This window comes from Ochrobactrum quorumnocens (assembly GCF_002278035.1).
Taxonomy (GTDB): Bacteria; Pseudomonadota; Alphaproteobacteria; order Rhizobiales; family Rhizobiaceae; genus Brucella; species Brucella quorumnocens.
This window is the reverse complement of sequence record NZ_CP022603.1, coordinates 461,374-576,716: the sequence shown is the minus strand read 5'-3', so window position 1 is coordinate 576,716 and position 115,343 is coordinate 461,374. Positions and strand designations below refer to the sequence as shown.

Here is a 115,343-nt window from a genome sequence, read left to right as displayed (position 1 = left end):
GGCATCGGTTTTGTGGGCGTCATTATCGCGCTCAATCCGTCCAGCGCCATGTTTACTGCTCCAGCCATCATCTCGATCCTTGGCACGATTGCCTTTGCATTCATGATGATTTCGGGTCGCAGTCTGCGCGCCACACCAGACAAGTCGCTCGTTTTCTTCCAATTAATAGGGGCGCTGATCGCAGGCATTATTTTTGCGCCGTTTGATTGGCGTCCGCTGGGGACGTCTACCGATATCACACTCATGCTGCTTTTGGGTATTGTGGCGATGGCTGCTCATATGCTCGTCAACCGTGCGCTAAAGATCTCTGATGCAGCAACCGTCGCACCGCTCCAATATACGCTGTTGCTGTGGGCTGTCTTATTCGGCTGGATGTTCTTCGGGGATATTCCGAAGACGAGCATGGTGGTTGGCGCAGCGCTGATCGTCGGATCAGGATTGTTTATTTTCTTCCGCGAACAACGAGTGAAACGGGGAGCGTAAACGGACGGGCAATTGTGCCCCATAAAATCCTCTCTTAAAAAAGCCCGCGGTGAGAGATCGCCGCAGGCTTTCTTGTGCGTCTGAACCGAGACTTACTTGCGCAGGTCGGCCAGGATACTCTGAGCGCGTTCCACGATATCAGTGCCGATATCAGCTTTATGCTTCTCGTAAATCACCTGAGACTTTTCGAGAATACGCGCCTGTTCTTCTGGGGTAATCGTGTTGAACTTCACGCCAGCCGCTTCGATCTTTTCGAGCGACTTCTTGTTCAGTTCGCCGATTACCTTGCGCTCTACATCACGACCGACGTCAGCACATTCCCTCAGAGCAGCTTGCTCTTCAGGAGAGTAGGTGTCGAAGATCGGCTTTGAGAACAAGAAAAGGAATGGTGTGTAGGCGTGTTTTGTTTCCGAAACATAGGCTTGCACTTCATAGAATTTTGAAGTGTCGATCGTCACGTATGGGTTTTCCTGAGCGTCGATGGCCTTGGTTTCCAGCGCTGAGAAAATTTCACCAAATGCCATCGGGGTGGCATTAGCACCAAAATTCTTGAACGTATCGAGGAAGATATTGTTCTGCATCACGCGAACCTTCATCCCTTCAAGATCTTCCCATTTGTTGATGGGATGCTTGGAGTTGGACAGGTTGCGGAAACCGTTTTCCCAATAAGCCAGATTAACCAGACCGGCTGCCTCGAGCTTTTCATTCAACAGATCGCCAAACTCACCATCCATGACGGTATAGGCTTCGTCGGAATTGGCAAACAGGAATGGGAGATCAAAGACGCCAAGTGCCGGAACAATACCAACCAGAGGCGATGAGGAAGTGACAACAGCTTCCTGAACGCCCGAGCGCAGAGCTTGAGTTGCCTGAAGATCACCGCCCAATGCACCGCCCCAGAACGCTGTGAGCTTCAGATTGCCATTCGACTTTTCATCGAGACATGCCTGCATCGCTTTGATGCCATCGCCGACCGGATGATCGGCATTGATGCCATTGGAGACGCGGATGTTGCGGCTCTTGAATTCGGCCTGCGCTGGCCCGACGGCAAAAGTGGCAACGGCAGAAACGAGTGCGGTTGTTGCGATTAGGAATTTTCTCATGAGTATCCTCCCAGAGTTAGAGAAAATGAAAGAGTACCAGTGGCTCAATAGAGCCAGCTGGCGGGAACGAGAACGAGATCGGGGAACAGAACCAGAAGGAACAATACGCAAATCTCGGCAAGCAGAAACGGGAACACGCCCTTTATAACGCGACCCAATGGAACGCGGCCAACGCCTGAAACGACATTCAGCACGACACCGACTGGTGGTGTGAGAAGACCGATAGATGTGTTCATGATGAAGAGGACGCCGAAGTAAACGGGGTCGATCCCTGCTTTCTGAATAATCGGCATCAGAACTGGTGTTAAGATCAGGATCGTTGGTGTCAGATCAAGCGCTGTGCCGACCACCAGAACCAGAAGCATGATGACGAAGAGCAACAAAGTCGGACGGTCGATCAGCGGTTCGATGTAGTTGCTGATTTCGGCCGGAATGTTGGCTGCCGTAATGAGCCATGCAGACACAAGTGCGGCACAGACGAGGAACATAACGACAGAAGTCGTTTTCGCTGCGCGAAGGAACACGTGACCAAGGTCAGTGATCTTCAGTTCGCGGTAAATGAACATACCCACGAAGAGTGCATACATGGCAGCAACCACAGCGGCTTCCGTTGGCGTTACTATACCAGCCTTGATGCCGCCCAGAATGATGACAGGCATACCGAGTGCCCATGCAGCGCGACCACTGGCTTTCAGGCGCTCTTTGCCTGAAACGCGTGGAAGGGTTTCGACTTTGTCCTTACGAACAACAAACAGCCAGGTGACGATGAGGGATGCCCCCATCAGAATGCCGGGGAATACACCGGCCATGAACAGCTTGGTAATGGAGACATTTGCGGCCACTCCGAAGACAATGAAGGCCATCGAAGGTGGAATGACAGGGGCAATAATACCGCCTGCAGCGATAAGACCGGCAGAGCGTGGAACATTGTAGCCTGCTTTGGCCATCATCGGTATGAGGATAGCAGCCAGGGCCGCAGTGTCCGCAGCTGCAGAGCCGGAAATCGATGCCATGATGATCGCGGCAAAAATAGCGACGATCCCAAGCCCACCACGAATATGGCCAACACAGGCAATTGCGAAGTCGATAATACGTCGGGACAAGCCACCCGAATTCATCAACTCACCAGCCAGAATGAAGAACGGGATAGCCAGCAGCGTGAATGTATCTGCGCCTGCAATCATGTTCTGCGCAATGATTTGCGAATTGAACATGTCCATGTGCCACATAAGAGCGACACCACAGAGCATAAGCGCGAAAGCGACCGGAACGCCGATGGCCATAGCGCCGACGAGCGATCCAATGAATACGAGAAGAGTCATCAGGCACGCTCCGAAAGTTGTTCAATGCTCATATGTTCGCCGGCGAATGCCGAAATCTCTTCTTCGGTGATGCGACCTGTCAAAATTCGAAACAATCTTTCAAGCGAGATTAGGAAAATGCCGGCACCAGTGAACAATCCGATGCCGTAAACCCAGCCCATGGAAAGGCCACTTACAGGTGCAACCATTGAGGCGTTGATGGGCAACTGCTGCCAGGTTCCCAGAAAAAGGATTGCGGAAACGCCCAGAATAACCAGATTGGAAATGCCCATAAGGACAACTCGACCCTTTCGCCCGAAGCGAGAAACCACTGTTTCCACACCCATATGCAGGTTTTCACGGTGAGCAACGACCGCGCCAATAAAGGTCAGCCAGACAAAAAAGTATCGGGACATTTCATCGGAAATGGCAATGCCTGAATTCATGCCATAACGAAGGACGACATTGACGAAAACCATCAGTGCCATGCCTGCCAGAGCTAAAATCATAAGCAGCGCCAGAAAGCGAAAGAACAGGTCAATCAGCTTCTGTATCATGGAATTATACCTTTGTGAGAAGGCCGCGAGCGGCAAGGTTCCGGAAGAGCGCTCTTGTACCGAAAGTCCATTCCGGGCACGCATCAGTACGATCGACCCAGTTGATAAGACGGCCTAGCAACGGCGTCGAAATCTCCACGCGGTCACCGATTTCGTGCGTGAAACCTTGGCCGACACCGCGTCGGTCTTTGACGGGGGCGAACATGGTTCCCAGGAACAGGACGGCCCCATCGGGATATTGGTGATTACGATTACGAAGCTGCGATACCAGATTGGCAGGTGAGCGGCTGATGGCTTCCATCGGGCTTTCGCCAGTCATTTCGAAGCCGTCTTCACCCTTTACCAGCAGTGAAACGCGAACCTTAGAAAGAACGTCAAGTGTGAAGGCATCGTGGAACAGGCGGATGAATGGGCCAACTGAACAGGATGCATTGTTGTCCTTGGCTTTTCCAAGCAACAGAGCAGATCTGCCTTCGACGTCGCGCAAATTGACATCGTTACCGAGCGCTGCGCCGAGAATTTCACCATCGGAACGCACCGCCAGAACCACCTCCGGCTCCGGGTTATTCCATTCTGAAATCGGGTGAATGCCTACCTTATCGCCGCATCCTACAGAAGACATCGGCTGTGCCTTGGTGAAAATCTCGGCATCCGGTCCAATGCCGACTTCGAGATATTGCGACCAGAGATTCATGTCTTGAAGAAGGGTTTTAATGCTGGCTGCTTTTTCTGAGCCAGCCGTAACACCGCGCAGACTGTCCCCGAGGACGGGAGCAAGCTTTTCACGGATAGAACGAGCGCGAGAAGGATCACCCTTTGCCTGTTCTTCAATGACGCGCTCCAGCATGCTGTCGGCAAAAGTGACACCAGCAGCCTTGATTGCTTGCAGATCAATCGGAGCCAAAAGGTGGCCAGTCGTACCACTCAGAAAGTCGTCCAAAGAGCCGAGATCCCGCAGGCTTGTTGCGGTGGCAAGCTTCGCTGCAATACCATCGATCTCAAAAAGGCTCGATACGGTTGCGGCAATAGCTGTCAGGTCAAGCACCCGTTCATCGCGCACCAAAACAGGGCAGGGGCCGTCTGCAACTTTAGACCAGACACGTCCTACCAGAACGGTGGTCGTGGCATCGTCCGGCAAAATTTGTTGTGCACTCAACGAATGCTTTGAAGTCAAGCTGTCCTCCTCCCCGCAGTCTCCATCAAAATGGAAAGCTACAATTATATGGCTCCAGTCAGGCGCAGTGGTTTTAGAAGGTTGATAGTTCCCCACGGTTTAACCCGTCGGTGTATCTCATCCTTTTCGCCAGTTGCGGCGCCTCCCACTGTTCAGGCAGCGACCCTCCAAAGCCAACTTGCCTTATTGTCAGGATGTCTGACAACCGTAGGTATCGTTTTAGTTCGAGAATTTATCGCTGTCTAGAACCGAAATCGGTTGTTCAGAAAAATGCAGTTTTTCGCCTTCTTTGAATCACAGGCGGTGACCCAGTTTAATAAGATTCAAGTGCCAGTCCGATCCTGGCCGCGGCTCCCATAAGATGTTTGCGCATGGCATCGCGCGCCAGCACTGGATCGCGGCTGGCAATGGTGTCGCGTAAATTGACATGCTCCTCAATCGTTATATTGACGATCTCTTCCAGAACGGCCTTTGAGCGGGCAACATTGATTGCATGACTGATACGCTCAGTAATAAACCCGACGAATGTAGAAAAATATTCGTTCCCGGTGGCATCAGCCACTGCCTTGTGAAAGGCGAGGTCTGCAACGATACCTTGATCGGTCCATTTCGCCGCCCCGGTCATTTGCTCAAGTGCTTCATCAAGGCGCGCCAAATCTTTGGCTGTGTGATGGGCGGCAGCCAATCCTGCGGCTTCAATCTCGAGAGGGAAGCGCAACTGGAACAGGTCGCGAAAACTATCGCGGCTGAACAATTCATCCTCATCTATGCGGATCAGTCGTGCCTGTCGCTCAGTAACGAACGCACCGACGCCTTGACGGGTATCGACGAGGCCTTCATTGCGTAACTGTGCAATCGCTTCGCGAACAACAGAGCGGCTTACGCCAAAGGATTTTGAAAGGACGTGTTCAGTCGGCAGCTTGTCGCCAGGCTTTAAACGCCCTTCATGGATATCGCTGCCGATCTGCGCAGCGATCCGCGCAGGAAGGTGTTCACTGCGCTTTATATGGCCAAAATCCGTTGACATGTTGCGTCCCTCTAATTGCTCGTCTCTGAACAAGGCAGCAAACTCAATTGGCAACCGGGGTTCATCATAAGGTTAGGGTCTATCGCAGTCTTGATTGCAGATAGCAATTGGCGCTGCACGTCAGGCATACGCTTTTCAAAATCCGGTCTTTTAAGTCGGCCAATTCCATGCTCTGCGCTCATGGAGCCGCGATAGCTATCAAGCACATCGTTGATGATGTTTTTCGCTTTGTAGATACGAGCATCGATCTCCGCGCGGTCGAGCGTGTTCGGCGGTAATACATTAAGATGGACATTCCCATCGCCCACATGACCATAAGATACGCAGACACAGTCCGGCAGACCGGCGTAGACCGCAGCCTCTGCATCACGCACAAAATCCGCAAGGCGCGATAGGGGCACGGAAACGTCGGTACGCAAATGTGGGCCCCGCTTGGCTTGGCCTTCGTTCATACCTTCGCGGAACAGCCACAACTTGCGGGATTGGTCTCGGGATGTCGCGATGACACCATCTGCAACCACCCCGTCTTCCATAACCTTTTCAAGGAAGCGACCCATAAGATCTTCGATGTCGATCAGTCCGGAACCGGAGATTTCCATCAGAACATAGGCTGAATAATTACCGCCCATCGGCATGGCCAAGTCCGGCATTGCTTCTCGCGCCAATGTGAAAGCAAGCGGGGGCATAAACTCGAATGCCGACATCAAGTCGCAACAATCGCGCCGTGCGCGTCGATAAAGCGCGATAGCGTCTTCGAGAGCGTTGAGACTGAGCAGCGCAGTCGCAACCTGCCCCGGTTGCGGCATAAGCTTTACCGCGACCGCTGTAACAATCCCCAAAGTTCCCTCAGCGCCAATGAAAAGCTGCTTCAGATCGATGCCGCGATTGTCTTTACGCAAAGTTGAAAGACCATCGAAAATGGAACCATCGGGCAGGACTACTTCAAGGCCGAGAACGAGCTCACGTGTCATGCCATATCGCAACACATTGATGCCGCCCGCATTGGTCGACACGTTGCCACCGATGCGGCAAGAACCTTGTGCGCCCAATGCCAGCGGAAAGAACATTCCCGCTGCTTCTACCTTGTCCTTGAATTCGGACAGAATACAGCCCGCATCGACCACGGCGGAAAAGTCATCTGCATCGATGCTGCGAATAGCCGTCATGCGTTCGAGGCTGATGATGACCTGGGATTCCGGTGAGTCGGGTGTTGCTCCCAGTACGAGGCCAGTGTTGCCGCCTTGTGGAACAATAGACAGGTCGCGAGCGCGAACAGCTTTCACACAAGCAGATACGTCCGCCGTGGAGCGAGGGCGAAGCACCGCAACTGCATTGCTCTTCACGTCGTCGTGCCAGTCGCTGCAATAGCGCACTACCTCTTCGCCTGAGAGAACAAGGTCCATGCCGAGGCTGTCGACCAGCGCCTGTATATGCTCATGCGTTGTGGTGTCGACGCTCATCATTTTGCCGTTCTGGGACATGATTCCTCCTGCTGCCTGCCTGCGAATGCGAAGTAGGTAGCAACTTCATTATTTTGGTTTTCAAGTGCATGATATAAGGTTATCAGACAACCTTACAAATACTTTTTCGCAATCGTTGTTTTTACGATGTTGAAATCGATTTGGGCACATGGTGGAGGAGAAACAAATGCACATTCTGATCATCGGCGCGGCAGGCATGGTGGGCCGAAAACTCGCGGAGCGTCTGACGAAAGACGGTTCGCTTGATGGTAGGACGATTGAGGCGCTTACACTGGTGGATGTGGTGACGCCGCAGGCACCTGCGGGTTTTACCGGACAGGTAACCCTTGAAACCGTTGACCTTTCCGCACCCGGCACTGCTGAAAAACTGGTCGCAAGTCGCCCAGATGTAATCTTCCATCTGGCAGCTATTGTTTCGGGCGAAGCAGAGCTTGATTTCGACAAAGGCTACCGTATCAACCTTGACGGTACGCGTTACCTGTTCGATGCGGTTCGTATCACCCACAATGAAGATGGATATTTCCCACGCATTGTCTTCACCTCGTCGATTGCGGTCGTGGGTGCGCCACTTCCTTTCCCAATTCCCGACGAATTTCATCTGACACCGCTCACCAGCTATGGCACGCAGAAGGCAATTTGCGAACTTTTGCTGTCCGATTACACCCGTCGCGGGTTCTTCGATGGCATAGGCATCCGACTGCCCACAATCTGCATTCGGCCTGGCAAACCCAATGCGGCTGCGTCCGGCTTTTTCTCAAATATCCTGCGTGAACCGCTGGTCGGCCAGGAAGCCGTATTGCCGGTTTCGGATGATGTTCGCCATTGGCACACTTCGCCGCGTTCAGCTGTTGGCTTCCTGATCCATGGAGCGACAATGGATCTCCAACGCATGGGCTCGCGTCGTAATCTGTCTATGCCCGGCCTCTCCGCTACCGTGGGAGAGCAGATTGCAGCGTTGCGCCGTGTAGCGGGTGATAAGGCTGTTGCTCTCATCCGTCGTGAACCGGATGAAATGATCATGCGCATGTGCGCGGGTTGGGCTCCGGGTTTTGAAGCCAAACGCGCGCAAGAGTTGGGCTTTACCGCCGAAACCTCGTTTGACGAAATTATCCGTGCTCATATTGAGGATGAGCTTGGAGGTTCGCTGTGACGCGTAAAATTGCTTTTCTTGGCACTGGCCTTATGGGTGCACCGATGGTGCGCCGCCTTCTAAATGCTGGCTTTAGCGTTAGCGTTTGGAATCGTGACTTCGCCAAAGCCGAAGCATTGGTCAAAAACGGCGCGGTAGTAGCATCAAGTGCTGCTGAAGCAGTCGCGAACGCCGATATTGTCTTCACTATGCTGTCCGATGGCAAGGCTGTGGGATCAGTGTTGTTTGACGGCGGGGTCGCGACAGCTTTGAAAGCTGGTGCCATCGTTATCGACACGTCTTCAATCGCGCCGCCAATTGCAAGAGAACATGCCGAGAAACTTTCTGCTCTCGGCATTCGTCACATCGATTGTCCTGTGTCAGGCGGCACAGTTGGTGCGGAAGCAGGAACACTGGCATTAATGGCTGGCGGTGATGCAGTCTTGATCGAAGAACTGGCAGATGTATTTGCGGCGCTGGGGCGTGTCACTCATGTCGGTCCCTCCAGTGCAGGACAGATTTGCAAACTGGCTAACCAGCAGATTGTAGCAATTACGATTGGTGCAGTTGCGGAAGCGATGATGCTGGTGGAAGCCGGTGGTGCGGATCGTGGCAAGTTCCGTGATGCCATTCGGGGTGGCTTTGCAGAAAGTCGTATTCTTGAATTGCATGGGAAACGCATGGTGGATCGTACTTTCCAACCGGGCGGTCCTTCAGGGCTGCAATTGAAAGATCTGGAAGCCGTGGCAGCTATGGCTGAGAGCCTTTCGCTGACGTTGCCATTGACCGAAGAAATTCGCGATGAGTTCCGCACTTTTGTAGAAGCCGGACATGCGGAAACGGATCATTCGGGAATTTTGCTGCATATCGAAAAGATCAATAATCGCCAGCGGGAAGACGATAGATGAGTGATGATCAAAACACACCGCGCCGCCTGCGCTCGCAGGACTGGTTCGACAATCCCGACCATCTTGATCTGACAGCGCTTTATCTGGAGCGCTTCATGAATTACGGTACGACGCCCGAAGAACTCAGATCAGGCAAGCCGATTATCGGCATTGCGCAGTCTGGCAGCGATCTTAACCCCTGCAATCGTCACCATCTTGATCTTGCCAAACGCATCCGCGACGGCATTCGCGATGCAGGCGGAATAGTGATCGAGTTTCCGAGCCACCCGCTGTTTGAAAACTGCAAGCGACCAACTGCAGCGCTCGACCGGAATCTGGCCTATATGGCGCTTGTCGAGATCCTTTATGGATATCCGCTTGATGGTGTTGTCCTCACAACCGGTTGCGACAAGACCACGCCTTCCGCACTGATGGCGGCTTCCACGGTGGATATTCCGGCTATCGTGTTTTCCGGTGGGCCCATGCTTGATGGTTGGCATGAAGGCAAGCTCGTCGGTTCCGGCACGGTAATATGGCAGTCGCGTCGAAAATATGCGGCGGGTGAAATCACCAAGGAAGAATTTCTCGAAGCGGCGCTCAGTTCCGCGCCTTCGGTCGGCCATTGCAATACAATGGGCACCGCCTCCACGATGAATGCAATGGCTGAGGCCTTAGGCATGTCGCTCACCGGTTGCGCTGCTATCCCGGCTGCATATCGTGAGCGCGGTCAGATGGCGTATCGGACGGGTCGTCGTGCGGTGGAGTTGGTATTCGAAGACATTCGACCATCCAATATTCTGACACGCGAAGCGTTTGTAAACGCCATCAAGGTCAACTCCGCCATTGGTGGTTCAACCAATGCTCAGCCACATCTTATGGCGATGGCAAAACATGCGGGTGTGGAGCTGAAGCCTGACGATTGGCAGGACGAAGGCTTTGATATTCCGCTGCTTGCCAATATTCAGCCTGCTGGCAAATATCTTGGCGAGAAATTCCATCGCGCCGGTGGTGTGCCTGCGATTATGTGGGAACTGCTGTCCGCAGGCAAAATCGACGGTTCCTGCGCGAGTGTTACTGGAAAGACGATGGCGGAGAATCTTGAAGGTCGGGAATCATCGGACCGCGACGTCATTTTCCCTTACGACAAACCACTCAAGGAGCGCGCTGGCTTCCTTGTTATGAAGGGCAATCTGTTTGATTTTGCCATTATGAAAATGAGTGTGGTCTCACCTGAGTTTCGCGATCGCTATCTGTCAGAGCCGGGACACGAGGGGATTTTCGATGGGCGGGCTATCGTTTTTGATGGCTCGGAAGATTATCATAAGTGTATCAACGATCCTGCGCTCAACATTGACGAACGCTGCATCCTCGTTATTCGGGGCGCTGGTCCACTCGGTTGGCCGGGGTCTGCCGAAGTCGTAAATATGCAGCCGCCGGATCATCTGATCAAGCGTGGAATCACAAGTTTGCCAACCATCGGTGACGGTCGCCAATCGGGCACAGCAGATAGCCCGTCCATTCTCAATGCTTCACCGGAAAGTGCAGCGGGTGGTGGTCTGGCCTGGGTGCGTAACGGCGATACCATTCGTATCGACTTCAACAAGGGGCGGTGTGATATGCTGGTGGACGAGGCAGAAATTGCGCGCCGCAAGGCGGAAGGCATTCCGCAGACACCTGCAGATGCAACGCCTTGGCAGATGATCTATCGACAGACGGTAACGCAGCTGGCCGATGGAGCTACGATCCGCGATGCTGATAAATTCCGCCAACTGGCCAAAACACCGCCGCGCCATAACCACTAATGAACTGTTGAAGCGGTTGAAATAGAAGCAGGTAAGCATAGCTATTCTATAACGCCGATCTGATTGAAGCAGATCGGCGTTATAGGTGTTTGATTTAACACGCACCTTAAGAGGAGGATAGTTATGCCAAAATTCGTGACGATCGGATATGGCGATCAAGAAGGTTATGATCGGACTCCGAAACCCATCCGCGACGCAGCTCATGCCCACGATGCGAAATTGCAGAAGAATGGGGTTTTGATCGGCATCGCGGGCGCGCCCGTGTTGGTTCGCAATCTTGACGCTAATCAGGTTGAAACGACCAACGGACCGTTCATGAGGTCCTCCCTGCCAGTGGCCGGATTTGCTATAATCGAGGCCGCCAATCTGGAGGAAGTCATAAAGTTAGTGTCACAAACTCCCTGTGCTGTTGCTCGTGGTGTTGTTGAGGTGTGGCCACTGGAAAGTTCGTCCTAACGCTGCATGGAAAACATTGTTATGCAAAGCGGACGGTGATTTGCATCTGGCGCATACAAGTTTTTCATGGGCTCGTCCTATGTGCGGCCAAGCAATGTGGTTGATAAAAATTTTGAGGAAGCATACTAACCAAGTTTTCTTTATCTCCGCGGGTTAACTATCGGTTGCATCTTTTTGGAAAGTAACGCATTTTCTACCAGTTAATTGGTCCAGACCGATAATATAAGCGTTGTATTAGGCCTGTTTTCTTGCAAGAAAACATCAGCTGGCGATGGAGAAGAGATGCAATGGCCAACATCCCTTTAACGCGTAGCCAGTTTCTTCTTCCCTTCATGGGGATACTTGATGAGTTGGGAGCGCCTACGAGTGCGCTTTTGGAAAAAGCTCGGCTACCATCCTCTCTCGAGACAAAGAGCGATCTCTATATTCCGGTATTGCCGGCAATCCGGTTTATCGAAACGGCCCAAATCTCTCAGGGCATTACAGATTTTGGTTTCCTGGCCAGCCAGCGGCTGCATTTTTCTCATCTGAGAGAAAAAACCAGAGCACTGATCGCGCATTCTCCAACATTGCTTGTTGCGTTGCGGCATGCCTGCAACGAGGCTTCAAGGGAAGATACTATCCTGAGCATGTGGATCGAACACGATAGTGATCACGTACGGGTTTGCAGTAAGCTCGCAATAACAAAAGAGCTTCAGCACCTGGAGCATGCACAATGGCTTCAGAATATTTTCTCGATCTATATTGTCCGGCAATTCACTGGCCCCAACTGGACACCGCCGGTGATGGCTTTTGAAGCGCACTATTCGCCGAGTGAAGTGACGCAATCCTTCTGGCCAAATGTGCGCTTCCTATCTGGACAAAACGCGGCGTGGATCAGCATCCCAATTTCATGCCTTAGTCTCTCCAACTATTTTCCTGAATCATTTCACCCTGTGCAAGACCACGAGGATGGGCCTTCTGGCTATGATATCGTGGAACTTCTCAAACTAATGTTGCCATCATATCTTGATGGAGGAGTTCCCACGCTTGCTGAGATTGCTGAGATGGCGGGCGTCAGTGCGCGTACCTTCCAGCGCAAACTCGCGAATGTTGATTTTGTATATTCAGATATTCTGGATGCCGTAAGATTTGAACGCTCAAGCAGCTTATTACGTGAATCCGATTCCAAGATCATAGATATCGCATTTGCATCTGGCTATTCTGACCCAGCTCATTTCACTCGAGCATTTCGCCGGATTTCTGGTGTTACCCCACGCCAGTTTCGTGAGCAGTCGCGGTCGCTATAAGTGTTTCACCCGGAACAACGTCGCCTGACCAAAGTTGGCACGAAATGGCAAGACTGATGATCTACCCCTGTTAGAAACAGTTTGAAGAGAGCTTGTTCGCCAATCACTTATTGATCGATTCGATGCCGTTAGCGTTGGTCCAACTCACGCTCTGTGCAATGGCATCATCTTGCTAATGCAAGGCAGGTTCAGTGTATGTTTAAGGGGGAAAGATGCAGGGCATAAATGGTCTGTTCGGTGGGTCCAAGAGACCCGGCGCCGTAATTATATCAATCGCAGGCTTTATGACGTTTAATACTGGTGCGGCGTGGTCCCAATCTTCGGCTGACGATCTTTCGCAACAGCTTGCCAATCCTCTGGCCAGTCTTATCAGTGTTCCTTTTCAAAATAATTTTGACTTCAAGGCAGGCCCGAACAAAAACGGTTTTGCCTATGGTCTCAACATTCAGCCTGTTATTCCATTCAGCTTAAATGAAGATTGGAACGTTATATCGCGCACAATTATACCAATCGCTTATCGGGATTATATGCCTGGTGGCAGCGTTTCCGGGTTAGGCGATATAAATGCCAGCTTTTTTCTGTCTCCCAAAAAAACGGGCCCCGGTGGTTTGATATGGGGCGTTGGTCCGGTGTTTCTTCTTCCTACGGCCACTGACGATTATCTAGGTAGCGGAAAGTTTGGACTTGGTCCGACAGCAGTAGCTCTTATTCAGGAAAAGGCGTGGACCATCGGTGCATTGGGTAATCACATTTGGTCTGTCGCTGGGCCTTCGGGCAGGCAAGACGTGAGTGCCAGCCTGTTGCAGCCGTTTGTTTCCTATAATTTTGGCCACGGAAGATCGATGTCACTCAGCGTGGATTCAACTTATGACTGGGAGGCCGAGCAGTGGACGGTGCCAATTAATTTGGGTGCTACGCAGGTTTTCAAGGTGAAGGATCAGGCTATGAGCCTTCAGGTGGGTGGGCGTTATTACGCTGAAGGTCCCGCCGGTACTCCGGAGTGGGGACTGCGCACGACCTTGACATTTATGTTCCCTGAATAGGGAAATGGCGACGGCGAATGGAAATGTCACAAAATGGCAAGACTGGTATTTCGCGAGTGTTAGAAGCGATCTGGATAGGATTTGTCAGCTGATCAAATAATGATTTGCTGAGGATGTTTGGATTGATCCCTGCCGCATTCTGTGGAGGGGGCACCGTGGTCGTTAGTAAGATTGAATGAAGAGGTATTCCATGTTCCGTTCGGTTGGGCTTAGTCTCGCAGTTGCCTCGATTGCATGGTCCGGTGGAGCATATGCCCAGACTTTGGGCAGCAAAATGCCGGTCACCGTTGACAGTTTCGTCCGCGCTGAGACCGATCATTATCTTGCAGCCAATGTGAAGGACATAGGCCGACTGGGCCAGTTCAAGCATGCTCGCGAGCCTGTGGCGATCGATAAGCAGACCGTCATCCGTATGAACCGCGATACGCTTTATTCATTTGCAGTATTTGATCTTGCTGCCGGGCCAGCAACGATCTCGCTGCCGGATACGGGCAAGCGTTATATGTCAATGATGGTCGTTGATCAGGATCACTATTTGCCAGTGGTTGCCTATGGCACGAAGCCAGTTACGCTAACTCAAAAATCCGTTGGCACCAGATATGCTTTCGTCGCTGTCCGGACGCTGGTGGACCCCAATGATCCGAAGGATCTCGACGAAGTCCATAGGCTCCAGGATGCCATCAAGGTTAGCCAAAAGGAACCGGGCAAACTCGATATCCCAAACTGGGATGACGCAAGCCTGACAGACATCCGCAATGCGTTGCTCGCGCTCGCAAAACATCAGGCGTCGTATAATGGTTCATTTGGAGCGCGCGGCCAGGTTGATCCGATCCGGCATTTGATTGGTACAGCCTCTGGATGGGGCGGCATTCCAGAAAAGGATGCAATGTATCCAAGTTTTACGCCTGAGAAAAACGACGGAAAAACCGTCTATACCCTCAATGTGCCAAAGACCGTGCCGGTTAAGGCTTTCTGGTCGATCAGTGTCTACAATGCCAAAGGCTTCTTCGAGAAAAACGAATACAATGCCTATTCAATCAACAACCTCACTGCCACAAAAAATGCGGACGGATCGGTCACTGCGCAATTTGGTGGTTGTGATGGCAAAATTCCAAACTGCCTGCCCGTTGTTGAGGGCTGGAACTACACGGTAAGGCTTTATCGGCCAGATCAATCTGTTGTTAGTGGCGAATGGAAATTTCCAGAGGCCCAGCCGCGTTCAAACTAATTCACATCGCTAAAACACCAAGTTTACAACGACAAAAGACGCACGGCGAAGCACAAAGTCTCGGTTATCTGTAAAGCAGTGACGGCGTCTGTCTTTGAGCAACTTGAAACTATAAATCTAGGAGCATTGAATGCTGTCGAAGATCGGCCAAACGACCTTGCTCACCGCTGCGGTATTCGCTGGACAAGTTGTGAGTTCCGTTATGGCAGAAAATGCCGTTGGGCCGAAGGTAACGGACCCGCATTTTCACCTCAAACCGGGTTATCTGCAGTCGAGCGAGCTCCCCAACAGCCTTGTTTTGCTGGGTTCGCCTCCAGCGGAGGGAAGTGCTGCACTGGCACGTGATGAGGCAGCAAGAGAGGCTACTATTGCACTACGCGGAAAAGCGCGTTGGGATCAGGCGCGGACAGATGCTGATCTGCAATTCCCCCAGCCTGCGAAGAATTTCTCCTGCGCTATGGGCGTGGATATCAGTGAAGCGAAGACCCCACATCTTTATAATTTGATGCAGCGAGTTCTTACTGATGCGGGGCTTTCGACCTATGGCATCAAGAACAAGTATAACAGAACTCGACCTTTCGTCGTGCACAACGAAGGCACATGCCAGCCAGACGAAGAAGATGTGTTGCGTCAAGACGGTTCCTACCCATCTGGGCACACAGCTGCGGGTTGGGCATGGGCGCTCACATTGGCCGAGGTCAATCCAAAGCGCGCAGATGATCTGTTCAAGCGCGGATTGTCGTTTGGCCAAAGCAGGGTGATTTGTAACGCTCACTGGCAAAGCGATGTCGATGCCGGACGCATTATGGGGGCGGCAACAGTTGCTAAACTACATAGCAATCCCGAATTCCTTACTGATATTCAGGCTGCGCGCAAAGAATTGGAAACAGCAAGCAGCCCGACTGTTGATTGTGCTGTCGAGGATCAAGTGCTCTCACAGCAAACTCAATGACAACCCATTCCCTCAACTGATCGCCGAAGCAGAATTTCGGGGGGGGACAATGCATCACTATAGACTTTTCGTGATTTTACTGACTGCTCTGATTGGCAGTCAGTATATGGCCATCGCTGCCGATATTTCGGTGGGACCTGCAGTGTCTGGGGCTGTAGGGCAAGAAGTCGAGCTGGATGGATGGCGCTTTAGCGCAAGTCCTTATTTCTGGGCGGCAGGTATCAGCGGTACTGCCGGGCAGTTTGGATTGCCACCGGCAAAAATGAAATCCAACTTCGGGAACCTCTTCAAAGAACTCGACTTCTCGTTCATGGGTGTTATTGAAGGGCACTATGATCGCTATAGTCTGTTCAGCGATATCATCTATACAAAAATTTCGACAGGCGGTCAGACCCCTTACGGAGTGTTGAGCAACAGCGTCGATATAAAATCTGAGACGTTTTCCGGCTTTTTTGGTGGAGGCTACAGTCTTCTTGAAGAGGGAAGAAACCGTCTTGATGTCGTGGCAGGAGGACGTGTCTGGTACGCGAGCACGGAGATATCTTTCGATGGTGGATTATTTGATGGGCACAGCGGGCGCGATAGCGCGACGTGGGTTGATGCCGTTGCTGGAATGCGCGGTAAGTACTTCCTGACGAATGATCTTTACTTCAGTGGCTGGGGTGTCGTGGGTGCGGGGCAGGCAAAAATGGATTGGGATGTTGCCGGAACACTCGGATACCAGTTCAAGGAAAATCTATCTGCCGTTGCAGGCTATCGCGCGCTCGGTGTCGATTATAACCACAATGGTTTCGTTTACGATGTGGTTCAAAAAGGACCTATATTAGGGGTGGTACTTCATTTCTAAATCGCATTGAAATACTAGTGGTCTGATTCCGAAATTTGCAACCCTCGATACAGACGTCAAATTCAATCCAATGGGCTCCGGCTATAACGAAATACGACATATGACGTATGTGCTGGTTTAACTCCACCGACTAATGTCATGCTGGATTATGAAAGCAGCGCCAGCATGATCTCCTCATACGTTGGTTCATGGCGCTTTCTGGCCTTAGCCAGTATCGGAGGAAAAGATGAAGACTATTTTGTTGTTTGCAGCCGGTTCGTTGATGACTGCTAGCGCTGCGTTCGCCGCAACTCCAACCAGCGGTCAGGTTGATACATCCACTACCGTGAAGCAGGAGCAGGGCGACACCATGCAGTTGGCAGCTGGCCCAAACCGGATGGGTAGAATATCTGCGCCAAGCGGCGGCGGTAAAGGTCTTTTTGGTTAAAGAGCCGCGAAAGTTTTGCCTCGCAACTTGCGGGGCAGAATCTTTCAAATCATCCTTTAGAAATAATATCCAACTCTCATATTTTTCATCATTCCATTACCTGTTGGTCGCGCCAGCTTGCAGGACTTAACGAAGTGACGCGCCTAAATTCCCGATTGAAATTGGATTTGGTCTGGAACCCTGATTCAAACATAATCGTCGTAACGGGCAGCGCGGTCTCTCGCAGCAGTCGACAAGCTTCAGTGATGCGATAATCATTGATGTATTGGGATACATTTTTGCCGGTAATGCGGTTGATGGAGCTCGAAATCTGGCGTGCTGGTAGCCCCACTTTTCGCGCAAGCCGTATGAGAGTCAAATTTTCGTCCAGATATAATCGGTTCTGAATGAGGACGTGTTCCACACGTGCGAGACTATTTCGTTCTTGCTCATCGCGGGTCTCGTCTTCATTTTCTTCAAGTGGAGCGGATGCAGAAGGCTTTGCACGACTTGCTACCATTGCTGTCAGGCCCACGAAAAATAGCCCGAGCAAATTGGCGTTGCTGACGATGAGCGCAGCATTCTTGCCATTCGTCCATTCAAAATCCATCAAAACTGCCAGATCAAAAAAGGCCGATACACAAAGCGATATTGCGGCAAAGACAAGCGCGCGGTGTGCCGAAATCGCGCTGTCGAAACGCGCATCGTCAAGCCCGTCAGGGCCGGTTCTACCGATGTAGAGAAGTGCAAGTGCGTATCCGACGAACAGAACAATAAGGCCAAAATCCAATAGAACGGGAAAAGCCAGGAGGATGACAGTAACTGCCACCGGGAAAGCAGAAATATGCCATAGGTGTCGGGTTTGAGCTTTGCCGTCTCCACGTATCAGGCTGCGAAAACTCGCATATGCGAGTGGAGGCAAGCAGCTCGCGATAATGGGAAGTAAATAGCGAAACTCTGCCAGCCCATAACCCCAGCGAAGGCCGACGGTCACGGATTGCACCGCACATAGTGCGATCAACAGTTGGAAGGGGTGATTGGAGGCAGCGTTCTCCTGACGATGCCACATCGCTACCAAGAGGATGAGTAATAAAAGCGCGACGACGAAGGGCATAGGAACGAAAATCAAAAGCAGTCTCGCAATCTGATGGGCGATATGTTGGCGATCAATGATCTATATCGCGATTCTGAACGACCTGAATCGTGATTTAGAACGCCAGATAATACGATATCTGGAAAACATGGCTCATCGTATGAACTATGGAGATACACAATGAGCCGCTTTAATCTGTTATTCTCAGCCATCGCCATTGGCACCACCTTCGCCGCTTTCACTACATTCGCTGCTGATGTGGGTGTCCGAACATTTGAGGTGCCTTCTCAAGCGCGAGGAAAAAATCTCACAGTAACACTCTGGTATCCAGCAACGGGAGCCCGGAAGCCGGTTCTGTTCGGTGATGACAGGATATTCAAAGGCAGTGCGGCGTCGAAAGACGCCCCTTTCGACAGCGGACAGTTTCCGCTTGTTATATTTTCCCATGGCTCAGGTGGGCGCACTGAGGCGATGGGCTGGCTTGCCGTCGAGCTTGCAAAAGCAGGGTTTATCGTTGCTGGCCCCAATCATCCCGGCACGACTTCTGGTGACTCCCTACCTGCTGATACGCCAAAGCTTTGGGAGCGCACACAGGACCTGTCCACTGTCATCAATTATCTGACCGGCAATTCAGACTGGGCAGATCATATAGATGCGGATCGTATCGGCGTCGTCGGCTTTTCGCTCGGCGGCTCAACCGCAATGGAAATTGCCGGTGCTCGAGCCAGTCTGGAAAGTTATGCACGCTACTGCGACACTTACACGAAATGGGATTGTGCGTGGTACTCAGGCGGTCGGGGCTATGCCGAAGGTGAGGCTGTGGACGTTGAAAAGCTTGATCTGCGTCGTGTCGATAAGGCGCGTTTTGAACAGTCAAACCTCGATACGCGTATCAAGGCTGCTGTGATGATCGATCCGGGTTTGGCGCAAGCCTATGTGGCGCAAAGTCTCAAAGAAATCAAAATTCCAATGAGCTTTATCAATCTTGGTCGTGAAGGAGACGTTCCAACTGCGGTTCAAGCAGATCATTTGGCGACACTCGTTCCAAACAGTACCTATGTCACAGTCAGTGATTCGGACCATTTCAGCTTTTTGCCCGAGTGTAAGGAAGGAGCGTCTGCGTTCCTCAAGTCAGTTGGTGAAGTTGATCCGATTTGTGAAGAGACCAATAGGGCGCGCAAGGATATTCATGCTGAGCTGTCAAATCTGGTGCTGATGAACCTACAAATAACACTTAAGCGTTGATTAGCTTTTATTCGGCTGCTGGATGTTGAAATAAAGCAGCGGGCGCGGTCTGCCCGCTGGTACCTTGTTTAAGGTGTGCCAACTCATCCGATGCACGCTGCGCGATCGCCCATGTCAAAAACAGCAGGCACATCGCCAATACGGCGGTGACAACAGTATCCGGTTTCATGGATTTATTCGTCCCTTGACGTTAGTCTTGCATATGGCGCCAGGAACTGGGGGCAGCAATATCTATTAACTCATAGCTGTTATGCAATTCGAAGGTCACGCGGAAATACTCGAAAATTTATTCAAATAATATCATCTATCGTCTGAATGCTGGAAGATGATCATATCAACTGTGTCAATCTCGGGCGGCGTTACTTTTTCTCCAGTGGGCTTTGTAAATATCAGCACTGCAATACAGTAGATGATGAAAGACAGTACGCCCAACGCGAAAATTATGACGAAGATAAGTGGCCAATCAATCATGCTAGGCATAATTGACCGCTGGGTTTGATTTTTCAATAGAGATTTGGAAATTCAACGCTTTGCGCGTTCGCGAATAGCTTTGATCCAGCTGTTGTTGAACATTATTGCACCGATGACGAAAGTAACTACACCAAGAACTATCATTCCGAAGGCAACACCCTGATCGCCAAACTGCTGATAGAGCCAGCCTGATTTTTCAACTGCCTGAGCCGGTTGTCCCAACCTTAGAATCCCTTGAACGAGCGCGCCGACGCCGACGATCAACAAACAGACACTACGGATCATGGGAAAGGCCTAAATGAGGTTGGCGGGGATCTTCGGACACAGCAGAGGTTTTGCATATTCGTCAATAAAATTTCCAAATACAAAGACACGCTCTAAAGCGTTAATTCTCTATATTATTCTGGAGAGCCTCGGAAAACTGGAGCGGGCGAAGGGATTCGAACCCTCGACCCCAACCTTGGCAAGGTTGTGCTCTACCCCTGAGCTACACCCGCTCGCGCCAGTCTTCTCTGAGAGAAGTCGTTTCCGTTAGGCAAGCGCTATATGGACTAATGATTTCGGGATTGCAACAGGGAATTTGATGTTTTGACTAAGATATTTGCAAAGATTCACAGGCTGATCCATTCCGCCTTTAGCGCTTGCGCCGCGCAATGCTGATGATGGAGGCGAATGCCGCAAAGCCTGCTGAAACCAGCAAGATATTCGGGATATCGGTGATCCCCCAATGGGCAAGCAGGAAGGCAACAAATGCTGCGCCTAGCGACTGCCCCATCAATCTTGCTGTTCCGAGCATGCCACTTGCCGCGCCACTTCTGGCACGTGGAGCAGAGGTAATAATCATGCGGTTGTTTGGCGCCTGGAAGAAGCCAAAGCCGATGCCGCAAATCGCCATGCGCCAGCAGATATCCTGAATAGTTGGCTGTTCTGGCAGAAGGCCAACCAAGGCCAGGCCCGTTGCAAAGATAACCAATCCAACAAGACCAAGTGTTGCGGGAGAGTATTTGTCTGAGAGCTTACCAGATAGAGGAGCGACGATAGCCAGCGCAATTGGCCAGGGCATTATCAGGAATCCGACTTCGATCGGTTTGAAGCCGTAAACACTCTGAAACAGAAACGGCAGAGAGATGAAGGCCATCATCTGCGCCAGAAATGACATGATCGAAGTGCAAAGCGACAGACTGAAAACAGGAATCCGCAACAGATCGAGCGGTAATAACGGATCGCTGGTGCGAAGTGAGCGGCGGATGAGCCAAATTGCTGCGAACACACAAGCCACGGCCTGCAACAAAAGCCAGCCAGCTTCGAGGCCATTGCCTGCGCTATCGATCACCGTTACCAGCAACCCAAGAGCAAGCGCACTGAGAACGGCACTCAGATAGTCGAAACGGCGTGATGAGCGTTCATTGTCGGGCAAGCTTTTGATGCCCATTGCCACCGCCAACACACCAAGCGGAATGTTGATGACGAAAAGCCACGGCCAGCTGAGCGAATGCAGGATAATTCCAGCGAGGGTAGGGCCTATGGTCGAGGAAACAGCAACAAAGAGCGCGTTGAGACCGATGGCTGTGCCGAACTTTGCCTGAGGAACCGTATAGCGCAGCAATGCGGTGTTGACGCTCATCAGGCCCGCAGCGCCAAAGCCCTGAATGACACGCGCTATCGTCAGCGCTTCCAAAGAGCGGGAAAAAACGCAGGCAATTGAGGCAAGTGTGAACAATGACACGCCTAAAAGATAGACGCGGCGATAACCGTAAATTTCACCCAATGCCGCCAAAGGTAGAAGCGTGATGACGATAGCCAGCTGATATCCATTGACGATCCAGATCGAGGCGGCGGGCCCTGCGGAAAAGTCGGCTGCGATGGTCGGAAGCGCAACATTGGCGATGGTGCCATCAATGACGGCCAGGGTAAGCCCCACCATGAGGGTTGCCCAGGCCCAGTAGATGCGCGGCTTCGGAAGGCCATCCGGTGCTACGAATGAACCTTCTTTGACGACCGTTTCATGCTTCATTTCATGACCAATTATAAAGGTGGCGAGCGACAGATTGTAGCGCTGCGAATAAACGAAAGAATTTTGCCAACCTTATCCGGATTGGGAAGGTCAGCAAGTCATCTACTCCAAAATTTCGCGCAAAACATCATCTTTAGACCCATGAAAGGCGGCAAGTAACGCTATTGTGTGCTATTTTCAGTCGCAATTGCGAAGCTCATCACCCGTGCATAGTGGCGTGGGTTAAAGCTCAGATAGAGCGGGCAGATGCTTGCGACCAAAATGAGATGCATGATCCAGCCGGAAGCAAAGCTGCCGGTCAGATTATGCAGGAAAGCTGTAGCAATCGGGCCAAGGGCAGCAATCAGAAAGCCACCGCCTTGCATAATAGCCGCCAGCGCGCCAGCTTCTTCCGGTTTTGGAAGGTGGTCGAGCGACGTTATCATTGCGAGAGCGAAACTACCGCCGAGACCGGCTCCACAAATTGCAGACCAGAACATGGGGGAAAGCTGTGGGGTGAAGGCGAGACCCGCAAATCCTATGCCCTGCATGGCCAATGTCAGAAAGAGCCAAGGTCGACGATCGACGCTGCGTCGTGCAAGAAGTGGGAGGCCAAAGGCCGAGAGCGCCTGTGCAATTGCCATAACTGCAACCAAATTGCCGGTCGCTGAGGCTTCAACGCCCAGCGACTGATAATAAGGTGCAAGCCAGGCCACCATCGACGAGTAACCTGCATTCACCAACCCGAAGGCAGCCATCAGCATCCATGTTCTTGGGCGTTGAAGCAGTTTGATCGTTATACCCGATTTCGAACCAGATGATGCCGCTTCACTGAGGATAGGTATTGCTGCGAGCAAAGCTACGACTGTAGGAATTGCGAGAACTGCGAGCGCAAGGCGCCAATTGTGCTCGGAACCCGCAAACCATGGTGTTAAACGTGCGCCGAGCGCTCCACCACCCATGATCATTGCGGAATAAAGACCAGTAACAGCTGCAATACTTGCTGGAAACTTTGCTTTGATGAGCCCAGGCATCATTGCTTGAATCATGGCAACGCCTGCACCGCAGAGAACGGCAGTGAGCACCAGTGAGAATCCGTTTGGTACGAAGCCGCGCAGGACCGAGCCTGTTGCAAGCACCATCAGCGCTGCGAACATGCTGCGCCGAGTGCCGATCGATGACTGAATACGTGGCGCGATAAAGGCACCAAGCCCCATCAACAACATCGGTAGAAACGTGAGCAGCGACAGCGCACCAAAGCCCATTCCGGTATCGCTTGCGATATCAGTGAGAATAGGCCCCGGTGCCGTGAGGAAAGGTCGGAGATTAAGGCCGATCAATACGACAAGGATTATAAGGGCGATAGGACTGGCTTGTTTGCCAGCAAGCACGGGTATGGTGGGATGCATTTTATTATCTAGCGTTTGACTGTTGTTTTTCCTGCCATATGCGATAAAGCCGTTCGCCATCGTCAGGGGAGTGATGCTCAACCTTGATGCCTGTTTGCTCGCTTATAGGCTTGGTAAGCTCTTCGGCAATTCTTGCCGTCGAGAGATTATAGGGTGCAGCCTGATCGTTTGAATAGGCGAACACGATTTTGTCCACGCCCGACATGCGCATCGCTGCAAAGCACATGGGGCAGGGCTGTCCACTTGCATAAACACGGCAACCGTCGAGACGCGGAGATTGCAGTACTTTGCCTGCTGCGCGCAGTGCCAATAATTCGGCGTGGGCCGTTGGGTCACAGTCTGCTTGCATACGGTTGACGCCGGTTGCAATGACCTTCTCGTCTTTAACAACAACAGCGCCGAATGGGCGTCCACCGTGCTCGACATTTTCAAACGCAAGTGCGATTGCCTGATCGAGAAATGTGCGGTTCACACTCATTTCGCGCCAGCCTTTTCCAGCATCGCCACCATAGGTGTAAAGCCGCGCTGACGCGCATGCTGCAATGGCGAAACGTCATCATTATCGGCAAGATTTACATCTGCTCCTGTATCAATCAGCAGTTTCACGATGTCGATATGGCGCTGCCCACCATCTCCTAGGATGATGGCTTCGAGAAGAGCGGTCCAACCAAGATTATTGACGTGATCAACCTTCACGCCTGCTTCAATCAGCGTTCGAACCGTTTCCACATGACCACGTTCTGACGCTGGGATCAGCGCTGTACCGCCATAGCGATTGGTGCTTTTGAGGTCAGCACCGTGGGCGAGTGTAAGTTTCAGGATTTCGAGATGACCGCGTGCACCCGCATAAAGATAAGGGCTATCCTTGATCGCATCTTTGGCGTTCACATCAGCGCCTGCTTCAATAAGCACACGAGCGACATCGACATGATTGCCGTGGGTGGCGGCCAGTAAGGCTGTTTCGCCTCGAGTGCCACGCCTGTCCAGGTCAACACCTGCTTTGATAGCCTCAATTATAGCAGGAAGATTGCCCACAGCTGCGGCCTCAATCAGAGAGCTTTGCGCATATGCAACTGCGTGGTGGCCCGGCAGAGTTGGTTCGGTCATGACTATCGTCCCTGCAATCAATGCCAAGGCACTCAAGCTAAGTATCGTTTGACGCATCGGCGGTTCTCCTAATGCGTGTGGCTTTTTATCGTATTCAGGCAACACGCTTTAGTTCATTGTTTTTATGCATGTTTTTATCCCAAAACCGGTTCCCACTTTTGGGAGACATGCTCCAAATTTATTGACTAAATACTAGCAACGAGTCATATTTAGAAATTAAATGTTCAACTGATATCCATTCGGATTATGAATAACGTATTCAGTCTCGATCTCTTGCGTGCCTTTGTGGCTGTCGTTGACAGCCGGAGCTTCACCGCCGCCGCTCAACAACTGCATTCCACGCAATCAACGGTGAGCCAGAAAATCCTGCGCCTTGAAGAAGCGGCGGGGCAATCTCTTCTGGAACGCGCACGCCATGATGTCCGCCCAACGGACGCCGGAGAAAAGCTGCTCGGCTATGCACGGCGCATGCTGCATTTGCATGATGAGGCAGCCGCAGCCATGACCGGTAACGCGCTTACCGCAGTCTTTCGACTTGGATTAGCAGAGGATTTTGCGGCAAGGCTCGTGACGCCGGCGCTCGCAGCTTTTCTCCGCACGCATCCCAACATGAAGTTGGAAGTGACCAGCGGGTTAAGTCGCGAGTTACAAAAAGGCTTTGAAACGGGTGAGTTTGATCTTGTCATGATCAAACAGAAGCGGGGAGAGACTGTTGGAACCATGCACTGGCCCGAACCACTGTCATGGCTGGAGAGCGCGGATTATCCGGTTTCGCAAGTTGATCCATTGCCGCTGGTCGTGTTTCCACCAAACGGACTTTATCGCAGCGACATGATGGAAGCACTCGACCGTATTGGGCGGCCATGGCATGTTGTTTTTACAAGTTCCAGTCTCGCGAGCGTTCAAAGTGCCGTTGCTGAAGGATTGGGCGTCAGTCTTCTCCCCACGCGCGTCGCGCAGCCTGGGCATCGAATTGTGCCTGTCGCGGCAGGTTTACCCGCTGTTGATCCGATGGAAATCGTCATTCGCCATATGGAGAATGGTCCCGACCGGATAGTCCAATTGGTCGAAATGCTTGCCGAAATTGTTGGGGAATGATCGAATATTGCTTTAACAGGCTGATTTAATGTGACTCATTGCGTCAAACAACGTGAGACTGCTTGACTCTACGGCAAACGCGGTGTTTTTGCCTGTTCGTAGCGCTACAGATATGCCGACAGGATAGCTCCCACTTTCACCATCTTAAAGTTCCTTTCGCTCGTTGCGACAGCCAAACGGCATGGTTCTTGCTTATTGCAAGCGGGAGGCGCTTTACGGGATTATGATAATGTCCAACACCACCATCACTCATAACGATGGAAACACTCTGTTTCCGATCGTTCTTTCAATCGTTGCGGCTGCTGCAACAGGCGTTCTTTGGGCCTATGCGAACCCGATCCAGCTCGTACCTGGCGTTATCCAGTGGCGTATCTTCGCTTTTCTTCCGCCGCTCGTGGGCATTCTACTTGGCCGTAAAAGCGGCTTCATCTGCGGCTATCTCGGCACAGTCATCTGGTCGTTGCTTGCTGGAACATTCATTCCTGCGCATTCGCTCATCATTGATGGCATCATGGTTGGCTTAACTGGCTTGATCCCCGGCATGTTGTTCGATCCGAAGACCACAACATTCAATAGGGCAACGCTGATTAAAATTGCGGCAACCTGCCTTGTTGCTGGCCTTTTGATGGTTTCTGCCGTTTCGGCAAGCCTTGCCTATCTTGGCATTTTCCCATTCTGGTGGGCAGTGATGTATCTCGGCCTTTCCGATATCGTACCAATGCTCATTGGCACGCCGCTGCTGGTCGTTCCGGCTCTGAAGATCCTCAAGGGCGCTCACCCGTCCGGCTTCACCCGTTTCTGATCGCGAGCCCAGAAAAGTGCTCCAACTACAGAATGTAAAAGTAGGTTTTGGCGATTCCGTTTTAGGCATCGCCGAAGCCAGCCTGAATATTCGTGATGGCGAACGCCTTCTCATTTGCGGCGCGGGCGGCAGTGGTAAAACCACGCTGCTAAACGCTGCATCCGGCATCGTGCCGCGTCTGATCACGCCTCAGGTTTTCGCTGGCGAAATATCGCTTCATGGCAAGCCAATTTCCTCCATGCTGAAGGACGAACTCTTCAGCATGGTCGGGGTGGTGTCGCAGAATGTCGAAGACCAGCTATGGGATTTGAGCGTTGAAGATCTCGTCGCCTTTCCGTTGGAAAATCGCGGTCTTGCCAGAGATATAATCCGCGCGCGGATCGACGATCTTCTAAACGAGCTTGAGCTCAACGCTTTGCGTGGTCGCCGCGTGCTGACGCTTTCAGGCGGCGAACGCCGGATGGTTGCGATGGCTGCAGCTCTGGCCGCCGCGCCGAAACTGCTCATTCTTGACGAGCCTACGACTGGCCTCGACCCAGCTGCACGTCAGCGACTTGTGCGTGTTTTGAAGAAGCTCGGCGCGGAAATCCCGGCTCTGCTGATAGCAGAACAAGACCCAGCATCTTTGCAAGCTGTGGTGACGAATGTCGGTTTGTTGAAAGAAGGAAAGCTGGCACCTCTCGTGTTGCTTTCTGAAATCATCAATAATGCTGCGGCATGGGAAGATGCGGGCGTTCTTCCGCCTATCGGCGTCCGCAAGCGTCTTTCCGGTGCCAGGGTTAACGGTGATGTGCTTGTCTCTGTTTCGGGGATCAAGACTCAGCTTCAGCGTCGTGATGGTCAGCCGGTTCTGGAAAACGTGAATTTTGAAATTCGGGCTGGTGAAGTTGTTGCATTGATCGGCAAAAACGGTGCGGGCAAAACCACGCTGTTTCAGTCCATCCTCGGGCTTCAGAAAATTGCGGCTGGCACCGTCACCATTGGCGGCGAAAATGCCGACAAATGGACGGCGGCGAGGCGTGCTCGTTCGATTGCCTATCTGCCACAGAACATGCGCCGTATTCTGTTCAATATGACGGTTCTTGAAGAGGTGGTCTTTGCAATCACCGCTGCCACGCGTGCAGCAAAGGATGATGCAGTGATTGCGCGCGCAACGGCGTGCCTGCAAAAATATGGGCTTGGTGGGCACGAGGAAACCAACCCGTTTGCGCTCTCGTCTCGCCAGCAGGCTCTGCTTGGTCTTGCTTGTGCAGAAGCAGCGGGTGCTTCGGTTGCAATTCTCGATGAGCCGCTTCTTGCGCGTGATCTTAACGGTCGCCGTATGCTGGAGTTGTTTCTTGAAACAGCACTCGCTGAAAACCGCGCTGTGATGCTGATCTCTCACGACCTTGAGCTAGTGGATGATGTTTCGTCCCGTGTCATGATTCTGGATCGTGGACATGTCACCTTTGACGGTGATGTGGATGCGTCTTGGGACTCTGAAGCTTATTGTGCGCTAGGCTGGCCGAAGCCGCGTGTTGTCGAGACCGGAGAAGCGGCATGAAAATCTTCTATGACCTTAACTTCTTCGTAAAACTCGCAGCAGCATTTCTGGTCATGCTTGCAACTTGGCTGGTGCCGGGCTGGAAATATGGTTTGCCACTTGCGTTGGTTACAGTTGGCTTTCTGATGATGGTCAAGGTGCCGGGCCTGCGTGGCTATCTCAAGGGGGCTGTGCTTCTGACATTGCTCGTCATGGCAAGCTGGATTCTTAATCTTGTGCTGCAAGGTATGGCATTCGTTGATACTTTGCCCATCGCTGCAGGCATGGCGGCACGTCTGGTAACGACCACTGCAGCCTTCTATTTCGTTATGGAAACCAGTACGCCGGGTTCAATTTTGGCTGCTGCCAGCGCTGCCCGTCTGCCGCCCATGGTGACGCTTGTCTTGTCGCTGACCTTTGGTATCATCCCGATGTTGCGTGAGGATTTCGAACGCATAGCAGATGCGCAACGCGCACGCGGTATGGAAATTGACGACGTTTCGTTCCCAATGCGTCTGCGTTTTGCGCTGGCGCGCGGGGTGCCATTGTTGGTTCAGGCTATCCGCATGGCCCATGCGATTTCGCTGTCGCTCGCCATTTATGGTTTTGATACCAAGCGCAAGCGTACCACATGGCGTAACGTCGGCCTACTGGTCGAATCGAGACTTAATTCCAAGGATGTAAAACGATGACTGAAGACAGCGCAAAACTCTCCGGAAACGGCCAAGTCTGGACTGTCGATGTCGCGGGCAGCAAGGTCGATCTGCCGATAGTGCCGATCAATCCGAATTTCGCCATTTCGTTGATGATGGTCATTGATCTCGGTGTTCGTTTTGGCGAACACGTAGGCAAGGCACTGGCTGAAAAGCTTGCGCCGTTGAAGCCGGATGTGATTGTCGGCGCTGCAACGCTTGGCATTCCTGTTGCGATTGAAGTCTCGCGAGCACTTGGTCTCGACGACTATGTTATTCTGCAGAAATCACCAAAGATTCATCTTGGCGACGCGCTGGTGCAGACCATTTCTTCCATCACCTCAAAAGGCGAGCAGCGCCTGCTTCTCGATCGTCAGGCGATCCCGCTTCTCAAAGACAAGCGCGTGGTTGTGGTGGACGATGTCGTTGCTTCCGGCTCAAGCCTCAAGGGCTCGGTAGAGCTGGTACGCAAGGCGGGCGGAGAAGTCGTTGGGGTTGGCGTGATTCTTACTGAAGCTAAGGATTGGCAGGAGGTACTTGGTGATGATGTGAAGCTGCTTCACAGCCTCGCGCATATTCCACAGTTCGATAATCAGGATGGCGAGTGGAAGCCGATATCCAAGAGTTTTCTCTAAAGACCGCAGCCATGCTGCCGTTACACTCGAAAACGCCGCGCTTGTCGCGGCGTTTTTTATGCATCTCGCGCCTTGTTTCGCGCGACGGTTACTATCCGGAATTATCCTTCGTCAGCACACATAAATCTTTTCAGAAAACGCGCCGAATTTCGGATTGACTGATTTTGTATCCAGGATATTGTACTGAGAAAAGTTGGGAGGCTTTTCTATTGGCGGCTTTTGAATGGCGCAGTCAGACCCGTTTGTTGGACGAAGTTGCAGAGGCACTTCGCGAGCGAATCTATTCGGGCGTTTATGCGCCGGGTGCGATACTCCGGCAGGAGCACATGGCCGCTGAGTTCGGCATCAGCCGCACTCCGTTGCGCGAGGCGCTGCGTGTTCTGGAGCGCGACGGACTGGTTGTTCATCTGCCGGGTCGAGGTGTTCGCGTGGCTTCTGCCGATCTTACCCGCCTCATTGATGCATATGCTGTGCGTGAAGTGCTGGATGGTGTTGCAGCGCGCTTTGCCGCGGAGCGCGCAACAGACGAGGATATCGCAAAGCTGCGTGCCCATGTTGCCGGGCAGGGTGCAGTCGTTGATCCATGGGACCCCAAAGCTTACACACAGACGAATGTCGATTTTCACATGGCGGTGATGAACACGGCGGGCAATGCCTCGCTGATCGCATTCGTTCCGCTGTTGCGTATGACATCGCAGGTATTTGCCCCCTCCTTCTCGCTGTCGGTGGACAGGGCGCGCGATGCGATCCGCGAACACGGCGGGATTGTTGAGGCTATTGCTGCGCGTGATGGCGAAGGGGCCGAGCGGCTGGCGCGGGCTCATATTCGCGCGACCACGGCACGACTGGAGGCTGAAATGCCTCTTCAGGAGAATGAAAATGAAGCATGATAACAAGGCTGGAGGCTCTGGCTTGCTGCGCTATGGCAATTACATAAACAATGAGTGGCGTGATGCGCTGGGTGGCGAACACATCACTGTGCGTAATCCTTCTGATGGCAGCGATCTGGCTCTCATCGCGCGCGGTGCGAAGGCCGATGTTGATCTGGCCGTGGCCGCCGCGCGCGCCGCACTTTCCGGTGATTGGGGCAAACTGACCGCGACAGAACGCGGTCGTGTGCTGCATGGTATTTCAGAAGAAGTGTTGAAGAACGTCGATCTGCTTACCGAGCTGGAATCGAAAGATGTCGGCAAACCGACTACGCAGGCGCGTTCCGATGTGATTGCGCTTGCACGCTATTTCGAGTTCTACGGTGCTTCTGCCGACAAAGTGCATGGCGACACGCTGCCATATCAGAACGGCTTCACGGTTCTTTCGATTTACGAACCGCATGGTGTCACTGGCCATATCATTCCTTGGAATTACCCAATGCAGATCCTTGGTCGCAGCCTTGGTGCAGCACTGGCGATGGGCAATGCAACAGTGGTGAAGCCTGCTGAGGAAGCCTGCCTTACCATTCTGGAATTTGCGAAGATCGCAGAACAGGCTGGTCTTCCGAAAGGTGCACTTAATATCGTGACTGGTCTTGGAGCGGAGGCGGGGGCCGCTCTCTCCGAGCATCCGGATGTCAATCATATTTCCTTCACTGGCTCGGTTCGTACCGGGGAGCTCATTCAGGCAGCCGCTGCGAAAAACACTGTGCCTGTTACGCTTGAGCTGGGCGGTAAGTCGCCGCAAATTGTCTTTGCTGATGCAGATATTGAACGTGCTGTCCCGTTTCTCGTTAATGCGGGTATCCAGAACGCAGGCCAGACCTGTTCTGCGTCGTCGCGCATTCTGGTCGAACGCAGCATCTATGAAGATGTTGTGGCACGCATGAGCGAACGTTATCGCGCGTTGAAAGTTGGTCCGGCGGGCGATGACCTGTCAGTTGGTCCGGTGGTCTCGCCGCGCCAGAAGGCAATCATCGAAGGCTATCTTGATGTAGCGAAAGAAGATGGGCTGGCGATAGCGGCGCAAGGTGTGCTTGTCGATGACGCGCCGGAAGGCGGTGCTTATGTTCTGCCGACTTTGATCCGCGATGTTCCTGCCGATCATTGTCTTGCGCAGGAAGAAATCTTTGGGCCGGTACAGGTCATCCTGCCATTCGATACGGAAGAAGAAGCAATCGCCATTGCCAACGGCACGTCCTATGGTCTCGTGTGCGGAATCTGGACCAATGATGGTGGACGTCAGTTCCGGCTCGCCCATGCGATCCATTCCGGTCAGGTCTTCATCAATAATTATGGTGCTGGCGGCGGTATCGAGTTGCCGTTCGGCGGCGTGAAGAGATCGGGGCATGGTCGTGAAAAGGGTTTCGAAGCGCTTTATGGCTTCGCCTCGCTGAAAACGATTTCCGTTTATCACGGTTAAGAATAGCATTTGGGAGAATGACAGTGTCGCTTGAAGGTAAGGTCGCGCTCATCACTGGAGCAGGTTCTGGATTTGGCGAGGGTATGGCTAAGCGTTTTGCCGCTGGCGGCGCGAAGGTCGTGGTCGTTGATCGCGATCAGGCTGGTGCGGACCGCGTTGCATCGGAAATAGGTAATGCAGCACTTAGCGTTGCTGCCGATATTTCCAGGGAATCCGATGTTGATGCGGCCGTAGAAGCGGCCCTGTCGAAATTCGGCAAGGTCGATATTCTGATCAACAATGCTGGTATTGGTCACAAACCGCAGAATGCCGAACTGGTTGAGCCGGAAGAATTCGACCGCATTTTTGGTGTCAATGTGCGCGGCATCTATCTAACGACGCGCAAGCTGATCCCGCATATGAAGCAGAATGGCGAAGGCGTCATTCTCAATGTCGCGTCGACCGGTGCTGGTCGTCCGCGTCCTAATCTCGCCTGGTATAATGCGACGAAGGGCTGGGTGGTTTCCGTCACAAAGGCGCTGGCGATCGAGCTTGCGCCTGCAAAAATTCGTGTTGTCGCACTGAACCCGGTTGCAGGCGAAACACCGCTTCTCACCACCTTTATGGGTGAGGATACCGAAGAAATTCGCAAGAAGTTCCGCGATTCCATTCCGATGGGCCGCCTGTTGAAACCTGATGATTTGGCTGAAGCTGCGGCTTTCCTTTGCTCGCCCGCTGCATCTATGATTACCGGGGTGGCGCTCGACGTGGATGGCGGGCGTTCGATTTAAATAAGAGATAAGGGGAGCTCAAGAGGAACGATGAGTAAACTGCTGAAAGCCGGGCTGATAACAGCCACGATGCTGGCATCGATCAACGGTGCCTTTGCAAAGGATACGCTGGTGGTCGGCGAAGTGCTGGAACCTCCAGGCCTCGACCCGACGGCAAATGCCGCTGCCGGTATCCGGCAGGTTACTTATGCCAATCTCTATGAAGGTCTGGTTCGTATCGTCGAAGACGGCACAGTGAAGCCACAGCTTTCTGAAAGCTGGACCGTTTCAGACGATAAACAAACTTACACATTCAAGCTGCGCCAGGGCGTGAAGTTCCACGATGGAACGCCATTCGATTGCTCGGTTGTAAAATTCTCTTATGAGCGTGCGGTGGCCCCAGATTCCACGAATGCGCAGAAGGGTCTTTTTGAGCCAATCGCCAGCACTGAATGTCCTGATTCAGCGACCGCCGTTGTCACACTGAAACGTCCAACCTCGAACTTCCTGTTCAATATGGGTTGGGGTGATGCTGTAATGGTTGCGCCTAATTCAGCAGCCGATAACCGCACCAAGCCTGTCGGGACAGGCCCGTTCAAGTTCAAGCGTTGGGTACAGGGTGATCGTGTCGAACTCGACCGCAATCCAGACTATTGGGGCGAGGCTGCAAAACTCTCTGCAGTTACCTTCCGCTTTGTGAGCGATCCATCGGCTGCAGCAGCGGCCATCCTTGCGGGGGACATTGACGTATTCCCGATGTTCCAGGCTCCTGAACTGATCAGCCGCTTCAAGAGCGATGATAAGCTTCAGGTGGAAGTAGGCGATACTGCAGGTAAAGTTCTGCTTTCGCTTAACAATGCCAAGGCTCCATTCGACAATGTGAAGGTGCGTCAGGCACTGGCCCATGCCATCGACAGCAAGGCACTGATCGAAGGTGTTTATTCCGGGTTTGGGACGCCAATCGGCTCGCATTATGCACCAGTCGATCCGGGTTATGTTGATCTGTCCAAAACCTATCCGTATGATCCGGCCAAGGCGAAGCAGTTGCTGGAAGAAGCAGGCGTTCCTGAGGGCACGTCGATCACCATTACGCTTCCACCTCCGGCCTATGCGCGTCGCGGTGGTGAGATCATTGCGGCCATGCTGGCGGAAGTGGGCATTCAAGCCAATCTCGTTCCAATCGAGTTTGCGCAGTGGCTTGACCAGGTATTCAAGCGTTCAGATTTTGATGCGACGATCATTGCTCATACCGAAGCACGTGATCTCGATATCTATGCCCGTGACAAATACTACTTCAATTACAACAACCCGGAATATAAGGCGCTGTACAAAGCTTATGCCGAAGCGGGTAGTGACGAAGAACAGCTTGAACTCGTAAAGAAGCTTCAGGAAAAGCTTGCCGCAGACGAGCCGAACATCTTCCTCTATGCGCTGCCAAAAATCGGTGTGTGGAATAAGAACGTCAAAGGCCTCTGGAAGAACATGCCAATCCCGGCTGATGATCTGACACAGGTTTACTGGGAAAACTAAAAAATGATCCGCTCCGGCGTTTGGTGCTTAGGGGCGGATATTCACGCGCGTTCCGAAAGGTGTAAGACGGTTTTCGGACAAAAATGCGCGTAGAACAACTTGAATGGCCGCGCAGCGATAATAACCAAGGGGCTGCGGCGCGGTAAAGAATGGAATGCGGAGTGTGCGGCAGACGCCAACACTTCAAGGAGGTCGCTTTGCTGGCTTATATATCCGGGCGGTTAGTCTCGCTCTTGCTTACGACGCTTGCGGCCTCCGTCATCGTCTTTCTGTTGATGCAGGTGCTGCCGGGCGACCCCGCGGCAGTCATCCTTGGTATCAATGCACAGCCTGAAACATTGGCTGCATTGCATAAGCAGCTTGGCCTCGATCAGCCGCTGTGGTGGCGGTACCTATCATGGATTGGCGGCTTTCTGAAAGGTGACTTCGGTACAAGTTACACCTATTCCGTGCCTATCAGTGAGTTGCTCGGTCCGCGCATCATGGTCACGCTGCCGCTGGCCTTGCTTTCCATGGTGCTGTCCGTTGCGGTTGCCATTCCCGTGGGTGTTTATGCGGCTTCCAAGCGTGGCAAGACCGGCGATGTTCTTTCCATGGGGGTGGCGCAGGTCGGGGTGGCGATCCCGAATTTCTGGCTGGGCCTCCTGCTCATCCTTCTGTTTGCACTGCAACTTGGCTGGTTCCCCGCATCTGGTTTTGCCGGATGGGAAAATGGCTTCTGGATAGGTATTCGTTCGTTGTTCTTGCCCGCGCTGGCACTCGCCTTGCCGCTTGCCGCCATTCTTGCGCGCGTTACCCGTTCAGCTGTTATTGAAACACTCGGCGAAGATTTCGTGCGCACCGCACGCGCCAAGGGTCTCACACGTAACGCCGCTCTTTGGAAGCATGCGGTGCCGAATGCGCTGATCCCGGTTGTCACGATTATTGGCCTGCAATTCTCATTTCTGTTGGCTGGAACCATTATCATCGAAAATGTCTTCAATCTTCCCGGCCTTGGAAGGCTGGTGTTTCAGGCAATCGCCCAGCGCGATCTCATCACCGTTCAGTCGCTGGTGACATTGCTCGCCGCTTCCGTGATTGCCGTCAATTTCGTCGTTGATCTGGTCTATGGCTTCATTGATCCGCGTCTTTCGACAGGAGGCAGCCGATGAGCGACGTTCAGAACATCGCCAAACTGAACCGCTTCCGAGTGTTGTTTCTAAGCCGTAGCTTGTTTGTCGGGTCGCTCATTACCGCTATTTTGGTAGCTATGGCCTTGGTGTCTTATTTCTGGACGCCATATTCGCCCACCGCGATGAACTTCCGCGATAAACTGCAAGGCCCAAGCCTGACGCATTTCTTCGGAACAGACAATTTTGGTCGCGACGTCTTTTCCATGATCATGGTCGGCGCGCGCAATTCGATTGCTGTTTCGATCATTGCCGTGTTGGTTGGCGCTGGTGTCGGCATTCCGCTTGGTGCCTTCGCAGCAGCACGCGGCGGTATGGTTGATGGCTTTGTTATGCGAATGACAGATCTTGCCTTCGCTTTTCCGGCACTTCTCACTGCCGTTATCATCACCGCGATTTTTGGTCCGGGTGCGGTCAACGCGATGATTGCAATCGGCATCTTCAACGTGCCGGTCTTTGCTCGCGTAACACGCGGTGCATCGCTTGGTTTGTGGAAGCGGGAATATGTACAGGCCGCACGTTGTGCAGGTCGTGGCGATGTTTCAATCACGCTTTTACATGTGCTGCCAAACATCAATCACGTGCTCATCGTGCAGGCGACTATTCAGTTTGCTCTGGCAATCGTTGCCGAAGCTGGCCTTTCCTATGTCGGGCTTGGCACCCAGCCGCCAATGCCAAGCTGGGGCAAGATGCTCAATGATGCACAAACTTTCATTTATGACGCGCCATGGCTGGCGATTTTCCCCGGCCTCGCAATCACGCTCGCCGTTCTGGGGCTTAACATGCTCGGAGACGGATTGCGCGATGTGCTCGACCCGCGCGTAAGGAGGCAGAGATGACAACACCTTTGCTTGAAATGATAAATATGTCCGTGGAACTACCCATTGGCTTGAAGGTCGCGGATATTGTTTCCGACATCACGCTGACACTTAATCGCGGCGAACGTTTAGGCATCGTAGGTGAATCCGGCAGCGGTAAATCTATTACCGCCCTTGCGGCCATGGGGCTGCTTCCCGATCGTATGCGCGTGCGTGGCAAGCTCCGGTTTGACGGTCAAGACCTCGCGTCTTTGCCGGAGGCGCAATTATGCAAAATGCGTGGACGCCGCATGGCGATGATTTTTCAGGAGCCGATGACTGCGCTTAATCCAGTGAAATCCATTGGAGCACAGATTGCCGAAGGTCGCCGTCTGCATCTCGGCGAAAGCCGCACCGATGCCGAGCGGAAGGCTCGCGAGTTGCTCGACCGTGTTGGATTGCCCGCACCGCGCTTCAATCTTGATCTATATCCGCACCAGCTTTCGGGTGGTCAACGCCAGCGCGTGATGATCGCTATGGCAATAGCCTGCGAGCCTGACCTGCTGATTGCTGATGAACCGACAACTGCACTTGATGTGACGGTACAGGCGCAAATCCTCGATCTCATGGATGAACTGATCGATGAGACCGGAACGGCGCTGATGCTGATCACGCATGATCTTGGTGTGGTCTCGGAAATGACCGACCGTATTGCCGTCATGTATGCAGGGCGGATTGTGGAAACGGGGCGAACCGAAGCCGTCTTTCGTCGTATGGCGCATCCTTATGCACGAGGTCTGTTTGCGGCGTCACCGCATGGCGCGGCACTGGTGCGACATAGCTCCGGCGGGCGGCAACGGTTGAAAGCCATTCCGGGCGTCGTGCCTGATCCGCTTACACGTCCGGCGCATTGCTCATTTGCTGATCGCTGCGCCTTTGTGCAGGATGATTGCCGGCTGACAATCCCGCCTCTTGATGTGTTGGATGAGAACAACGGGATCACACATCGCGCTGCCTGTTTCCATCCTTGCGAAGGCGAGGTGATGGCATGACGAAACACATTCTGGAAGTGCGCAACGTTGTGCGTGAATATCGTCTGCCACGTGCTTCGTTTTTGTCGAAGCAGGAGAGCCTGCGCGTACTCCACGGCGTCAGTGTTGACATTGAAGCAGGGCAAAGCCTTGGCATTGTTGGCGAAAGTGGTTCCGGTAAATCCACGCTTGCGCGTGCTGTGATGGGGCTGGAACGACCGCAATCTGGGCAGATCCTGATCAACGGGCAGGATATTTATGCGCTGGATCGCGGTGGGTTGCGTGAAGCGCGTAAAGGCTTCCAGGCGATTTTTCAGGACCCTTACGGCTCTCTCGATCCACGCCATACAGTGAGGCGGATTATATCCGAGCCGATTGTCTCGCTGGAACGTGGAACAAGCACTGCTGAACGCAATGAACGCGTTGCGGAGGTGCTGGCAGCGGTTGGTCTGCCGCCCGCATCGGCAGACAAATACCCCCATGAATTCTCTGGGGGGCAGCGTCAGCGTATCGCGATTGCGCGCGCTCTGATTACCAAGCCTGCACTCATCGTTGCCGACGAGCCAGTCTCGGCGCTTGATGTTTCCATTCAGGCGCAGGTACTAAACCTGATGATGGATTTGCAGGAAAAATTTGGCCTTAGCTATCTTTTCATCAGCCACGATCTTGGTGTCGTGCGTGCGATTACCGACCGCGTGGCCGTGATTTATCGCGGCAATATCGTCGAAGAGGGACCCACCAACGAAGTCTTCGACGATCCGCAGCACGAATATACCCGTGCGCTCGTTGATGCGGTGCCAAAGCCTTTTTCTGGACGGCGCAAACGGGCTCCGCGCAAGACTGCCAACCTCCAATTACCGGAATGATAAAAGGGAACTTAAATGTCAAATCTTGCAGATTTGTCTGCCGTTGCGCTTGTCGATGCCTATAAAACCAAGACGCTTTCTCCGGTAGAAGTAACAGAAGCAGTTATTAATCGCATTGAAGCCTATGAACCGAAACTCAATGCACTCTGGGCTTATGATCCGGATGCTGCGCGTGCAGCGGCAAAAGCATCGGAAGCGCGCTGGGGGAAGGGTGAACCGGTGGGCGCAATTGACGGTGTGCCGCTGACGCTCAAAGAAAATATCGCAACAGAAGGTTTGCCCGTACCGCTAGGCTGTGCGGCATTGCCGTTGAAGCCTGCTGCAGCTGACGCCCCGGCTGCTGCTCGCACGCGTGAAGCTGGCGGAGTGCTGCTCGGCAAGACGACCATGCCGGATCTTGGCATGTTGTCTTCAGGGCTATCAAGTTTCCATAAGCTCGCGCGTAATCCATGGGATTTGAACACCAATCCGGGTGGTTCAAGTGCAGGGGCGGGTAGTGCTGCTGCTGCCGGTTACGGACCTTTGCATGTCGGCACAGATATTGGTGGTTCGGTTCGTTTGCCTGCTGGCTGGTGTGGTCTTGTGGGCCTCAAGCCGTCCTTCGGGCGTATCCCGATTGATCCGGCATTTTTAGGCCGGGTTGCCGGTCCTATGACCCGAGATGTTGCCGATACCGCGCTTTATATGTCGGTTTTGTCAAAACCAGATCGTCGTGACGGCATGAGCTTGCCTTATCAGCCGATTGACTGGATGGATCTTGATATCGATGTGAAGGGCCTGAAGATCGGTCTCTGGATGGATGCCGGTTTTGGTGAAGAGGTTGGCGAAGAAACCAAGGCAGCGGTGGAAGCCGCAGCGAAGCTATTTGCCGACGCGGGCGCCATTATCGAGCCGGTTGCGCCGTTCTTGAATCGCACGATGATTGACGGTCTTGATCGTTTCTGGCGGGCGCGGTCATGGTCGGATATTAAGAAGATGACGACTGTAAACCGTGCGAAAATCCTTCCATATATCTATCAGTGGACCGAAACCGCAGAAAATCTATCTGGGGAAGAAGTCTACACAGGCTTCGCCCAGATTGATGCCATGCGCAATGCAGCACTTGCTGCATCGAAAGGCTTTGACTTCATCATTTCGCCGACGGCGCCAATGGCGACCTATCCGGCAGAATGGGCATCGCCGATCAATGATCCGCAGCGTCCATTCGAGCATATCGCCTTTACGGTTTCGCTCAATATGTCGGAGCAGCCCGCTGTTTCCATCAATTGCGGCTATACCTCAAAGGGTCTGCCCATTGGTTTGCAGATTTTCGGTCAGCGTTTTGATGATCTGGGTGTGTTGAGGCTTGCAAAAGCCTACGAGGATATGCGGCCAGCGCAACGGGCTTGGCCAGTCATTGGATAAGTAAAAAGGCCGCTTAATGCGGCCTTTTTACTATTTTGATCTGAGTGGCGCCCGCTCTTTGTAACGCTCGGTGGCGGTCAGCTTCAAGATAAGCGGATCGGCATCACGCCAGCCGTAAATTTCCGTACGCAGATACTCCAGTTCCGTGTCCAGTTCGTCCTCGTCGACTTCCGTCCACCAGGATTTCGGACGACCATCAGTGCCATCAGACCAGCGATAGCGCCGCTCTTTCAGCTTGTCCTTCATTTCGAATGGACTGTTTTCAGCATAGATGCGCAGGCGCGATTTGCGGCTGGCTTTGAGCAGTTCTGAAAATGGGGTTTGTTTTCGGCCTGATGTTTCGCGCAACACCGCCAACAATGCCTGACAATCATCCTCGGCGCGGTGGCCATTATGAAAATAGCCGCTTTGACCGATCAGATAGCCAAGCTTGGTTCCTTCAAAGCCACGTTCGGTCCAATCGATTTCTTTCACCGAGCAGGCCCATGGCTTGTTGGCAAAGGTTGGCGAAAATCGCTCAAGAAATGGTCGGTCGAAACCCGCATTATGCGCGATGATCAGATCAGCGTCTGCGATCAAGGCTTCCAGTTTCGCGCGCGGGATCATCTGCCCTGCCACCATCTCATCGGTGATACCGGTAATGCGCGTGATCTCCGCTGGAATAGGTTTAGATGGTTCCTGCAATGCACCAAAAGTGGCGCAGACATCACCAATAGAGCCATCATCTGCATAGCGGAAGGCTACCGCACCGATCTCGATAATTTCTTCCTGTGCGGCACTCAAGCCAGTGGTTTCCGTATCGACCACAACGCCAAGACGCGGGAAAGCAAGTTTGTCAGCATTGGGCACAATCGGGGCAGGGTCGAGTCTCTGCAAAATCCGATAACGACCACTGTCCTTGAGGCGCTGTACCATTTCCGTTTCATCCATACCGGTTGTCTTGCCGGGTTTGGTGCGGGTAGGGCGCAGTTCCGCCTGTTTTCTCCCGTCCACTGCTGGAGGAGTAAAAAGGTCGAACTGATGGCGCATATGTTTTCTCCGCTGGGGCTGTGCGTATTGATAAAATGACATTTCAGAACTTCGTCACCAAGCCCTCAATAAATTTAGTAACAGGTAATGTTGGTATTCTTGGCGTTTCTTGCCATATTTGGCGAGTGTGTAAAATCAATGTCTGGGGATAACTGGAAGTCGGTAGAATCCAAAATTCTCTATATACGCAGCGATCCTGTTGATTGTCGGTTATTATTAGAATACTATTATTTTATAATAAAGTAATTAAATGGAGTTTCTTCTTATTTAAACTAATAGTCCACTTGATTTAAATCGTTTGTTACCGTTTTAAAGGGGATCAATATCGATTTTCATGCATTTTTAATTTAACGGTATCATCTGTCGTGAAATTTGTTCCGCCTCTCTTGATTATGTTGTTTGCGACGACAATGTCGGGCGTTTGGATGCTCGACACCAGACGCAGGCACATATTGCTATTTGGACTGGGATTCGCAACCTTTGCGGCTGGCTTACCGCTGCAGGTTCTGCATCTTTTGCAGAGCTTAAATGGGGCGGTATTTGCAGCAACTGCCTTCTATCTTCTGGCCGGACTTTTCTTTTGCGAAGCTGTGATGGTTCGTCTTGGCAAGCAGTTTTCCCCGTTTACGGGTGCGTCGATTAGTGTGCTTACATTGGTGGTAATTGCCTATCTCGGGCAAGCTGGTATTGCTTACAAATATATGGCGGTTGTTTCAAATTTCGGGCTTGGAGCACTGATTGCTGTCCTTTGTATAAAGTTTCGGAGACTAGTGGAAGGCAATTGGATCGAGCGGACATTGCACAGTCTACTTGTGATATTTGCGCTGCATTTCTTTCTCCGAAGCGTGCTAACTTTCAACATGCTCGATGGTGTTCAGAGCACCCAGCAATTGATCAATTCCCAATACTGGACTCTTGTAACGATTTCCGTCTCATTCATCAGTATATTGCTCGGCCTCGTTATTCTCGTTGTTGCGACCGCTGACGTGATCAACGAACTGCAAGGGGAGCGTGACTCTGATCCGCTAACAGCCGCTCTTAATCGTCGTGGATTGGAACGATCTGTTCAAAGGAAACTCAACACATCGGCTTGCGATAATCGCGCGGTCATCATTGCAGATATCGACCATTTCAAAGCAATCAACGATGAATTCGGTCATTCTATTGGCGATCAGGTGTTGGTGGCGTAGAATTCATCTTGATTGTCGAAGGCGGCGCACAGCAAAGCGAAATCTTTGCCAATCGCCTGTGCAATCATGTGGCACGCTATAGTTTCTCGATGTTGCCAAATGGGCGCAAAATTACCAGCAGTTTTGGCGTGGCGCTTATGCGCGAGCACGAGACAATTTGGGATACTGCGGAACGCGCAGATATTGCCCTTCTAGGCGTGAAACGCCGCGGGCGTAATCGCGTGGCGGTCGAGGGTTTTGAGTTTCGGAACGTTAGCCATTTCGACTATTTGCTCACGGCATAGTGACCCTGCCTGACAGCGACAGCCAGACTTTCTTTGTTTCGGCTGAGCGATTGTAAAGAATTTAGTTACCATAATTCTGCATGCTGAGTGTGACTTTCAAGTTAGCACTTTCGCCATGATTGCTTCGCTTTTCCGCCGAACTTTCATGCAAAGCGACAGCGAGAAAACCAGTTATTATTCAGGACGAGTAGTATGGCGTTCGTCACAGAAACGTATAATTTCGCTTTGCCGCGTGGGATTAATATCCCTAACCCCTTTGTATTTAAAGGTATTTTGCGTATTGCAGGTCTGTTGGGTACCGGCCTTCTGGCAGGTAGCTGTCTTATGACCGCGTTGGGTACTGTAGAAGCCGTTCTGCCGGCTTTCGTGCCTTTAGCACCTGTCATGCGACGTCTTCCGACGGCAACACCCCATCGATTAGCCGTTGTAGATCAAAAAATCGGCATGGGTCATGTTATCCGTCAGCGCTTCATCGAAGCCTATACTGCCGATGCGCCCTATTCCAATCTTGATTGGCGGCGCAACAAAGCAATTGCGGATGCGGCGATCATTGCAGATGTCGGTCCTGAATCGGTTATAGAAGACGTGCCGGTTGCGGTGACCGTGATAACTGAACCGCGCGAGGAGCGCGTGGCACAGCTTGCGCCCATCCAAGATGTGATTTCTCCGGCCGTTTTGGAGTCAGCCTCGAAAACGGCGCAGATGGCTGCACAAGATTATACTGAAAGTTCAGTGGCTGCTTTGTCATCCGGCGATGCGGTTCCCGTTCCGGTGGCTGCACCAGATACACAAATGGCGCGTGCGCCTATTGAAAATGATACAGACAGCTTCGTGCCTGACGAAGTTCCTTTTCCTGGCCAGAAGCCCATCATCGATAAACCAACTGTTGCAAAGCCTGAAAAACAGGAAAAAACACAGCTGGCTTATGCGCCTCCAAGTGGCCAAACCGAGAATATTCAACGCGGCCTTTTTGGTCGGCTCTTCGGTCAGGCAGCGCGTAACAAGACGGCGATTTATGATATCTCCGCAGCGACAGTTTATCTGCCTAGCGGTGAAAAGCTGGAAGCCCATTCAGGCATGGGCCACATGCGCGACAACCCGCGTTATGTTGACCAGAAGATGCGCGGGGCCACGCCGCCGAGCACCTATAAGCTTCGTATGCGGGAAAGTCTTTTCCACGGTGTTGAAGCTGTGCGTTTGCTTCCTGCCGATGGACGCAACCCGTATAATCGGGACGGACTGTTGGCCCATACCTATATGCTGCGCCGCGCTGGCGATTCAAATGGCTGTGTGGTGTTCAAAGATTATAAGCGGTTTCTAAATGCGTTCAAACGTGGTGAATTTGACAAGATGGTCGTTGTGACGAGCATGTCTTCATCATCGAAGCCTGCACGCATTGCTTCCATTTTCTGATCGTCATAGAAAAGAGCGCCAGAGTAAAATCCTGTTCAATTCAGGCGCTCCAATCGGTATCAAGCTCCAATGTTTTCATAAAGCGGAGCGGTGATTTCAAGGATCAGGTCAAGGGCACGATCAGCTGATTGCTGGTGTTCTGGCAATTCAAATTCTGCAAGTTCGATAGCCGCTATCTGCGACGAAGGAATTGCGGCCAGTGCATCGCGCAGTTGTGGCGCGAGCAAACCATTTACGATTGCATAAGCGGCTGGAATTAGCCCCGGCTCCATGACATCCCAGTCAATGTGTACCCAGACCGGGCCTGCACCGATCGCCGTTAAAAGCGACTGTGCATTCGCGGCTTCGGGCCTGATCACAGTTACATTGTTGCGATTGAGCGTTTCCATTTCATCTGGATCAATGTCGCGCGCTCCGAAAATCACCACCTTTTCAGGTGTTACATTGCCGCCGTGTCCGCTATCCCAAAGTCCGCAGATACCAGCGAGCGCCATTCCGCCCATGTAGCCTGATCCGGTTGTTTCCGGCGTGTTGAAATCGCCATGTGCATCGACCCACAGAACGGTCAGTCCATCTATCTGGCTGGCTGCTTGTGGAATGGTCGCAAGGCTTGCCGAACAGGTGTTGGTGGCAAGGAGCGGTCTGCGTCCAGCGGTCAGTTCTTCGGAAACAGCTGCCGCAAGACCTTTGAGCGTTTCACGCGCTTGCGGAAGTGCTTCGCTCCAGTCATCGGAGACAGCAGGTGCAGGTGTGCCAACCGTCTTTATGGAAAGATCGTAACGTGCTGCCAGAGCGTTGGCGACGGCGAGGGCCCCCGGAATAGCGCCGGGAGTACGGTCTGCTACACGGCCTTGCGAGGTGATGATGCTCGATTTCATGCGAGTCGTCCTTGATACTTGAAACAGGCAGAAGTTCTTTAGCGAGTCTGAAGAATTAACTCTATCTCTTTGTTTTTGCGAAGCTTACAGCGGCTCCAGTTAATATTGAATCGTTGGGACCGCTGTAACTATTTGTTTTACGCATTTCCGAACGCAAAACCGGTTCCCACTTTTGCTGGAAATGCTCTAAAGCCATGAAATTCGCATTGATAGAGTTCACTTGAATTTGAGCCGTAGGTTTAAAGTTTGTGCCGTTGATGAAAATGCATTCTCGTAATCGGGGGCAACTTGATATAAGCCTGCGCGACATCGTTCCTTGTTCCGGTTACTGAATTTGTTGGGATCGATAAATATTCTTGCTCACGGTTAGAAACAGGAACCGATGATGTTCAACGGTTTTCGGCTTTTTGTGCCCATATTGGCGGGTGCCAATCTGCGCGACCGGTTAATTGGCAGTCTTGGCGCATTGATCGGCATTTGCCTGACGGGTCTAATAACCGCACTCGTTGTGGGTAAGGGGATTGGACTGCCTTTGATCGTGGCACCAATCGGCGCTTCTGCAGTGCTGATATTTGCAGTTCCCGCCAGTCCACTGGCACAACCTTGGTCAGTCATCGGAGGAAATGTGATCTCGGCGCTTGTCGGCATCACAGTTGTTCGTTTCATAGGTAATCCGTTGATTGCCATCGGGGTCGGTGTTGCTCTGGCTATTGCGATCATGTCGCTTTCGCGTTGCTTGCATCCTCCAGGTGGCGCTGCCGCTTTGACAGCTATTATTGGTGGCTCAAACGTGACCGATTTGGGCTATCACTTTGCTTTCATACCCGTCGGGTTGAACTCTGTGTTGCTGGTTGCCCTTGGCATCGCCTTTCACAAACTGGCTGGGCGGAAATATCCGCATGTGCCCGTTGCGGCCCCTGCCAATACCCATAAGACCAATGACCTTCCTGCTCCTTTGCGGGTCGGTTTTACGTCTGACGACGTTGCTTCGGCGCTGAAAGAAGTCGATGAGACGTTTGATATTGACCCGGGTGATCTGGACCGACTGTTAAGGCAGGTCGAGTTGCAGGCGCTTATCCGCACCCATGGTACAGTGACGGCCAAAGACATCATGTCGCGCGATGTTATCAGCATCGCCGAGCACGACAGCCCAGACGAAGCGCGGCGCTTGCTGCTAGAGCACAATATTCGCACCTTGCCGGTGGTTGGCGAACAGGGAAAGCTGCTTGGCACTATCGGGTTGCGCGAGCTGAACCAAATTGCGGCAAATGTCGGTGTTTTAATGATCAATGCTGTAAAGGCGCAAAAAGATGATCCGGTTGTTAAACTGGTGCCGCTGCTGACAGACGGTCGCTCTCATGCAATTATGGTTACGGATCAGGACAACATTGTTCAGGGGCTCATTTCGCAAACGGATTTACTGAGTGCGTTGGCGCGTTCGCTGCGGTTTCAGGAACCAGAGCCGCCTAAGAAACGTAAATCACGGCTTAATCTGCTTCGTGGCGCGGGCATATAACGTCACAAATATTGTACCGGCTCCTCCAATGGGCGGTGTTTTGGGCGGCGTTATCGCCGTAGCGCGCCTGCGTTTCGTCGGCGCTCCTAAGATAGGGCCGCCGATCCGCCGGTCCAGGCCGAAATAAATTGCACCTAAGCTGCGCCAACACGATTCCAAAGGAGTAGAGAATGCGCGGCGCAGATATTTTGGTCCAAATGTTGATTGGCTATGGCGTTGAGACAATCTTCGGGGTGCCGGGCGATACCAACGTGCCTCTGTATGAAGCTCTGCAGCAGCGGGAGGGCGAAATACGTCATATCATGGCGCGCGATGAACGCTCCGCCGGATATATGGCCGATGCCTATGGACGTTTTACAAACAAGCCCGGGGTCTTTGAATGTCCGTCGGGCGCAGGCGCTATGTATTCGCTGCCGCCGGTCGCTGAATCGAATGGATCGTCAATACCTGTTATTCTCCTGACCATTGATATTCCTTTGCCGGGAGAAGGGCGCGGTGTTCTCACCGAGCTTGATTGCGCAAAACTGTTTGAGCCTGTGACCAAGCTCTCGGTGCAGGTGAAATCGGCCGAAAAACTGCCCGAAATCATTCGTCGTGCGTTTCGTGTTGCCTGTTCCGGTAAACCGGGCGCGGTGCATCTCCAGATTCCCGAAGATATGCTTCTTGCGGAGGTTGATCCGGCGCGGATATCGTTGCATGTCGAAGAAGAGTGCAAAACCTTCCCGGCATTCCCGACACTGCCGCCAAAACAGAAGCTGCAAGAACTGCTCGAACTGATTGCGAAAGCAGATCGACCTTTGATCGTGGCGGGTGGTGGTGTTAATCGCGCTAGATCCGGTGAGCAGATTTCAAGGCTGGCCGAGAAGTATAATATTCCAATGTGCACAACGATGACGGGGCAGGGTGCGATTGACGATGATCATCGTCTGGCCATCGGCGTGATCGGAGATAATGGCTATCATCCTCATGCCAACTGGGCGTTGGAACATTCCGATTTCACATTGTTTGTGGGTTCCCGCATTGGTTCTGTTGTGACGATTGGCTGGACTTTCCCAAAGATCACACTCAACAGACGTCTTGCGCAAATTGATATTTCGCCTGAAATAATAGCCAATAATTACGAAAATCTGCTCTCTATTCAGGGCGATGCATTGCTGGTGTTGGATGAGTTGCTGCAGATCGAGTTGACGATTGAGCCCAAAAAGCACGATAGCTGGATCGAAGAATTGAACGCCCATAGGCGCATCTTCTGGGAACATGCCGAGGAAGCATTGAACGACGAGCGTGTTCCTTTGCGCCCTGAACGTGTTGTGCGTTCGTTCAACGAAGCGCTCAGCCAGTCGAGCCAACCAGCCCTGATTTACTCTGACGCAGGCACACCCACGCCCTATATGACGCGTTTTCTCAAGATCAACGATCAGGAAACACGGTTTGCCATTCCGCGTGCTTTTGGTGGTCTTGGATCAGCACTTCCTGCCACTGTCGGTGCTTGGCGAGCCGATCCTGACAAGCGACCGATTGGACTGTTCGGCGATGGATCATTCGGCATGACGGTAGGCGAGCTTGAAACGCTGGTGCGTTTGCAGGTGCCCGCGATCCTTATTTTGTTCAACAATGCGACTTTCGGCTGGATCAAAGGCCTGCATCGATTAAAGGGGCATAACCAGTGCTTCGGTGTCGATTTTCTTGCGCCCAAAGGTCAGGCAATTGCCGAGGCCTACGGCTTGAAGGCATGGACCGCCAAAACCGCCGATGAGGTTGACCAAGCGATGGCGGAAGCCTTTGCCTGGAAAGACGGGCCGTGTTTTATCGACGTCCATGTTGAATCGATAGCTGACCGGGTGCCGCCAGTTTATTCTTGGCTTTTAAAGCGCGGTGAAGATCCGCTCAACCTGAAGCCAGTTGAGCGTTCTTACATCTAAACTGATGACGCCACAGGCAGATGATGTTTGTGGCGTTTTGCTTCTGCAATGAACCAGTCGCGGAACAGTCGGACATTTTTCGAGCCCTGCCGCGCCTGCGCTGAGCAGAGAAAATAGCTCTCGCCAGATGTCTGTACGCGCTCAAGTGCCAGCTTGAGTTTTCTGGACTGCAGTTCCTCCTGCACTAAAATTTTAGGTGCGATTGCAAGCCCCATACCTGCAACAGCACATTCGATGATTACATCATGTGTTGGCAGGCGCGGCCCAAAGATACGCTTGTTGTAATGAATACCTGCACCCCGCAGCCAGTGCAGCCACAGGCTTGGCCTGTTTGAGTTCTGGATCAGCGGAAAGTCGAGCAATTCGACATCTCCGGTCAGTCCGTTCTCGGGTACAATTTCCGGTGAACCGATCACCACCAATTCTTCAGGAAACAGCAGATGGCTGCGCACATTGGCCCAATTGCCAATGCCGCGCAGTATGGCCAGATCGAGATCGGATTTACCCCAGTCGAGATCATGTGAGCAGGGAAACACCTCGAACCATATTTGAGGATATGTCCGGGCGAAGGTGCTGATGATGCTCGGCGCCCATTTCCGCATTAGTGTCGGCGGCAGGCCAACTTTGAGCAGGCTCTGCGTTTTATAACCACGCACTGCATCCATAGAAACTTCTTCAAGTTTTGCGAGAATACGCGAAACTTCCTCGTAGTAACTCTGTCCTTCTTCCGTGAGAACCAAACGCGGCCCCGCCCGTTCAAATAGCTTAAGACCGAGAAAAGACTCAAGATTTTGAATCTGACGGCTGACGCCGCTTTGCGTCATGCCGAGATTTTCCGATGCGCGTGTGAAGCTCAGATAGCGCACCGACGCATCGAAAGCATGCAGAGCTGAAAGAGAAGGAAGAAAGCGGCGCATGGGTTTCCTCAGATTCTAATCATGAGTTTAATTCATGCTTAATCCAATTTTCAATGCTTTTATTTGATGAGAAAGCGCCGCATTCTCATTACAAATAAACATAAGGGAACACGATGGACTACGGTGATAGTATCGACCGAAATCTGGTCAGTATCCTGGAGGAAAATGCACGTCTCCCGGCGAGTGAACTGGCAAGGCGCGTGGGCCTTGCCCGATCGAGTGTTCAGGAACGAATAGGCCGTCTGGAACGGCGCGGCGTCATATTGGGATACCGGGCTATCGTCCGTCGGACCAAGGATGACAACAGCATCTCCGCTTATCTGTTCATCACAGCTTCACAACGCATAGTGCAGCGCTTGTTTGCGGCGTTACGCGCTTATCCGGAAATTCTTACAGCAGATGCCATCAGCGGTCCGGCGAATATATTGTGTCGGGTTCATGTAGGATTTCTCGAAGATCTGGAGGCATTGATTGAAGAGCTGGCACAGATCGAAGGAATCGAGAACGTCAGTTACTCAGTGGTACTTTCCAATAAATTTAATAGAGAAAGCAGCCTGGCGCATTCAGGCGCACAGTAATGCTCGGTTCAACAAGAGGGAAACAACGATGAATAGACGTAAGTTTATCCAGACAACGCTTTTGGGCGGCACTGCTGCCATGCTTGCGCCCGGCTTTTCGTGGGCTGTCGAAGACGGCGTGACACTGAAATCCATCAAGGACCGGGGCGCGCTGCGCATCGGCGTATTCAACGGCACACCGCCGTACTACCAGAAAAACCTCGCCACTGGTGAATGGGACGGTTTCTGCGTTTCCATGGGCAAGGACCTCGCCGAATATATTGGTGTGCCGCTGGAAATGGTCGAAACCACCTGGGGCAACTCCGTCATGGACCTTCAAGGTGGCAAGATCGACATTATGTTTGCTCTCAGCAATAATCCTGAACGTGCGAAATCGGTCGACTTCACCGAAGCTATGATGGACAATGTCTTTTCCGTCATCACCAGCAAGGATCGTGAGATCAAAAACTGGGAAGAGCTGAACAAGCCTGAAATCCGCGTCACGGTTGATCTCGGTTCTACGCAGGATCTCTTCGCTCGCAAAACGTTGCCCAATTGCACGCTTGTCGCGCTTAAAGGTGCGGATGAAACCGTTATCGCTCTACAATCTGGTCGGGCCGATGTAATCGTGCAGGTCGCACTGATGTCTGTTGTGACGGCGCATAAGCTTGGCGACAAATTTAGAGTATTTGTTCCTGAGCCGCTGGATAGCCAACCCACCACGATTGGCGTGCGCAAAGATGCAAACGGCGAATTCCGCGACTACGTTGACGTTTGGCTCAAAAAACGTCGTGAAGACGGCAAGGTCAATGAATGGATCGTCAACAGCCTTTCGCTAGTGGGTGTGCAGCCATCTGACTTGCCGCCAACTTTGAAGTTCTGACGCGTCAACCATCATGCAGCATCAGCAAAGATCACTCGGTGTCATCATGCTTGACACCGGCTTTCCGCGTCCGCCCGGAGATGTCGGGAATCCGGCATCATGGGAGATGCCGGTAAGGTTCAAGAAGGTAAGCGGAGCATCACCCGACAAGATCATTCGTCAGGGTGGTGCGGGGTTGATCGAAGACTTCGTTATTGCTGGCGAGGCTCTGATTGCTGAAGGATGCAGGGCGCTCGTTACCTCTTGCGGCTTCATGGCGCGCCACCAAGGCACTTTAAACGGAAAACTGTCGGTGCCGATTGCTACCTCCAGCCTGCTTCAGTTGCCGATGGTCAGCACATTGGTCGGTCCGCAGCGCGCGGTGGGGGTAATCACCTATGATGAAGCGAGCCTTGACGATGCAATCTTCGCCGCCTGTGGTGCCAGCATCCGCACGCCAAGGATTGGCATGCCAGGCGGTGGTGCCTTTCGCGAGTTGATTGAAGGCAGCGGAACTTATGATCGCTCGGCTCTTGAAACTGAAATTACAAACGCCGCACAAGAGCTGAAGTTACGCGAACCCAATCTTGGTGCCGTTGTTCTTGAGTGCACAAACATGCCGCCATTTGCACAAGCAGTCGCAAAAACATGTGGCTTGCCGGTGTTCGATGTCCTGTCGCTGGGGCATTGGCTGTTCAGCTCAACGTCTTCCCGTGCCTTCGCCGGGATGTCAGAAAGAGTGAATTAATGGACTATCAATGGGACTTTTCCGGCCTTTGGCAGTATCGGGGATTATTCCTCCAAGGCCTGGCCTACACGGTCGGTTTTACGATTATAACCGTACTCTCGGGCATATTCGTTGGAACAGTCTTTGCTCTTGGCAGGCTTTCCGGCAACAAAATCATCACCGTTCCCATTATGACGGTCGTTGAGATATTTCGCTGTACGCCGGTACTGGTGCAGTTGGTCTGGTGCTACTACGCACTCCCGATGCTGATTGGTTTTGAAATTTCGCCTGCCATGGCGGCTTTCATTACGCTTACCTTCTATGGTGCTGCATTTTATGCGGAAATCATCCGTGGCGGCATCGTTTCCATTGATGCGGGGCAGTGGGATGCAGGGCGTGCAATCGGTATGCGTCGCGGCCAGCTGATGGGCAAGATTATTCTACCGCAGGCACTGCGCCGCATGGTGCCGCCACTGGTCAACCAGTCTGTGCTTCAGCTGAAAAACACATCGCTTTTGTCGGTCCTTGCTGTGCCTGATCTTCTTTATCAGGGCCAGCTGGTTACTTCGGCTACCTATCGGCCGCTTGAAACCTACACCCTGATTGCAGTGCTTTATCTCGCTGTCCTGTTCCCTCTGACACGGCTCGCCCATGGGCTGGAAGGCAGGCTGAAATGATGAGCCGAATGAAGCAAGCAAGCCTTGTGGAGATAAGCCATGAATGCTGAACCGATGATCGAAGTGCGTGGGCTGAAAAAGTCTTTTGGCGACATTGAGGTGCTGCGCAATATCAGTCTCACAGTTGAGCGCGGGCAGGTGGTTGCGCTGATCGGGCCAAGTGGCTCCGGCAAATCGACACTGCTCCGCAGTCTTAATCTGCTTTCGCTGCCGGATGCGGGTTACATCGCAATTGGTCAGCAGAAAATCGATTTCTCGTCCGGGGACGTGTCGCTCACGGACAAATATCTAGCGGCATTCCGCGCCAATACCGGGATGGTGTTTCAGAACTTCAATCTGTTTCCGCATATGAGCGTTCTCGATAACGTCATGATTGGGCCGGTCACTGTTCTCAAACAGGACAAAAAGGCTGCCCGCGAACTGGCCATGGAACTGTTGGAAAAGGTCGGGCTTGCAGCCCGTGCGGACGCCAGACCAGAGCAGCTCTCGGGCGGTCAGAAACAGCGCGTTGCGATTGCAAGGGCGCTCGCGATGCGCCCCGATGTGATGCTGTTTGACGAGGCAACATCGGCTCTCGATCCAGCACTGGTCGGTGAAGTTCTGGCGGTCATACGACAACTGGCCGAGCAGGGCATGACGATGATCCTTGTGACCCATGAAATGGCCTTTGCTCGTGATGTCGCTGACAAGGTCATCTTCATGCAGGACGGTTACGTCGTTGAAACCGGCGATGCCCGTCAGGTGATCAATGAGCCGCATGAACCCGCAACCCGAGAGTTTCTGAGCCATTTCCACGGCGGTCTCGCATAAATGCACGCACAGAACGGATAAATGTCATGACAGGCAATGTAATTGTCGTCGGGGCTGGCATTATCGGCTCCACCACCGCCTTGCGGCTCGCTGATGCCGGTTTGAAAGTAACGCTTTGCGACGGCTCAGAACCGGGCGGAGAGCAAAGTGCAAGCTACGGAAACGGTGGCTGGATCAGTCCCGCCTCGATCATTCCCATGAGTATGCCTGGCTTGTGGCGGCAGGTCCCCGGATTTCTGCTTGATCGCAACGGGCCACTGACCCTTGACTGGAAATCGGTCCCAAGGCTGACACCATGGCTTCTCCGGTTCCTGCTCGCAGGGGCCACAAAATCGCGGGTGACAAAAACTGCTGCCAAGCTCAACTGGCTGCTTAATGATGGACCGAAACGCCACCTTGAGCTGGCCAGTAAGACCGGGCAGGAACATCTCATCGTGCAGAAGGGCCTGCTTTACGCCTATCCTGATCGTGCAGCCTTTGAGGCTGAGGCTCTCAGCTGGCAGCTGCGTCGTGATAACGGTATTCTGTTCGACGAATGGCAGGAAGCAGAATTGCGTGAACGTATTCCTGCGCTTGGAGGCAATTTTCGCTTCGCCATTCATGTAAAGGAAGGCGCGCATTGTCTTGATACTGGAGGCTATGTTGCGGGTATTGCAGCGCAAGCGGAAAAGGCAGGCGTTCGTTTTATTCGAAAGAACGTCGTAAAAGTTCTCACAGGTGTTTCGCCGCGTGTTGTGCTCGATAATGATGAGAGTATCGCCGCCGATTATATCGTGCTGGCAGCGGGCATCCATTCCGGGCGCATCATGAGCGATCTCGGCTTGTATGTGCCGATGCAAAGCGAGCGCGGGTATCATGTGACCTTGCCCTTGAACGAGCTTCCCTTTGATATCCCGATCATGCCGAGCACCGGGCGGATGGGCAATACACCCACCAATATGGGTTTGCGTTTATCCGGTCAGGTCGAGCTGGCAACGGTGGAGAAAGCGCCCGACTGGCGACGCTCGGAGGTGCTGCTTAAGCACGCATTGGCGAGCTATCCCAATTTGGAAAAGCAGGATCTGCAGCATCTCAAACTCTGGATGGGGCATCGCCCGTCGCCTGCAGATGGCGTTCCGGTGATAGGCAAACTTACGCACCATCCGGGGATCATTGCCGCCTTCGGTCACGGTCATATTGGGATCGCTGCAGCCCCCAAAACCGCTGAGATCGTTCTCGACGCAATCAACAACGTACCCCCATCAGACAGCGTTCGCGCCTTCTCGCCCGCGCGCTTCGGTTGTTAGAGCGGTTCCAGTTAATATTGAACCGCTCTATCTTTTTGTTTTTACGCATTATCCCTACGCAAAACCGCTTCGCACTTTTGCTGGAAATGCTTTGATTATCCTGAGTTCAGAGGAATGAAACTATGATGCTCAAAGGTGGCTTCACCAATTATGGCCAGCAAATAGGTGTGCTGATGCTGGACACGATTTTCCCTCGTCCTGCTGGCGATATCGGCAATGCGCTGTCCTATGATTTTCCTGTGCGTTACAAGACAGTAAAAGGTGCACATGCCACACGTATCATGGGCAAAAATCCTGATCCAAAACTGATCGAACCATTCATCGAGGCGGCACGCGAACTCGAAGCGGAGGGCGTACGCGCCATTACCACAAGCTGTGGTTTTTTGGGGCCGTTCCAGAAAGATATTGCCGCAGCGGTCAACATTCCGGTCTTCACATCATCGCTGATGCAGGCGCCGATTATTCACGCCATGCTGCCACCTGGTAAAGTCATCGGTGTCTTCACTGAGCGAGCGCATCATATGAATGACGCGCATTTCAAAGGCGTTGGCTGGTCGTCCGATGTAATCCCTGTGCAGGTGCAGGGAATGAAGCAGAATGCCGAGTTTCCACAGACCTATATTGAAGGTCGCGATTATCTCGACACGGAAGTGTTGAAGGAAGAAATGCTGGAAATGACGCGGGAATTTATGGCGAGTTGCGAAAACCCAGGCGCTATTCTGCTTGAATGCACCAATATGTGCCCGTTTTCATCGTATGTTGCGGCGGAATCCGGCTTGCCTGTGTTCGATATCAATACGCTAATCAATACGTTCTATCTCGCAGCCAATCCACGTCGCTATCTCTAAATTCAACCCAATGATAAATCACAGCGGCAGTACATTTTAGCCGCTGTGAGAATTTTCAATCATTTTTCATAAGGAAAGGTGGACCAGACTGCCATCAAACAGTCCGTTTCAACATATTCCACCGACACAGAATAAATTTGCCCCAATACCGCATATTTCAGTCGCCTGATCTTTGAGATTTTGTCACGAAGCCGAGAAACTACGCTCGGCTGATCCATGTTCGCGCGCAGCGTCTAGGGTTCTGCCCGAAATTGCGATGGTCAGCGAAAGTGGATGTGCCGATGCCCTATCAGTTAAGCCTTCTCGACAAGAGCCCGGTGGCGCAATCAGGGAGCGCGGAAATAGCGCTCGCAAATACAGTTTCTTATGCGCAGGCTGCGGAGCAGTCGGGTTACAAGAGGTTCTGGGTTGCGGAGCACCATCACGCGGATGAGCTGGCCGGGCCTTCACCTGAGGTGCTTGTTTCCTATCTTCTGGCATCGACAAAGCGGATCAGGATTGGTTCCGGCGGCGTGATGCTGCAGCATTACAGCCCTTACAAAGTTGCCGAAAACTTCAACCTTCTAGCAGCCCTTGGGCGCGGACGCGTTGATCTCGGTGTCGGCAAGGCTCCAGGCGGACTTCCATTGTCAACCAAGGCCTTGCAGCAGGAAACAGGCAGCGAAAAACGGCTCGATTTTAACAGCAAGCTTGAACAGCTCAGCGCATTTCTTGGCGGTGACAAGATCACTTCCGGCCCGTTTGAAGGACTGGTCGCAACTCCCAAACCACAGGTGTCTGCGGAAAAATTCGTGCTGGGTGCAAGCCCTGAAAGCGCGTTGCTCGCCGCGCATTCCGGCTGGGATTTTGTTTATGCCGGTCATTTGAACGGCGATACTGCCAATCTGCAGAAGACGTTCGACGCCTATCACAATGTGACTGGAAAAGTGCCCGTGCTGGCGCTTGGTGCGGTCGTTGCCGAGAGCCAAGACGCGGTTGATGCTGCGGTTTCGAAAATTAAAATCTTCAAGGTTCATCTCACCTCCGGACAATCAGTTTCGGTTGGCACACAGGAGGCAGCCGCCGAGTTTGCGCGGCAGGCTGGAGAGACTGATTATCGGGTTGAAGAAAAACATCCAAATGTGCTCGCGGGTTCAGCAAAACAAGTGAAGCAGAAGCTCGATGAACTGCACGAGCAATATGGGGTGGCTGAGTTTGTGCTCGAGTTTCCCGCTGTTTCTCATGAACTAAGAATAGCTGCCATCGAAAGCCTCGCAGGCGAACGTCTGGCTATTGCCGCCTGATCCAAAGCCACTGGCTATAGGGAGTACCTCAAATGAGTTCCAAGCAGATTAGATTCGGTGTGATGCTGCAGGGTGCAGGCGGACATATGAATGCCTGGAAACATCCATCCGGGCCGGCAGATGCCAGCGTGAATCTTCAGTTTTTCATTGATGCGGCACGCAAGTCCGAAGAGGCTGGCATCAGCTTCGCCTTCATCGCGGACGGGCTTTATATCAACGAGATTTCCATTCCGCATTTTCTCAATCGCTTTGAGCCTTTGACGGTCCTTTCAGCGCTCGCTGCAAACACAAAGCGCATTGGTCTCGCAGGCACGGTTTCGACGTCCTATAGCGACCCGTTTACGATCGCGCGGCAATTCGCATCGCTTGATCTCATCTCCGGCGGACGTGCGGGCTGGAATGTGGTGACAACACCGCTCGAAGGGTCAGGCCGTAACTATGGCAAGCCACATCCCGAGCACGCGCTTCGTTATGAAATCGCCGATGAATATCTTGAAGTGACCAAAGGTCTTTGGGATTCATGGGATGAAGATGCGTTCGTTCGCGATCGCGAAAGCGGACAGTTTTACAAACCCGAAGGTTTCCATCGGCTCGACCACAAGGGGCGCTTCTTCTCGGTTGAAGGGCCGCTCAATATCCAGCGCTCGCCTCAGGGCCAGCCTGTTATCTTTCAGGCCGGTGCTTCCGAAGCGGGTGTAGGACTTGCGGGCAAACATGCCGACGCCGTCTTCACCAATGCCGGCACCATCAAGGACAGCCAGACATTTTATGCGCAGATCAAAGCAAGTGCGGTTGCCCATGGGCGTTCGCAGGACGATGTCGGCATTTATCCGGGCATCGGCCCCATTGTTGGACGAACCGAAACTGAAGCCGAAGAGAAATACCAGGCGATCCGCAATCTCGTAAGCATCCACGAAGCGCTCTCCTATCTCGGACGTTTCTTCGATCACCATGATTTCACCGCCTATGATCTCGATGCGCCTTTCCCTGACCTTGGTGATGTCGGCAAGAACAGCTTTCGTTCGACAACCGATCGCATCAAGCGCGACGCGGCTGCAAATAAGCTCAGTCTGCGTGAAGTGGCTCTGAATGTGGCTACACCACGCACTTCCTTCATCGGCACGGCAGAGAAAATTGCCGACGAAGTCATTCTCTGGAAAGAGCAGAAGGCCGCTGACGGTTTCATTCTAGGCTTCCCGGTGATTGCCGAAGGGCTGGATGATTTTATTGCCCATGTCCTGCCAATTCTGGAAGAGCGCGGATATCATGAAGACAGCCTGAAACACGATACGCTGCGCGGAAATCTTGGGTTGGAGCATCCGCAGAGCCGTTATGCGAAGCCCGTTGAAAACAATGATGCCGGAAGTCACCGAAAGGGTGCGGCATGAATATTCAACGGTCGCCAGACGTAAACCGGAAACTGGAAATCGAGGCAGGTCTTGCCTCGTTTATCGACGAGTTTATCGCTTTGCGTCGCGACATTCATATCCATCCGGAACTGGCGTTCAAGGAGACCCGCACATCTGCTCTGGTGGCAGATTATCTGAAGCAATGGGGCTATGACGTTACAGCCGGCGTTGGCGGTTCCGGCGTGGTTGGCACATTGAAGCGTGGCAACTCCGGCAAGACCATTGGCATCAGGGCGGACATGGACGCCCTGCCGATTATCGAGGCGACTGGCCTTGATTACGCAAGCAGCAATTCTGGTGTGATGCACGCATGTGGCCATGACGGACATACGACCATTCTACTGGCAGCGGCTCGATATCTCGCCCAGTCTGGTTGCTTTTCCGGCACGGTGCATCTGATTTTCCAGCCCGCTGAAGAGATCGGGGCAGGTGCCCGACGCATGATCGAAGAAGGCCTCTTTGAGCGCTTCCCGTGCGATGCTGTTTATGGTTTGCATAACTGGCCGGGTGTGCCCGCAGGAAAGTTCGGCTTCGTGACCGGGCCCGCGATGGCATCGGTGGATCGCGCAAGAATTCGTGTGAACGGGCGTGGCGGTCATGGTGCAGAACCACACAAGTCGGTCGATCCGGTTGTGGTTGCCTCATCCATTGTTCTGGCCCTGCAAACGGTGGTCGCACGCAATCTTGATCCGCTTGATATGGGTGTGGTGACGGTGGCCTCCATTCATGGCGGCGATGCGTTGAATGTCATTCCCGCGCATGTCGATCTTGGCATTACCATCCGCTCGTTCTCGCAAACTGTACGTGAAGAGTTGCGGCGGCGGATTGAAGCTGTCGCGCGCTCACAAGCCGAAAGCTTTGGTGCTGTTGCTGATGTCAATTATCAGTGGGGCTTTCCTGCCCTGATCAATGCAAAAGCCGAGACGGAATTTGCGCGACAGGTCGCGCTCAGCACTTTTCCCCACGACACCGTTATTGAAGATTTCCGTCCGCGCACAGCAAGCGAGGACTTTGCGTTCATGCTCGAACAGAAGCCGGGGACGTACTTCTTCGTCGGCAATGGCGACAGTGCGGGCCTGCATAGCCCCAATTATAATTTCAACGATGAAATCCTGCTTCCAGCCGCGCTGTTTTGGGTTCGGCTGACCGAAGCCTCGCTGATCTGAGATTGCACGATTTCTTCAACATGGATGGCCCATCATGGCGGATGAATTTCTCTACACTTCAACGACCGATATTCGTGCGGTGCCGCTGATCGAGGCGCTGACAATCGAGTATGACACGCGCTACGGCACCTATTTCAATGAAGAGGGTGCAGCAGCCGAAATGAACAAATATCCGCCGGAAGCCTTCGCGCCTCCGCACGGCAATTTCCTGCTGCTGCTCCGTGACGGTCAGACAATCGGTGGTGGTGCATTCATGCGCTATGACGATGTGACAGCCGAATTCAAGCGCATCTGGACGCATAGCGATTTGCGCAGGCAGGGACTTGCCAAAAAGGTGCTTGAAGAGCTGGAAGCGCAGGCACACCGTCAGGGTTACAAGCGCGTTTATCTGACCACTGGTTTCCGGCAGCCGGAAGCCAAAGAGCTTTATCTCAGAAATGGTTATACGGCGCTTTTCGATGTGTCCGCCGACCCCGAGGTTTACGGGACTTTGCCTTTCGAGAAAAATATAGAGAATATCAGACAAGTTGATTTTAATCATTCCGATGCGACTGCGGAGCACGCGGCATTTGGATAAGTAAATGTTAGGGTACAAGAGTGGGTGTTATAGAAAAAACATCCACTGATCGATGTTTAAATAGACTTATTTGTTTTGAAACTTGATGCCTCATCTCGGAAAATCAACCAGAGTGACTTCCATGACAGACATGTCTGCATTGGATCAGAAGTTAAATGATATTTCGGAGCGGCGTTGATTATGGCAATTGCTACAGATTTTGCAGGGACAGACGGGGAAGTTAATTCCCGCGTAAGTCCGGGTGACTTCAAGCACTACAAGATCGTTCCGGCGCGCTATCCGGCGCGTGTGATTGGTACTATCTTGGCTGCTGGCCTGATTATCGCCGTACTGCAGTCGGTTCTGACCAACCCCAAATGGGGCTGGTCAGTCTTTGCAGAATGGTTCTTGTCAGAGCCCGTTCTTGTCGGTTTGATGCGGACGCTGTGGCTGACAGCGCTTGCAACGGTGCTTGGATTTGCACTGGGAACCGCACTCGCGCTTGCTCGCGTTTCACGCTCGCCGCTGCTATCCGGTCTTTCCTGGGCCTATATCTGGCTGCTGCGATCCATTCCACTCATCGTCCTGCTTCTGGTTCTGAACAATCTCGGCTATCTATATGAAACTGTTAGGCTTGGTGTCCCATATACGGATATCACCTTTGCCGAATATCCCACTGTTCAAATCCTCAGTCCGTTTGCTGCGGCACTTCTGGGCTTGAGTCTCAATCAGGCTGCGTTCTCTTCCGAGATTATCCGTGGCGGCATTCTATCTGTCGATCAGGGGCAGCTCGAAGCTGCCGCCGCTCTCGGCTTGCCGCGACGCAGACAGGCCTTCCGCATCGTGCTTCCGCAAGCCATGCGCACAATACTTCCGACGGGCTTTAATGAAATCATCGGTCTCGCCAAAGGCACGTCGATGGTCTACGTGCTTGCGCTGCCGGAACTCTTCTACACGGTGCAGGTCATCTACCGCCGCAACCTAGAAGTCATTCCCCTGCTGATGGTCGCAACCGTCTGGTATCTGATCATCATGACGGTGCTGTCGATTGCGCAATATTACATCGAACGCCATTTCTCACGCGGTGCATTGCGCAATCCGCCTCCAGCCATACTGACACGCCTTTTCGCTCGTTTCATTCCTGCTCAAGCAACGACATCGACCAAAGCGCAGAACGTAGTCAGCCGCGAGCAGGACGTACAGATTACTGATGCGCTCGCTATCAACGGGTTCACAGGTGCACGACGCGGTGCGGTGGACATTCACTGTGTATCCAAAAGCTTCGGCAACAATCTCGTTCTTGATAATGTCAGCTTGCATATCAAACCCGGCAGCGTGACTGCGATCCTCGGACCATCAGGTTCAGGCAAATCGACATTGCTGCGATCCATCAATCATCTGGAACGTGTGGATGACGGCTTTATCTCGATTGATGACGAACTGCTGGGCTATCGCCAGAGCGGTAACACTCTCTACGAGCTTAAAGAAAAAGACATTCTGAAAAAACGCGTCGATGTTGGCATGGTGTTTCAGAACTTTAATCTCTTCCCGCATCTGACTGTGCTGGAAAACATCATCGAAGCACCGATGATTGTCCGTGGACTGAGCCGGGATGGCGCGACCGTGATTGCAAAGCGTCTGCTGGCGCGCGTTGGTCTCAGCGAAAAAATCGTTGCCTATCCGCGCCAGCTTTCCGGTGGTCAGCAACAACGTGTCGCCATCGCCCGCACACTGGCCCTCAATCCAAAAGTCATCCTGTTCGACGAACCCACCTCTGCCCTTGACCCTGAACTGGTTGGTGAAGTGCTGGATGTCATCAAGGAGCTTGCACGCTCTGGCACCACGCTTGTCATCGTAACCCATGAGATCGGCTTTGCCCGTGAAGTGGCGGATACGGTGGTCTTCATGGAAGAGGGCCGTATTCTCGAAACCGGCAGGCCGGAGCAGCTTTTCAATGCGGCAACGCATCCCCGAACCCGGGAGTTTCTCGCAAAAGTCCTTTGACGCCAGAACGCCCGTTGTTTTTAAGCGCATCCCGAAAACCGGTTCCCACTTTTCGGGATGCACTCAGGATCAAAACCACAACTCCCGACAATTGCGATTGCCCTGACGGGGCAATCGACGGGGATTGTTTGTCCAAAATTCAGATTATTCTCAGGAGTCATTCAATGAAATCAGGCAACTACAAGAACGCAATACTGGGCAGCTTTCTGGCAGCAGCAACGCTGTTCAGCGCGCCAGCCTTTTCCGCCGAACTCGATTTGAGCCCGCAGCAGCCAAACCGTCTGCGCACGGAAAAGAGCGAAGCCGCCGTCAATGCCGTTCCCAAGGATTTCAAGTTCGTGCAGGACGGCAAGTTCGTCGTCGGCATCAATCCTTGGGTGCCCCCGATCAGCACTTACGCAACGGATGCAAAGACGGTCGTGGCTTTCGATCCTGATCTCATTCAGCTGGTTTCTGATACGTTGGGCCGTGAGCTTGTGCTGGTGCCAATCGCCTGGGCTGACTGGCCGCTTTCACTTGAATCCGGCAAGTTCGATGCCGTGATTTCCAATGTGACCGTGACCGAAGAACGCAAGGAAAAGTTCGACTTTTCAACGTATCGCAAGGATGAGCTAGGGTTTTACGTCAAGGCGGACAGTGCGATTACATCGCTGAAAGAGCCAAAGGATATTGCGGGCCTGAAGATCATTACCGATCCCGGCACCAATCAGGAAAACATCCTTCTGCAGTGGGACAAGCAGAATGTCGAAGCCGGTCTTAAGCCCGTCGAAGTGCAGTATTACGACGACGATGCGGTCAAGAGCCTCGCGCTTGAATCCGGTCGTGCGGATGCGGTCTTCAGCGTCAATGCAGTGCAGGCCTACGCCGCATCGCAGCACGGCAAAACCAAGCTTGTCGGCACGGTAAGTGGCGGCTGGCCGCAGACGGCCGAGGTGGCAATCACCACCCGCAAGGGCAGCGGTCTGGCCGATGCGCTGACGCTGTCGCTCAATGAACTCATCAAGAACGGCAAATATCATCAGGTGCTTGAGCGTTGGAGCCTGAGTTCTGAAGCCGTTGACGAGGCCAAAACCAACCCTGCCGGATTGCCGAAAAGCGGATCGTAAGATCCGCTCGTAATGGGATAAAAGGTAAAGAAATCAGGTCATTACATAGAGTTCTACACTCAAGGAGATGGGAATATGACTTATATCAGAAAAGCGGGATACTTCACTGCGGGCCTGATTTCAGGGGCTTTGCTGATGACCAATGCTGCATGGAGTGAGGGCAGATTTGATCTCAGTCCAGAACAGCCAAACCGTTTGCGGGTTGAAAAAATCGATAAGCGTATCGATGAGGTCAAGGACTTCAAATTCGTCAAAGACGGTGTTCTGACCATTGGCATCAGCACCAGCGGGCATCTGCCGCTGCACGACTATGCATCAGATTCCAAGACTGTCATCGGCTACGATGTCGATCTGGCACAGATCATTGCCGATAGTCTCGGACGCGATCTCGAACTGGTTTCGGTTGCGTGGGCCGATTGGCCTCTTGGGCTTGCTTCGGGCAAATTCGATGCCGTGATTTCCAATGTCACAGTGACGGAAGAGCGGAAGGAGAAGTTTGATTTCTCCACTTATCGCAAGGATGAGCTTGGCTTTTACGTCAAGGCTGACAGCGCGATCAAGGAGCTCAAACAGCCCAAGGATATTGAAGGCCTCAAGATCATCACCGATGCAGGCACCAATCAGGAAAAGGTGCTGCTGGAATGGGATCGTCAGAATGTTGCAGCCGGTCTGAAACCGATTGAGGTGCAATATTACGACGATGACGCGGTCAAGGATCTCGCCATTCAAAGTGGCCGCGCCGATGCGGTGTTCAGCGTGAATGCGACGCAGGCCTATTCCGCTGGTATCAATGGCAAGACCAAGCTGGTTGGCACGGTCAGTGGCGGCTGGCCGATCACCGCCGAGATTGCGGTCACAACGCGCAAGGGCAGTGGGCTTGCAGCTCCACTGACCAATGTTCTCAACGATCTGATTGCAAGCGGTGCCTATACCAAGGTTCTCGATACCTGGAACCTTGGACCGGAAGCCATCACCGAAGCCAAGACAAATCCACAGGGCCTGCCGAAGAGCGGCTCGTGAGGGGCTGGGCTGGCACATGAGGGGACGCATATGCCAGCCCGCTTTAATTTACATATATGGAGAACGGTTCATGAGAGCAGGTGCTCTGTTAGTTACTGCATGGGCGTTGTTAGGCGCTTCATCCCTGCCGGCCTTTTCGGAGGATGATTTTGATTTATCACCCGAGCAGGCTGGCCGCATTCACGTGCAGAAAGATGCTGCAGCAATCGCTGCCATTCCTGCAGATTTCAAATTCGTCACGCCGGGCAAGCTGACTGTGGCCGTTGCTCCGGGCGGTCCGCCGCTGGCGGCTTACGCCACAGATGCCAAGACCGTTGTAGGTGCGGATGCAGACTATGCGTCGGCGATTGCGGAAAGCCTTGGGCTTGAACTCGAAAGCGTTCCGGTCGCATGGATCGATTGGCCGCTGGGTCTCGCATCCGGCAAATATGATGCCGTGATATCCAATGTTGGCGTAACGGAAGAGCGCAAGGAAAAGTTCGACTTTTCGACCTATCGGCAGGGCTTGCATGGCTTTTTCGTAAAAGCCGACAGTAAAGTTACCTCCATCAAGGAACCCATGGATGCTGCAGGCCTCCGCATCATCGTGGGTGCTGGGACCAATCAGGAGCGCATTCTCGTCAAATGGAGCGAAGAGAATGAGAAGGCGGGGCTCAAGCCGCTGGAACTGCAATATTACGATGACGAAGCTGCAAGCCTTCTGGCTCTGCAATCGGGCCGGGCCGATGTGATCGTGCAGCCCCACGCGCAGCTCGTGTTCATCGCCTCCCGTGACAAGAATATCAAACGTGTCGGCACGCTGAGTGCGGGCTGGCCGGATCGCTCGGATGTGGCGATTACAACGCGCAAAGGCAGCGGACTTGCCGATGCACTGACCATTGCCACCAACAGCCTGATCGCAAGCGGAGACTATGCCCGCACTCTCGACCGCTGGCATCTGAAGGAAGAGGCTCTCAAACAATCGGAGACCAATCCGCCCGGATTGCCGAAGTTCTAATAACGTTCCTGCGCGCATCTTATCAGAAAACAGGTTCACACTTGTCGGGATGCACTCACATACAGAAGGATAAAACGTGCCAAAATCGATCGATTATTTCTTTTCCATCGGGTCGCCCTGGTCATATCTCGGGCTTGATACGCTTGAGGAGCTGGCAGAGCGGCATGTGATCGAAATCAAGCCTTATCTTGCGACCGTCATCGAGGAAAATGGCGGCATCTTTTCGCGCAATCGTCCGGAAGCCCGTCGCGCCTATGGCGCGCAAGATCTCAAGCGTTGGGCCAAGTTTCGCGGCAAACCGCTTTTCATTGATAGCCGCCCGGCTCTGAGTGACCCCACACCTGCTTCATTCAGTGTGATTGCTGCCTATCTTGAAGGTCAAAACTGGCTGCAGCTGACACGTGTACTTCAACATGCATTTTGGTCTGAGGCTAAGGATATTGGCAAGCCGGAAGTCCGCAGTGCCGTCGCCGATGAAGCTGGCTTTAACGGTCAGTATCTGTTGGGCCGTGAGAATGATCACGACGTTCAGGCCAAATGGAAATCGGATCGCGAACGTGCCGTCGATAGGGGTGTGTTTGGTTTTCCGACCTATATTTACGATACTGAGACCTATTGGGGACAAGATAATCTCGGCTTTCTGGCGAGCCATCTGCGCGGAGAAACCTATTAAATTCAATCGGCTGCATTAGAAACTTCAGATATTGCAGCCAGTTGTCATATAGGCTGTTAGCGAAGCGCGTATCCACCATCCGGATAAAGGTTCGATCCGGTCACAAACCTGTTTCCCATCAGGTAAAGTACTGTATCGGCAATCTCGGATTCAGTGCCTGGTCTGCCGACAAGCGAATTTTGACGATAGTGTTCATAGGCCATTTCGCGCATTTCCTGCGGACGATTTTGCCAAAGATGGCCGTCGATTGTACCGGGGGAAATCGTGTTCACCCGGATGGGTGCCAGATCAATCGCCAACCCGCGACCGAGCCCTTCGATTGCACTGTTGCAAGCTGCATAAACTGCGCCACCCTTGATTGGCCTTGCACTGGCCGCACCGGCCATCAAGGTGATCGAACCAGTCCTATCGAGATGCGGAACAGCGTGCTTTACAGCCCAGTATTGGCCCCAGAACTTTGAACGAAACGGGCTTTCAATTGCCTCTATGTCGTCGCTGTCGAGGCCGACCACGGTGTAGGTGGCTGCCGGGATGAACAAATGATCGAAAGCGCCGATTGCGCAGAAGAATGTCGCAAGAGATTCGGTGTCGGAGGTATCGACTTCCAATGCGGTTGATCTCTCTCCCAGAGTTTTAGCAGCCTGGCCAAGTCTTGCAGGATCGCGTGCGCCTATAACGACCTTGCCGCCTGCTTCTACTGCCTTCTTTGCAACGGCGAACCCGATCCCGGTACTTCCACCGATCACAACGATTTTCTTATCTTGCAGTGCTTCTGACATTGCTCATCCTTCACAACTCTGAAACTTTGTGAAAGGCAATTTATCATGGAGAAAATTTCGCATTTCTGGCATTATTTATATTCAATCACGACAAATATTATCGACATATGATTTCAAACGAACGGTTTAACGGTATCAGAGCATTTGTTCAGGCTGAGCAATCGGGCAGCTTCGCGGCTGCATCAACCGTGTTGGGCCTGTCGCAATCTGCAGTCAGCAAGTCTGTTGCGCGGCTTGAAGATCGTCTCGGCGTACGGTTGTTTCATCGCACGACCCGTAGTCTAAGCCTGACCGACGAGGGGCGCGTTTATCTGGAAAGCTGCCGTCGGGCGCTTGAAGAACTTGCGAATGCAGAAACTGCACTTTCTTCCCGCATAGCTGTTCCGTCAGGACGGGTGCGGATTAATCTGCCGGATTTGTTTGGCCGGAAATGCGTTGCACCTTTGTTGATGCAACTCGCACAAGCCCACCCACAGCTGCATTTTGAAGTGTCATTTGAGAACCGCGTCGTGAACCTCATCGAAGAGGGGTACGATCTTGCGGTGCGGATCGGTGATCTGCCCGATAGTACGGATCTGATTTCTAAACGCGTGGGTCAACAGGACGTCATCATTTGTGCATCACCCTCCTACATATCGGCCTATGGTAAGCCTTCGAAACTGAGTGACGTTCAAGAGCATTTCTGTGTCACACAGTTTCGCAGTGGGCGGAACGAACCATGGGTCGCTTTAAACGAGCATGGGGAAAAGGTTCGATGCGATATCCGCGCGAACCATAGCTTTGCTGCTTTTGATATGATCGTCGATGCGGGTATTGCTGGCTTGGGGCTTGTGCAGATACCCCGCTGGCTGGTCGAAGACGAGCTCTTGTCCGGCGCGTTGGTTCAGGTTTTGCCGGATATCAGAACGCCTTCGTTACCGATCCGTATCATATGGCCGGGCGGGCGTGTTCTTGCATCACGCGTGAGAGCAACGATTGATGCAATTGCTGAAGGCTTGCGGTAGACCGCGCCGCGCTTGATAAACGCGGCGCTGCTTAATTTTACTGGCTGGAGAGGCTGTTTCCAGCTGGGGCACCAAGCTCAAAAAGCTTGGAACCTTGCTCGCCATCGATCTCCCGATAACCAATGATCCGAAACCATTTAACGACATCAGGACGATCACGCCAGCTTCTGGAATGTATCGGACGGTCGCCGGAAAGCGCCTGAATTTGCTTGATGTGCTTCCGACAAAAGCGGACGGATCGCGCATTGAAGAAGTCTTCCTTCGCCGCAAACAGGGTATCTGTTCCATCATCCGCCTCTTGCCAGGCAATGATCGCCACGACCTTGTCGTCTTCAATCAGTGCATGTGCGCGTCCTTCGCGCAGGTTCATGGTAAGGTTATCGTAGGCCGATCTTACGTCTTTCCCGGCCGCGATATATTCCGCTGCCATTCGCTCAGAAAGGTCGTGAAAAACGCTTTCCAGATCACCAACACTTGCTGTGCGTGCTTTCATCTTTCTGACCTCCCTTGGTTATTTTCCTCCGCACCCAACGGGATAATCTGATTATCCCAAGGCTGATCGGATCGATATCTTCAACGTCAAAACGCTGAAGCCGGTTCCACTTTGAAAATATGCCATGTTGGGTTTGTCAATAAAACCCAATAAAGCCAACGCAAGATATTGGGATAGAGTCTAACATTGCTCTGTGACGGGCGCTTAGCACGATGATCCATGAATCACGGAAATATGAAGCGCAAATTCCTTGAGTAGCGCAGGCAGCGCAATCATATTTCTTAGCTCAATGAGTACGTAGTCGTAAAATCACCGTTCTGACAAACGCTCATCGAGAAGCGCCCACCTCATTTCGCAATAGCCTCAGGAACGATCAATTGAACAAGTCTCTTCATCTTACGGCGTTTATGCGCCCTGTAAGCCTGCATACTGGCGCTTGGCGATATCCCGGTGCCTATGCCGACGCAAATTTCAATTTCAAGCATCTGAAGGCTTTTGCTCACAAACTTGAAGCGGCGAAATTCGACGCATTCTTCATGGCGGATCATCTTGCTGTCCTCAACATGCCGGTCGAGGCGCTGAAACGCAGTCATACGGTTACATCGTTTGAACCATTCACGCTGCTGTCGGCTCTGGCTGCGGTGACTGACAAGATCGGACTGGCCGCAACGGCGTCCACCACATTTGACGAGCCCTATCATATTGCCAGACGTTTTGCCTCGCTTGACCATATCAGCCAGGGGCGCGCAGCGTGGAACATCGTCACGACGTCCAATCCCGATTCAGCGCTTAATTTCGGCAAGGACGAGCATGTCGAGCATGGCGAACGCTACAAGCGTGCGCGCGAGTTCTATGATGTTGTAACGGGACTTTGGGACAGCTTTGCGGATGACGCATTCATCCGGGATCAGGAAAGCGGCATCTTCTTTGATCCATCCAAGATGCATGTTCTGGATCATCATGGCGATGATTTTAATGTGCGTGGACCACTTAATATTGCGCGTCCCGTACAAGGATGGCCGGTGATTGTTCAGGCTGGTCAATCAGAACCGGGTCGCCAGCTGGCGGCAGAAACGGCGGAAGTGGTGTTTTGTGCGCCGCAAGACATTGTTGAATCAAAAAAGCTTTATGCTGATTTGAAGTCGCGGTTGGCTGCCGCCGGTCGCGCGCCATCGTCGTTGAAGATATTGCCTGCAGCCTTCATCGTCCTTGGCGATAGCCTTGAGGAAGCCAAGCAGAAGCGTGCGAAGCTCGATAGTCTTGTTCATTATGATAGCGGTATCGCATCGTTGTCGATTGCTCTGGGCCATGATGTATCAGGCTTTGATCCAGACGACTATTTGCCTCAAATTCCCGAAACCAATGCAAGCAAGTCGGGCAGGGCGCAAGTTCTCAAATTGGCCGAAGAGGAAAAGCTGACTGTCCGTCAGCTCGCCCAGCGTTACGGCGGCTATTCAGGTCTTGCTTTCGTCGGAACCGTCGAAAGCGTTGCCGATGAAATGCAGAAGTGGCTGGAAGAGGATGCCAGTGACGGCTTCACGGTTGTATTCCCCTTCCTGCCGGAAGGCCTTGATGATGTGGCGGAAAGACTGGTGCCTGAGCTACAGCGCCGTGGTATCTTCCGCACTGATTACGAGGGCAGCACGCTGCGTGAACACCTGGGCCTCCCACGCCCTTCAAACCGCTTTTTTGATGGCAGCTAAGGTGTCTGAACTCTGAACCGATGCAGCTGGATGGATCGGTATTTTCAAACCGAGATTGTCCCGCAATGTCGGACCATCATAATCGCTGCGGGCAAGCCCGCGGCGACGAAGCTCCGGCAGAACCAGCTCGGCAAAGTCTTCCAGACCTGCCGGGAAGATAGGCGGCATCACATTGAAACCATCCGCGCCATAGGTTTCAAAACGCTCTTCGAGCGCGTCAGCAACGTCCGTCGCGGTGCCCACGATTTGCAGATGACCACGCGCGCCAGCAACCCGTAGATAAAGCTCACGAATGGTCAGATTTTCACGCCGCGCTAATTCAAACAGAAGCTCTTGTCTGCTTTTGCTGCCTTGAGTTTCCGGCAACTCAGGCACTGGACCGTCGAGATCAAACTGCGAAAGGTCGGGACCAGACCAGCCCGAAGAGAGAATATTGAGCCCCACAGACGAGTGAATGAGGTTCTGGAGTTCGTCAAACTTATCCTGAGCCTCCTGTCTCGTGCGACCAACAACCGGAAAAATGCCCGGCATGATTTTGATATCGTCTGCATCACGCCCATAGTGTGCTGCACGCTGTTTGACATCCTTGTAGAAAGCGGCGGCTTCCTCAACAGTCTGCTGTGCCGTGAAAACAACATCTGCACTTTTTGCTGCCAAGTCCTTTCCAGCCGCCGATGAACCGGCCTGCACCGTCACGGGATGCCCTTGCGGCGAACGCGGTACATTTAGCGGTCCCTGAACCGAGAAGTGTTTACCCTTGTGATTAAGCACATGCCGCTTGTTAGGTTCGAAGAACCGTGCCTGCTCCTTGTCATAAAGAAAGGCATCATCTTCCCAGCTGTTCCATAGCCCCTTGACGACATCGGCAAATTCTTCCGCCCGCTCATAACGGTCGGCATGTTCATAATGACGGTCGAGGTTGAAATTGCGCGCCTCAAAGTCGCTGGCCGAAGTCACAAGGTTATAGCCTGCGCGACCCCCGCTTAAATGGTCAAGTGAGGCAAATTTTCGTGCGATGTGAAAAGGCTCATTGAAGCTCGATGAGGCCGTTGCAACAAGACCGATATGGTTGGTGACAGCCGAGAGCGCGGACAAAAGCGTGAGCGGCTCAAACTGTGCTATATAGCTGTGCGCTGTGCGGCTCAGAATTTCGAGATTGTCGCCGCGGGTTCCCGCACCATCGGCAAGAAACAGCAAATCGAATTTGGCTGCTTCTGCCAGCGAGGCAACGTTGCGGTAATAGTCGAAGTTGATGCCAGCATTTGCAACAGCATCTGGGTGCCGCCATGCCGCAATATGGTGGCCGACGGGATAGACAAACAAGCCAAATCGCAGAAAACCCTCACGCTTTGCCATTTCAGGCGCTCCGGGCTTGAGATGGTGTTGCAACGGATAAGGCTGGCAGTTCCAGATTGGCGCGGAAGTCAGAACCGATATAATCCGTATCAATCAACGACCGGCGTCGAAGCTCCGGGATCAGACCATTTAGAAGCAAATCTTCCTGATCGGGATTACCAATGCCATGCAGCGTGAGAACGTCAACAGCACCTGTGTTGAAGCGTTCTTCAATCGCATCGACGAGTTGCTCCGGCGTGCCTGCAATCGACCAGTGACCGGTTTCCTGTGCCTCAATAATCAACTGACGCAAGGTCAAACCTTCGCGCGCATAGCGACGGAAAACTTCGACACGGCCCCGGCGACGGTTAATGCTGGTGATTTCCGGCAACAGGTTTTCCGGCAGCGGCTTGTCGAGCGGCAGATCGCTCAGATCAATATGCCCGCCGAGCATATCTGCAAGTTTGACACGTCCCTGATCATAGTCGATTGCCTCATGCTTGTCTTTCAGACGGCGAGCAACATCGGCTTCAGAAGAGCCAATCAGCGAATGAAGCGAGTTCATGATGAATGGCAGATTGTTGCCACGGCCAAACTGTGCTGCGCGGCGGCGCAGCTCGGCGGCAAAGGCCACAGCATCTTCGAGCTTCGGCTGTGACGTATAGACGACTTCAGCATAGCGGGCGCCAACCGTGACACCGGCGTCGGATTGGCCGGCCTGAAACTGAACCGGACGACCCTGCGGCAGAGGTGGCACATTCAGTGGCCCTTCTACGCTGAAATGCTTGCCACGATAGTTGATAGGGTGAAATTTTTCCGGGTGGACAGAGATATTACCCGAAGCTTTGCGGGTGATCGCATCACGTTCATTTGCATCATAGAGCGCGTTGACGATCTCGATGAATTCCGCAGCCCGTTCATAGCGCTCTTCCGGACTTGGCAGATCGCCGCCGAAATTCTCTTCGCCGACCGAAGAGGTCACGGCATTCCAACCGGTTCTGCCACCGCTCAAATGGTCCAGTGTTCCAATCTGGCGTGCGAGATTGTAAGGATGCAGAAATGTCGTGGATACGGTCGCAATAAGCCCGATATGTGAAGTCGCATGTGCCAGCGCTGCAAGCGCGATAACCGGGTCTTGCGTTCCGGTGGTGCCTGCAAGACCCGCCGGATCAAGTTGTAGAAGGTCGGCTGTAAAAAGACCGGTGATTTTCTCGGCTTCAGCCTTCTTTGCCAGCTCTATTGCGCGTTTGAACCCAAAGGTCTTGTCCTGGTCAGTGTCCGCGGAAACAACGTTGCTGGCACCGAACAGGGTTTTCAAGCGGCGGGTACGTGTTCTGGTCATGGTGATCTCCTGAAGAAGCGCATCCCGAAAAGCGTGAAACGGTTTTCGGAAAAGATGCGCGTTAAATAGTAAGCTAAGCGGCGCTGATCGTTGGAACGGCATCCAGCAGGGCGCGTGTGTAATTGTGCTGTGGTTGGGAAAAGACGCGTTCAACGGCGCCGCTTTCAACAATGCGGCCATCTTTCATCACCAGAACGCGGTCTGTCAGATGATGAACGACGCCAAGGTCATGTGAAATGAACAGAAGTGACGTGCCGGAGGCAGCTTGTAGCTCAGCCAGAAGGTCAAGTACCTGAGCCTGCACCGACACATCAAGCGCGCTCACAGGCTCATCGGCGATCAGAAGTTTCGGACTCGGTGCAAAGGCACGCGCGATGGCGACACGCTGGCGCTGGCCGCCCGACAATTCACGGGGATAGCGCTTAAGAAACTGGGATCCCAAACGGACGGCATCCAGCACTTCCACCACGCGCTTGCGACGTTCATCACCATAGATATGAACTGAATCAAGGCTTTCACCGACGATCTTTTCAACCGTATAACGCGGGTCGAATGAGCTTAGCGCATCCTGCGCAATCAGTTGCATATGCGCACGTTGTTCGCGACGTTGCTCCTCGCGCAGATTGCTCCAGAGCTTGCCATCAATATGCACTGTACCCTGATCGGGTTCTGTGAGTCCCAGAACGATCTTTGCAACAGTGGTTTTGCCAGAGCCGGATTCTCCGACAATGCCGAGCGCTTCACCAGCTTTCAGCGAGAACGAGACATCATTGACGGCCAAAGGCGTGTTGGCTTTGCCATAATGTTTGAAAAGCCCTTTGGCTTCCAGAACATTGGTGCTCTCATCGATGCGCTTTGCTGGCAGGGCCACCCTGACTTGAGGTTGGTGCGGCTGTGCTGGCGATAGCCGATAGCCCCGCGATCCGGCCGACGGTACGGCTTCAAGCAAATGTCGGGTATAGGCTTCCTTCGGCGCATTGAGGATCTGTTTTGTCGGGCCTTCCTCAACGATCCGGCCATTGTGCATGACCAGAACGCGATCCGCCAGCCGCGAGACGACGGCAAGATCATGGCTGATCAGAAGAAGTGTGTGGCCAGCGCGGCGACGCTCCGCAAGGAGATCAAGTATCTGTTTCTGAACCGTCGCATCAAGCGCTGTGGTTGGCTCGTCCGCAATCAACAGCGACGGCGAACGCGCAACCGCTGTTGCGATCAGTGCGCGTTGCCGCAAGCCGCCGGAAAGCTGATGTGGATATTGCAGCAATCTGCGATCAGGGTCGGGAATGCCGACCGAGCGCAGCAATGCCTTGCTACGATCCGTGACATCCGGCTGCCGGAAAAAGCTTGTTGTCCCGAAGGCGTCGGAAAGCTGTTGCGAGATACGACGTAGCGGATCGAGCGAAACCAGCGCGTCCTGTAGGACAAAACCGATCTTGTTGCCGCGCAAACCCCGCCATTGCTTGTCGCGATAATCAAGGACATTCAGACCATCGATCTCGAAAAGGTCAGCCTTGACGATTGCACTTGGACCTGAAAGTCCGATCAGTGCTCGTGCCGTCACCGACTTGCCCGAACCGGACTCTCCGACAAGCGCCATCGTCTCACCGGGATAAATGGTCAGATTGATGCCTTCCACGACTTTCAATGTCTGATCTTCACGCTGAAAACTGATCGAAAGGTTTCGGATTTCAACAAGGGGCGTGGTCATGACTGCCTCCGGCCTTCAAAGGCAAGTTGCCAGCGGCGTCCGAGAATGCTGATGGAGATAACGGTGAGTGTGATGGCCAGGCCGGGCCAGACGCCAATCCACCATGCAACACGCAGATAATTGCGCGCTTCTGAGAGCATCGCGCCCCATTCCGGTGCTGGCGGTTGCGGTCCCATGCCAAGAAAGCTCAAGCCCGCAGCGCTGATGATCGCTGTGCCAAGTCCGATTGTTGCAAGGATTGGTACCTGCGCAATGGCGTGGGGCAATACGTGCCGCAACGCGAGGATGTGACGCTTCAGCCCAAATGTTTTCGCCTGCTCGACATAACCGCTTTGCGCAATAACAAAGGTTTGCGCGCGCACGACGCGGGCGAAACGCGGAATGATGGCGACCCCGAGTGCAAAGATCAGATTGACGGTGCCCGGTCCTGTGAACGAGATGAAAACAAGAGCCAGCAGCAGATCGGGAAACGAAGACACCACATCGAGAAAACGCGAAATCGTTTCATCGATCAGGCCGCGCGATAGTCCAGCCAGCAGCCCCAAAATCGAGCCAGCAATGGCACCGATAGCCACAGCACTAAAGCCGATCAGTACGGAATAGCGCGCACCGTGAACCACGCGGGAAAACACGTCACGGCCCAGATGATCGGTGCCAAACCAATGTTCTGCCGAAGGCGGCAATTGTGCCTGTAGCGGATCGGCTAGCAATGGATCGGCCGTTGTAAGTAAACCCGGCCAGAGCGTTGCAACGGCAATTAGCGTTAGAAAGAGCGATGGTAGTGCCAGTGCCGGGCGCGAAAGGACCAATCGGGCCAGATTACGTAAGCTTGTGCCAGCGGGTTTTGCCGTTGAGTGTGTTTCAAGTGCGGGGGTGACACTCATGATCTATCTCCGGCCTTCGGTTCTCAGGCGCGGATCAATCAGCAGATAGAGCACATCAACGATGGTGCTCATCACCACATAGATAAACGCCGAGAAGATAGCGACAGCCAGCACCACCGGTAGGTCGTGATAAAGCACTGCATCAACGGTGATGCGCCCAAGACCGGGACGTCCGAAGACGGCTTCGGTAATGACGGCCCCTGAAAGAAGTCCACCAATCAGCCAGCCTGTAAGCGTAACTGCGGGCAGCGATGCATGGCGCAGACCATGTCTCAAACGCAGCACAAGATTGTTTGTCCCCCAGCTGCGCACGGTGAGCGCAAAGGGTTCTTCCAGCGCGCGTTCCAGACCTTCGCGCAAAACCTGTCCAATGACCGCGCCTAAAGACAAACCTAGCGACAAAGCTGGCAGAACAAGTGCTGCGAAATTTCTGTCGCCCGACACCGGAAATAGCTTGAGTGTGAAGGAGAAGACGAAGAGCAGAACGATGCCAAGCCAGAAGGATGGCGTCGAAATCAGTACAAGTTCTGTGCCCGCTGCGATTGAGCGTGGCAGCTTTTTACCGGCTGTCAAAACAGCGCTGCCCACGGCAAAGACGATTGCCACAAAAAGCGCGGCCCCTGCGAGCTTTAGCGTCGGCCACATCTGCGAAAACAGCAGCTGTGAAACGTCTGTCTGCAGATAATAAGAGCGGCCAAAATCGCCATGCAGAATACGTCCGAGATAGGACAGGTATTGCATGAAAATGGGATCATCCAGCCCCCATTCTGCGCGAATGGCAGCTTCAACGTCCGGCGTACGCAACTGCTCGCCAATCAGTATGCTGACGATGTCGCCCGGCGCGAGGTGGACGCTGATGAAGCTCAGCGTGATCGCGGCCCAAAGAACCAGCAGGCCTGAACTTATGCGAAGAGTGATTTGTCCCGTAAGGCTGTTACGCGGGACTCCAAAACGCCGGGGCAACCAGCTTGCGGGTGCGCGACCGATGGTCGTGGTATTTTCAGCATCCATGATCTGTAGCTCCTCTGTGCCGAAGTCCGCAGGACGGCGTGTTTATTCGCTGCGCCAGATGTCGTAAGCGCTTTCAGGAAGTTGCTTGAATGGACGGAAGCTGATGCTTTTGACATAGCTTGCAGCCGCAACCTGATCTTCAGGCTCGTACAGCGGCAAGGCATAGGCCTGATCCAAAATGGCGAAGTTTTGCAGTTTGCTGTAAAGCTCAAACCGTTTGGTTTGATCGAGCGTTGAGGCGGCTCCATTCAGCCATTGCGCCAATTCGGGCGCTGAAGCGCGGCTGTAATTGATGTAACCGCCCTTATCGAGTGGTAGGTAATGCAGCTCGATATCGATAGCGTCGGTTGGCGTATTGGAATTGGCAATCGAGCCAAAATCGCCGGTCTTGCGGCGATCTGTGTAAGTTCCGGCATCCACATAAACGATCTTGAGATCAATGCCCGCACTCTGGCGCGCCTGTGCCTGCAAAGCCTGCAAGAGAACATCGCGCTGATCACGCACGGTTGCCTGTGCCTGAATAACTTCAATGGTCAGTGGCTTGCCATCCTTGGTGCGGAAGCCTTCCGCATTGCGTTCGGTCCAGCCTGCTTCATCGAGAAGTTTGTTGGCAAGCTCTGGATTGGCGCCGTATTTTCCTTCGATGCTTTTGTCGTAGAACTGCGGATCAATCGGCGAAGTGATGCCCCATGCGCGGGTGCGTTCCCCGCGATAGACAGACTTGAGAACGGCATCGACATCAATCGCTGCAACCAGCGCCTTGCGAACATTAAGCTCCTGCGTCGGCCCCCATTCGACATTGAGGAAAAGCGAATAAGGCGTGCCGGTGTTCAAAGCCGTCTGATAGGTGAAATCAGGATTGTCCTTGAACAAGGCTGCATCATTGCCGGACACACCCTCAATGACATCAACCTGACCAGACGTAAGAGCGCCGGTTCTGACCGAGGACTCGCCCAAGAAACGATAGGTCACTTCATCAAGATAGGCTGGACCCTGATGACCGGCATTTGCCGGTGCCCAGTTGTAATCCGGGTTTTTTACGAAGTTGAGTTCCTGTCCTTTGGCATAGCGCTTCAAAATGAAAGGACCGGTTCCTGCAACCTCAGGTCCGCCGGATTTGATTTCTTCGGATTTGAATGCAGCAGGCGAGAGAATTTCGAGGCTGGCAATATAATCGAGAAATGGCGCGTAAATGCCCTTGAGCGTGAAACTGACTGTGTTTTCGTCAAGCGCTTTCGCTTCTGCAATGCGCGACACGGGTCCGGTGCTCGTGCTGCCGGAATAGGCTGCATCTTTGAGCGCCGTGATATTGGCAACAACAGCTTCCGCGTTGAATTTTTCCCCGTCCGTAAACTTCACATCATCGCGTAGCGTGAATGTGTAGGTTTTACCGTCGTCCGAAATCTTATGATCTTTCGCAAGCCAAGATACGTAACCGCCGTCAGCGGTGCGTGCGAGCAGCGATTCATAAGCATTGCGCAGCAGAAGCTTGGTTTTGTCCTGACCATTAAGCTGCGGATTGAGTGTTGCAGGCTGGGTTTCAACACCCCAGACCAGCTTGCCACCTTCAACGGGTTTGGCATCTTCCGCGAATGCGAGTTTTGGCAGTGCAACCGCTGCGAAAAGTGCGGTTCCGAGTGTCAGGAAATATCGGCGATTAAGCATGTATCGGTCTCTCGTAAGAAGGATGGTATGAGAGCGCATCCCGAAAAGTGTGAACGGTTTTCGGAAATACGCTCTATTCTTGAAGCCAGATGTCGTAGGCATTTTCCGGAAGCCGCTTGAAAGGGCGGAAACCAATGCCTTGAACGCGGGATGATGCGACGATTTGATCGGCAGGAACGTAGAGCGGCAGGCCATACGCCTGTTCGAGCAGCGCAAAACGTTGCAATTCTGCGTAAGTCTCAAAGCGCTTTTTGGGATCGAGCGTGGAAGCGCCTTGTTCCAACCATTGGGAGACTCTGGGGTCTTCTGTACGGCTATAGTTGATTGAACCGCCCTTATGGCGTGGCAGATAATGGAAATAGATGGTGACGCCGTTTTCCTGCGTCGTGGTCGAGTTTGGAATGATGCCGTATTCGCCGTCTTTCTGACGACTGGAATAGGTGCCCGCATCGACATATTGCAGCGCAACATCGATGCCCGCATTCTGTCGGGCCTGTGCCTGCACCGCCTGCAACAGAATATCCCGCTGGTCGCGCACTGTGGATTGTGACTGCACAACCTCGATTGTCAGGCGTTTGCCGTCTTTGGTGCGGAAGCCATCCGCATCGCGTTCCGTCCAACCAGCGTCATCGAGAAGCTTATTGGCAATTTCCGGATTAAACCCGTAAGTGCCTTCAATCGACTTGTCATAAAAATCGGTGTCGGCGGGGGTAAGAATGCCCCAGGCACGTTCACGTTCACCGCGATAAACCGACTGAATGATGCGTTCGACATCGACGGCAGCCAGCACTGCTTTACGCACATTGACGTCGGAAGTGGGTTCGCGGGTGATGTTGAGATAGAGCGTATAAGGCGTTCCGGTATTGATTGAAGTTTGGTAGCTAAATTCCGGGTTATCCTTGAAAAGTTGGGCATCATTGCCCGAGATGCCTTCTGCGGCATCAATCTGCCCGGAAGTGAGTGCGCCGATACGCACTGAGGATTCAGGCAGGAAACGATAGGTCACATCATTGAGATAGGCCGGGCCTTGATGAGCGGCATTTTCGGGCGCCCAATTATAATCCGGGTTTTTAACGAAACGGATTTCCTGACCCTTGATATAACGGTCGATAACAAATGGGCCGGTTCCTGCGACTTCTGTTCCACCAGCCTTCAGCTGTGTAGACTCGAATGCTTTGGGCGAGATCAGTTCTATGCCCGCAGCACCATCCAGAAAGGGCGCGTAAACGCGGTCGAGTTTTATGACGACTGTGAGTGGATCAACGGCGGTTACTTCGCTGACACGCGCGACATGGCCTGCACTGATGCTTCCCGAATAAGTGGGTTCTTTGAGTTTGCTAAAGTTGAGAGCAACAGCCGCCGCATCGAATTTCTCACCATCCGAGAACTTCACGCCGTCGCGAAGTTTAAACGTGTAGGTCTTGCCGTCTTCAGAAACTTCATAGCTCTTGGCGAGCCACGGTACATAACCACCCTCCGGTGTGCGGGCCAAAAGGGATTCATAGCTGTTGCGTAAGATGAGCTTGGCTTTGGCCTGACCGTTCAAATGGGGGTTAAGTGTGGTTGGCTCTGTCTCCACACCCCATGTGAGAGAACCACCGCTGACGGGTTCAGCATTCGCTTTGGCTGAAGTGATTTCAGCACCAGCGGCAATGATCAGGGTAAGGGCGCTGGCGCCAGCCAGAAAAGCTCGTCTTGTTACCACGTTGAATATCCAGTGTCGGGGAAAATGGGGAGGTTATGCCGCGATTGCCGGGCGACTATTGGCGAGCAGCTCAATGGTTTTGAGACGATGCCTGCCTTCTGAGACAGGGCAGTCGATAACGAATTCAGCGATGTCCAACTCACGATGCAGGCGCTGAAGTTCAGTGTGAACATGCAAGGCTGTGCCACGGACGACACGGGGCGTGCGCTCTTCGATGCTGTATTGTGTGGCACCGGCCTGCCGCACATATTCAAGCGCCTGTTCGTGGCTGCCGACATTGACCGGCTGTAGGCCTTCGACCGAAACACGGAAGCGACGAATATCGCCTGCCAGTTTTTCCGCCTCAGCATCGCTCTCAGCAACAATAACGCTGACGGCCAAAATGGCAGGGCGGTTCGCAATTGCCCGATAGGCTTCAACCGCTTCTTTTATTGCTGCCGGATCGCCCTGAATGTGTCCGGCGTAGACAAAATCCCATCCGAGGCGAGCAGCAAGCTCCGCACTTTCGACGCTCGCTCCCAACAGGAAGCGTTCGGGCTTGTGCGGCGGCACTGGATATGCGGCAATGCCATTTTCATCATCTGATTTCTCTGAACCATGATCGAGAAAGCCATCAAGCTCTGCGAGTTGCTGTTTAAAGGACGGCTTTCGGTCCGGGTCATAAGCCCCTTGCAGTGCGCGGGTTGAAAGTGGCAGGCCGCCCGGTGCTTTCCCGACGCCCAAATCGACCCTTCCCGGGGCAAGTGATGCAAGCAGATTAAAGTTCTCAGCGACTTTATACGCGCTGTAATGCTGCAGCATCACGCCGCCAGAACCAATCCGGATATGATGGGTATGAGCCAACAAAAACCCGATCAGTACCTCCGGTGACGAACTGGCAAGCCCCGGTGAGTTGTGATGCTCTGCCACCCAAAAACGGTGAAAGCCAAATGTTTCTGCCTTCTGCGCAAGCTTAATCGTGCGGGCCAACGCCTCTTTGGCTGCTTCTCCATCATGAATGGGGCTCTTATCGAGAAAACTAAGCGCGTAGGGCATTTCATCCTCACTAACAAATTCAATGAAGATGTAATCTATGTTTTTTGTAGAATATTAATCGAGCAACGATCTTCCAATATTTGCGCACTCATTAAACGTTCATGCCGTGCAAACAGCCCAACAAAGATGCACCGTTAAAGGAAGATACTGTTCGATGGTGGCTTTTTGCTTCCACTCAATACACGTCGGACAGGATTTGTTTCAGCGGAGGCATTCTATGGTTGATACTATTATCCAGTCCTCTCTTTTGGACCCGGCAGCGCAGCCTCTCATTGATGGGCTGGTGCAAGAATATGACGGTCGATACGGCAATCTTGATCGTCCTGGTGGCGCGCGAACGGAAATCCTACGCTATCCGACAGAGGCATTTTCGGCTCCGCTTGGTGGTTTTCTGCTGCTTCAGCGCAATGGCGAAACCATCGCTGGTGGCGCTTATATGAGCCACGACGACGAGACAGTGGAACTTAAACGTATCTGGACGGCATCGCATTTGCGAAGGCAGGGGTTGGCTCGACGCATTGTGTTGGCGCTTGAAGAGAGTGCTGGTGATTTAGGCTACACGCGCGCCTATCTATCCACCGGCTTTCGCCAGCCGGAAGCAACCGCGCTTTATATTTCGCTCGGTTATCGTCCACTTTTCGACACGTCGGTTGATGTGCAGCAATACCGCTCGCTGCCTTTTGAAAAGCATATAGGTGTTAAGTCGGGGCAGCTGATTTCCACCCCAATCTATCCGGCATCTGCCTCATTTGAAGAGGCAACACAGCGGGTGCAGGAGCGCAAAGCAGTACAAGAAGCAAAAATTCTAGCGCGGCTGCAAAGCTATCGCGAAACTGCCGCGTGAGAAGGGAAACGAACCATGCCTCTTTCAAAGATTGAACATTTTGCCTTTCTCATTCCCGGCAGTCATCGGGAGAATGATCCTGTACAGGGGTTAGAAGCCACCTTACAGCTTTTCGAGCTTGGAGAGCGGCTGGGATATGACAGCGCATGGGTGCGCCAGCGCCATCTGGAGCGCGGTATTTCATCTGCCACTACATTTCTCGCCGCGGCCTCGCAGCGGACGCAACGCATCGGGCTTGGTACGGCGGTCATTCAGCTTGGTTATGAAAATCCGTTCCGGCTGGCTGAAGATCTGGCGACGGTGGATTTACTGTCCCATGGCAGGCTGAATGTCGGTGTTTCGGTCGGCGCGCCGCCCTTTGGGCATTTGATCGCTGATTTTGTGGATGCAGCTCCAATCGCTGATTACAGTCATGCGCGTGCAGAAAAACTGGCACAGGCACTGCGGTCAGAACCACTTTCAGACGAAACCGAAGCAGGCAATTCCGCTGGAGCACAAATTCCGCGTTTAAGACCCTTTGCCAAAGGGCTGACCGACCGCCTCTGGTATGGCGGTGGATCACAGAATTCAGCACGTTGGGCGGGGCGGGCTGGGTTTAATCTTCTGACAGGAAACATTGTTAGCGGTGAGAACACGGATGATTTTCTGACAGCCCAAAAAGCACTCATAGAACGGTTCCGTCAGGAATGGGTGCGTGAACGTGCGCCGCATGTTGCACTTGGTCGGGTGATCCTTCCCACTGACAGCGCCAGTCCGGATGCGCGCCGCCGCTATGCGGAATTCGCCGCCGAACGCGACAAGCGAACGGGTTTCGCCCATGGTCCGCGCCGCACTTTGTTTCTGCCCGATATTGTGGGCACGACAGAGCAAATTCTGGAAACACTCGCAGCCGATCCTGTTCTGCCGCTTGTCTCCGAATTTCGGCTGGAGCTGCCTTACGAATTTCATGCCGAGGATTATGCGCAAATACTCACTGACTTTGCGCGGCTTCTTCCCGCCTCGGGCGCAAGCAAGCCAGAGCTGAGCGTCGTTCGCGCTGGCTAGTTATCCAATCCATTCAATTACGATCGGAATAAAATCATGACGCAGTCTAAAGCCCTGCTCTTAGGCGTGGGTATCAGCGCCGCAGCCGCACCTCGAGCCAGCCTCAAGCAATCGCGGCAGTTCTGGACGGAGCTGACAAAACCGTTTGATGGTGCAGTTGCATTTCTGACACTGGAAGATGAGTTTGCACACAAGGGCGGCGATGGGCTGGATGCCATCTTGCTGGCAAACTGGCTTGCACCACGTCTCACCAATATTGGTATCATCCCCGGTGCTCCGGTCAATTTTCTTGAACCTTTTCACGTTTCGACCGCCATTGCGACGCTTGATTATGTCAGCGAGGGGCGCGCTGGGCTGCTGGTGCAGCAGCTCACAAAACAGCGCGATCTGGAAGCCAGCAAAGCGCTGGGTGCATTGAATGGTTATCCTTCGCTTGATCAACAGGCGCTTAAAACGGACACTCAAGACGCAATCGAAGTTATTCGCAGGCTTTGGGATAGCTGGGAAGACGATGCAGTTATTCGCGATAAGAAAACGCAGCGGTTTCTCGATGCGTCCAAACTGCATTACATCAATTTTGAGAGCGACAATTTCCGGGTTCTCGGCCCTTCGATCACGCCGCGTCCACCACAGGGACAGCCGATTGTAGCTGCAACGCTTTCAAAGCTTGATGAGTTGAATGTCGCCCGAAATGCGGATGTGGTTTTTGTTACACCAGATGAGCAGCTTATCAGAGCTGCCAGCGCATCCGTGCATGATCGCGCAGCGCCGTTTGTCGTCGCCGACCTCGCGCTTTCTGACAAGCCAAGTGTTCAGGAAACGATTGATGCCGTTATTGAGAACCAAGCATGGGGCGCTTCGGGCATAAGGTTGCGCTTGTCTGATCCGCAATCGCAAAGCGATTTCGTTCTCAAAGAACTGCTGCCCGCATTGCAGGCTCACAAGCTTGTTCACAACGGCGAAGGCACCACGCTGCGGACGCGGTTTGGTCTGCCGGAAGCAATCAATCGTTATTCAACAGCCGCCTGAGCGAAGGAACCGGGAAAATGACAAAGCTGAAGCAGGTTATTCTCGGAGCGCAGTTTCCGGGCGTCAACAATTTCACTGTATGGAGCGATCCGGCAGCGGGTAGCCAGATCGAGTTTTCCTCATTCCGGCATTTTGCTGAAACGGTCGAGCGCGGCAAGTTTGATTTCATCTTTCTTGCGGAAGGCTTGCGCGTGCGCGAGCAAAAGGGAAAGCTTCACGAGCTTGATGTTGCTGGTCGGCCCAATACGGTGGCTATTCTCACCGCACTCTCTGCAATCACCGAAAATGTGGGCCTTATTGGTACGCTAACAACCACATTCAACGAACCTTATGCGCTTGCGCGGCAGCTTGCCACTTTTGACATTCTCTCCGGCGGGCGTGCAGGCTGGAATGTGGTGACGTCGCCGGGTGCATTTACTGGCGCGAATTTCCGGCGAGGTGATCATCTTCCCTTCAACGAACGCTATGATCGTGCGCGCGAGTTTCTTGATGCCGCGCAAAAAATCTGGGCTGGAGGTGATTTTGCTTTCAGGGGCAAGCATTTCGACATTGCTGGCCACTCCGATCTCGCACCTTTGCCGCAAGGCGCGCCCGTTATTGCGCAGGCAGGAGACTCGCAGGACGGACGGGATCTTGCAGCAAGCCACGCCGACGTCATCTATTCGCGTCATGGAACATTGGAGGCCGGGAAAGAGTTCTATCGCGATGTGAAGCAGCGTTTGGCTCATTATGGTCGTAGTCCAGATTCGTTGAAAATCCTGCCGGGAGCCAATTTTGTTTTGGGCGATACGCAGGAAGATGCAGAAGAAAAGCTGCGGGAAATCCGTCTCCAGCAGGTCAGCCCGAAATCTGCCATTACGTTTCTTGAGCAGGTCTGGAACCGCGATCTTTCAAATTATGATCCGGATGGACCGCTTCCAGAATTGGAGCCGGATGTTGCACACGAGCAATTGGCTCTCGGGCGCGCCAATCGCTATGATGACCGCATTGATACGGCGCGTGCATGGCGCGAGCTCGCTGAACGTGACAAGCTCAGCATCCGTGACCTGATTATTAAGGTTACAGCGCGTCAGCAGTTTGTCGGCACACCGCAAACGATAGCGGACGAAATCAACGCCTATGTGCAGGCTGATGCAGCCGATGGGTTCGTTTTTGCTCCGCATCTTACGCCCGGAGGCTTCGACGAATTTGTTGAGAAGGTTGTACCGATCCTTCAGGACAAAGGTGTGTTCCGCAGCGATTATGCCGGAGAAACATTGAAAGATAATCTCGGCTTATCAGCTTAACCGCCAAGAACAATGAGCAGTGGTGCGTAATTGCGCCGCTGCTGGTTTTAATTTTCTACAAAATCAGTCGAATATAGAAAGCGCATTCTCGGCCAATCTGTCGAGCGCTGCTACCGTGTGGCAGATTGATAAATCTGGAGTAATAAACAGACATGGGATCAACGGTAACATATCTCCGCGAGAGTATTCCGCAGTATGTTGAAGAGCCTGTAGATATCGAGGTTTCTCCAGGCGAGCTCAAGGCAGCTATGCGACAGCTTGCGGGTGGGGTAAGCGTTGTTACAGCAGGGTTTGACGAAGGACGCACGGGCGCAACGGTGACGTCTGCGACGGCACTGTCTGTCGATCCTCCCACAATCATCGTGAACATCAACCGTGGTTCCTCAGTCTGGCCAGTGATCAGCCGCCACAACCATTTCTGCCTGAACATTCTGTCTGCTGGTCAGCAGGCTATTGCAGACCGTTTTGCAGGAAAAGATGGTGTGAAGGGCGCTGACCGGTATGAGGGTAGCGAATGGTATGCATTGGAAAGCGGCGCGCTGGCACTGCATGGCGCATTGGCTTCGGTCGATTGCGCGGTTGAGGACGTCATTGAGCGCCATACCCACGCTATCATTATCGGACGGGCACTGAAGATTGTGACCGGCGGCGGCGAGCCGCTTCTCTATCATGGCGGCGGCTACAGGCTTCTTGGTCTTTAATGATCAGCGGTGAAGATGGTTAGCAAATGACCGGGGAGTACCATCTCCGTTTTATTTGGTTTGTATTATCAGTATGAATATTCGTTATTATTAATAAGAAATAAATTTTAATTACGTAGTATAAATTGAATAAACATTTCTACCATTATCAATCTTCGATAAGTAAATTCAATCATCTGTATTTATATGTAGGGGTGATTGCATGACTTCCGAAAATAATAAATCTTATCTATCTCGGCGTGCTTTTCTGGGGGCATCCGCGATTAGTCTTGGTGCTGCAACCATTGGTGGTTCCAATGGTTTTGTGCGCAAGGCTTTTGCGCAAGGCACTACATCGTCTCCAAGGGTGATCAAGCTGGCCTGGGGGCAGACGGCTGTGTGTCAGTCGCCAATTTCGGTAGCACTCAAAAAGGGACTGTTTGAGAAATATGGCCTGACTGTTGAGCCTGTCAATTTCTCCGGTCCAACCGATCAGCTGCTTCAGGCAATTGCCACCGGCAAGGCAGATGGCGGCATCGGCATGGCGCTGCGCTGGCTTAAGCCTCTGGAGCAGGGGTTTGACGTATCGCTGACGGTCGGAACGCATGGCGGCTGTATGCGTCTTCTGGCTGCACCCGGTTCAGGTATCAATTCGATTGCTGATCTGAAAGGCAAGAAGGTTGCCGTCAGCGATCAGGCAAGCCCAATCCGCAACTTCTTCGCCATTCAGGCGGCCAAGCAGGGCATCAATCCGGATACCGAAATAGAGTGGCTGCAATATCCGGCTGATCTTTTTGCGGAAGCCTTGAAGAAGGGTGAAGTACAGGCCGTGGCTGGCGATGATCCGCACGCCTTCCTTCAGCGCGAGCGTGATGGTCTCAAGGAAGTCGCGACCAATCTTGATGGTCAGTACGTCAATTCCGCCTGCTGTGTGCTGGGTCTGCGCGGCAGTCTGGTTCGTGATGAGCCGGAAGTTGCGAGCGCCTTGTCGCGTGCAATCGTAGAAGCACAGGCTTGGACTGCAGCGCATCCAGATGAAAGCGCTGAAATCTTTGCACCTTTCGTTCCAGGTAATGTCTCTGCAACGGACGTGGCGCGTATCCTGCGCAGTCACACGCATGACCATCATTCGACGGGCGATGCCTTACGCAAGGATGTCGCTCTGTTCGTGGATGAGCTCAAAATCATTAATGTCATCCGGCCAAATACCAATACGGATGCATTTGCCGAAAAGATCGTCGCCAATGTCATCACCTGACACAGTCTATATCTCGTCAAAGGACGACGCGCGGGAGGCTCTGCCCTCCGCGCTTCGCCGCTCGCTATGGCCGTTTGTGGCGGTGATCGCCTGGGCTATCGTCAGTACGATTTCCGTCTTCCTTCCCAATGTGGTGGTTGGCTTTGCCGAGCCGCTTTATGTTCGTGAAACCAATGGCTTGTTCATCGGTTGGACGATCCTTCTGGCAGTCAGTGCAGCATTGGTTGCGGTCTATCCGGCATTTGGCAAAAGGCTGGTTTACTGGTCGCCATGGCTGACGGCTCTGGCGGTATTTTTTGGGGTTTGGGAGTTGCTTACTGCCAAGTTTGCCTGGCTCCCTGTGCCGTTTTTTCAGCCGCCTTCGTCTCTGCTCGAAGTCTATCTCGATGATTGGCCGCGTCTGCTCGACAGCCTGTATAACTCGTTCAAACTGCTGGCTTCGGGTTTTGTGCTCGGTGCGATTGCTGGTTTTCTGACCGGTATTTCCATCGGCTGGGTACAAGCAATCGGCTATTGGGTTCATCCGGTGTTGCGGTTTCTGGGGCCAATTCCATCGACTGCACTGTTGCCGATGGCGTTCTATTTCTTTCCATCGGGCTTTTCAGCTGCAGTTTTTCTGATTGCACTGGCGACATGGTTTCCGCTTACGGTTCTGACATGGTCGGGCGTGGCGAGTGTCGATAAGGCCTATTACGATGTTGCACGCACGCTGGGCGCCAGTCAGTTGTTCTTGATCCTGCGCGTCGCAATCCCCGCAGCATTGCCGCATGTTTTTGTCGGCCTTTTCATGGGGTTGGGTGCATCTTTCTCGGTGCTGGTCGCCGCCGAAATGATGGGCGTCAAGTCCGGTCTCGGCTGGTATCTGCAATGGGCGCAAGGCTGGGCGGCCTATAACAATCTTTATGGCGCGCTGATTATCATGGCGATTGTGTTTTCCGGGCTGATTACGCTGCTCTTTACGGTGCGTGATCGCGTTCTGACTTGGCAGAAGGGGGATGTGAAATGGTGAATGCTGCCCTCAAACAAACGCCTGCTGCCTCCACTGATGAAAGCCGTGGCTTTCATATTCAGGTTGAGAATGTAAGCCATCGCTTCGGTCTTGAAGGCAAGTCATTGCCGGTTCTCAACCACATTGAGCTTAATGTGAAACCCGGTGAGTTTGTCGCCATTTTGGGTCCATCGGGTTGCGGCAAGAGCACGCTTTTGCGGCTCGCTGCCGGGCTGGAGCCGCCAAGCGAAGGGCAGATTCTTGCCGATGGCGAGGAAATCCTCGGACCTAATCCGTCGCGCGTGGTGGTTTTTCAAGACCCCACACTTTATCCATGGCGCACGGTGCGGGACAATGTTGCTTTGGGGCTTCAGGCGCGTGGCGTGCTGAAAACTCAGGGGCATCGCATCGATGAAGCGATTGAACTGGTGGGATTGTCGGCTTTTGCCAATGCCTATCCGCGCCAGCTTTCGGGCGGCATGGCGCAGCGTGCAGCCTTGGCGCGTGCGCTCGTCAATGATCCGAAATTGCTCATTCTGGATGAGCCACTAGGAAAACTCGATTCCCTGACGCGGCTTGCCATGCAGGCTGAGCTTCTCGATCTTTGGCAGCGCAACGGTTTTACCACATTGCTCGTCACGCATGATGTCGAGGAAGCGATTTTCCTTGCACAGCGGGTCATCATCTTTGGCAACCGTCCGGCAAGCATCGAAGCCGAACTTAAAGTGGATCTCAGCGATCCGCGCCATCGCGGCGATCCGCGACTGGCGGAACTGCGCAGGCAGGCGCTTGCGCATCTTGGGCTGGATGCCGACTGGTAAAATCAGGAAAGAAAAATGTTCAAAAAAGCAATTCTTACAACGGCCCTTTTATTGGGGTCGATGACGCAACTTTATGCGCATGCTCATCTCGCACAATCCGAGCCCGCCGAAGACGCCGTGCTCAATAAAACGCCTGCCACTGTTTCCATCGAATATACCGAAGCGCTGGAACTCGGTCTTAGCAAACTTGCCCTCAAGGATGAGAGCGGGGCAACTATCGAGACCAGTAAGCCTGAACATATTGACGGCAACACCAAGACGATTTCGGTCACACCGCCAGTCTTGAAGCCGGGTACTTATACGGTTCAGTGGGGCGCTGCGTCGGTCGATACGCACCGCACCGAAGGCTCGTTCAAGTTCAAGATCACTAATTAAGGTTGCCGGGCGCAATGACTGGAATTGATATTGTCATTGCGCTTGTGCGATGCCTCAATTTTGCTGGCCTCGCAATGCTCGCTGGCGCTCTTTTTTTCCGCATCTTGCTTGTTCCAAGCGAAATAAGTGACGGCAAACTTGCGGCTTTTGTAAGAATCTGGCGTCAACTTTATGGCTATTCCGTGGCAGCCAGCGCTTTTGGACTGGTTCTGTGGGTGCCGCTTCAGTTCTCACTGCTGTCTGGTGCGAATAGTTTTTCTGATGCATTAGCCTTTCTCCCAAGCGGACTTTTAAGCACAGCCTTCGGCATTGGATCGTGCCTGCGCGCTTTGGCAATCGTGCTTGCTGCTTTGCTTCTGCCGTATGCGATAAAGTCTCAAGCCGTCCGTATCCTGTTGTTTTTGATCGTTGTTTTAGCGCTTGGTCTCCAGATTCGTATGGGGCACGCCGCAGCAGCTGATACTATTTGGCTACCACTGGCAGTTTCTGCGCATGTGATTGCAGGCGCGCTATGGTTTGGTTCGCTGCTTCCGCTCTATCTTCTCTTACGTGTTTCGCGGGATGACGGCTTGCAAGCCGCGCGTCGATTTTCGCTTTATGGCATTGTTTTTGTTACAATTCTTGTTGTTGGTGCCACCATTGCAGGATGGCTTTCGACAGGTGGTTTGCCGGGGCTGGTTGGTACCACTTATGGCAGGATCATGATCGTGAAGATCGCGCTTTTGGCCGCCATGCTGACACTTGCAGCACTCAATCGTTTCTGGCTGAGCCGCGAGGGTGCGAGCGGGCAGGGGCTTCGTTATGCACTCATCGTTGAGGGCACAATCGGCATCGCAGTGTTTCTCGCGGCGTCCCTTCTCGCGACACAACCACCCGGCGTGCATGAAGACATCATCTGGCCTTTCGCCTATCGTTTGCGCGACAACGTTCTGGGAGATGCGTTTCTCGTCGATGCCGCATGGCGGAGCTTCAAGCCACTTCTGCTGGCATTTCTGATCGGTACTGGGTGCCTTTTTCTGTCTATATGGCGATGGCAAGCTATTGTTATCGTGACAGTTATCGGCTTTGCATTGTTCCAGCCACCGCGCATCGGATTGTTTGTTCAGGAGGCCAACGAAGCCAGTTTTCTGCGCTCGCCCACATCCTATACGTCTATCGCAATTTCGCGGGGCGCTGCGGCTTTCGGAGGCAATTGTGCGTCCTGTCACGGCAATGAAGGGCGCGGTCGCGGTGAACAGGCAACCGGCTATCCTGTATGGCCGCCCGATCTGACAGCACCCTTGTTTGCTGATCGCAGTGACGGTGAAGTCTTCTGGGCGATCATGCATGGCAAGGAGTTGCAAGACGGTCGGCAATCCATGCCCGGTTTTGAAACGGTGTTGGATGCGAAAACCGGGTGGTCGCTGGTAGATTATATCCGAACGATTGCGTCTGCCCGAACGATCAGTCTGCCTGAGCCTGATGGTGCGGTTTATCCGGCTGCAAGCCCGCGAATTACGGTCTATTGCGGGGCTAGACGGCATGAGGTCGGTCGGCAATCCGACAATTTCTGGCTGCTTCATCTTCAGGACGAACAGCTTGAAGCCTTTGCTGTTGATAGCAATGGCATCCCGGCACAATGCGATGTTTCCGACCAGACTGCGGCTGTGGCTGTGCAGCTTCTGACGCCAACTGCCGATGGGGCAAGCTTTCTCGTAGATCAGAATGGCTGGATACGGTTTCGATGGTCAGGGTATGAAAAGCCGGAGCCTTTGATCCTTGAGGCCGCTATCAGTAAGGCTCGTGCGAATCCGATCAGTCTATCGAATAGAGGACATCATTCATGATGATCCGAGCAGCGTTGCTACGCGAATATAAATGCAAAGAGGCCTCCTGCAGTGGATTGCAAATCTATGTGCCGGGCGAACTAAGTGAATAATTTTCTTAATAAAATTCAGTAGCTGGTGAAGATTAGACGTTGAATTTTGATGCCTGTTGGCGAGAGGGAGTGGATCATGGGTAAAATACGCAATGGCTTTTCGGAGCTTGTCGGCAATACGCCTCTGGTTGCTTTCTCACGCCTTCAGAAGAGCAATGACGTTTCTGTGCGGCTTCTCGCAAAAATCGAATATCTCAATCCGGCTGGCAGCATTAAAGACCGTACTGCGTGGGGGATAATTCGGGATGCCGAGCGTGCCGGTAAGATTAAGCCGGGTGATCTTCTGGTAGACCTGACCAGCGGAAATACCGGCATTGGTATTGCGGCTGTTGCTGCCGCAAAGGGCTATCGGACGAAGTTTTATCTGCGTGATACGATCAGCGAAGACAAAATCAATATCCTGCGTCAGTTCGGGTCTGAAATCGTGCTGATTGATAATGACGAATTGCTAGAATTGGGAGCGTTGCAAAAGGTGCTCGATCGCATTCGCAGCGAAAATCCGGGAGCTTATTATACGGGCCAGCGGTCCAATCCTGCCAATCCGGCAATCCATTTTGAAACGACTGGCCCGGAAATCTGGCACGACACGGATGGCGAAGTGGATATTCTGGTCAGCACAGTGGGCACTGGCGGGACCATTTCAGGGGCGGGAAAATATCTGAAAGAAAAGAAATCATCTCTTCGCATCATTCTGGTGGAGCCGACGGCAGATTCTGTGCCTTCTGCCGATAATCCAAAAGCTGAAACCATTGAAGGCGTTCACAAAGTCACCGATATCGATGAGACCATTCTGCCTGAAAACTACGACAAGACTATTGTCGATGAAATTGTTGCGGTGACGACGGAGCAGGCTCGACGTGCCGCATTATCGGTTGCGCGGGAAGAGGGCTTCCTAGTCGGTACGTCTTCCGGGGCTGCGATTGCTGCGGCCCTTCAAATCGCAAAGCGCCCGGAGAATGCGGGAAAGACCATCGTTGCCGTTCTGCCTGATAGCGGAGAGCGCTATTTGTCACTGTTTCAAGAACCAGTCATAGCTGACTAGGGGCTGGTTCGATTATTATTGAATTCAAAAGAAAATAATTAGCAAGTAATCAATATTATATAATTTATATTAGTTTTGTTTGTCGAGACCATAGAATATAATTTTGTTGAATTGTGTAATTATATCAATTTTGAATATTATTATAAGAAATATTATTTGTCATATATTTTATAATAATTAGATATAATTGCCTTAATCGAATTATCCCTCTGAAATAGAACGATTTTGTTTGTTGTTAGTGGGGATGATTATGATTCTGAAAAACACTGTAATCGGTTCGGCATTCGCTGTTCTTGGGGTGACACACGCAAATGCAGCCGATGCAATTGTAGCACCGGAACCGGAGGCTGTAGAATATGTGCGTGTCTGTGATGCCTACGGAGCGGGCTATTTCTACATTCCGGGAACGGAAACCTGCCTGCGTATCCATGGTTATGTTCGTTACGACCTGAGGGGAGGCGATAACGTCTATTATCGTGGTGCAGGTATCAGCCGTGCTCCGGACGGAAGTGCTTATAATCTGAGCCCGCGTGGTAAGTCCTATGATAGCTGGACGAATAATACGCGTTTCACATTACGCACATCGACGGCTTCCGAAACGGAGCTTGGTACGCTTTCGACCTTTACTGAAACCCGGTTCAATTTCGGTAATGGTGTGGATGCCGGAACGACGCTCAACCGTGCGTTCATCCAGCTTGGCGGTCTGCGCGTTGGTCTGGATGACACGGCATTCTACACTTTCACTGGATATTTCGGTGATGTTTTGAATGACGATGTTATCAGCGCCGGTGGTTATCGCACCAATCAGATCAGCTACACATTCAAGGGCGGCAACGGCTTTTCGGCCATTATTGCTTTTGAGCAGGGCAACAATGTTGATGTCGACTGGAATGGCGTGATTGATGACTACACACCACACGTGGTTGCTGGTTTGAAATATGCTCAGAGCTGGGGCTCGATTGCCGGTGTCGTTGCCTATGATTCCGTCAACGAAGAATGGGCCAGCAAGGTTCGTCTTGATGTCAATGTAACCGAACAGTTCTCTCTCTGGCTGCTGGGCGCATACAAGTCGAATGATGATCACTATGTTCACTACGATGCAGGTGGCGCTGTCGTCCATGATGGCGGCAGCAGCAGCTATCGGGGTGTGCGTGTCATCGACAGTTTCTATGGAACATGGGGCGGTGATTGGGCCGTTTGGGGTGGTGCCAAGTTTAAAGCCACCAGTAAGGCAGTCTTTAACGTTCAGCTGGCTTATGAAGGTGCCAAAACATTCGCAGCGAGTGCAAACGTTGCCTATCAGCTGGTTCCGGGTTTCACCATCACGCCACAGATTTCCTACACCAAATGGGATGACAAGAACTCAATCCTGAAAGGTCAGGATGCCTGGCAGGGTGTGGTCCGTTTCCAGCGGTCATTCTGATCTCATAGTAAGGCAGCTTTTCAGCTGTGAACCATGGAATGGCGGCTTTGGCCGCCACTTCTCTCATGGGACTTTTTTCCATTAATCTCGGTCTAACAAAGGTCGATATTCCTACTTTCCGCACTTGAATAGCTTGAACTGCCTCGTTTCTGCTGCATAGCAAACGCTACAATGAACACTAGACCATTAGATCGTAAATGCCATGGATAGGAGGTGTGATTATGATGCAAGCGCAGTCAGATTATCAGCATTCTTCATCGCCGAGCTATGCCGAAAGCGGAAGAGCGCGAGGGACCATTGCGTCACTATTGGCCGCTGTTGAATCTGCCAAGCAGGAGGCGAATGAGAGCCTACGTCGTGCTCAGTCTGCCCCGTTGCCGCATATCGCAGACAATACGATTTTCATCGCACTGTTTGAGCGACATTTATCTGATCGTGAAATTTTGTTTTCGAAAATACGTCAGCTTGACGATGCTAAGGCGTCTTTGCGGGCTTGAGGACGAGGGCATTTTCATTTCATAATAGCCGGGGCTTGGCACAAGGTTCGTTTAAATAGGAAGAAGTGCATTGACTGATTTTGCATCCAGAATGACGCTGACTGAGGAATTGGTTTCGCTGAGCATTCGGGCAGAAGTAGATCGGGGGCCGGAACCAAATAGGGTTCCGATGACTGATCTTGATGTGCAAAAACTTTCAGAAAAACTGTATCTTGAAAGTGGCAAAGATTCATTATGGGTGTTCGCTTATGGCTCCCTTATATGGAAACCGGATTTCAATGCCGTCGACTGGCGTTATGGCGGACTGAAGGGCTGGCATAGGTCATTCTGCCTGAGGCTGACACGCTGGCGCGGCACACAAAGCCAGCCCGGTTTAATGCTTGCTCTAAAGCGTGGCGGCAGTTGCAATGGAATTGCCTTCCGGCTCTCCGACGAAGACAGGTTGGGCCAGATTCAACGCATGATCCGTCGAGAGATTAGCTCGATAAGTGACGCATCGAGCATTCGCTGGGTGTCACTTGAGACACCTGAAGGACCAGTGCGGGCGCTTACATTCTGGGCTGGACCACGCGGAGAGCGGGTGTTGAACGGCTTACCGCTTGAGACGGTGGCCCGAACATTGGCGCGTGCCTGTGGACACATTGGGTCCTGCGCGGAATATTTGTATCTCACAGTCAAGCATCTGGAAGAAAAAGGTATCCGCGATCGCAATCTATGGAAGCTTCAGGAGCTTGTGGCGACGGAAATCGCAGAACTTTACGAACTGAACAAGCAGGCATCCGCTACTTCCCATTCAGGCGATCTGTGCGTTTCTCACTAATCTGATATTAAGCAACAGACTGAATGTGACATTTGGTCTGTTGCGGTAGACTATTAATCCGTTCGATTTAGTGCAAAGCCTCCGTTTATAAAATCGGCGGAGGTTGTTCTATGCTTACGAAAAAGGGGAAATACGGCCTCAAAGCGCTGGCGCACCTCGCTTTGCTTTCCCCAGGGGAGAGCGCATTCGTTGCCGACATCGCCACTAAAAACAACATTTCGAAAAAGTTTCTTGACGCAATCCTGTTGGAGTTGCGCAACGATGGTATTTTGCGTTCGAAGAAGGGGCCGGGCGGTGGTTATAGTTTGGCAAAACCAGCCAGCGAAATCACGATGGGTCAGGCCATCCGTGTTCTGGATGGGCCTTTGGCGCCTATTCGCTGTGCCAGCCGTACCGCCTATGAACCTTGCGAAGATTGCGAGGATCATAAGGCCTGTCAAGTTCGTCGTTCGATGCTTCTTGTCCGCGAGGCAATCGTTGGCGTTTTGGATGCTATGACGCTAGATCAATTTGCGCTTAATGGCGGGCTTGAAGATGATGGCGCTGCGCCCGAATGGGCCAAGCTTACTGCGTAGCGACCGATTACTTCCGATATGCGATCGTGTAGGTCAGGCTACCTTCCGTAACTTCTTCAATTTCAATAACGATATCGCGTATTTCGACGGTCTTCTGATCTTGCGGAAAGTGGGAGGTCTGCCCTGTCGCTGGAGAATTCAAATCTGCGATCGAGTAGCCGCGAACCTCAAACTGTATTTCCCCATTTTCGATCCCCAGAAAAGCAATATCGTAGATCGTTCCGCTTTCATCCGGACTGTAGTCATCGGTATCAGGAACCTCCAATCCCTTAGCATAATCGCGTGGCGGGACGATCGGATTGCCAGACAGAATGAATTGGGAGCGTCCGAAAGTGTCCGTTCCGGGTGCCGGTTGTTCCTGCATTTCCTGCTGTGCAATCGCTGCTTCAGCCCCTGCGGCAGGTCCAGCACTTCCAATGGCAACATGAGAAATTGCAAAGACTGCATTGATGGTTGATGCCAGGACAAGTGCGCGCAGTGTTCTGTTCATTTCAGATGCTTTCTTGATCATGATCTAATACCTATACTAAGGCTGGCATCGATCGCGGCTTGCAATGGAACCTTGGAACTTCCGTATCTTCTGCCAGAACGAAAGCAATCATTTTATCGCATTGCAAACATCCACAGGTGAGTCAATTGCCTGTTCTGTGGACAATACTGAATTGACCTTTCTCCGATCTTCCGTCTAGTGTTCGTTGATATAAGGCATTTTTTGCCGAGACGAGCTTGTAAAGCGCATCCCGAAAAGAATGAAACATTTTCGAAAAAGATGCGCGTTAAAACAAACGGTTAGACCACCGGTCTGATTTAATCAGATCGAAACGGTCTGCAAGAAAGTTGTCTGATGAACTCAGTATGGACCAAGTGGCTTATTAGTATTGTATTTGGCATTTTGTTGGCACGTTTTGGATATGGTCTCTTGGCACCATTGGCAATGGCCTTTTTTCCGGCCCAGATGGACACCGTGACTGCTGCAACGGCCAATTCAGACAGCCTTGATAGTGCAATCATCATTACAGTGCTTGTTCAGCTACTCGTGGTAGTTGTGGGGGCTGTTTGGTTGTCCCGATTTGAAACCCGCAAACTTCAAATGGGTTGGGGCTGCTTTGTGCTGGGAGCTGTTATCCTCCTCGGTTTGCTTGCTACGATATTTGTTGCTGGCCCAGCTATGCAGGAAGGCGCGAACCTTGGGGCGTCGGGTCGTAACGATGCAGCCACCGCGTTTTTGTTCTGGTTGTTCGTCCTAGTATTGCCAATGGCAATCGGAGGCGGGCTGTTGACCGTCATCGGTTGGGTGATGATTTCAAAAGGACGGCGCGAGTTGCAACACAAGTAGTTATGTCCTCAAGGTTGCAGATAAATGACCAATTTATTGGGCGGTAATCCACTATCTGCTTAGACGAATGAACAATTACCGATTGACATCAATCTGTTGAATCGTATTGCAATAAATGAATTGAATGCAGATCAGAGTTTTGGGCGGACGGATGCCTTATTATCCGGGATAAAAGCCGTGCCATATTGATGAAATTAGCGGAATGGGGACTTTCGAATGCGTCTGTTGGGTGCGGTTTTCTTCGCGAGTTTCATCGCGTCCAATCTTCCTGCCCATGCAGAATTTGAGAGGGAACTAGGCCCACTCGCCTCGGCTGCATCATCGCAGATTGTTCAGGGTTGGACCGGGGCCGTACATGATGGATGGTTTGTTCTCAATAACCAGCAGGCCAGCGCTACGGAGCAGACACTGGTTCTCAATGCCGGACCCGCGCCTGAAGCTGGTCGCGCAACAAAGGTAACAATTGCCGTCAATTCGTCGAAGCCTAGTGCTTCTTTGGGGCTGATTGCATCCAATCCCGCCAATAAGGCGATCTGTCTTATGGAGGTCGTCGCAGATAAGAGCGTTAAGCTTTTCTGCATGGAAAATGGCCAGCAGCGCAATATTGCAACGATACCAAACGTCGCCAAGCTCGACGGTACCGACGTCATCGAGATGGTCGAGGTTCCCGGTGTAACACGGTTCCTTCTGAATGGAAGAATGATTGGCGACGTTCAGGGCTCACCAGCTCTCGGTGCACAAATCGGCGTAATGGCGTACGATACTGGAATGTTCGGGATCGCCAATTTCAGTATCACGTCTGACGGCGAGAACGTCCCAACACAACCGATTGTTGGAAGCGGGCAGGGCGGTGGTGCAGCACCACAGACAGCCGATACCGGCTCACAACCCGCGCCGCAAACGGCCGATAATGGCTCTCAACCTGTGTCGGGTTCAGGGGGAGATTCTGGCCCGTTACCGGACTTTGGTGGTGATGGAAACCGGATCGCCTCGGTGTATTTCGGACTTATGCGCAGTATCTTTGCGCATGAATTTGGTCATGCCTTGATTGGGGAGCTACAACTCCCATCGACTGGTCCCGAAGAGGATGCCGTCGACATCTATTCCGCTCTACAGATTGTCGAGCCAACCATGTATCCATCAGGCGACAAAGAAGTCGACGACATGGCAATTGGAAGCGCGAGCTATGCTGCGCTGCAATGGTATTACAGCGGCAAACTCAACGAAATGAAGGGTAGCGCGCCGTCACCATGGCAGGACGAGCATACGGCCGATCTAAAGCGTTTCCGTAACATGCTTTGCATCATGTATGGCGGAAACCCGAAAGTCTTCAGTTCAATTGCCGATGGAGTGCAGTTGGACGAACGGACACGGTTCCGTTGTTCAGATGAGTTCAACAAGCAAAACCGTGCCTGGCGCAAAATTCTTGCCCCGCATACCCGTTCGGGTGAGTGGCATCCGGAAGGCGAGCAGCCAGCAAATGCGCCGGGAGCTGCTATTAAAACTGTGTTCGAACCTTCATCGCGCAGAGTGGGTAACTTTTATGCGGCGAAGCTGTCGGGCGCTTTGACGGGCTATTTCGATAACTTGTCTCAGACCTATGTGCTGCCACGACCGATAACCGTTACTTTCCGCGACTGTGGTCAGTTGAACGCTTGGTACGATCCAAAAGAAGGATCGATCACCATGTGCTATGACTTGTTTGAACATCTGGCGGTCATGATTTCTGACGTTGAGACTGGAAGTGCTCAGGGCGGTTCTGCGGGACAAACTACCAATGCCTCGGCTCCAGATTCAGGTGGAGCGGCAGGCGCTGACTTAGACGAGTTGCGCGATGATGGTGTTGCTGCGAGCATGGTACTATTTCAGTCACCATATGTTGGACCAACACCGAATAAGCACGCCAGAGCGACGGTTATAACCACCGTTGAAGTTGTGAAGATTATCACGAATGGTCGAAAAACTCTTTTCGTCGATACAAGCGGTCTGCAAGAGACTTTGCAAAACGCCTATTCTCTGCCGGATGCCGGGCGCGACGGCAGCGTTACGGATAGTCTGCAGCAACCTTTAGATGAATGGCTGACTGAAAAGGCTGGCGGCGACAAGAGCGTGGGGGTTGTTTTCTTCGGTAAGGGACTGCGTGACCGTTCATCCTATAATGCTGCATTGCGCGCGGCCACGCTTGGCTGGACGACGTTCTGGTATCGTGGCGGACTTGAAGCGTGGACTGGAAACGGTTTGCCAGTGAGCAAGTAACGCGCTGGGTTGATAGTTGTTATCCGCCCGAACTGGAACTGCTCGGATATTGAACGAGAGAACGACCGGAATCCCTCAAGACCTTTTGCTCTCTCTCGCCCAAACAACAAAAGGCGGAGCCTGAAGAGGCTTCGCCTTTTTGTATCTGACCTGCTTGCGCCGGTCTTAGTTTTGATAGCTTGAAGGCGATGCATCACCAAAGCGATGAGCGGAGCCGTCCTGATAGGTAGTCGTCTGACCAATCGAAGCAGTTGCCGTGTTATCAACCTGCTGGGTTGCAACGGGTGTACGGTCATTTGCATAAAGATCGGCAGGTTCGCCAACATGTGGATTTTCAGCGAAAGCAGCACCGGCGCTAAGGGCAACGGCTACGGCAGCAAGAGCAAACTTTTTCATTTTCTATCTCCTAGAATTTGGGAAGCGACGGTGTGTTCGTCGTTTCGATGATTGAGAGATAGGCCTTTCAAAGGGCTGCGCCTAGATCGCAAATGGTTCACGCATTGTATTCATATCAGTAGACAATAAGCCTTGAAATGGGCTCAATCGACCAATGGAGTGCAATTTATTCAAGTATATGTGAACAGTATGAGGCCGAAAAATGGCTGTTAAAGCATAGGTGGAGCAACCAAGTTTTGGCTCTGCGGCTGGGAAGGTTGCCGCATATTCCTTAAGCTTTCCGAATTAAGCTCTCGTATGATCTTTATTGGACATGGGGGCACCAATATGAATGCGGGTGTGGAGCGCGGTGAGTTCGTAAGTTTGATTGCGCCGTTCCTGGAGCCGATGGCGTCAGCTCTCGAGTTTTTTGGTGTGGCCGTGATCCTAATTGGCGTCGCCGTTGCAACGCTTGGTTATCTTAAAGACGTTTTCGTACTTTCAGGCGAGAAAGCCTATACACGCTACCGCGCCAATCTTGGTCGCGGCATCCTCCTCGGTCTGGAAATTCTGATCGGTGCAGATATCATCGCCACCATTATTTCCCCGCTCACATGGGAAAGCGTTGGCCTGCTGGGGCTGATCGTTCTGATCAGGACCTTCCTCAGTTTTTCTCTGGAAGCGGAAATCGATGGTGAATGGCCATGGAGACGCCGCCGCCGCGAAAGGATTCTCACGAACGGCGAATAAGTCTCGCTCTCAGGGGAGTTCTATCCGATGGATGTCAATTCGCGCGAAAGCCTGTTCATGCTCTCTGCACCGCTTGTGGTTATCAGAAACTGTTCTTCGATCATCAGGGCACCAAGCCCATCGGCATAGAACGGAGTTTCCAGCGCCAGAACCATGTTTGGTTCAATTAGCATTTCGTTGCTGCTTGAGATAAACGGCCATTCTTCAATACCGACAGCCGCGCCCACCGAATGCCCAAAATGGCCACGGTAATATTCGCTGAAACCACTCTGCCGCATGATGCCAAGCATTGCTGCATGAATATCGCAGAACCGCGTACCGGGCTTTAACAGTGCTTCGCCCACCGCAAAGCTTTCCTGCAACACCTTGTATATCTCGCTCGCAAGCGGATCGGGCTTGCCGCAGACATAAGTGCGCGCACCATCCGATGAATAGCCGTTGATCAGGGTGCCGACATCGGCTTTCACAAGACAACCTTCTTTGAGCTCGGCCTTCGTGTCCTGAAGATCAGAGCCGGTCGAGATATAAGCCCAATGCCCGGAAAGGGCCTGACCATTCCGTCTGGCTTCCTGTGTGGCGCCATCAATCCAGGCTGCTGAAAGCGCATTCAGGCTGGAGCCGCGTCGGGCGGTGTTCAGCATATTTTCCAGCCCGCTTTCTGCATAGCGGGCTGCATTTCGCAGATACTCGATTTCGCGGGCATTCTTGATGAGACGCAAGCCCTTGACGAGAATGGAAGCATCCTGCCAGTCAATCGACGGTAGCGCTGCCTTAAGACGAGCGAAATCCGCAGCCGGCACAAATTCAAGATCAACACCGATCCTTGCTTGGGAAAGCCCGCGTTCAGTCAGCAGTTCGTCTAGAAGCCTGAAAGCTGCTTCCTGATCGAAAGTTTCAGCGCGCGGGCCGACATTGTTTGCCTGCCTGTAGGCTGCATTGATATCTTCGAATGTTTTTGCATTGTGAACCGTCACCATATCGATCCAGATACGATGCGTGCGGAAATCAATTTGATCCGCAAGATGCGCTGCAGCAGCATATGCATGATCGCTGATCACGGCACCGATTATAGCCTTTTCATCAGCTGGGACCAGTGCAATGGCAGAGCCCGCCCGACCCCACATAGTCGCGACACCGGCTGCTACACCGGTCGCATAGCGGAAGTTTTCAGGTTGAAACAGAACAAGCCCATCAAGCCCTTCCGCTTCAAGAAGTGCCTTGGTTCTATCGCGATTGATCTGGCTCATTATGTTCTCTCAATGCCACCAGGCCGTGATCGTGTATCACGAAGCCATTGGTTTATCGTCGTTAATATAAAACGGAGCGACTTTGTAATCCAATTTTTGAAGTTGGCGAGCTATCAGGCTATCGTGAAGGATAAATCGTCTACCAATTTTATTTATTATAGAATAATCTTCTAAAGAATCCCCGTATGGCATGGTTCCGCCGCTTATCGAGGCTCCGGCCGTCGCTGTATAACCTGTATCAACAGAGGCCCTGGTAGCGACCTAGAAGCTGGAGAATAAAATGAGCGGTTTGACCATTCTTAATCGCAAAATGAAGTTGAGCAACTGGGGCCTGACCACGGCGCTGACCGTTGCACTCGCTTTCGGCTCGTTCACTCAGGCCTATGCCCAGGAAAACGACGCAGACGCGACCGTCAATATCGGATCGCTCTACGAGCCGCAGAACCTCGACAACACCGCAGGTGCGGGGCAGGGTATCAACGAAGCCTTTAATGACAATGTTTATGAAGCACTGTTCCGTCTGGATGATGATGGCAAGGTCGAGCCGGTCCTTTCAAAGGATTACACTGTCAGCGATGATGGCCTGACCTATTCGTTCAAGCTTCAACCCGGCGTCAAGTTCCACTCTGGAGCACCACTGACCTCGAAGGACGTCAAGTTCTCCATCGAGCGTGTCGCAGCGCCGGAATCCAAAAGCTCACGCAAGAGCAGCCTCAAGACCATTACGGGCATTGAAACGCCTGATGATGAAACCGTCGTCGTCAAGCTTTCGTCTCGCTCAATTTCGCTGCCTTACAATCTCAGCTATGTCTGGGTTGTGAATGATGAAGCGACAGATTTTCAGTCGAAAGAAGATGGCACCGGCCCTTACGCACTGGAAGACTGGCGTCGTGGATCATCACTCGCCATTAAACGTTTTGATGACTACTGGGGTACGAAACCGAAAAATGAAGAAGTTGTCTTCCAGTATTTCACCGATGCGAGCGCGCTCAACAATGCGCTTTTGACCGGTTCGGTTGATATCATCACTTCTGTTCAGAGCCCGGATTCGCTGGCACAGTTTAAGGACAACCCTGACTTTACTGTTAGCGAAGGCAAGTCCACGACCAAGTTGCTTCTCGCCTATAACGACCGCGTTGCACCTTTCGATAATGTGAAAGTTCGCAAGGCACTGGCTCGTGCTATCGATGACAAGAAGCTGCTAAATGCAGTTTGGGGCGACTATGGCACGCTGATCGGCTCGTTCGTTCCGCCCACAGATCCATGGTATGTGGATCTGACAGGCGTTGACGCTTATAATCCAGAAAGCGCCAAGGAACTCTTGAAGGAAGCGGGCTATCCCGACGGCTTTACCTTCACCATTGATACGCCCAATTATGACCCGCATCCGATTGCCGCTCAGTTTATACAGGGTGAACTGGCCAAGGTCGGTGTGAAGGTTAACATCAATATCATCACAGCCAATGAATGGTACACGAAGGTCTACAAAGCGCATGATTTCCAGGCGACTTTGCAGGAGCATGTGAACCATCGCGATATTGTATTCTACGGCAATCCGGATTTCTATTGGGGTTACAACAACCCGAAGGTTGTGGATCTCATCAAGGAAGCGGAAGCCAGCTCCACGACTGACGAACAGACGGCCAAGCTGACCGAAGCCAATAAGATCATTGCTGAAGATGCAGCCAGCAACTGGTTCTATCTCTATCCGCAGATCGTGGTTTCGAAAAAGTCGGTCAGTGGCTATCCGGTCAATGGTCTGAATTCGCAGTTCTTTGCTTATGACATTGCGAAATCAGCAGATTAATCGGCTGTCTATAATTAAGAACTGATGCTCGACAGAGAGCGCCGCCTGAATTATTTTCCGGCGGCGTTATCGCATTATTGAGTGGCTAAAAACTGCTCCCTCATACCCGAGAGGTATTCGCCATTCTTGCCTATATCCTTCGCCGTTCAGCCATTTTGATCCTGTCGGTGTTCATCGCAGCGATCGTTTTGTTTTTGTTGCTGCGCCTTTTGCCGGGCGATCCTGCGAATGCGCTCGTATCGGTTGGGGCGGATGCCGCGCAAATTGAAGCAGCGCGCAAACAGGTCGGTTCCGATCTGTCGCTCTACCAGCAGTTCACTCAGTTTATCGGCTCGCTTGTGCGCTTCAACCTTGGCAATTCATTTGTCAGTGGCGCACCGGTGCTGACTGAAATTGGCAAACGCCTGATTGTGACGCTGCCGCTAACATTGATGGCTTTCGTACTCGCGATCATTATCGCCGTTCCGCTCGGCATCCTGTCGGTTGTGCGCCAGAAGAGCTGGTATGGCTCGATCATTTCTGTGATCTCACAGCTTGGCATCGCAGTGCCTGTATTCTGGATTGGTATTCTGCTGGTCTGGATCTTTGCTGTTAAACTGCGCATGTTCCCATCTGGTGGCTTTCCATCACGTGGTTGGCAGTCCGCACCTGCAGCAATTCAGTCGCTGACATTACCGGTCATCACCATTGCCATTGTCATGTCGGCATCGCTCATCCGCTATGTTCGTTCGGCAACGCAGGATGTATTGGGCAGCGATTACCTACGCACGGCGCGTGCGCTGGGCTCTACATTCTCACAAGCGCTGATCCGCCATGGCATCCGAAATGGCGCAGTTCCTGTGATTTCGATCCTTGGTATCGAACTCGCTTCAACGCTTCTTGGCGCTGTGGTGGTGGAACGCGTTTTCTCGCTCCCCGGCCTCGGCTCCATGCTGCTATTGGGTATTGAGCAGCGTGATTATCCAAATGTGCAAGGCGTCTTGTTCGTCTCGACGCTTCTGGTTCTTCTGGTGGGCTTCGCTGCCGATCTGGTGCAACGCTTGATCGATCCGCGATTGCGCAGCCGGTCTGCGGGAGGCCGCGCATGAGCAGCATCACCACAACTTCGCAAAGTTTCCGATTGCCTTGGCCTCTCGTGGTCGGCGGTATTCTTGTTAGCATTCATGTCGTTGTTGCACTGCTTACCCTGTTCTGGACACCTTATGGGGTTGGCGACATGGTTGGCGGACGGCTGGCAGCGCCATCATGGGAGCACTGGGCAGGCACAGACCGGCTCGGTCGCGATCTCATGACGCAGATCATGGTAGGCTCACGCATCGCGCTTTTTGTGGGCCTCGGCGCTGTCACCATTAGCGCTGTGATTGGCGTCACCATCGGCGTTCTGGCCGCTTTTGCGACGCAGACACTCGACGATATGCTGGCTGCAACGCTCGATATTCTGATTGCTTTTCCGACATTGCTGCTCGCCATGTTGATCGTCGCTTCAAGCGATGGCGCAAGCCTTTCGACGGCCATTCTCGCAATCGGCATTGCAGCATCAGCCATCGTCGCGCGACTGACACGCATTCTCGCCAAACGCGTTCTGGCGATGGATTATGTTACAGCGTCGCGCATTTCTGGCACTTCGTGGCTCGGTGTCGTTCGTATCCATGTACTGCCGAACATCTGGCCGACGCTGATTGTCAATTTCGCGCTGCAATTCGGACTGGCCGTTATTGCCGAAGCTTCGCTGTCTTATCTTGGGCTCGGTACTCCACCACCAAACGCCTCCTGGGGACGGCTTTTGCAGGAAGCGCAGGCTTCCGTTTATACAGCTCCCTTCGGTGCTATTGCGCCGGGCTTGGCACTCGTTTCGCTCGTCATCGGGCTTAATCTTTTTGCAGATGGCTTGCGCGATGTGGCCGATCCAACGCGGAGGAGGCAACGGTGAGCCAATTGCTGAACGTTGAAAATCTTGCAATTGAAACTGCAGGCCGCGTTCTTGTTTCCGGCGTATCTTTCTCAGTTGCGCAGGGCGAAAGAGTAGGGCTGATCGGTGAATCCGGTTCCGGTAAGTCACTGACTGCACTAGCCATAATGGGGCTGCTTGCAGACGGTATGAAAGCAAGCGGCTCTATCACGCTCGATGGCCATCAGATTATCGGGGCGCGTGATCGTGAGCTTGTTCCGCTGCGTGGAAGAAGCGTCGCCGCTGTTTTTCAGGAGCCGATGACGGCACTCGATCCTTTGATGCGGATTGGGAAACAGGTTGCCGAAGTCGTGCAGAGGCGCGCATCTCGCGATGGTCGCAAGCTTGGCAAAGCGGAACTTAAAGGCGAAGTGACGAGTCTTCTTGAGCGTGTATCCCTGCCAGAACCGGAGCGCATAGGGCGCTCATGGCCGCATGAAATTTCAGGCGGTCAACGCCAGCGTGCAGCCATTGCCATGGCGCTTGCCTGTCATCCAAAGCTGCTCATTGCCGATGAGCCGACAACAGCACTCGATGTGACGACGCAGGCGGAAATCCTTAAACTTCTTGAGCAACTCGTTCGCGATGAAGGCATGGGGCTTTTGTTCATCAGCCATGATCTGCCGGTCGTTGCAAGCATTGCCGAACGGGCGCTTGTGCTCAGGCACGGCAACTTGATAGAGCGGGGACCAGTGGTCGAGCTTTTTGCAAAGCCGGTAGAAGATTATACCAAAGGGCTGGTTGCAGCCGCGCGGGCCTTCGACGCCGCATTGGAGGTGGCGCGATGAGCCTCATCGATCTTTTAAACGTATCCTTCGCTTATAGCGGCGGCAAAACCGTTTTGCATGATATTGATCTGACACTTGAAAGCGGTAGTAATCTTGGCATTGTCGGTGAATCCGGCTCTGGCAAGACGACCATGCTGAAGTTGTTGCTCGGCTTGCAGGTCGCCACGACTGGTGACGTAAATTTTCGCGGGCAGAAGCTTAATATCAAAGACCGCAGCTTCATGCGTGGCTTCCGCCGTTCTGTGCAGGCAGTTTTTCAGGATCCTTATTCGTCGCTTGATCCGCGCCAGCGCGTTTTCAACATCATCGCCGAGCCGCTCCGCTCATTAAAAATCGAGACTGACATAGCACAAGCCGTTGCTCAGGCACTGGCTGCGGTCGATCTGCCAGAAGATGCAGCAACACGTTATCCGCATGAGTTTTCAGGCGGTCAGCGTCAACGTATCGCGATTGCGAGGGCGATTGTCGCCAACCCCGACCTGATTATTGCCGATGAAGTGGTGAGCGCGCTCGATCTTACCACGCGTGCGCATATCATTGATCTCATGCGGACATTGTCCGAACGCACGACTTTCGTGGTTGTTTCGCACGATATCGCACTTGTGGCTTTGCTTTGTGAAAGACTGATCGTGCTGGAAAAAGGCAAGATTGTCGAGCAGGGCAATACGCGAGACATTCTTGCTCATCCGCAACATACCTATACGCGAAAGCTGCTGACCAGTTTGCCTCGAATGCCGAGAGAATCGTGACTTACTGCAGGCTCAAAAGAGGGGACTTCGAGCCTGATCACGGTTTTGTGCATATACGAAAATATGAAAATAATTAGCAAGTTTTAGCGGGTTTGTGAACAAGTCATCCCATTGATTTCATTATTTTATTTTAAAATTTCGGAAAGTGGACAAACGCCCACAATATGGGCCTCGGTCACGCCCTTTACAAACAAACCGAATTCTCGAAATTTGAATTGTGGCAAATGTTTGTATATCGCAACACTTTGTTTCATAATGCCATAATATATATGGAATCCCCCGAAACAAATTTAACCGTCTTACCCACCTAATCGGCAGGAAACGACAAATGACCGACCTCCCCGGCTATCCGAGCCGGCGCAGCTTTTTGAAAGCATCCGCAGCAAGCGTGATGCTTTCAGGATTGGCTGTGTCAGCTCAGGCGCAACAGTCGACGCCCCCTGTTGCTCTCGAACAATACGAACGCCAATATTTTAATGATCTTGAATGGACGTTTATCCTCGCTGCGACAGCAAGGCTGATCCCGTCTGACGGTGATGGCCCGGGTGCCATCGAAACCCGTGTTCCTGTATTCATCGATCTTCAGCTCGCTGGCGACTATGGTCGCGCAGACGACTGGTACATGGTTGGCCCGCATGATGCCTCGGCAGATCCGACGCGCGGCTGGCAGACCCCGCTTAACCCTGCGCAGATCTATCGTCAGGCAATTCCAGCATTCAACGGCTGGTGCGAGCAGAAGTATGGTGCTGCATTTTCCGCTTTGACTGCTGAGCAGCAGGACGCAGCACTCACATCCCTTCAGAAGGGTGAAGTTGGCTTGCAGCCTGAGCTGCGCGATTTCTTTGGCATTCTCTTGCAGAATACCAAAGAAGGCTATTTTGCCGATCCGATGTATGGCGGCAATCACGGCATGCAGTCGTGGACCTATATCGGCTTCCCCGGCGCACGCGGCAGTTATAAGGAATGGGTTGAGCGCTACAATGTTCGCTACCCACTAGGCCCGGTTTCCATCAAGGGCGAGAGGGCTTAACATGGCACGTCAGGAAAAGAAAAAAGACGTGGTCATTGTTGGCCTCGGCTGGACCGGCGCGATTCTTGCAATGGAATTGGCTCAGGAAGGTCTTGAAGTCGTTGCTCTTGAGCGGGGTCACGATCAAAACACTGTTCCGGATTTCAAATATCCGAACATGATCGATGAGCTGAAATATGGTGTGCGTCTCAAGATGATGCAGCGCGCCAGCCAACAGACGGTCACTATACGCCGCACTGACAGTGAAATCGCCCTGCCTTATCGCAGTTTCGGTTCGTTTCTTCCGGGCAATGGTGTCGGCGGTGCCGGTACGCACTGGAACGGCCTGAACTGGCGTCCGCAGGCAGAAGAACTGCGTCTTCGTTCGCATGTTCTTGAAAACTGGGGCGAGCAGATCATCCCGGAAGATATGCTTCTTGGCGACTATCCTGTCACTTATGACGAAATGGAACCGTTCTTCGACCGTTTCGAACGCGTTGCAGGTATCTCGGGCAAGGCAGGCAACATCAACGGCAAGATCGTTGAAGGTGGCAATCCTTTTGAAGGTTGGCGCGCCAACGAATATCCGATGCCACCAATGCATACGACATGGGATGGCCGGAAATTTGCCGATGCGGCAAAGGCCATGGGTTATCATCCGTTCCCATCACCGGGCGGCATTGCTTCAACGTCCTATGTCAATGAATATGGCATGCAGATGGGACCGTGCAACCATTGCGGTTTCTGCGAGCGTTTCGGCTGTTATCAATATTCGAAGTCATCGCCACAGACGACCATTCTGGATGCGCTGAAGCGTATGCCGAACTTCTCCTACCGTACGGAATCTGAAGTTCTGCGCATTGAAATGGCACCGGACGGTAAGACTGCAACCGGCGTTACTTATTTTGACGACAAAACGCAGGAAGAAGTCTTTCAGCCCGCCGATATCGTCATCATGGCATCGTTCCAGCTCAACAACGTGCATCTGGCGCTGTTGTCTGGAATTGGTACACCTTACGATCCGGTAACAGGCGAAGGCGTAACGGGCCGTAACTATGCCTATCAGCTCACCGGTGGCGTGACGCTCTTCTTCAAGAACGAAGAGTTCAACCCGTTCATCGGTACGGGCGCAAACGGCATGTGCATCGATGATTTCGGGGTAAACCAGATCGACTTTGGTCGCGAGGGATTCATCGGCGGTGCTTATTGGCGTTCGGGCCAGACCAATGGCCAGCCAATCCGCAGCATGACGCTGCCATCAGGCACACCCGGTTGGGGTGCTGGCTGGAAGAACGCCATTGCTGAGTGGTACGGTCACTCCATGAATATCGGAACCCATGGTTCTGTCATGGCTTACAAGACTAACCACCTTGACCTCGACCCTACCTATAAGGATCCGCATGGTCGTCCTTTGATGCGAATGACCTTCAACTGGAATCCGAACGATATCCGGATGACCCAGTTCATGAAGGGCAAGGCTGAAGCACTGGCCAAAACCATGAACCCGGACTTGATACAGTCGTCCTTCAAGAAGGAAGGTTCGCAGTTCGACGTTCGTCCTTACCAGACGACACATACGACTGGCGGTCACACCATGTCGGCCAATCCGCGTGAGGGTGTGGTCAACCGCTTTTCGCAGGCATGGGACAAGCACAACGTGTTCATGCTGGGCGCGGGTAACTTCGTGCAGAACACGCAGTATAATCCGACCGGTCTTCTCGGTGGTCTGGCTTACTGGACCGCACATGCGATCCGTACACAGTATCTTTCCAATCCACGTCCGCTGGTTTGAGGAGAATAGTCATGAAAACTTTTCTTCGTATCATCGGCGTTCTGGTCGTTCTGGGAGTTATCGCGTTTCTGGCTTTCTTGTTCGTTCCGGTGCAGCTGACCAAGGCAACCAAAGAGCTTGCTGCTGACTGGAAGCCAGCGAAGGGTCAGGGCGAGTATGTAATGTACGCTTCCGACTGTATGGCTTGCCATACAGCGGAAGGCGGCAAGTCCTTTGCTGGTGGCCGTCAGATTGCAAGCCCGATGGGCACTATCTGGACCACCAATATCACCCCGGACAAGGAAACAGGTATCGGTGACTGGACACTCGATCAGTTTCGTGCAGCGCTTTATGACGGCATTCGTGCCGATGGAGCACATCTTTATCCGGCCATGCCATACGAAAACTACCGTAAGCTAACCGAAGAAGATGTCCGTGCGCTTTACGACTACTTCATGCATGAAGTGGAACCGGTAAAGAATGAAGTGCAGCAGACCGAACTCGGCTTCCCGTTCAACATGCGCTTCGGTATCCGCGCATGGAACTGGCTCGCTCTGAACCATAAGGCCGGGTTCACGCCTGCGGGTAAGAACGAAGTCCAGGAACGTGGCCAGTATCTTGTCGAAGGTCCGGCACACTGCGCAGCCTGCCACAGCCCACGTAACATCCTGATGGCGCAGGACGGTATTCAGGCTGGCGACAAGGCCTTCCTTACGGGTGGCGTGGTCGATGGTTGGAATGCACCTTCGTTGCGTGGCCCACAGTCGGCGCCTCAGAAATGGTCCGTCGAGGAAATGGCTTCGTATCTCGCAACCGGTCGCAATGCACATTCAACTGCAAATGGCGAAATGGGGCTTGTTGTCGAACATTCCCTTCAGCATCTGACCGATGCCGACAATCTGGCGATCGCTGCTTTCCTTAAGGGGATCGACGGTGCAGCGGTTGAAGTTCCACAGAACTTTGCCGAGAAGGTTCCGACAGCATTGCCTGCAGCTCCTGCCGATGCTGCTGGTGAAGAGACTGCAAAGATGCTGACCGAAGCCTCTCCGAATATACCAGTCGGCGCACGCCTCTACATTGACAACTGTGCAGCTTGTCACTTTGTGACGGGCAAGGGCGCTCCTGGAATCTTCCCGGAATTGGCAAACAATGATCTGGTCACGGGTTCGGAAGTAAAGCCTCTGATCTCGATCATTCTGCATGGTGCAGAAGTGCCTTCGACCGAAAAGCGTCCAATGCGTCTGGTGATGCAGGGTTATGCCGACCGCTTGTCAAATGAGGAAGTCGCAGAGCTTGCAACTTTCGTTCGTTCTGCTTGGGGCAACAAAGCAGGTGCAGTTTCCGCAACCGATGTTTCAGCGGTGCGAGATCAGCCTTCGCATTAATGAAGAAGCGAAAAGCGGCTGCATAAAAATACAGCCGCTTTTTGAATACGAGATAAAAAAACACCCCCGCAGCCAAACGCGAGGGTATTTTTGTTTGGCTCGTTTGCAATCGATTAGAGATGATCGCGCGGGATGGTCTGGTTCCATTCGCGGGTGACAACCGATTCGCCATTTTCCTTCGCCGTCAGAACGCCGGAAATATAGAAGTTTTCGGCGTCGGAATGCATCTTGGTAGTGCTATCGATATCGATCATCCAGCCTTCGCGACCCATCTGATAAGCCTGCGTCAGCACATAGGATGCTGACAGTGGATCATTGTCATTGATGCGCAGTTCGCGCTTGAGACTATGGCTCAACTGCGTGCCAAGATCGTCAAAGCGTAGCACACCTTCGCCGAACAGACCGCCAATGCCTTCCGTCACATAGAGCGTTTCGCCGGTGACGTGATCCTGCTCGGTCCAGCGGCGTACGCTGCCCGGATCGAGCTGCGTCATTGGCGTTGTAGGGCCATGCGCTGGCTTCTGGAAGACAACCTTGGCATCAATGTCGGACACTGGGCGCACTGGCAGATCGAGAACCGACGAAGCGGTGTCGAGCGTCAGCGTCACGCGCTTTGGTGAAGGCCAGACCATCGGCCAGTAGCCGGTTGCAACCGAAAGACGGATGCGGTGGCCTTGCTTGAAGCTGTAGCCGCTGTCGTTGAGCTTGATCGCGATTTCGTAAGTCTTGCCCGGTACCAGCATTTCCGGCTTGTCATGGCCGTTGATGTGGTTGAGGTTGAAGACCTGATAGCTGACGCGGGTGATGCGGCCATCCGGCAGAATATCGCTCAAGCGCAGCGAAACCTGTGCAACCGGCTGATCGACGGTAAATGTCAGACGTGCAACCGGCGCGCCTAGAATTTCGAGATCTTCGGTCAAAACAGCGGTGTCGAAGTTGAGCGAGCCGCCATCGTCAAGACGCTGATCGGTTGGATGTTCACCCGGGCAACCTGTCGCCATCCATTCGCCGCCAGCCTTACCGTGGCTGTTTGGCGAGGAGATCGAAAGCATGCCCTTGGCGGCCTCGGCCTTGCCCAACGTGAAATCTGCACCAAGCGCGAAAGGCGTGTGTACGATTTCCGTCGATGGCCAGTTCTTTTCACCGACCCAGCGGCCATTGGTGAAGTCGCGCGAGCCGGTTGGCTCGATGGTATCGCAGACATAGGCGCGCAGCTTCGGCTCGTCCATGATGCTGGTCTCTTTGCCCTTGAGCCACTGGTCCCACCAGCGCACTGCTTCCTGAAGGAAGCCGATTGCCGGACCCGGAACACCATCCTGCGGATAGACATGGCCCCATGGGCCGATAATGCCGCGTGCAGGAACCTGAAGGTTTTCAAGCAGGCGTGGGACCGCGTTGGTGTAGCTGTCGGCCCATGCGCCAATAGCGAGAACCGGGCACTGGATCGCCGACCAGTCTTCGCAGATCGAGCCATGCTTCCAATATTCATCGTAATGCTGATGTTCGAGCCAGAGGGCAGGGAAGAACGGCAGACGCTCCAGACGTTCAATCCATGCATCGCGCCAACCGGCACCCACAATCGCCGGATCAAGCGGACGCGACTGATAGGCGAGCATGATCGTGCCCCACCACAGATTGTCGTTGAGCAGCAGGCCGCCCATGTAGTGAATGTCGTCGCGGAAGCGGTCGTCGGTCGAATAGGCGGTGATGATTGCCTTCAATGCAGGCGGACGGCATGCGGCGACCTGAAGGCCGTTGAAGCCACCCCAGCTTTTGCCCATCATGCCGACATTGCCGCTGCACCATGGTTGCGCGGCAATCCAGGCGATGACTTCCAGAGCATCGTCTTGTTCCTGCTGGATATATTCATCCGCCATGTGGCCGTCGGATTCACCCGTTCCGCGCATATCAACGCGGATTGCGGCATAACCGTTCTGCGCGAAATAACCATGCATCGGCTCGTCGCGGCCGCGCGTGCCATCGCGCTTACGATATGGAATATATTCGAGCACGGCAGGAACAGGATTTTCCTCGGCGCCTTCAGGCAGCCACAGGCGCGCGCCAAGACGGGTGCCATCCTTGAGAGTGATCCACAGATGCTCGGTGATATTGACGGTCATGATCGGTTCCAATGTCTATAAAGAGAAGCCGGTGCGGCATTAGCGCCGCATCGGTAGTTTAACTGGCAGCACGTGCTTTCAGGATGTCGTCCAGCCAGTCGCGGCGCAGCTCCGGAACGGATGTGATGAGCTGCTCCGTATAGGGCTCATAAGGCGGTTCGAAGATTGCCTTTGTGGTGCCGGTTTCGACCACCTTGCCCTTCTGCATCACCATGGTGCGGTCGGCGAGCCGACGTACGACGCCAAGGTCGTGGGTAATGAAGAGATATGACACTTGCAATTCATCCTGCAATTTCCGCAGGAGTCTCAGAATTTCTTCAGCGACCAGAGGGTCGAGCGCTGAAGTCACTTCATCGCAGATGATAAGATCAGGCTTTGCCGCCAGCGCACGTGCGATACACACACGCTGCTTTTGTCCGCCTGAAAGCGCGCCGGGAAGGCGGTCTGCAAAGTCGGCAGGCAGGCCGATGAGTTCAAGCAGACGCTTGACCTCGATCTCGCGCTGATCTTCATTCATCCCGAAATAGAACTTCATCGGGCGACCGATGATTTCACCCACTGTCTGGCGTGGATTTAGTGCCACGTCAGGGAGCTGATAAACCAGCTGAATGCGGCGCAGTTCTTCACGCGAACGCTTTTTGTAGTTCGCTTCGAGCCGCTGTCCAGCAAGGGTGATGATACCGCTCGAATGCGGCGGCAGGCCTGCAATCACACGCGCAAGCGTTGATTTGCCGGAACCGGATTCACCAACAACTGCAAGGGTTTCGCCGCGACGGATGTAGCAACCCACATCGGTCAGAACGAGTTTCTTGCCATAATAGGCGGTTGCGTTTTTCACTTCGAGCAGGATTTCGCCGGTCTTGTGCTCGGCCTGTTCGCCCGAAATGCTGGCTTCACGCTCAGACACCAGACGCTGGGTATATTCCTGCTTTGGCGCTTCGAGGATTTGCTCCGCAGAACCAAGCTCGACCATCTTGCCATGACGCAAAACCATGATGCGGTCGGCAATCTGCGCCACAACCGCAAGGTCATGCGTGATGTAAAGCGCTGCGGTGTTGTAACGCTGAATGAGGCTGCGCAGGAGGGCGAGCACTTCGATCTGTGTTGTTACGTCAAGCGCAGTTGTTGGCTCGTCCAGCACCAGAATATCCGGGCGGCAAGACATGGCCATGGCGACCATGGCACGCTGCAACTGACCACCGGAAACCTGATGCGGATAGCGATCACCAAAGGTGTCGGCGTCTGGAAGCTGCAATGTATGCAGCAGTTCCAGCATCCACGCTTTAGCTTCGGCTTTGGTCATGAGGCCGTGATAGAGCGGGCCTTCCATGATCTGATCGCCAATGCGGTGTGCCGGATTAAACGAAGCCGCCGCACTTTGCGCCACATAGGCGATGCGTGCGCCGCGCGCCTTTTCACGGGTCTCGCGGGTGCGGTCCATCAACGAAATATCGTCAACGACAATGGTGCCCTCGGCGATTTTGCAGCCGCCGCGGCCATAGCCCATGGCTGCAAGTCCAATGGTGGACTTGCCTGCGCCGGATTCACCAATCAGGCCAAGCACTTCGCCGCGCTTCAGCGTCACATCGACATGATCGACAAGTGTTGCGTCATTTGGGGCTTTAACGACGAGATCGGAGATTGAAAGAACGATATCCTTGCTCATCGATCAGCTCCCTGCGTGGTCGTGCGTCCGGCCAAAAGCCAGTCAACAACGAGGTTGACGCCAACGGTGAGGATGGCAATTGCAGCCGCCGGGAACAGCGGTGCGTAGAGGCCGTAGAGAATAGCCTGCTGGTTGTCCTTCACCATGCCGCCCCAATCCGCAAATGGCGGCTGGATACCAAGGCCGAGGAACGACAGACCGGCAACGAAGAGGAAGGTAAAGCAGAAACGCAGGCCGAATTCCGCGATCAGCGGTGGCAATGTGTTCGGCAGGATTTCACGCCAGATCAGCCAGCCAAGACCTTCACCGCGAAGACGGGCGGTTTCGGCATATTCCAGCACATTGACACCCTGCGCCACGATGCGCGCCAAACGGAACACGCGGGTGGAATCGAGCAATGCGATAGTGACGATCAGAACCGGCAGCGATGAGCCGAGCGCCTGCAGGATGACGAGCGCCGAAATGAGCACCGGAATGCACATGACGGTATCGACAATGCGGGACAGAACCGTATCGACCCAGCCGCCCAAAATGGCAGCGAGGAAGCCGAGCGGCACGCCAACGCTGAACGACAGGAGTGATGCAGCCAGCGAGACGCCAATCGACATCTGCGCACCAAAAAGCAGGCGCGAGAGCATGTCGCGGCCATTCTGATCAAGGCCAAACCAGAACTGTGCCGATGGGGGATCAAACGGCGCGCCGACGATTTCTTCCTGTCCATAAGGCGCGATCAGCGGGCCAAACAGGAACATGAGAAGGCACAGGGTGACGATAGCGAGACCAACCCACGCCGTCAGGGGAATAGATTTCTTCATTGTCTTCATCGTGGGTGCCTCAGGCGCGGATTGAGCGCGATGGCAGCGACATCGGCAATGATATTGAGAATGACATAGGCCGCACCGAAGACGAGGGCCGCAGCCTGCACGAGTGGAAGGTCCCGCTTGGAAACTGCATCAACCATGAAGCGGCCAAGGCCGTTATAGTTGAACACGGCTTCGACAAGCACCACGCCAGTGATGAGGTAAGCAATGTTGAAAGCCACCACATTGACGATAGGCGCCGCCGCATTGGGTAGGGCGTGCTTGGTCACGACGCGCTTGGTCCGCAAGCCCTTGAGATATGCCGTTTCAACATAAGCCTGATCCATGACTGACAGCACGGCGGTACGGGTCATTCGCATCATCTGCGCAACGGTGACGAGAACCAGTGTCAGTGCGGGCAGGGCAGTCGCCTGAATCCATTCGAGAAACGTCATGCCTTCATAGGTGTCGGCGAGACTTGGCAGGAGGTTGAAGCGGATCGATAAAAACAGGATCAGCAACAGGCCGAGGAAATATTCAGGTAGAGAAACAAAAAACAGCGCTACGATATTGATAACACGATCAAAAATGCCGCCACGCTTTACCGCAGTGATGAGGCCGAGAAAAATAGCGATAGGAACGCTAACGACAGCGGCAAAGGCTGCAAGGGCCATCGTGTTCCAGAAACGCGGCCACAGGAGGTCGGCCACCGGCTGCTGGTTGGCAAGCGAGGTGCCAAGGTCGCCAGTAACGAAACCAGTAAGCCAAGAGAAATAGCGTGCAAGGAGTGGTTGGTTAAGACCGAGGCTTTCGCGCAGCGTGGCGAGCGCTTCCGGCGTGGCATTCTGGCCGAGGATAGCAGAGGCAACGTCACCCGGTAAAATCTGCGTGCCGGCAAAAATCAACGCCGACACGAGGAGTAGCGTGAGGGCACCAAGCCCTACACGCTTGAGGATAAGAACGAACATTATGCTTCCAGCCAGACTTTTTCCGCGAGACGCGCACCCATAAGGTTGAACATCGGATGCGTGGTCACGCCCTTGAGCTTCTTGGAGGTAGCGTCGAGATAGTCACCGAACATAGGAATAAGCGCGCCGCCATCATTGCTGATCATGGCCTGCAATTCGGCATAGATCTCTTTGCGCTTGGCCAGATCGAGCATTGCACGGGCTTCGAGCAGCTTGGCGTCAAAATCAGCGCTCTTCCAATGCGTATCGTTTTGCGAAGCGTTGGATGCATAAGCGATCGACAGGGCCTGATCAGCAGTCGGACGACCACCACGATAGGACATGCAGAATGGCGCTTTCATCCAGACATTGTCCCAATATCCGTCTGCTGGCTCACGCTTGATATCGATCTCGATGCCCGACTTGGCGGCGGCGGTGCGGAAGATAGCTGCTGCGTCGACGGCGCCAGTAAAGGCGGCATCCGAGGCGGACAGCTGAATTTTCAGCGAATCCATACCAGCCTGCTTCAAATAAAACTTGGCCTTTTCCGGATCGTAGGCACGCTGTGGCAGTGCTGCGTCGAAGAAGGGGTCAGTGCTTGGAATGGGATTGTCGTTGCCCAGTCGTCCATATCCGCGCAAGGCTGTCTTGAGCAGCTGATCGCGGTCGATGGCATGCTTGACTGCAAGACGGACATTGTTGTCGGTAAATGGCGCCTGCGTGCAATCCATCAGGAAAGAGAAATGCTGGCCACCAGAAGACTGGACGATATTGAGGTTCGGGTTGCGCTTCAACAGATCGACGGTCTTGAAGTCAAGCTGGTTGATGGCGTGGACCTGACCGGACATCATGGCGTTGGTACGGG

General features: G+C 53.1%; 107 protein-coding genes, 1 tRNA gene and 1 pseudogene (2 of these 109 only partly in view). 74 read left to right on the top strand and 35 right to left on the bottom strand.

Annotation, left to right across the window (positions count from 1 at the left end; genetic code table 11):
- Positions 1-483 carry the 3' portion of a DMT family transporter gene (locus CES85_RS02815; RefSeq protein WP_244923205.1) on the top strand. The gene continues 414 nt to the left of window position 1, outside the view, so the window shows 483 of its 897 coding nt (coding positions 415-897); its start codon lies beyond the left edge, outside the window; it ends in the stop codon at positions 481-483.
- Positions 484-575: 92 nt separating this feature from the next.
- Here the strand turns inward: CES85_RS02815 and CES85_RS02810 are convergent, their stop codons facing one another.
- The 6 genes from CES85_RS02810 to CES85_RS02785 all read right to left on the bottom strand — a co-directional run bounded on the left by CES85_RS02810 (position 576) and on the right by CES85_RS02785 (position 7,108).
- Positions 576-1,586, bottom strand: a complete 1,011-nt coding sequence (locus CES85_RS02810; RefSeq protein ID WP_095444542.1) for a TRAP transporter substrate-binding protein — start codon at positions 1,584-1,586, stop codon at positions 576-578.
- Between the two features lie 44 nt (positions 1,587-1,630).
- Positions 1,631-2,908, bottom strand: a complete 1,278-nt coding sequence (locus tag CES85_RS02805) for a TRAP transporter large permease (protein ID WP_095444541.1) — start codon at positions 2,906-2,908, stop codon at positions 1,631-1,633.
- Positions 2,908-3,441, bottom strand: coding sequence for a TRAP transporter small permease (locus CES85_RS02800; protein ID WP_095445671.1), 534 nt, complete (start codon positions 3,439-3,441; stop codon positions 2,908-2,910). The genes CES85_RS02805 and CES85_RS02800 overlap by 1 nt, the downstream gene beginning before the upstream one ends.
- A 7-nt stretch (positions 3,442-3,448) precedes the next feature.
- Entirely contained in the window at positions 3,449-4,618 is a 1,170-nt protein-coding gene (locus tag CES85_RS02795) for a fumarylacetoacetate hydrolase family protein (protein WP_095444540.1), read from the bottom strand.
- A 313-nt stretch (positions 4,619-4,931) separates the two neighbouring features.
- Positions 4,932-5,645, bottom strand: a complete 714-nt coding sequence (locus CES85_RS02790) for a FadR/GntR family transcriptional regulator (RefSeq protein WP_095444539.1) — start codon at positions 5,643-5,645, stop codon at positions 4,932-4,934.
- A gap of 11 nt (positions 5,646-5,656) precedes the next feature.
- Positions 5,657-7,108: an FAD-binding oxidoreductase gene (locus CES85_RS02785; RefSeq protein ID WP_095445670.1), complete on the bottom strand. Its 1,452-nt coding sequence runs from the start codon at positions 7,106-7,108 to the stop codon at positions 5,657-5,659.
- Between the two features lie 184 nt (positions 7,109-7,292).
- Here CES85_RS02785 and denD point away from each other — a divergent pair, with 184 nt between their 5' ends.
- From denD to CES85_RS02735, 10 genes are all read left to right on the top strand, one after another.
- Positions 7,293-8,276 carry a D-erythronate dehydrogenase gene (gene denD, locus CES85_RS02780; protein ID WP_095444538.1) on the top strand — a complete coding sequence of 328 codons (984 nt, stop codon included), beginning with the start codon at positions 7,293-7,295 and terminating at the stop codon, positions 8,274-8,276.
- Positions 8,273-9,163: an NAD(P)-dependent oxidoreductase gene (locus tag CES85_RS02775; RefSeq protein WP_280523379.1), complete on the top strand. Its 891-nt coding sequence runs from the start codon at positions 8,273-8,275 to the stop codon at positions 9,161-9,163. Before denD ends, CES85_RS02775 begins: the two co-directional genes overlap by 4 nt.
- On the top strand, positions 9,160-10,944 hold the full coding sequence (locus CES85_RS02770) for an IlvD/Edd family dehydratase (protein WP_095444537.1): 1,785 nt from the start codon (positions 9,160-9,162) through the stop codon (positions 10,942-10,944). The genes CES85_RS02775 and CES85_RS02770 overlap by 4 nt, the downstream gene beginning before the upstream one ends.
- Positions 10,945-11,067: 123 nt before the next feature.
- Positions 11,068-11,400, top strand: a complete 333-nt coding sequence (locus tag CES85_RS02765; protein ID WP_095444536.1) for a YciI family protein — start codon at positions 11,068-11,070, stop codon at positions 11,398-11,400.
- 287 nt (positions 11,401-11,687) lie between these two features.
- The gene (locus CES85_RS02760) at positions 11,688-12,689 is read left to right on the top strand and encodes an AraC family transcriptional regulator (protein WP_095444535.1); all 1,002 of its coding nucleotides are present in this window, start codon (positions 11,688-11,690) and stop codon (positions 12,687-12,689) included.
- Positions 12,690-12,901: 212 nt separating this feature from the next.
- Positions 12,902-13,732: a transporter gene (locus CES85_RS02755; RefSeq protein WP_244923204.1), complete on the top strand. Its 831-nt coding sequence runs from the start codon at positions 12,902-12,904 to the stop codon at positions 13,730-13,732.
- Positions 13,733-13,922: 190 nt separating this feature from the next.
- Positions 13,923-14,960, top strand: a complete 1,038-nt coding sequence (locus CES85_RS02750; RefSeq protein WP_208636280.1) for a DUF1254 domain-containing protein — start codon at positions 13,923-13,925, stop codon at positions 14,958-14,960.
- 130 nt (positions 14,961-15,090) lie between these two features.
- Entirely contained in the window at positions 15,091-15,912 is an 822-nt protein-coding gene (locus CES85_RS02745; RefSeq protein ID WP_095444533.1) for an acid phosphatase, read from the top strand.
- Between the two features lie 49 nt (positions 15,913-15,961).
- Positions 15,962-16,759, top strand: coding sequence for a hypothetical protein (locus CES85_RS02740; RefSeq protein WP_095444532.1), 798 nt, complete (start codon positions 15,962-15,964; stop codon positions 16,757-16,759).
- 226 nt (positions 16,760-16,985) lie between these two features.
- Positions 16,986-17,186, top strand: a complete 201-nt coding sequence (locus tag CES85_RS02735) for a hypothetical protein (protein WP_095444531.1) — start codon at positions 16,986-16,988, stop codon at positions 17,184-17,186.
- An 88-nt stretch (positions 17,187-17,274) separates the two neighbouring features.
- On the opposite strand, the gene CES85_RS02730 is transcribed toward CES85_RS02735, so the two are convergent.
- Positions 17,275-18,294, bottom strand: coding sequence for a helix-turn-helix domain-containing protein (locus CES85_RS02730; RefSeq protein ID WP_095444530.1), 1,020 nt, complete (start codon positions 18,292-18,294; stop codon positions 17,275-17,277).
- Between the two features lie 144 nt (positions 18,295-18,438).
- Here CES85_RS02730 and CES85_RS02725 point away from each other — a divergent pair, with 144 nt between their 5' ends.
- A complete protein-coding gene (locus CES85_RS02725) occupies positions 18,439-19,503 on the top strand; it encodes an alpha/beta hydrolase family protein (RefSeq protein ID WP_095444529.1) in 1,065 nt (354 codons plus the stop codon).
- Positions 19,504-19,510: 7 nt separating this feature from the next.
- Here the strand turns inward: CES85_RS02725 and CES85_RS27045 are convergent, their stop codons facing one another.
- From CES85_RS27045 to CES85_RS02690, 7 genes are all read right to left on the bottom strand, one after another.
- Positions 19,511-19,672, bottom strand: coding sequence for a hypothetical protein (locus CES85_RS27045; RefSeq protein ID WP_157743392.1), 162 nt, complete (start codon positions 19,670-19,672; stop codon positions 19,511-19,513).
- Positions 19,673-20,025: 353 nt separating this feature from the next.
- On the bottom strand, positions 20,026-20,259 hold the full coding sequence (locus tag CES85_RS02715) for a hypothetical protein (RefSeq protein ID WP_095444527.1): 234 nt from the start codon (positions 20,257-20,259) through the stop codon (positions 20,026-20,028).
- Positions 20,260-20,396: 137 nt separating this feature from the next.
- Positions 20,397-20,471: transfer RNA gene (locus CES85_RS02710), tRNA-Gly, on the bottom strand.
- Between the two features lie 137 nt (positions 20,472-20,608).
- Positions 20,609-21,988, bottom strand: a complete 1,380-nt coding sequence (locus CES85_RS02705; RefSeq protein WP_095444526.1) for an MFS transporter — start codon at positions 21,986-21,988, stop codon at positions 20,609-20,611.
- A gap of 161 nt (positions 21,989-22,149) precedes the next feature.
- The gene (locus tag CES85_RS02700; RefSeq protein ID WP_095444525.1) at positions 22,150-23,376 is read right to left on the bottom strand and encodes a cyanate transporter; all 1,227 of its coding nucleotides are present in this window, start codon (positions 23,374-23,376) and stop codon (positions 22,150-22,152) included.
- A 4-nt stretch (positions 23,377-23,380) separates the two neighbouring features.
- A complete protein-coding gene (locus CES85_RS02695; protein WP_095444524.1) occupies positions 23,381-23,854 on the bottom strand; it encodes a nucleoside deaminase in 474 nt (157 codons plus the stop codon).
- On the bottom strand, positions 23,851-24,483 hold the full coding sequence (locus tag CES85_RS02690) for an ankyrin repeat domain-containing protein (RefSeq protein WP_244923203.1): 633 nt from the start codon (positions 24,481-24,483) through the stop codon (positions 23,851-23,853). The genes CES85_RS02695 and CES85_RS02690 overlap by 4 nt, the downstream gene beginning before the upstream one ends.
- A 246-nt stretch (positions 24,484-24,729) precedes the next feature.
- Between CES85_RS02690 and CES85_RS02685 the strand changes: the two genes are divergently transcribed.
- From CES85_RS02685 to CES85_RS02620, 14 genes are all read left to right on the top strand, one after another.
- Positions 24,730-25,581, top strand: coding sequence for a LysR family transcriptional regulator (locus CES85_RS02685; protein ID WP_095444522.1), 852 nt, complete (start codon positions 24,730-24,732; stop codon positions 25,579-25,581).
- Positions 25,582-25,810: 229 nt separating this feature from the next.
- Positions 25,811-26,383, top strand: a complete 573-nt coding sequence (locus tag CES85_RS02680; RefSeq protein ID WP_094575426.1) for an aminotriazole resistance protein — start codon at positions 25,811-25,813, stop codon at positions 26,381-26,383.
- Between the two features lie 16 nt (positions 26,384-26,399).
- Positions 26,400-27,926: an ABC transporter ATP-binding protein gene (locus tag CES85_RS02675; protein WP_095444521.1), complete on the top strand. Its 1,527-nt coding sequence runs from the start codon at positions 26,400-26,402 to the stop codon at positions 27,924-27,926.
- Positions 27,923-28,597 (top strand): energy-coupling factor transporter transmembrane component T family protein, encoded by a 675-nt coding sequence (locus CES85_RS02670; RefSeq protein ID WP_095444520.1) that lies wholly within the window; start codon positions 27,923-27,925, stop codon positions 28,595-28,597. The genes CES85_RS02675 and CES85_RS02670 overlap by 4 nt, the downstream gene beginning before the upstream one ends.
- Entirely contained in the window at positions 28,594-29,232 is a 639-nt protein-coding gene (locus CES85_RS02665; RefSeq protein WP_095444519.1) for a phosphoribosyltransferase family protein, read from the top strand. Before CES85_RS02670 ends, CES85_RS02665 begins: the two co-directional genes overlap by 4 nt.
- A 209-nt stretch (positions 29,233-29,441) precedes the next feature.
- A complete protein-coding gene (locus CES85_RS02660) occupies positions 29,442-30,122 on the top strand; it encodes a GntR family transcriptional regulator (RefSeq protein ID WP_095444518.1) in 681 nt (226 codons plus the stop codon).
- Complete coding sequence (locus CES85_RS02655; RefSeq protein WP_095444517.1) at positions 30,112-31,584, top strand: aldehyde dehydrogenase family protein; 1,473 nt, start codon at positions 30,112-30,114, stop codon at positions 31,582-31,584. Before CES85_RS02660 ends, CES85_RS02655 begins: the two co-directional genes overlap by 11 nt.
- 23 nt (positions 31,585-31,607) lie before the next feature.
- On the top strand, positions 31,608-32,354 hold the full coding sequence (locus tag CES85_RS02650; RefSeq protein ID WP_095444516.1) for an SDR family oxidoreductase: 747 nt from the start codon (positions 31,608-31,610) through the stop codon (positions 32,352-32,354).
- Between the two features lie 30 nt (positions 32,355-32,384).
- The gene (locus CES85_RS02645) at positions 32,385-33,863 is read left to right on the top strand and encodes an ABC transporter substrate-binding protein (RefSeq protein ID WP_095444515.1); all 1,479 of its coding nucleotides are present in this window, start codon (positions 32,385-32,387) and stop codon (positions 33,861-33,863) included.
- A gap of 197 nt (positions 33,864-34,060) precedes the next feature.
- On the top strand, positions 34,061-35,014 hold the full coding sequence (locus CES85_RS02640; protein ID WP_095444514.1) for an ABC transporter permease: 954 nt from the start codon (positions 34,061-34,063) through the stop codon (positions 35,012-35,014).
- The gene (locus CES85_RS02635) at positions 35,011-35,871 is read left to right on the top strand and encodes an ABC transporter permease (protein ID WP_095444513.1); all 861 of its coding nucleotides are present in this window, start codon (positions 35,011-35,013) and stop codon (positions 35,869-35,871) included. Before CES85_RS02640 ends, CES85_RS02635 begins: the two co-directional genes overlap by 4 nt.
- Positions 35,868-36,881: an ABC transporter ATP-binding protein gene (locus CES85_RS02630; protein WP_095444512.1), complete on the top strand. Its 1,014-nt coding sequence runs from the start codon at positions 35,868-35,870 to the stop codon at positions 36,879-36,881. The genes CES85_RS02635 and CES85_RS02630 overlap by 4 nt, the downstream gene beginning before the upstream one ends.
- Positions 36,878-37,726, top strand: a complete 849-nt coding sequence (locus tag CES85_RS02625) for an ATP-binding cassette domain-containing protein (protein ID WP_095444511.1) — start codon at positions 36,878-36,880, stop codon at positions 37,724-37,726. Before CES85_RS02630 ends, CES85_RS02625 begins: the two co-directional genes overlap by 4 nt.
- Positions 37,727-37,741: 15 nt before the next feature.
- Positions 37,742-39,130, top strand: a complete 1,389-nt coding sequence (locus CES85_RS02620; protein WP_095444510.1) for an amidase — start codon at positions 37,742-37,744, stop codon at positions 39,128-39,130.
- Positions 39,131-39,160: 30 nt separating this feature from the next.
- Here CES85_RS02620 and CES85_RS02615 read toward each other — a convergent pair whose 3' ends face one another.
- The gene (locus tag CES85_RS02615) at positions 39,161-40,159 is read right to left on the bottom strand and encodes a 3'-5' exonuclease (protein WP_095444509.1); all 999 of its coding nucleotides are present in this window, start codon (positions 40,157-40,159) and stop codon (positions 39,161-39,163) included.
- Positions 40,160-40,524: 365 nt separating this feature from the next.
- On the opposite strand from CES85_RS02615, the pseudogene CES85_RS28140 reads away from it, so the two are divergent.
- Together CES85_RS28140 and CES85_RS02605 are read left to right on the top strand one after the other, a co-directional pair.
- Positions 40,525-41,633 (top strand): annotated as a pseudogene (locus CES85_RS28140) (GGDEF domain-containing protein).
- Between the two features lie 192 nt (positions 41,634-41,825).
- Positions 41,826-43,046, top strand: coding sequence for a DUF2778 domain-containing protein (locus CES85_RS02605; protein WP_095444508.1), 1,221 nt, complete (start codon positions 41,826-41,828; stop codon positions 43,044-43,046).
- A 59-nt stretch (positions 43,047-43,105) separates the two neighbouring features.
- Here CES85_RS02605 and CES85_RS02600 read toward each other — a convergent pair whose 3' ends face one another.
- Positions 43,106-43,924 (bottom strand): arginase family protein, encoded by an 819-nt coding sequence (locus CES85_RS02600; RefSeq protein WP_095444507.1) that lies wholly within the window; start codon positions 43,922-43,924, stop codon positions 43,106-43,108.
- A 382-nt stretch (positions 43,925-44,306) separates the two neighbouring features.
- Between CES85_RS02600 and CES85_RS02595 the strand changes: the two genes are divergently transcribed.
- Positions 44,307-45,440 (top strand): HPP family protein, encoded by a 1,134-nt coding sequence (locus CES85_RS02595; protein WP_095444506.1) that lies wholly within the window; start codon positions 44,307-44,309, stop codon positions 45,438-45,440.
- Positions 45,441-45,610: 170 nt separating this feature from the next.
- Positions 45,611-47,362: a thiamine pyrophosphate-binding protein gene (locus CES85_RS02590; protein WP_095444505.1), complete on the top strand. Its 1,752-nt coding sequence runs from the start codon at positions 45,611-45,613 to the stop codon at positions 47,360-47,362.
- On the opposite strand, the gene CES85_RS02585 is transcribed toward CES85_RS02590, so the two are convergent.
- Complete coding sequence (locus CES85_RS02585) at positions 47,359-48,279, bottom strand: LysR substrate-binding domain-containing protein (protein ID WP_095444504.1); 921 nt, start codon at positions 48,277-48,279, stop codon at positions 47,359-47,361. The genes CES85_RS02590 and CES85_RS02585 overlap by 4 nt on opposite strands.
- Before the next feature lie 113 nt (positions 48,280-48,392).
- Here CES85_RS02585 and CES85_RS02580 point away from each other — a divergent pair, with 113 nt between their 5' ends.
- The 16 genes from CES85_RS02580 (at position 48,393) to CES85_RS02505 (ending at position 64,260) form a co-directional block, all read left to right on the top strand.
- Positions 48,393-48,857, top strand: a complete 465-nt coding sequence (locus CES85_RS02580; RefSeq protein WP_095444503.1) for an Lrp/AsnC family transcriptional regulator — start codon at positions 48,393-48,395, stop codon at positions 48,855-48,857.
- Positions 48,858-48,885: 28 nt separating this feature from the next.
- Entirely contained in the window at positions 48,886-49,719 is an 834-nt protein-coding gene (locus tag CES85_RS02575; RefSeq protein ID WP_095444502.1) for a transporter substrate-binding domain-containing protein, read from the top strand.
- A 13-nt stretch (positions 49,720-49,732) separates the two neighbouring features.
- Positions 49,733-50,446: an aspartate/glutamate racemase family protein gene (locus tag CES85_RS02570; protein ID WP_095444501.1), complete on the top strand. Its 714-nt coding sequence runs from the start codon at positions 49,733-49,735 to the stop codon at positions 50,444-50,446.
- Positions 50,446-51,102 (top strand): amino acid ABC transporter permease, encoded by a 657-nt coding sequence (locus tag CES85_RS02565; protein ID WP_012093406.1) that lies wholly within the window; start codon positions 50,446-50,448, stop codon positions 51,100-51,102. Before CES85_RS02570 ends, CES85_RS02565 begins: the two co-directional genes overlap by 1 nt.
- A 39-nt stretch (positions 51,103-51,141) precedes the next feature.
- Entirely contained in the window at positions 51,142-51,912 is a 771-nt protein-coding gene (locus tag CES85_RS02560) for an amino acid ABC transporter ATP-binding protein (protein WP_095444500.1), read from the top strand.
- A 26-nt stretch (positions 51,913-51,938) separates the two neighbouring features.
- On the top strand, positions 51,939-53,198 hold the full coding sequence (locus CES85_RS02555; protein ID WP_095444499.1) for an NAD(P)/FAD-dependent oxidoreductase: 1,260 nt from the start codon (positions 51,939-51,941) through the stop codon (positions 53,196-53,198).
- 122 nt (positions 53,199-53,320) lie between these two features.
- The gene (locus tag CES85_RS02550) at positions 53,321-54,046 is read left to right on the top strand and encodes an aspartate/glutamate racemase family protein (protein ID WP_095444498.1); all 726 of its coding nucleotides are present in this window, start codon (positions 53,321-53,323) and stop codon (positions 54,044-54,046) included.
- 281 nt (positions 54,047-54,327) lie between these two features.
- Entirely contained in the window at positions 54,328-55,329 is a 1,002-nt protein-coding gene (locus tag CES85_RS02545; RefSeq protein WP_095444497.1) for an MsnO8 family LLM class oxidoreductase, read from the top strand.
- Between the two features lie 32 nt (positions 55,330-55,361).
- Positions 55,362-56,717 carry an LLM class flavin-dependent oxidoreductase gene (locus CES85_RS02540; protein ID WP_095444496.1) on the top strand — a complete coding sequence of 452 codons (1,356 nt, stop codon included), beginning with the start codon at positions 55,362-55,364 and terminating at the stop codon, positions 56,715-56,717.
- On the top strand, positions 56,714-57,904 hold the full coding sequence (locus tag CES85_RS02535) for a M20 aminoacylase family protein (protein WP_095444495.1): 1,191 nt from the start codon (positions 56,714-56,716) through the stop codon (positions 57,902-57,904). The genes CES85_RS02540 and CES85_RS02535 overlap by 4 nt, the downstream gene beginning before the upstream one ends.
- Before the next feature lie 34 nt (positions 57,905-57,938).
- Entirely contained in the window at positions 57,939-58,481 is a 543-nt protein-coding gene (locus CES85_RS02530; protein ID WP_095444494.1) for a GNAT family N-acetyltransferase, read from the top strand.
- Positions 58,482-58,661: 180 nt separating this feature from the next.
- Positions 58,662-60,464 carry an amino acid ABC transporter permease/ATP-binding protein gene (locus tag CES85_RS28055; protein ID WP_095444493.1) on the top strand — a complete coding sequence of 601 codons (1,803 nt, stop codon included), beginning with the start codon at positions 58,662-58,664 and terminating at the stop codon, positions 60,462-60,464.
- A 164-nt stretch (positions 60,465-60,628) separates the two neighbouring features.
- Entirely contained in the window at positions 60,629-61,570 is a 942-nt protein-coding gene (locus CES85_RS02520; RefSeq protein ID WP_095444492.1) for an ABC transporter substrate-binding protein, read from the top strand.
- A gap of 135 nt (positions 61,571-61,705) precedes the next feature.
- The gene (locus tag CES85_RS02515) at positions 61,706-62,590 is read left to right on the top strand and encodes an ABC transporter substrate-binding protein (RefSeq protein WP_374891760.1); all 885 of its coding nucleotides are present in this window, start codon (positions 61,706-61,708) and stop codon (positions 62,588-62,590) included.
- Between the two features lie 70 nt (positions 62,591-62,660).
- Positions 62,661-63,587, top strand: coding sequence for an ABC transporter substrate-binding protein (locus tag CES85_RS02510; protein WP_095444490.1), 927 nt, complete (start codon positions 62,661-62,663; stop codon positions 63,585-63,587).
- Positions 63,588-63,663: 76 nt separating this feature from the next.
- On the top strand, positions 63,664-64,260 hold the full coding sequence (locus CES85_RS02505; protein ID WP_095444489.1) for a 2-hydroxychromene-2-carboxylate isomerase: 597 nt from the start codon (positions 63,664-63,666) through the stop codon (positions 64,258-64,260).
- A gap of 56 nt (positions 64,261-64,316) precedes the next feature.
- On the opposite strand, the gene CES85_RS02500 is transcribed toward CES85_RS02505, so the two are convergent.
- Positions 64,317-65,039 (bottom strand): SDR family oxidoreductase, encoded by a 723-nt coding sequence (locus CES85_RS02500; protein WP_095444488.1) that lies wholly within the window; start codon positions 65,037-65,039, stop codon positions 64,317-64,319.
- A gap of 107 nt (positions 65,040-65,146) precedes the next feature.
- On the opposite strand from CES85_RS02500, the gene CES85_RS02495 reads away from it, so the two are divergent.
- Positions 65,147-66,043 carry a LysR family transcriptional regulator gene (locus tag CES85_RS02495; RefSeq protein ID WP_095444487.1) on the top strand — a complete coding sequence of 299 codons (897 nt, stop codon included), beginning with the start codon at positions 65,147-65,149 and terminating at the stop codon, positions 66,041-66,043.
- Between the two features lie 37 nt (positions 66,044-66,080).
- Here CES85_RS02495 and CES85_RS02490 read toward each other — a convergent pair whose 3' ends face one another.
- Entirely contained in the window at positions 66,081-66,536 is a 456-nt protein-coding gene (locus CES85_RS02490) for a hypothetical protein (protein ID WP_095444486.1), read from the bottom strand.
- 407 nt (positions 66,537-66,943) lie between these two features.
- On the opposite strand from CES85_RS02490, the gene CES85_RS02485 reads away from it, so the two are divergent.
- Positions 66,944-68,239, top strand: a complete 1,296-nt coding sequence (locus CES85_RS02485) for an LLM class flavin-dependent oxidoreductase (protein WP_095444485.1) — start codon at positions 66,944-66,946, stop codon at positions 68,237-68,239.
- Here the strand turns inward: CES85_RS02485 and CES85_RS02480 are convergent.
- From CES85_RS02480 to CES85_RS02445, 8 genes are all read right to left on the bottom strand, one after another.
- Positions 68,213-69,595 (bottom strand): LLM class flavin-dependent oxidoreductase, encoded by a 1,383-nt coding sequence (locus CES85_RS02480; RefSeq protein WP_095444484.1) that lies wholly within the window; start codon positions 69,593-69,595, stop codon positions 68,213-68,215. The two genes, CES85_RS02485 and CES85_RS02480, sit on opposite strands and share 27 nt — an antisense overlap.
- A gap of 1 nt (position 69,596) precedes the next feature.
- A complete protein-coding gene (locus tag CES85_RS02475) occupies positions 69,597-70,916 on the bottom strand; it encodes an NtaA/DmoA family FMN-dependent monooxygenase (RefSeq protein ID WP_095444483.1) in 1,320 nt (439 codons plus the stop codon).
- A gap of 73 nt (positions 70,917-70,989) precedes the next feature.
- Positions 70,990-72,624 carry a dipeptide ABC transporter ATP-binding protein gene (locus tag CES85_RS02470; protein WP_095444482.1) on the bottom strand — a complete coding sequence of 545 codons (1,635 nt, stop codon included), beginning with the start codon at positions 72,622-72,624 and terminating at the stop codon, positions 70,990-70,992.
- Positions 72,621-73,508 carry an ABC transporter permease gene (locus CES85_RS02465; RefSeq protein WP_095444481.1) on the bottom strand — a complete coding sequence of 296 codons (888 nt, stop codon included), beginning with the start codon at positions 73,506-73,508 and terminating at the stop codon, positions 72,621-72,623. The genes CES85_RS02470 and CES85_RS02465 overlap by 4 nt, the downstream gene beginning before the upstream one ends.
- Before the next feature lie 3 nt (positions 73,509-73,511).
- Complete coding sequence (locus tag CES85_RS02460; RefSeq protein ID WP_095444480.1) at positions 73,512-74,519, bottom strand: ABC transporter permease; 1,008 nt, start codon at positions 74,517-74,519, stop codon at positions 73,512-73,514.
- Positions 74,520-74,561: 42 nt separating this feature from the next.
- Entirely contained in the window at positions 74,562-76,184 is a 1,623-nt protein-coding gene (locus CES85_RS02455; RefSeq protein WP_095444479.1) for an ABC transporter substrate-binding protein, read from the bottom strand.
- A gap of 73 nt (positions 76,185-76,257) precedes the next feature.
- Positions 76,258-77,889, bottom strand: a complete 1,632-nt coding sequence (locus CES85_RS02450) for an ABC transporter substrate-binding protein (RefSeq protein ID WP_095444478.1) — start codon at positions 77,887-77,889, stop codon at positions 76,258-76,260.
- Positions 77,890-77,922: 33 nt separating this feature from the next.
- Positions 77,923-78,924, bottom strand: coding sequence for an LLM class flavin-dependent oxidoreductase (locus tag CES85_RS02445; RefSeq protein WP_095444477.1), 1,002 nt, complete (start codon positions 78,922-78,924; stop codon positions 77,923-77,925).
- Positions 78,925-79,141: 217 nt separating this feature from the next.
- Here CES85_RS02445 and CES85_RS02440 point away from each other — a divergent pair, with 217 nt between their 5' ends.
- The 15 genes from CES85_RS02440 (at position 79,142) to CES85_RS02370 (ending at position 93,524) form a co-directional block, all read left to right on the top strand.
- Entirely contained in the window at positions 79,142-79,768 is a 627-nt protein-coding gene (locus tag CES85_RS02440) for a GNAT family N-acetyltransferase (protein WP_095444476.1), read from the top strand.
- A gap of 15 nt (positions 79,769-79,783) precedes the next feature.
- Positions 79,784-80,812: an LLM class flavin-dependent oxidoreductase gene (locus CES85_RS02435; protein ID WP_095444475.1), complete on the top strand. Its 1,029-nt coding sequence runs from the start codon at positions 79,784-79,786 to the stop codon at positions 80,810-80,812.
- A 36-nt stretch (positions 80,813-80,848) separates the two neighbouring features.
- Entirely contained in the window at positions 80,849-81,841 is a 993-nt protein-coding gene (locus CES85_RS02430; protein WP_095444474.1) for an LLM class flavin-dependent oxidoreductase, read from the top strand.
- Positions 81,842-81,858: 17 nt separating this feature from the next.
- Positions 81,859-83,127 carry an LLM class flavin-dependent oxidoreductase gene (locus tag CES85_RS02425; RefSeq protein ID WP_095444473.1) on the top strand — a complete coding sequence of 423 codons (1,269 nt, stop codon included), beginning with the start codon at positions 81,859-81,861 and terminating at the stop codon, positions 83,125-83,127.
- Between the two features lie 152 nt (positions 83,128-83,279).
- The gene (locus CES85_RS02420; protein WP_095444472.1) at positions 83,280-83,828 is read left to right on the top strand and encodes a flavin reductase family protein; all 549 of its coding nucleotides are present in this window, start codon (positions 83,280-83,282) and stop codon (positions 83,826-83,828) included.
- A 202-nt stretch (positions 83,829-84,030) separates the two neighbouring features.
- Positions 84,031-85,065 carry an ABC transporter substrate-binding protein gene (locus tag CES85_RS02415; RefSeq protein WP_244923201.1) on the top strand — a complete coding sequence of 345 codons (1,035 nt, stop codon included), beginning with the start codon at positions 84,031-84,033 and terminating at the stop codon, positions 85,063-85,065.
- Positions 85,052-86,074 (top strand): ABC transporter permease, encoded by a 1,023-nt coding sequence (locus CES85_RS02410; RefSeq protein WP_095444471.1) that lies wholly within the window; start codon positions 85,052-85,054, stop codon positions 86,072-86,074. Before CES85_RS02415 ends, CES85_RS02410 begins: the two co-directional genes overlap by 14 nt.
- Positions 86,068-86,874 (top strand): ABC transporter ATP-binding protein, encoded by an 807-nt coding sequence (locus CES85_RS02405; protein WP_095444470.1) that lies wholly within the window; start codon positions 86,068-86,070, stop codon positions 86,872-86,874. The genes CES85_RS02410 and CES85_RS02405 overlap by 7 nt, the downstream gene beginning before the upstream one ends.
- A 15-nt stretch (positions 86,875-86,889) precedes the next feature.
- A complete protein-coding gene (locus CES85_RS02400; protein ID WP_095444469.1) occupies positions 86,890-87,249 on the top strand; it encodes a copper resistance CopC family protein in 360 nt (119 codons plus the stop codon).
- Between the two features lie 14 nt (positions 87,250-87,263).
- Positions 87,264-89,075, top strand: coding sequence for a CopD family protein (locus tag CES85_RS02395; RefSeq protein ID WP_095444468.1), 1,812 nt, complete (start codon positions 87,264-87,266; stop codon positions 89,073-89,075).
- Between the two features lie 168 nt (positions 89,076-89,243).
- Positions 89,244-90,209 (top strand): PLP-dependent cysteine synthase family protein, encoded by a 966-nt coding sequence (locus CES85_RS02390; protein WP_095444467.1) that lies wholly within the window; start codon positions 89,244-89,246, stop codon positions 90,207-90,209.
- 250 nt (positions 90,210-90,459) lie between these two features.
- Positions 90,460-91,632 carry a porin gene (locus CES85_RS02385; RefSeq protein ID WP_095445666.1) on the top strand — a complete coding sequence of 391 codons (1,173 nt, stop codon included), beginning with the start codon at positions 90,460-90,462 and terminating at the stop codon, positions 91,630-91,632.
- Between the two features lie 221 nt (positions 91,633-91,853).
- Entirely contained in the window at positions 91,854-92,129 is a 276-nt protein-coding gene (locus tag CES85_RS02380) for a hypothetical protein (protein WP_244923200.1), read from the top strand.
- A 91-nt stretch (positions 92,130-92,220) separates the two neighbouring features.
- Positions 92,221-92,949 carry a gamma-glutamylcyclotransferase gene (locus CES85_RS02375; RefSeq protein ID WP_167388269.1) on the top strand — a complete coding sequence of 243 codons (729 nt, stop codon included), beginning with the start codon at positions 92,221-92,223 and terminating at the stop codon, positions 92,947-92,949.
- Positions 92,950-93,059: 110 nt separating this feature from the next.
- Positions 93,060-93,524, top strand: a complete 465-nt coding sequence (locus tag CES85_RS02370) for an RrF2 family transcriptional regulator (protein ID WP_095444465.1) — start codon at positions 93,060-93,062, stop codon at positions 93,522-93,524.
- A 7-nt stretch (positions 93,525-93,531) separates the two neighbouring features.
- On the opposite strand, the gene CES85_RS02365 is transcribed toward CES85_RS02370, so the two are convergent.
- Positions 93,532-94,035: a hypothetical protein gene (locus CES85_RS02365; protein ID WP_244923199.1), complete on the bottom strand. Its 504-nt coding sequence runs from the start codon at positions 94,033-94,035 to the stop codon at positions 93,532-93,534.
- Between the two features lie 333 nt (positions 94,036-94,368).
- Here CES85_RS02365 and CES85_RS02360 point away from each other — a divergent pair, with 333 nt between their 5' ends.
- Positions 94,369-94,860, top strand: a complete 492-nt coding sequence (locus CES85_RS02360) for a hypothetical protein (protein ID WP_095444464.1) — start codon at positions 94,369-94,371, stop codon at positions 94,858-94,860.
- A gap of 216 nt (positions 94,861-95,076) precedes the next feature.
- The gene (locus CES85_RS02355; protein ID WP_095444463.1) at positions 95,077-97,116 is read left to right on the top strand and encodes a DUF4344 domain-containing metallopeptidase; all 2,040 of its coding nucleotides are present in this window, start codon (positions 95,077-95,079) and stop codon (positions 97,114-97,116) included.
- A gap of 165 nt (positions 97,117-97,281) precedes the next feature.
- Here the strand turns inward: CES85_RS02355 and CES85_RS02350 are convergent, their stop codons facing one another.
- Positions 97,282-97,512 (bottom strand): hypothetical protein, encoded by a 231-nt coding sequence (locus tag CES85_RS02350; protein WP_064320232.1) that lies wholly within the window; start codon positions 97,510-97,512, stop codon positions 97,282-97,284.
- A gap of 327 nt (positions 97,513-97,839) precedes the next feature.
- Between CES85_RS02350 and CES85_RS02345 the strand changes: the two genes are divergently transcribed.
- Positions 97,840-98,241: a DUF1622 domain-containing protein gene (locus tag CES85_RS02345; RefSeq protein WP_095445663.1), complete on the top strand. Its 402-nt coding sequence runs from the start codon at positions 97,840-97,842 to the stop codon at positions 98,239-98,241.
- A gap of 20 nt (positions 98,242-98,261) precedes the next feature.
- Here the strand turns inward: CES85_RS02345 and CES85_RS02340 are convergent, their stop codons facing one another.
- Positions 98,262-99,488 carry a M24 family metallopeptidase gene (locus tag CES85_RS02340; protein ID WP_095444462.1) on the bottom strand — a complete coding sequence of 409 codons (1,227 nt, stop codon included), beginning with the start codon at positions 99,486-99,488 and terminating at the stop codon, positions 98,262-98,264.
- A gap of 280 nt (positions 99,489-99,768) precedes the next feature.
- On the opposite strand from CES85_RS02340, the gene CES85_RS02335 reads away from it, so the two are divergent.
- The 8 genes from CES85_RS02335 (at position 99,769) to CES85_RS02300 (ending at position 108,945) form a co-directional block, all read left to right on the top strand.
- Positions 99,769-101,295, top strand: coding sequence for an ABC transporter substrate-binding protein (locus CES85_RS02335; protein ID WP_095444461.1), 1,527 nt, complete (start codon positions 99,769-99,771; stop codon positions 101,293-101,295).
- 134 nt (positions 101,296-101,429) lie between these two features.
- A complete protein-coding gene (locus CES85_RS02330) occupies positions 101,430-102,383 on the top strand; it encodes an ABC transporter permease (RefSeq protein WP_280523383.1) in 954 nt (317 codons plus the stop codon).
- Entirely contained in the window at positions 102,380-103,225 is an 846-nt protein-coding gene (locus tag CES85_RS02325; protein ID WP_095444459.1) for an ABC transporter permease, read from the top strand. Before CES85_RS02330 ends, CES85_RS02325 begins: the two co-directional genes overlap by 4 nt.
- Positions 103,222-104,031, top strand: coding sequence for an ATP-binding cassette domain-containing protein (locus CES85_RS02320; RefSeq protein ID WP_095444458.1), 810 nt, complete (start codon positions 103,222-103,224; stop codon positions 104,029-104,031). The genes CES85_RS02325 and CES85_RS02320 overlap by 4 nt, the downstream gene beginning before the upstream one ends.
- The gene (locus CES85_RS02315) at positions 104,028-104,780 is read left to right on the top strand and encodes an ABC transporter ATP-binding protein (RefSeq protein WP_095444457.1); all 753 of its coding nucleotides are present in this window, start codon (positions 104,028-104,030) and stop codon (positions 104,778-104,780) included. The genes CES85_RS02320 and CES85_RS02315 overlap by 4 nt, the downstream gene beginning before the upstream one ends.
- Before the next feature lie 328 nt (positions 104,781-105,108).
- The gene (locus CES85_RS02310; protein WP_095444456.1) at positions 105,109-105,810 is read left to right on the top strand and encodes a gluconate 2-dehydrogenase subunit 3 family protein; all 702 of its coding nucleotides are present in this window, start codon (positions 105,109-105,111) and stop codon (positions 105,808-105,810) included.
- Position 105,811: 1 nt separating this feature from the next.
- Complete coding sequence (locus tag CES85_RS02305) at positions 105,812-107,581, top strand: GMC family oxidoreductase (protein ID WP_095444455.1); 1,770 nt, start codon at positions 105,812-105,814, stop codon at positions 107,579-107,581.
- A gap of 11 nt (positions 107,582-107,592) precedes the next feature.
- A complete protein-coding gene (locus CES85_RS02300; RefSeq protein WP_095444454.1) occupies positions 107,593-108,945 on the top strand; it encodes a cytochrome c in 1,353 nt (450 codons plus the stop codon).
- Positions 108,946-109,058: 113 nt separating this feature from the next.
- Here the strand turns inward: CES85_RS02300 and CES85_RS02295 are convergent, their stop codons facing one another.
- The 5 genes in view from CES85_RS02295 to CES85_RS02275 are tightly spaced (at most 58 nt apart) and all read right to left on the bottom strand, a layout consistent with a single transcriptional unit that may run on beyond the window.
- Entirely contained in the window at positions 109,059-111,065 is a 2,007-nt protein-coding gene (locus CES85_RS02295) for a CocE/NonD family hydrolase (RefSeq protein ID WP_095444453.1), read from the bottom strand.
- 58 nt (positions 111,066-111,123) lie between these two features.
- Complete coding sequence (locus CES85_RS02290) at positions 111,124-112,731, bottom strand: ABC transporter ATP-binding protein (RefSeq protein ID WP_095444452.1); 1,608 nt, start codon at positions 112,729-112,731, stop codon at positions 111,124-111,126.
- A complete protein-coding gene (locus tag CES85_RS02285; protein ID WP_434063352.1) occupies positions 112,728-113,546 on the bottom strand; it encodes an ABC transporter permease in 819 nt (272 codons plus the stop codon). The genes CES85_RS02290 and CES85_RS02285 overlap by 4 nt, the downstream gene beginning before the upstream one ends.
- Positions 113,547-113,551: 5 nt before the next feature.
- Entirely contained in the window at positions 113,552-114,499 is a 948-nt protein-coding gene (locus tag CES85_RS02280; protein ID WP_095444450.1) for an ABC transporter permease, read from the bottom strand.
- On the bottom strand, positions 114,499-115,343 hold the 3' portion of the coding sequence (locus tag CES85_RS02275; protein WP_095444449.1) for an ABC transporter substrate-binding protein. It continues 733 nt past the right edge of the window; only the last 845 of its 1,578 coding nucleotides appear in the window; its start codon lies beyond the right edge, outside the window; its stop codon occupies positions 114,499-114,501. The genes CES85_RS02280 and CES85_RS02275 overlap by 1 nt, the downstream gene beginning before the upstream one ends.

What these genes read in the sequence shown, in the direction of transcription:
- CES85_RS02810 (WP_095444542.1), bottom strand. Translation starts at nt 1,586, where the DNA reads ATGAGAAAATTCCTAATCGCAACAACCGCACTCGTTTCTGCCGTTGCC.
- CES85_RS02805 (WP_095444541.1), bottom strand. Translation starts at nt 2,908, where the DNA reads ATGACTCTTCTCGTATTCATTGGATCGCTCGTCGGCGCTATGGCCATC.
- CES85_RS02790 (WP_095444539.1), bottom strand. Translation starts at nt 5,645, where the DNA reads ATGTCAACGGATTTTGGCCATATAAAGCGCAGTGAACACCTTCCTGCG.
- CES85_RS02785 (WP_095445670.1), bottom strand. Translation starts at nt 7,108, where the DNA reads ATGATGAGCGTCGACACCACAACGCATGAGCATATACAGGCGCTGGTC.
- denD (WP_095444538.1), top strand. Translation starts at nt 7,293, where the DNA reads ATGCACATTCTGATCATCGGCGCGGCAGGCATGGTGGGCCGAAAACTC.
- CES85_RS02770 (WP_095444537.1), top strand. Translation starts at nt 9,160, where the DNA reads ATGAGTGATGATCAAAACACACCGCGCCGCCTGCGCTCGCAGGACTGG.
- CES85_RS02765 (WP_095444536.1), top strand. Translation starts at nt 11,068, where the DNA reads ATGCCAAAATTCGTGACGATCGGATATGGCGATCAAGAAGGTTATGAT.
- CES85_RS02760 (WP_095444535.1), top strand. Translation starts at nt 11,688, where the DNA reads ATGGCCAACATCCCTTTAACGCGTAGCCAGTTTCTTCTTCCCTTCATG.
- CES85_RS02755 (WP_244923204.1), top strand. Translation starts at nt 12,902, where the DNA reads ATGCAGGGCATAAATGGTCTGTTCGGTGGGTCCAAGAGACCCGGCGCC.
- CES85_RS02750 (WP_208636280.1), top strand. Translation starts at nt 13,923, where the DNA reads ATGTTCCGTTCGGTTGGGCTTAGTCTCGCAGTTGCCTCGATTGCATGG.
- CES85_RS02745 (WP_095444533.1), top strand. Translation starts at nt 15,091, where the DNA reads ATGCTGTCGAAGATCGGCCAAACGACCTTGCTCACCGCTGCGGTATTC.
- CES85_RS02740 (WP_095444532.1), top strand. Translation starts at nt 15,962, where the DNA reads ATGCATCACTATAGACTTTTCGTGATTTTACTGACTGCTCTGATTGGC.
- CES85_RS02735 (WP_095444531.1), top strand. Translation starts at nt 16,986, where the DNA reads ATGAAGACTATTTTGTTGTTTGCAGCCGGTTCGTTGATGACTGCTAGC.
- CES85_RS02725 (WP_095444529.1), top strand. Translation starts at nt 18,439, where the DNA reads ATGAGCCGCTTTAATCTGTTATTCTCAGCCATCGCCATTGGCACCACC.
- CES85_RS27045 (WP_157743392.1), bottom strand. Translation starts at nt 19,672, where the DNA reads ATGAAACCGGATACTGTTGTCACCGCCGTATTGGCGATGTGCCTGCTG.
- CES85_RS02715 (WP_095444527.1), bottom strand. Translation starts at nt 20,259, where the DNA reads ATGATCCGTAGTGTCTGTTTGTTGATCGTCGGCGTCGGCGCGCTCGTT.
- CES85_RS02705 (WP_095444526.1), bottom strand. Translation starts at nt 21,988, where the DNA reads ATGAAGCATGAAACGGTCGTCAAAGAAGGTTCATTCGTAGCACCGGAT.
- CES85_RS02700 (WP_095444525.1), bottom strand. Translation starts at nt 23,376, where the DNA reads ATGCATCCCACCATACCCGTGCTTGCTGGCAAACAAGCCAGTCCTATC.
- CES85_RS02695 (WP_095444524.1), bottom strand. Translation starts at nt 23,854, where the DNA reads ATGAGTGTGAACCGCACATTTCTCGATCAGGCAATCGCACTTGCGTTT.
- CES85_RS02690 (WP_244923203.1), bottom strand. Translation starts at nt 24,483, where the DNA reads ATGACCGAACCAACTCTGCCGGGCCACCACGCAGTTGCATATGCGCAA.
- CES85_RS02685 (WP_095444522.1), top strand. Translation starts at nt 24,730, where the DNA reads ATGAATAACGTATTCAGTCTCGATCTCTTGCGTGCCTTTGTGGCTGTC.
- CES85_RS02680 (WP_094575426.1), top strand. Translation starts at nt 25,811, where the DNA reads ATGTCCAACACCACCATCACTCATAACGATGGAAACACTCTGTTTCCG.
- CES85_RS02670 (WP_095444520.1), top strand. Translation starts at nt 27,923, where the DNA reads ATGAAAATCTTCTATGACCTTAACTTCTTCGTAAAACTCGCAGCAGCA.
- CES85_RS02665 (WP_095444519.1), top strand. Translation starts at nt 28,594, where the DNA reads ATGACTGAAGACAGCGCAAAACTCTCCGGAAACGGCCAAGTCTGGACT.
- CES85_RS02655 (WP_095444517.1), top strand. Translation starts at nt 30,112, where the DNA reads ATGAAGCATGATAACAAGGCTGGAGGCTCTGGCTTGCTGCGCTATGGC.
- CES85_RS02645 (WP_095444515.1), top strand. Translation starts at nt 32,385, where the DNA reads ATGAGTAAACTGCTGAAAGCCGGGCTGATAACAGCCACGATGCTGGCA.
- CES85_RS02635 (WP_095444513.1), top strand. Translation starts at nt 35,011, where the DNA reads ATGAGCGACGTTCAGAACATCGCCAAACTGAACCGCTTCCGAGTGTTG.
- CES85_RS02630 (WP_095444512.1), top strand. Translation starts at nt 35,868, where the DNA reads ATGACAACACCTTTGCTTGAAATGATAAATATGTCCGTGGAACTACCC.
- CES85_RS02625 (WP_095444511.1), top strand. Translation starts at nt 36,878, where the DNA reads ATGACGAAACACATTCTGGAAGTGCGCAACGTTGTGCGTGAATATCGT.
- CES85_RS02620 (WP_095444510.1), top strand. Translation starts at nt 37,742, where the DNA reads ATGTCAAATCTTGCAGATTTGTCTGCCGTTGCGCTTGTCGATGCCTAT.
- CES85_RS02615 (WP_095444509.1), bottom strand. Translation starts at nt 40,159, where the DNA reads ATGCGCCATCAGTTCGACCTTTTTACTCCTCCAGCAGTGGACGGGAGA.
- CES85_RS02605 (WP_095444508.1), top strand. Translation starts at nt 41,826, where the DNA reads ATGGCGTTCGTCACAGAAACGTATAATTTCGCTTTGCCGCGTGGGATT.
- CES85_RS02600 (WP_095444507.1), bottom strand. Translation starts at nt 43,924, where the DNA reads ATGAAATCGAGCATCATCACCTCGCAAGGCCGTGTAGCAGACCGTACT.
- CES85_RS02595 (WP_095444506.1), top strand. Translation starts at nt 44,307, where the DNA reads ATGATGTTCAACGGTTTTCGGCTTTTTGTGCCCATATTGGCGGGTGCC.
- CES85_RS02590 (WP_095444505.1), top strand. Translation starts at nt 45,611, where the DNA reads ATGCGCGGCGCAGATATTTTGGTCCAAATGTTGATTGGCTATGGCGTT.
- CES85_RS02585 (WP_095444504.1), bottom strand. Translation starts at nt 48,279, where the DNA reads ATGCGCCGCTTTCTTCCTTCTCTTTCAGCTCTGCATGCTTTCGATGCG.
- CES85_RS02580 (WP_095444503.1), top strand. Translation starts at nt 48,393, where the DNA reads ATGGACTACGGTGATAGTATCGACCGAAATCTGGTCAGTATCCTGGAG.
- CES85_RS02575 (WP_095444502.1), top strand. Translation starts at nt 48,886, where the DNA reads ATGAATAGACGTAAGTTTATCCAGACAACGCTTTTGGGCGGCACTGCT.
- CES85_RS02570 (WP_095444501.1), top strand. Translation starts at nt 49,733, where the DNA reads ATGCAGCATCAGCAAAGATCACTCGGTGTCATCATGCTTGACACCGGC.
- CES85_RS02565 (WP_012093406.1), top strand. Translation starts at nt 50,446, where the DNA reads ATGGACTATCAATGGGACTTTTCCGGCCTTTGGCAGTATCGGGGATTA.
- CES85_RS02560 (WP_095444500.1), top strand. Translation starts at nt 51,142, where the DNA reads ATGAATGCTGAACCGATGATCGAAGTGCGTGGGCTGAAAAAGTCTTTT.
- CES85_RS02555 (WP_095444499.1), top strand. Translation starts at nt 51,939, where the DNA reads ATGACAGGCAATGTAATTGTCGTCGGGGCTGGCATTATCGGCTCCACC.
- CES85_RS02550 (WP_095444498.1), top strand. Translation starts at nt 53,321, where the DNA reads ATGATGCTCAAAGGTGGCTTCACCAATTATGGCCAGCAAATAGGTGTG.
- CES85_RS02545 (WP_095444497.1), top strand. Translation starts at nt 54,328, where the DNA reads ATGCCCTATCAGTTAAGCCTTCTCGACAAGAGCCCGGTGGCGCAATCA.
- CES85_RS02540 (WP_095444496.1), top strand. Translation starts at nt 55,362, where the DNA reads ATGAGTTCCAAGCAGATTAGATTCGGTGTGATGCTGCAGGGTGCAGGC.
- CES85_RS02535 (WP_095444495.1), top strand. Translation starts at nt 56,714, where the DNA reads ATGAATATTCAACGGTCGCCAGACGTAAACCGGAAACTGGAAATCGAG.
- CES85_RS02530 (WP_095444494.1), top strand. Translation starts at nt 57,939, where the DNA reads ATGGCGGATGAATTTCTCTACACTTCAACGACCGATATTCGTGCGGTG.
- CES85_RS28055 (WP_095444493.1), top strand. Translation starts at nt 58,662, where the DNA reads ATGGCAATTGCTACAGATTTTGCAGGGACAGACGGGGAAGTTAATTCC.
- CES85_RS02520 (WP_095444492.1), top strand. Translation starts at nt 60,629, where the DNA reads ATGAAATCAGGCAACTACAAGAACGCAATACTGGGCAGCTTTCTGGCA.
- CES85_RS02515 (WP_374891760.1), top strand. Translation starts at nt 61,706, where the DNA reads ATGACCAATGCTGCATGGAGTGAGGGCAGATTTGATCTCAGTCCAGAA.
- CES85_RS02510 (WP_095444490.1), top strand. Translation starts at nt 62,661, where the DNA reads ATGAGAGCAGGTGCTCTGTTAGTTACTGCATGGGCGTTGTTAGGCGCT.
- CES85_RS02500 (WP_095444488.1), bottom strand. Translation starts at nt 65,039, where the DNA reads ATGTCAGAAGCACTGCAAGATAAGAAAATCGTTGTGATCGGTGGAAGT.
- CES85_RS02495 (WP_095444487.1), top strand. Translation starts at nt 65,147, where the DNA reads ATGATTTCAAACGAACGGTTTAACGGTATCAGAGCATTTGTTCAGGCT.
- CES85_RS02490 (WP_095444486.1), bottom strand. Translation starts at nt 66,536, where the DNA reads ATGAAAGCACGCACAGCAAGTGTTGGTGATCTGGAAAGCGTTTTTCAC.
- CES85_RS02485 (WP_095444485.1), top strand. Translation starts at nt 66,944, where the DNA reads ATGCGCCCTGTAAGCCTGCATACTGGCGCTTGGCGATATCCCGGTGCC.
- CES85_RS02480 (WP_095444484.1), bottom strand. Translation starts at nt 69,595, where the DNA reads ATGGCAAAGCGTGAGGGTTTTCTGCGATTTGGCTTGTTTGTCTATCCC.
- CES85_RS02475 (WP_095444483.1), bottom strand. Translation starts at nt 70,916, where the DNA reads ATGACCAGAACACGTACCCGCCGCTTGAAAACCCTGTTCGGTGCCAGC.
- CES85_RS02470 (WP_095444482.1), bottom strand. Translation starts at nt 72,624, where the DNA reads ATGACCACGCCCCTTGTTGAAATCCGAAACCTTTCGATCAGTTTTCAG.
- CES85_RS02465 (WP_095444481.1), bottom strand. Translation starts at nt 73,508, where the DNA reads ATGAGTGTCACCCCCGCACTTGAAACACACTCAACGGCAAAACCCGCT.
- CES85_RS02460 (WP_095444480.1), bottom strand. Translation starts at nt 74,519, where the DNA reads ATGGATGCTGAAAATACCACGACCATCGGTCGCGCACCCGCAAGCTGG.
- CES85_RS02455 (WP_095444479.1), bottom strand. Translation starts at nt 76,184, where the DNA reads ATGCTTAATCGCCGATATTTCCTGACACTCGGAACCGCACTTTTCGCA.
- CES85_RS02445 (WP_095444477.1), bottom strand. Translation starts at nt 78,924, where the DNA reads ATGCCCTACGCGCTTAGTTTTCTCGATAAGAGCCCCATTCATGATGGA.
- CES85_RS02440 (WP_095444476.1), top strand. Translation starts at nt 79,142, where the DNA reads ATGGTTGATACTATTATCCAGTCCTCTCTTTTGGACCCGGCAGCGCAG.
- CES85_RS02435 (WP_095444475.1), top strand. Translation starts at nt 79,784, where the DNA reads ATGCCTCTTTCAAAGATTGAACATTTTGCCTTTCTCATTCCCGGCAGT.
- CES85_RS02430 (WP_095444474.1), top strand. Translation starts at nt 80,849, where the DNA reads ATGACGCAGTCTAAAGCCCTGCTCTTAGGCGTGGGTATCAGCGCCGCA.
- CES85_RS02425 (WP_095444473.1), top strand. Translation starts at nt 81,859, where the DNA reads ATGACAAAGCTGAAGCAGGTTATTCTCGGAGCGCAGTTTCCGGGCGTC.
- CES85_RS02420 (WP_095444472.1), top strand. Translation starts at nt 83,280, where the DNA reads ATGGGATCAACGGTAACATATCTCCGCGAGAGTATTCCGCAGTATGTT.
- CES85_RS02415 (WP_244923201.1), top strand. Translation starts at nt 84,031, where the DNA reads ATGACTTCCGAAAATAATAAATCTTATCTATCTCGGCGTGCTTTTCTG.
- CES85_RS02410 (WP_095444471.1), top strand. Translation starts at nt 85,052, where the DNA reads ATGTCATCACCTGACACAGTCTATATCTCGTCAAAGGACGACGCGCGG.
- CES85_RS02405 (WP_095444470.1), top strand. Translation starts at nt 86,068, where the DNA reads ATGGTGAATGCTGCCCTCAAACAAACGCCTGCTGCCTCCACTGATGAA.
- CES85_RS02400 (WP_095444469.1), top strand. Translation starts at nt 86,890, where the DNA reads ATGTTCAAAAAAGCAATTCTTACAACGGCCCTTTTATTGGGGTCGATG.
- CES85_RS02395 (WP_095444468.1), top strand. Translation starts at nt 87,264, where the DNA reads ATGACTGGAATTGATATTGTCATTGCGCTTGTGCGATGCCTCAATTTT.
- CES85_RS02390 (WP_095444467.1), top strand. Translation starts at nt 89,244, where the DNA reads ATGGGTAAAATACGCAATGGCTTTTCGGAGCTTGTCGGCAATACGCCT.
- CES85_RS02385 (WP_095445666.1), top strand. Translation starts at nt 90,460, where the DNA reads ATGATTCTGAAAAACACTGTAATCGGTTCGGCATTCGCTGTTCTTGGG.
- CES85_RS02380 (WP_244923200.1), top strand. Translation starts at nt 91,854, where the DNA reads ATGATGCAAGCGCAGTCAGATTATCAGCATTCTTCATCGCCGAGCTAT.
- CES85_RS02375 (WP_167388269.1), top strand. Translation starts at nt 92,221, where the DNA reads ATGACGCTGACTGAGGAATTGGTTTCGCTGAGCATTCGGGCAGAAGTA.
- CES85_RS02370 (WP_095444465.1), top strand. Translation starts at nt 93,060, where the DNA reads ATGCTTACGAAAAAGGGGAAATACGGCCTCAAAGCGCTGGCGCACCTC.
- CES85_RS02365 (WP_244923199.1), bottom strand. Translation starts at nt 94,035, where the DNA reads ATGATCAAGAAAGCATCTGAAATGAACAGAACACTGCGCGCACTTGTC.
- CES85_RS02360 (WP_095444464.1), top strand. Translation starts at nt 94,369, where the DNA reads ATGAACTCAGTATGGACCAAGTGGCTTATTAGTATTGTATTTGGCATT.
- CES85_RS02355 (WP_095444463.1), top strand. Translation starts at nt 95,077, where the DNA reads ATGCGTCTGTTGGGTGCGGTTTTCTTCGCGAGTTTCATCGCGTCCAAT.
- CES85_RS02350 (WP_064320232.1), bottom strand. Translation starts at nt 97,512, where the DNA reads ATGAAAAAGTTTGCTCTTGCTGCCGTAGCCGTTGCCCTTAGCGCCGGT.
- CES85_RS02345 (WP_095445663.1), top strand. Translation starts at nt 97,840, where the DNA reads ATGAATGCGGGTGTGGAGCGCGGTGAGTTCGTAAGTTTGATTGCGCCG.
- CES85_RS02340 (WP_095444462.1), bottom strand. Translation starts at nt 99,488, where the DNA reads ATGAGCCAGATCAATCGCGATAGAACCAAGGCACTTCTTGAAGCGGAA.
- CES85_RS02335 (WP_095444461.1), top strand. Translation starts at nt 99,769, where the DNA reads ATGAGCGGTTTGACCATTCTTAATCGCAAAATGAAGTTGAGCAACTGG.
- CES85_RS02325 (WP_095444459.1), top strand. Translation starts at nt 102,380, where the DNA reads ATGAGCAGCATCACCACAACTTCGCAAAGTTTCCGATTGCCTTGGCCT.
- CES85_RS02315 (WP_095444457.1), top strand. Translation starts at nt 104,028, where the DNA reads ATGAGCCTCATCGATCTTTTAAACGTATCCTTCGCTTATAGCGGCGGC.
- CES85_RS02310 (WP_095444456.1), top strand. Translation starts at nt 105,109, where the DNA reads ATGACCGACCTCCCCGGCTATCCGAGCCGGCGCAGCTTTTTGAAAGCA.
- CES85_RS02305 (WP_095444455.1), top strand. Translation starts at nt 105,812, where the DNA reads ATGGCACGTCAGGAAAAGAAAAAAGACGTGGTCATTGTTGGCCTCGGC.
- CES85_RS02300 (WP_095444454.1), top strand. Translation starts at nt 107,593, where the DNA reads ATGAAAACTTTTCTTCGTATCATCGGCGTTCTGGTCGTTCTGGGAGTT.
- CES85_RS02295 (WP_095444453.1), bottom strand. Translation starts at nt 111,065, where the DNA reads ATGACCGTCAATATCACCGAGCATCTGTGGATCACTCTCAAGGATGGC.
- CES85_RS02290 (WP_095444452.1), bottom strand. Translation starts at nt 112,731, where the DNA reads ATGAGCAAGGATATCGTTCTTTCAATCTCCGATCTCGTCGTTAAAGCC.
- CES85_RS02285 (WP_434063352.1), bottom strand. Translation starts at nt 113,546, where the DNA reads ATGAAGAAATCTATTCCCCTGACGGCGTGGGTTGGTCTCGCTATCGTC.
- CES85_RS02280 (WP_095444450.1), bottom strand. Translation starts at nt 114,499, where the DNA reads ATGTTCGTTCTTATCCTCAAGCGTGTAGGGCTTGGTGCCCTCACGCTA.